This is a genomic window from Pelagibacterium montanilacus (genome assembly GCF_003992665.1).
In the GTDB taxonomy this organism is placed as follows: Bacteria; Pseudomonadota; Alphaproteobacteria; order Rhizobiales; family Devosiaceae; genus Pelagibacterium; species Pelagibacterium montanilacus.
In genome coordinates, this window is sequence record NZ_RZMX01000036.1 from 1 (window position 1) to 115,343 (window position 115,343).

General features: G+C 65.2%; 101 protein-coding genes. 34 read left to right on the forward strand and 67 right to left on the reverse strand.

Annotated elements, in window-relative coordinates:
* Positions 1–711: SMP-30/gluconolactonase/LRE family protein (locus EO136_RS11010; RefSeq protein WP_164730544.1), on the forward strand; the 711-nt coding region annotated here is incomplete at its 5' end.
* Here the strand turns inward: EO136_RS11010 and EO136_RS11015 are convergent.
* On the reverse strand, positions 704–1,162 hold the full coding sequence (locus tag EO136_RS11015; protein ID WP_127144474.1) for a GNAT family N-acetyltransferase: 459 nt from the start codon (positions 1,160–1,162) through the stop codon (positions 704–706). The two genes, EO136_RS11010 and EO136_RS11015, sit on opposite strands and share 8 nt — an antisense overlap.
* An 86-nt stretch (positions 1,163–1,248) precedes the next feature.
* Here EO136_RS11015 and EO136_RS11020 point away from each other — a divergent pair, with 86 nt between their 5' ends.
* Positions 1,249–2,160, forward strand: a complete 912-nt coding sequence (locus tag EO136_RS11020) for a LysR family transcriptional regulator (protein WP_127144475.1) — start codon at positions 1,249–1,251, stop codon at positions 2,158–2,160.
* Positions 2,161–2,164: 4 nt separating this feature from the next.
* Here the strand turns inward: EO136_RS11020 and EO136_RS11025 are convergent, their stop codons facing one another.
* On the reverse strand, positions 2,165–2,908 hold the full coding sequence (locus EO136_RS11025; RefSeq protein ID WP_164730545.1) for a GntR family transcriptional regulator: 744 nt from the start codon (positions 2,906–2,908) through the stop codon (positions 2,165–2,167).
* A 201-nt stretch (positions 2,909–3,109) separates the two neighbouring features.
* Between EO136_RS11025 and EO136_RS11030 the strand changes: the two genes are divergently transcribed.
* Together EO136_RS11030 and EO136_RS11035 are read left to right on the forward strand one after the other, a co-directional pair.
* Positions 3,110–4,123: an SIS domain-containing protein gene (locus EO136_RS11030; protein ID WP_127144477.1), complete on the forward strand. Its 1,014-nt coding sequence runs from the start codon at positions 3,110–3,112 to the stop codon at positions 4,121–4,123.
* A 237-nt stretch (positions 4,124–4,360) separates the two neighbouring features.
* Positions 4,361–5,164 (forward strand): PfkB family carbohydrate kinase, encoded by an 804-nt coding sequence (locus EO136_RS11035; RefSeq protein WP_127144478.1) that lies wholly within the window; start codon positions 4,361–4,363, stop codon positions 5,162–5,164.
* A gap of 15 nt (positions 5,165–5,179) precedes the next feature.
* Here EO136_RS11035 and EO136_RS11040 read toward each other — a convergent pair whose 3' ends face one another.
* The 3 genes from EO136_RS11040 to EO136_RS11050 all read right to left on the reverse strand — a co-directional run bounded on the left by EO136_RS11040 (position 5,180) and on the right by EO136_RS11050 (position 8,178).
* Positions 5,180–5,563, reverse strand: coding sequence for a RidA family protein (locus EO136_RS11040; RefSeq protein ID WP_127144578.1), 384 nt, complete (start codon positions 5,561–5,563; stop codon positions 5,180–5,182).
* Between the two features lie 216 nt (positions 5,564–5,779).
* Positions 5,780–6,736 (reverse strand): threonine ammonia-lyase, encoded by a 957-nt coding sequence (locus EO136_RS11045; RefSeq protein WP_127144479.1) that lies wholly within the window; start codon positions 6,734–6,736, stop codon positions 5,780–5,782.
* 2 nt (positions 6,737–6,738) lie between these two features.
* Positions 6,739–8,178: an aldehyde dehydrogenase family protein gene (locus EO136_RS11050; RefSeq protein ID WP_246018343.1), complete on the reverse strand. Its 1,440-nt coding sequence runs from the start codon at positions 8,176–8,178 to the stop codon at positions 6,739–6,741.
* Between the two features lie 200 nt (positions 8,179–8,378).
* Between EO136_RS11050 and EO136_RS11055 the strand changes: the two genes are divergently transcribed.
* Complete coding sequence (locus EO136_RS11055) at positions 8,379–9,236, forward strand: DeoR/GlpR family DNA-binding transcription regulator (protein WP_206513314.1); 858 nt, start codon at positions 8,379–8,381, stop codon at positions 9,234–9,236.
* A 63-nt stretch (positions 9,237–9,299) separates the two neighbouring features.
* On the opposite strand, the gene EO136_RS11060 is transcribed toward EO136_RS11055, so the two are convergent.
* The gene (locus EO136_RS11060) at positions 9,300–10,316 is read right to left on the reverse strand and encodes a Gfo/Idh/MocA family protein (protein ID WP_127144482.1); all 1,017 of its coding nucleotides are present in this window, start codon (positions 10,314–10,316) and stop codon (positions 9,300–9,302) included.
* A 447-nt stretch (positions 10,317–10,763) separates the two neighbouring features.
* On the opposite strand from EO136_RS11060, the gene EO136_RS11065 reads away from it, so the two are divergent.
* The 5 genes from EO136_RS11065 to EO136_RS11085 all read left to right on the forward strand — a co-directional run bounded on the left by EO136_RS11065 (position 10,764) and on the right by EO136_RS11085 (position 16,302).
* Positions 10,764–12,146 (forward strand): ABC transporter substrate-binding protein, encoded by a 1,383-nt coding sequence (locus EO136_RS11065; protein ID WP_127144483.1) that lies wholly within the window; start codon positions 10,764–10,766, stop codon positions 12,144–12,146.
* A gap of 163 nt (positions 12,147–12,309) precedes the next feature.
* On the forward strand, positions 12,310–13,251 hold the full coding sequence (locus EO136_RS11070) for a carbohydrate ABC transporter permease (protein WP_127144484.1): 942 nt from the start codon (positions 12,310–12,312) through the stop codon (positions 13,249–13,251).
* Positions 13,251–14,105, forward strand: coding sequence for a carbohydrate ABC transporter permease (locus tag EO136_RS11075; RefSeq protein WP_127144485.1), 855 nt, complete (start codon positions 13,251–13,253; stop codon positions 14,103–14,105). Before EO136_RS11070 ends, EO136_RS11075 begins: the two co-directional genes overlap by 1 nt.
* A 22-nt stretch (positions 14,106–14,127) precedes the next feature.
* Complete coding sequence (locus tag EO136_RS11080) at positions 14,128–15,228, forward strand: ABC transporter ATP-binding protein (RefSeq protein WP_127144486.1); 1,101 nt, start codon at positions 14,128–14,130, stop codon at positions 15,226–15,228.
* A complete protein-coding gene (locus EO136_RS11085; protein WP_127144487.1) occupies positions 15,229–16,302 on the forward strand; it encodes a Gfo/Idh/MocA family protein in 1,074 nt (357 codons plus the stop codon). It abuts the gene before it with no gap.
* A 197-nt stretch (positions 16,303–16,499) separates the two neighbouring features.
* On the opposite strand, the gene EO136_RS11090 is transcribed toward EO136_RS11085, so the two are convergent.
* The 11 genes from EO136_RS11090 to EO136_RS11140 form a co-directional block, all read right to left on the reverse strand.
* Positions 16,500–17,669 (reverse strand): M20 family metallopeptidase, encoded by a 1,170-nt coding sequence (locus tag EO136_RS11090; RefSeq protein WP_127144488.1) that lies wholly within the window; start codon positions 17,667–17,669, stop codon positions 16,500–16,502.
* 77 nt (positions 17,670–17,746) lie between these two features.
* Complete coding sequence (locus tag EO136_RS11095; RefSeq protein WP_127144489.1) at positions 17,747–18,532, reverse strand: SDR family NAD(P)-dependent oxidoreductase; 786 nt, start codon at positions 18,530–18,532, stop codon at positions 17,747–17,749.
* Positions 18,533–18,542: 10 nt separating this feature from the next.
* Positions 18,543–19,319: a glucose 1-dehydrogenase gene (locus EO136_RS11100; RefSeq protein WP_127144490.1), complete on the reverse strand. Its 777-nt coding sequence runs from the start codon at positions 19,317–19,319 to the stop codon at positions 18,543–18,545.
* On the reverse strand, positions 19,316–21,601 hold the full coding sequence (locus EO136_RS11105) for a N,N-dimethylformamidase beta subunit family domain-containing protein (RefSeq protein ID WP_127144491.1): 2,286 nt from the start codon (positions 21,599–21,601) through the stop codon (positions 19,316–19,318). The genes EO136_RS11100 and EO136_RS11105 overlap by 4 nt, the downstream gene beginning before the upstream one ends.
* Before the next feature lie 53 nt (positions 21,602–21,654).
* Entirely contained in the window at positions 21,655–21,960 is a 306-nt protein-coding gene (locus EO136_RS11110) for a N,N-dimethylformamidase alpha subunit family protein (protein ID WP_127144492.1), read from the reverse strand.
* Complete coding sequence (locus EO136_RS11115) at positions 21,950–22,630, reverse strand: HAD family hydrolase (protein WP_127144493.1); 681 nt, start codon at positions 22,628–22,630, stop codon at positions 21,950–21,952. The genes EO136_RS11110 and EO136_RS11115 overlap by 11 nt, the downstream gene beginning before the upstream one ends.
* Positions 22,627–24,123, reverse strand: a complete 1,497-nt coding sequence (locus EO136_RS11120) for an FGGY-family carbohydrate kinase (protein ID WP_127144494.1) — start codon at positions 24,121–24,123, stop codon at positions 22,627–22,629. The genes EO136_RS11115 and EO136_RS11120 overlap by 4 nt, the downstream gene beginning before the upstream one ends.
* Before the next feature lie 16 nt (positions 24,124–24,139).
* On the reverse strand, positions 24,140–24,940 hold the full coding sequence (locus EO136_RS11125) for a BtpA/SgcQ family protein (protein WP_127144495.1): 801 nt from the start codon (positions 24,938–24,940) through the stop codon (positions 24,140–24,142).
* 129 nt (positions 24,941–25,069) lie between these two features.
* Complete coding sequence (gene rpe, locus EO136_RS11130; protein ID WP_246018344.1) at positions 25,070–25,768, reverse strand: ribulose-phosphate 3-epimerase; 699 nt, start codon at positions 25,766–25,768, stop codon at positions 25,070–25,072.
* Positions 25,769–25,997: 229 nt separating this feature from the next.
* A complete protein-coding gene (locus tag EO136_RS11135) occupies positions 25,998–27,275 on the reverse strand; it encodes a type III PLP-dependent enzyme domain-containing protein (protein WP_127144497.1) in 1,278 nt (425 codons plus the stop codon).
* Positions 27,268–28,197, reverse strand: coding sequence for an amidohydrolase family protein (locus EO136_RS11140; RefSeq protein ID WP_127144498.1), 930 nt, complete (start codon positions 28,195–28,197; stop codon positions 27,268–27,270). Before EO136_RS11140 ends, EO136_RS11135 begins: the two co-directional genes overlap by 8 nt.
* Before the next feature lie 177 nt (positions 28,198–28,374).
* On the opposite strand from EO136_RS11140, the gene EO136_RS11145 reads away from it, so the two are divergent.
* Together EO136_RS11145 and EO136_RS11150 are read left to right on the forward strand one after the other, a co-directional pair.
* Positions 28,375–29,349, forward strand: coding sequence for a phosphotriesterase family protein (locus EO136_RS11145; RefSeq protein WP_127144499.1), 975 nt, complete (start codon positions 28,375–28,377; stop codon positions 29,347–29,349).
* Positions 29,339–30,100: a creatininase family protein gene (locus EO136_RS11150; RefSeq protein WP_127144500.1), complete on the forward strand. Its 762-nt coding sequence runs from the start codon at positions 29,339–29,341 to the stop codon at positions 30,098–30,100. The genes EO136_RS11145 and EO136_RS11150 overlap by 11 nt, the downstream gene beginning before the upstream one ends.
* Here EO136_RS11150 and EO136_RS11155 read toward each other — a convergent pair.
* The 8 genes from EO136_RS11155 to EO136_RS11190 all read right to left on the reverse strand — a co-directional run bounded on the left by EO136_RS11155 (position 30,097) and on the right by EO136_RS11190 (position 38,075).
* Positions 30,097–31,584, reverse strand: coding sequence for an FGGY-family carbohydrate kinase (locus tag EO136_RS11155; RefSeq protein ID WP_127144501.1), 1,488 nt, complete (start codon positions 31,582–31,584; stop codon positions 30,097–30,099). The genes EO136_RS11150 and EO136_RS11155 overlap by 4 nt on opposite strands.
* Before the next feature lie 88 nt (positions 31,585–31,672).
* Positions 31,673–32,032 (reverse strand): cupin domain-containing protein, encoded by a 360-nt coding sequence (locus EO136_RS11160; protein ID WP_127144502.1) that lies wholly within the window; start codon positions 32,030–32,032, stop codon positions 31,673–31,675.
* Positions 32,033–32,048: 16 nt separating this feature from the next.
* A complete protein-coding gene (gene kduD / locus EO136_RS11165; protein WP_127144503.1) occupies positions 32,049–32,810 on the reverse strand; it encodes a 2-dehydro-3-deoxy-D-gluconate 5-dehydrogenase KduD in 762 nt (253 codons plus the stop codon).
* Entirely contained in the window at positions 32,807–33,685 is an 879-nt protein-coding gene (gene kduI / locus EO136_RS11170; RefSeq protein WP_127144504.1) for a 5-dehydro-4-deoxy-D-glucuronate isomerase, read from the reverse strand. The genes kduD and kduI overlap by 4 nt, the downstream gene beginning before the upstream one ends.
* The gene (locus EO136_RS11175) at positions 33,682–34,419 is read right to left on the reverse strand and encodes an ATP-binding cassette domain-containing protein (RefSeq protein WP_127144505.1); all 738 of its coding nucleotides are present in this window, start codon (positions 34,417–34,419) and stop codon (positions 33,682–33,684) included. The genes kduI and EO136_RS11175 overlap by 4 nt, the downstream gene beginning before the upstream one ends.
* Entirely contained in the window at positions 34,419–35,435 is a 1,017-nt protein-coding gene (locus EO136_RS11180; protein WP_127144506.1) for an ABC transporter permease, read from the reverse strand. The genes EO136_RS11175 and EO136_RS11180 overlap by 1 nt, the downstream gene beginning before the upstream one ends.
* Before the next feature lie 59 nt (positions 35,436–35,494).
* A complete protein-coding gene (locus EO136_RS11185; protein WP_127144507.1) occupies positions 35,495–36,451 on the reverse strand; it encodes a sugar ABC transporter substrate-binding protein in 957 nt (318 codons plus the stop codon).
* Positions 36,452–36,554: 103 nt separating this feature from the next.
* Positions 36,555–38,075, reverse strand: coding sequence for an aldehyde dehydrogenase family protein (locus EO136_RS11190; protein ID WP_127144508.1), 1,521 nt, complete (start codon positions 38,073–38,075; stop codon positions 36,555–36,557).
* Between the two features lie 111 nt (positions 38,076–38,186).
* Between EO136_RS11190 and EO136_RS11195 the strand changes: the two genes are divergently transcribed.
* On the forward strand, positions 38,187–38,882 hold the full coding sequence (locus EO136_RS11195; RefSeq protein WP_164730546.1) for a GntR family transcriptional regulator: 696 nt from the start codon (positions 38,187–38,189) through the stop codon (positions 38,880–38,882).
* 26 nt (positions 38,883–38,908) lie between these two features.
* On the opposite strand, the gene hmuQ is transcribed toward EO136_RS11195, so the two are convergent.
* Positions 38,909–39,226 carry a heme-degrading protein HmuQ gene (gene hmuQ / locus EO136_RS11200; RefSeq protein ID WP_127144509.1) on the reverse strand — a complete coding sequence of 106 codons (318 nt, stop codon included), beginning with the start codon at positions 39,224–39,226 and terminating at the stop codon, positions 38,909–38,911.
* A 73-nt stretch (positions 39,227–39,299) separates the two neighbouring features.
* Complete coding sequence (locus EO136_RS11205) at positions 39,300–41,543, reverse strand: TonB-dependent receptor domain-containing protein (RefSeq protein WP_127144510.1); 2,244 nt, start codon at positions 41,541–41,543, stop codon at positions 39,300–39,302.
* Positions 41,544–41,785: 242 nt separating this feature from the next.
* Here EO136_RS11205 and hemP point away from each other — a divergent pair, with 242 nt between their 5' ends.
* From hemP to EO136_RS11230, 5 genes are read left to right on the forward strand one after another with little or no spacing between them, the layout of a single operon-like run.
* Positions 41,786–41,962 (forward strand): hemin uptake protein HemP, encoded by a 177-nt coding sequence (gene hemP, locus EO136_RS11210; RefSeq protein ID WP_127144511.1) that lies wholly within the window; start codon positions 41,786–41,788, stop codon positions 41,960–41,962.
* 12 nt (positions 41,963–41,974) lie between these two features.
* Positions 41,975–43,030 carry a hemin-degrading factor gene (locus EO136_RS11215; protein ID WP_127144512.1) on the forward strand — a complete coding sequence of 352 codons (1,056 nt, stop codon included), beginning with the start codon at positions 41,975–41,977 and terminating at the stop codon, positions 43,028–43,030.
* A gap of 8 nt (positions 43,031–43,038) precedes the next feature.
* The gene (locus EO136_RS11220; RefSeq protein WP_246018346.1) at positions 43,039–43,926 is read left to right on the forward strand and encodes a heme/hemin ABC transporter substrate-binding protein; all 888 of its coding nucleotides are present in this window, start codon (positions 43,039–43,041) and stop codon (positions 43,924–43,926) included.
* Positions 43,923–45,017, forward strand: coding sequence for a FecCD family ABC transporter permease (locus EO136_RS11225; protein WP_246018347.1), 1,095 nt, complete (start codon positions 43,923–43,925; stop codon positions 45,015–45,017). The genes EO136_RS11220 and EO136_RS11225 overlap by 4 nt, the downstream gene beginning before the upstream one ends.
* 2 nt (positions 45,018–45,019) lie before the next feature.
* Positions 45,020–45,853 carry a heme ABC transporter ATP-binding protein gene (locus EO136_RS11230; RefSeq protein ID WP_127144514.1) on the forward strand — a complete coding sequence of 278 codons (834 nt, stop codon included), beginning with the start codon at positions 45,020–45,022 and terminating at the stop codon, positions 45,851–45,853.
* On the opposite strand, the gene EO136_RS18585 is transcribed toward EO136_RS11230, so the two are convergent.
* From EO136_RS18585 to EO136_RS11255, 5 genes are all read right to left on the reverse strand, one after another.
* Positions 45,838–46,212 (reverse strand): RidA family protein, encoded by a 375-nt coding sequence (locus tag EO136_RS18585; RefSeq protein ID WP_164730547.1) that lies wholly within the window; start codon positions 46,210–46,212, stop codon positions 45,838–45,840. The genes EO136_RS11230 and EO136_RS18585 overlap by 16 nt on opposite strands.
* A 43-nt stretch (positions 46,213–46,255) precedes the next feature.
* Entirely contained in the window at positions 46,256–47,344 is a 1,089-nt protein-coding gene (locus tag EO136_RS11240; protein WP_164730548.1) for an alanine racemase, read from the reverse strand.
* A complete protein-coding gene (locus EO136_RS11245; RefSeq protein WP_127144517.1) occupies positions 47,341–48,309 on the reverse strand; it encodes a Gfo/Idh/MocA family protein in 969 nt (322 codons plus the stop codon). Before EO136_RS11245 ends, EO136_RS11240 begins: the two co-directional genes overlap by 4 nt.
* Positions 48,309–49,622 (reverse strand): aspartate aminotransferase family protein, encoded by a 1,314-nt coding sequence (locus EO136_RS11250; protein ID WP_246018348.1) that lies wholly within the window; start codon positions 49,620–49,622, stop codon positions 48,309–48,311. Before EO136_RS11250 ends, EO136_RS11245 begins: the two co-directional genes overlap by 1 nt.
* 102 nt (positions 49,623–49,724) lie before the next feature.
* Positions 49,725–50,555: an amidohydrolase family protein gene (locus EO136_RS11255; protein ID WP_127144518.1), complete on the reverse strand. Its 831-nt coding sequence runs from the start codon at positions 50,553–50,555 to the stop codon at positions 49,725–49,727.
* A 283-nt stretch (positions 50,556–50,838) separates the two neighbouring features.
* Here EO136_RS11255 and EO136_RS11260 point away from each other — a divergent pair, with 283 nt between their 5' ends.
* Genes EO136_RS11260 through EO136_RS11280 form a run of 5 tightly spaced genes read left to right on the forward strand, consistent with a single transcriptional unit; the run spans position 50,839 to position 56,140 of the window.
* The gene (locus tag EO136_RS11260) at positions 50,839–52,323 is read left to right on the forward strand and encodes an ABC transporter substrate-binding protein (RefSeq protein ID WP_127144519.1); all 1,485 of its coding nucleotides are present in this window, start codon (positions 50,839–50,841) and stop codon (positions 52,321–52,323) included.
* Between the two features lie 43 nt (positions 52,324–52,366).
* A complete protein-coding gene (locus tag EO136_RS11265) occupies positions 52,367–53,314 on the forward strand; it encodes an ABC transporter permease (RefSeq protein WP_127144520.1) in 948 nt (315 codons plus the stop codon).
* Positions 53,311–54,165 (forward strand): ABC transporter permease, encoded by an 855-nt coding sequence (locus EO136_RS11270; protein WP_127144521.1) that lies wholly within the window; start codon positions 53,311–53,313, stop codon positions 54,163–54,165. The genes EO136_RS11265 and EO136_RS11270 overlap by 4 nt, the downstream gene beginning before the upstream one ends.
* Positions 54,162–55,151, forward strand: coding sequence for an ABC transporter ATP-binding protein (locus EO136_RS11275; protein ID WP_127144522.1), 990 nt, complete (start codon positions 54,162–54,164; stop codon positions 55,149–55,151). Before EO136_RS11270 ends, EO136_RS11275 begins: the two co-directional genes overlap by 4 nt.
* Entirely contained in the window at positions 55,148–56,140 is a 993-nt protein-coding gene (locus EO136_RS11280; RefSeq protein WP_164730549.1) for an ABC transporter ATP-binding protein, read from the forward strand. The genes EO136_RS11275 and EO136_RS11280 overlap by 4 nt, the downstream gene beginning before the upstream one ends.
* A 15-nt stretch (positions 56,141–56,155) precedes the next feature.
* Here the strand turns inward: EO136_RS11280 and EO136_RS11285 are convergent, their stop codons facing one another.
* Entirely contained in the window at positions 56,156–56,974 is an 819-nt protein-coding gene (locus EO136_RS11285; RefSeq protein ID WP_127144524.1) for an IclR family transcriptional regulator, read from the reverse strand.
* 164 nt (positions 56,975–57,138) lie between these two features.
* Here EO136_RS11285 and EO136_RS11290 point away from each other — a divergent pair, with 164 nt between their 5' ends.
* Both EO136_RS11290 and EO136_RS11295 read left to right on the forward strand, forming a co-directional pair.
* Positions 57,139–58,602 (forward strand): N-acyl-D-amino-acid deacylase family protein, encoded by a 1,464-nt coding sequence (locus EO136_RS11290; protein WP_127144525.1) that lies wholly within the window; start codon positions 57,139–57,141, stop codon positions 58,600–58,602.
* Between the two features lie 51 nt (positions 58,603–58,653).
* Positions 58,654–59,505, forward strand: a complete 852-nt coding sequence (locus EO136_RS11295; protein WP_127144526.1) for an amidohydrolase family protein — start codon at positions 58,654–58,656, stop codon at positions 59,503–59,505.
* Positions 59,506–59,608: 103 nt separating this feature from the next.
* Here EO136_RS11295 and EO136_RS11300 read toward each other — a convergent pair whose 3' ends face one another.
* The 7 genes from EO136_RS11300 to EO136_RS11330 form a co-directional block, all read right to left on the reverse strand.
* Positions 59,609–60,646, reverse strand: coding sequence for a TRAP transporter substrate-binding protein (locus EO136_RS11300; protein WP_127144527.1), 1,038 nt, complete (start codon positions 60,644–60,646; stop codon positions 59,609–59,611).
* 81 nt (positions 60,647–60,727) lie between these two features.
* Entirely contained in the window at positions 60,728–62,053 is a 1,326-nt protein-coding gene (locus EO136_RS11305; RefSeq protein ID WP_127144528.1) for a TRAP transporter large permease, read from the reverse strand.
* Entirely contained in the window at positions 62,050–62,631 is a 582-nt protein-coding gene (locus EO136_RS11310) for a TRAP transporter small permease (protein ID WP_281280378.1), read from the reverse strand. The genes EO136_RS11305 and EO136_RS11310 overlap by 4 nt, the downstream gene beginning before the upstream one ends.
* 118 nt (positions 62,632–62,749) lie before the next feature.
* Entirely contained in the window at positions 62,750–63,412 is a 663-nt protein-coding gene (locus EO136_RS11315; RefSeq protein ID WP_127144529.1) for a class I SAM-dependent methyltransferase, read from the reverse strand.
* Positions 63,413–63,596: 184 nt separating this feature from the next.
* Entirely contained in the window at positions 63,597–65,273 is a 1,677-nt protein-coding gene (locus EO136_RS11320; protein ID WP_127144530.1) for a bifunctional protein tyrosine phosphatase family protein/NAD(P)/FAD-dependent oxidoreductase, read from the reverse strand.
* A gap of 311 nt (positions 65,274–65,584) precedes the next feature.
* Positions 65,585–67,360, reverse strand: a complete 1,776-nt coding sequence (gene mdoH / locus EO136_RS11325; RefSeq protein ID WP_164730550.1) for a glucans biosynthesis glucosyltransferase MdoH — start codon at positions 67,358–67,360, stop codon at positions 65,585–65,587.
* A 124-nt stretch (positions 67,361–67,484) separates the two neighbouring features.
* A complete protein-coding gene (locus tag EO136_RS11330) occupies positions 67,485–69,089 on the reverse strand; it encodes an OpgD/OpgG family glucan biosynthesis protein (RefSeq protein ID WP_127144532.1) in 1,605 nt (534 codons plus the stop codon).
* 125 nt (positions 69,090–69,214) lie between these two features.
* Between EO136_RS11330 and EO136_RS11335 the strand changes: the two genes are divergently transcribed.
* Entirely contained in the window at positions 69,215–70,000 is a 786-nt protein-coding gene (locus EO136_RS11335; protein ID WP_127144533.1) for an endonuclease/exonuclease/phosphatase family protein, read from the forward strand.
* 99 nt (positions 70,001–70,099) lie between these two features.
* Here EO136_RS11335 and EO136_RS11340 read toward each other — a convergent pair whose 3' ends face one another.
* A complete protein-coding gene (locus tag EO136_RS11340; RefSeq protein ID WP_127144534.1) occupies positions 70,100–70,654 on the reverse strand; it encodes a cytochrome b in 555 nt (184 codons plus the stop codon).
* A gap of 155 nt (positions 70,655–70,809) precedes the next feature.
* Between EO136_RS11340 and EO136_RS11345 the strand changes: the two genes are divergently transcribed.
* The 3 genes from EO136_RS11345 to EO136_RS11355 are packed head-to-tail and all read left to right on the forward strand — an operon-like array spanning position 70,810 to position 74,116.
* Positions 70,810–71,535: a CDP-alcohol phosphatidyltransferase family protein gene (locus tag EO136_RS11345; protein ID WP_206513315.1), complete on the forward strand. Its 726-nt coding sequence runs from the start codon at positions 70,810–70,812 to the stop codon at positions 71,533–71,535.
* The gene (locus tag EO136_RS11350; RefSeq protein WP_206513316.1) at positions 71,532–73,166 is read left to right on the forward strand and encodes a sulfatase-like hydrolase/transferase; all 1,635 of its coding nucleotides are present in this window, start codon (positions 71,532–71,534) and stop codon (positions 73,164–73,166) included. The genes EO136_RS11345 and EO136_RS11350 overlap by 4 nt, the downstream gene beginning before the upstream one ends.
* A complete protein-coding gene (locus EO136_RS11355) occupies positions 73,163–74,116 on the forward strand; it encodes a lysylphosphatidylglycerol synthase transmembrane domain-containing protein (RefSeq protein ID WP_127144535.1) in 954 nt (317 codons plus the stop codon). The genes EO136_RS11350 and EO136_RS11355 overlap by 4 nt, the downstream gene beginning before the upstream one ends.
* A gap of 77 nt (positions 74,117–74,193) precedes the next feature.
* Here the strand turns inward: EO136_RS11355 and EO136_RS11360 are convergent, their stop codons facing one another.
* The 13 genes from EO136_RS11360 to EO136_RS11420 form a co-directional block, all read right to left on the reverse strand.
* Complete coding sequence (locus EO136_RS11360; RefSeq protein WP_127144536.1) at positions 74,194–75,042, reverse strand: carbohydrate ABC transporter permease; 849 nt, start codon at positions 75,040–75,042, stop codon at positions 74,194–74,196.
* Positions 75,039–75,914 carry a carbohydrate ABC transporter permease gene (locus EO136_RS11365; protein WP_246018352.1) on the reverse strand — a complete coding sequence of 292 codons (876 nt, stop codon included), beginning with the start codon at positions 75,912–75,914 and terminating at the stop codon, positions 75,039–75,041. Before EO136_RS11365 ends, EO136_RS11360 begins: the two co-directional genes overlap by 4 nt.
* A gap of 266 nt (positions 75,915–76,180) precedes the next feature.
* The gene (locus EO136_RS11370) at positions 76,181–77,497 is read right to left on the reverse strand and encodes an extracellular solute-binding protein (protein ID WP_127144537.1); all 1,317 of its coding nucleotides are present in this window, start codon (positions 77,495–77,497) and stop codon (positions 76,181–76,183) included.
* Positions 77,494–78,669, reverse strand: a complete 1,176-nt coding sequence (locus EO136_RS11375) for an ABC transporter ATP-binding protein (RefSeq protein WP_127144538.1) — start codon at positions 78,667–78,669, stop codon at positions 77,494–77,496. Before EO136_RS11375 ends, EO136_RS11370 begins: the two co-directional genes overlap by 4 nt.
* A gap of 333 nt (positions 78,670–79,002) precedes the next feature.
* Positions 79,003–79,422, reverse strand: a complete 420-nt coding sequence (locus tag EO136_RS11380) for a DUF805 domain-containing protein (RefSeq protein WP_127144539.1) — start codon at positions 79,420–79,422, stop codon at positions 79,003–79,005.
* Positions 79,423–79,454: 32 nt separating this feature from the next.
* The gene (locus EO136_RS11385) at positions 79,455–79,922 is read right to left on the reverse strand and encodes a hypothetical protein (RefSeq protein WP_127144540.1); all 468 of its coding nucleotides are present in this window, start codon (positions 79,920–79,922) and stop codon (positions 79,455–79,457) included.
* Positions 79,919–80,542 (reverse strand): LemA family protein, encoded by a 624-nt coding sequence (locus EO136_RS11390; protein WP_127144541.1) that lies wholly within the window; start codon positions 80,540–80,542, stop codon positions 79,919–79,921. The genes EO136_RS11385 and EO136_RS11390 overlap by 4 nt, the downstream gene beginning before the upstream one ends.
* A 5-nt stretch (positions 80,543–80,547) precedes the next feature.
* Positions 80,548–81,639 carry a hypothetical protein gene (locus EO136_RS11395; protein ID WP_127144542.1) on the reverse strand — a complete coding sequence of 364 codons (1,092 nt, stop codon included), beginning with the start codon at positions 81,637–81,639 and terminating at the stop codon, positions 80,548–80,550.
* Positions 81,640–81,724: 85 nt separating this feature from the next.
* Entirely contained in the window at positions 81,725–83,437 is a 1,713-nt protein-coding gene (locus EO136_RS11400; RefSeq protein ID WP_127144543.1) for a hypothetical protein, read from the reverse strand.
* On the reverse strand, positions 83,434–86,181 hold the full coding sequence (locus tag EO136_RS11405) for a hypothetical protein (protein ID WP_127144544.1): 2,748 nt from the start codon (positions 86,179–86,181) through the stop codon (positions 83,434–83,436). Before EO136_RS11405 ends, EO136_RS11400 begins: the two co-directional genes overlap by 4 nt.
* Positions 86,178–86,837 carry an SH3 domain-containing protein gene (locus tag EO136_RS11410; protein WP_127144545.1) on the reverse strand — a complete coding sequence of 220 codons (660 nt, stop codon included), beginning with the start codon at positions 86,835–86,837 and terminating at the stop codon, positions 86,178–86,180. Before EO136_RS11410 ends, EO136_RS11405 begins: the two co-directional genes overlap by 4 nt.
* Positions 86,837–88,141, reverse strand: coding sequence for an SH3 domain-containing protein (locus EO136_RS11415; protein WP_127144546.1), 1,305 nt, complete (start codon positions 88,139–88,141; stop codon positions 86,837–86,839). Before EO136_RS11415 ends, EO136_RS11410 begins: the two co-directional genes overlap by 1 nt.
* Positions 88,138–89,850, reverse strand: a complete 1,713-nt coding sequence (locus tag EO136_RS11420; protein ID WP_127144547.1) for a hypothetical protein — start codon at positions 89,848–89,850, stop codon at positions 88,138–88,140. Before EO136_RS11420 ends, EO136_RS11415 begins: the two co-directional genes overlap by 4 nt.
* 296 nt (positions 89,851–90,146) lie before the next feature.
* Here EO136_RS11420 and EO136_RS11425 point away from each other — a divergent pair, with 296 nt between their 5' ends.
* Positions 90,147–92,057, forward strand: a complete 1,911-nt coding sequence (locus EO136_RS11425; RefSeq protein ID WP_127144548.1) for a serine aminopeptidase domain-containing protein — start codon at positions 90,147–90,149, stop codon at positions 92,055–92,057.
* A gap of 76 nt (positions 92,058–92,133) precedes the next feature.
* On the opposite strand, the gene EO136_RS11430 is transcribed toward EO136_RS11425, so the two are convergent.
* The 6 genes from EO136_RS11430 to EO136_RS11455 form a co-directional block, all read right to left on the reverse strand.
* The gene (locus EO136_RS11430) at positions 92,134–93,816 is read right to left on the reverse strand and encodes an alpha/beta fold hydrolase (protein WP_127144549.1); all 1,683 of its coding nucleotides are present in this window, start codon (positions 93,814–93,816) and stop codon (positions 92,134–92,136) included.
* Positions 93,817–93,892: 76 nt separating this feature from the next.
* Positions 93,893–94,498, reverse strand: a complete 606-nt coding sequence (locus EO136_RS11435) for a histidine phosphatase family protein (RefSeq protein ID WP_127144550.1) — start codon at positions 94,496–94,498, stop codon at positions 93,893–93,895.
* Positions 94,495–95,556: an ABC transporter ATP-binding protein gene (locus tag EO136_RS11440; RefSeq protein WP_127144551.1), complete on the reverse strand. Its 1,062-nt coding sequence runs from the start codon at positions 95,554–95,556 to the stop codon at positions 94,495–94,497. The genes EO136_RS11435 and EO136_RS11440 overlap by 4 nt, the downstream gene beginning before the upstream one ends.
* 10 nt (positions 95,557–95,566) lie before the next feature.
* The gene (locus EO136_RS11445) at positions 95,567–97,312 is read right to left on the reverse strand and encodes an ABC transporter permease (protein ID WP_127144552.1); all 1,746 of its coding nucleotides are present in this window, start codon (positions 97,310–97,312) and stop codon (positions 95,567–95,569) included.
* A gap of 52 nt (positions 97,313–97,364) precedes the next feature.
* On the reverse strand, positions 97,365–98,486 hold the full coding sequence (locus EO136_RS11450) for an ABC transporter substrate-binding protein (RefSeq protein WP_127144553.1): 1,122 nt from the start codon (positions 98,484–98,486) through the stop codon (positions 97,365–97,367).
* A gap of 146 nt (positions 98,487–98,632) precedes the next feature.
* Entirely contained in the window at positions 98,633–99,469 is an 837-nt protein-coding gene (locus EO136_RS11455) for a MurR/RpiR family transcriptional regulator (protein WP_127144554.1), read from the reverse strand.
* Positions 99,470–99,779: 310 nt separating this feature from the next.
* Here EO136_RS11455 and EO136_RS11460 point away from each other — a divergent pair, with 310 nt between their 5' ends.
* Complete coding sequence (locus EO136_RS11460; RefSeq protein ID WP_164730551.1) at positions 99,780–101,972, forward strand: alpha-amylase family protein; 2,193 nt, start codon at positions 99,780–99,782, stop codon at positions 101,970–101,972.
* 83 nt (positions 101,973–102,055) lie between these two features.
* Here EO136_RS11460 and EO136_RS11465 read toward each other — a convergent pair whose 3' ends face one another.
* From EO136_RS11465 to EO136_RS11495, 7 genes are all read right to left on the reverse strand, one after another.
* Positions 102,056–103,159 carry an NAD(P)/FAD-dependent oxidoreductase gene (locus EO136_RS11465; protein ID WP_127144556.1) on the reverse strand — a complete coding sequence of 368 codons (1,104 nt, stop codon included), beginning with the start codon at positions 103,157–103,159 and terminating at the stop codon, positions 102,056–102,058.
* A gap of 3 nt (positions 103,160–103,162) precedes the next feature.
* Positions 103,163–105,715 (reverse strand): hypothetical protein, encoded by a 2,553-nt coding sequence (locus tag EO136_RS11470; protein WP_127144557.1) that lies wholly within the window; start codon positions 105,713–105,715, stop codon positions 103,163–103,165.
* A gap of 92 nt (positions 105,716–105,807) precedes the next feature.
* Positions 105,808–106,827: an ABC transporter ATP-binding protein gene (locus EO136_RS11475; RefSeq protein ID WP_127144558.1), complete on the reverse strand. Its 1,020-nt coding sequence runs from the start codon at positions 106,825–106,827 to the stop codon at positions 105,808–105,810.
* A complete protein-coding gene (locus EO136_RS11480) occupies positions 106,824–107,804 on the reverse strand; it encodes an ABC transporter ATP-binding protein (RefSeq protein WP_127144559.1) in 981 nt (326 codons plus the stop codon). Before EO136_RS11480 ends, EO136_RS11475 begins: the two co-directional genes overlap by 4 nt.
* Positions 107,797–108,678, reverse strand: coding sequence for an ABC transporter permease (locus EO136_RS11485; protein ID WP_206513318.1), 882 nt, complete (start codon positions 108,676–108,678; stop codon positions 107,797–107,799). The genes EO136_RS11480 and EO136_RS11485 overlap by 8 nt, the downstream gene beginning before the upstream one ends.
* Entirely contained in the window at positions 108,679–109,614 is a 936-nt protein-coding gene (locus EO136_RS11490) for an ABC transporter permease (RefSeq protein ID WP_127144560.1), read from the reverse strand.
* A 60-nt stretch (positions 109,615–109,674) separates the two neighbouring features.
* Entirely contained in the window at positions 109,675–111,282 is a 1,608-nt protein-coding gene (locus EO136_RS11495) for an ABC transporter substrate-binding protein (protein WP_164730552.1), read from the reverse strand.
* 289 nt (positions 111,283–111,571) lie between these two features.
* On the opposite strand from EO136_RS11495, the gene EO136_RS11500 reads away from it, so the two are divergent.
* The 3 genes from EO136_RS11500 (at position 111,572) to arfA (ending at position 115,341) form a co-directional block, all read left to right on the forward strand.
* The gene (locus EO136_RS11500; protein WP_127144562.1) at positions 111,572–112,675 is read left to right on the forward strand and encodes a LacI family DNA-binding transcriptional regulator; all 1,104 of its coding nucleotides are present in this window, start codon (positions 111,572–111,574) and stop codon (positions 112,673–112,675) included.
* A gap of 116 nt (positions 112,676–112,791) precedes the next feature.
* Positions 112,792–113,721 carry an ArsR/SmtB family transcription factor gene (locus tag EO136_RS11505; RefSeq protein WP_127144563.1) on the forward strand — a complete coding sequence of 310 codons (930 nt, stop codon included), beginning with the start codon at positions 112,792–112,794 and terminating at the stop codon, positions 113,719–113,721.
* A 111-nt stretch (positions 113,722–113,832) separates the two neighbouring features.
* Positions 113,833–115,341 (forward strand): arabinosylfuranosidase ArfA, encoded by a 1,509-nt coding sequence (gene arfA / locus EO136_RS11510; protein WP_127144564.1) that lies wholly within the window; start codon positions 113,833–113,835, stop codon positions 115,339–115,341.
* Positions 115,342–115,343: the final 2 nt, after the last annotated feature.

Sequence of the window (115,343 nt, forward strand, 5' to 3'; positions counted from 1 at the left end):
TCGATCGCGTTGACTCCTGACAACCGCGTCCTGCTCGCGCTGCGCGACGGATTGCACCTCTTTGATCCCCACACCGAAGAGCTGGTGTTTCTCGTCCATCCCGAGCCCGGTGGCGTGGACAATTTCCTCAATGACGGCAAGGTCGGCCCCGACGGCGCCTTCTGGATCGGCAGCGCCGGCATCGCCCCCGATGGCGGCCCGGCCGGCGCGCTCTATCGCGTCCTGCCCGACGGCACCGTGACAAAAAGGGTGAGCGAGGTCTTCACCTCCAACGGGCTCGCCTGGAGTGCGGACGGCAAGACCATGATCCACTCCGATTCCCGCGGCCAGTGGATCGACCGCTACCGCTTCGATCCCGCGACCGGCGAGATGTCACAGCGCAGGCGGATCGCCACCCCCGGCCCCGCCGATGGTCGTCCCGATGGCGGCGCGTTCGACCGCGACGACTGCTACTGGAGCGCCGGGGTCTCGGCCGGTTGCGTCAACCGATACGCCATGGATGGCACTCTGCTGGCCCGCTACCCGATGCCGGCCCTCGCTCCCACCATGCCGTGCTTTGGCGGCCCCGACATGCGCCACCTCTTCGTCACCTCGCTGCGGCGCAAGGACGATGCGACGGACGCCTGCGGGCACCTCTACTGGACGACCACCCACACCCCCGGCGTGCCCATTCCCCCGCTTCGGCTGAGGCAAGGACGGGGTCTCACATGATGGAGTGCCGGACAGCCTCGTGCTGGAATCCGGTGAGATCGAGCGACATGGCGACGGTGCGGCTGCGTTCGCTCGCCCCCACCCGGGAGGCCCACATCATCGTCGCACGCGCAAATCCGAGCCGCTCATGGGCCGCGATCGCCGTCGCGTCTTCGGCATCGACGGTGGCCAGCATCAGTCGGAACCCCCGCACCCGCGCATGCTCGACAAGCGTTGCCAGAAGCGTCACCACCGAATGCTCGTCATCGGCTCCGGTGCCCAGAATCATCTCGTTCTCGATCACCGCATCGCCCCCGGGACGACAGCGGTAGCCGGCATATCCCACCAGCCGATCGTTCTCCTGGGCCACGAAATGAGCCGAGCCTGGACAGGTGCCCGCCAGTATCGCGCTGCCGTGGCAGATCTCGCTGATCCGCGGAAAATCGGCGTCCTTTGCACAGCGTATGAGCATCGCAGTCACCACCCTTTGCGATTTACCTCTTCGATGCTATGCCAACGCAACACAAGAAGTATCAATGCGCTCGATAAAGGATGCTTATGGATATCGAGCAATTGCGCACCTTCGACCGCGTCGCCCGCGACCTGAGCTTCACCAAGGCCGCCGCCCGGTTGAAGGTTACCCAGGCCACGGTTTCCATGCGAATCCGTGCGCTTGAGGACAGCCTCGGCGTGCCGCTCTTCACCCGCGGCCGGCGGGTTGCGATCACCGATCACGGCATCATCTTTCTCGCCTACGCCCGCCGCATGATCGCCGCCGCCCAGGAGGGGCGCGAAGCCTTGCGCCGCGCCAACAGAGGCCGCATTTACCTCGCTTCCCTGCGCTCGATCGCCACAGCCGTGATCACAGATGCCCTGCTGCGATTCCACGCCCGTCACGACGAGGTCGATGTCATCGTCCAGGAGGGCAATCACAATCACGTGATCTCGATGTTGCACGAGCGCACCGCCGAAATCGGCATCATCACCTGGCCCAATCTCGACCCGCTGATCCCCGAACTCTACCCGGCGCTGGTGATGCGCGAGAGCGTGCCGCTGGTCCTCGCGCCCCATCTCGCCGCACGCCTGCCCGCCGCCCCGTTGCTGGCCGAGGTGCTCGAACTGGTGCCCCGCGTCATCTCCCAGCGCTGGTGGCAGATCGACCCCGAGGGCGCCACCACCCTCGTGCGCCGTGCGCCAACCAGCATCGAGGTGCCTACGGGCCCGGCCCGACGCCTCGCGCTGGCCGGCGAAGGCCTGGGGTTTTTTGTCCGCTCCACGATCATGGGCGAACTCGAACGCGGCGAGCTCATAGAGATCCGCCCGCGCGATTTCGAACCGCTCTACCGCAACATCGCCATCGTCGCGCTCGAGGAAGAGGCCTTCTCGCGCCCCATGCTGGCCGAGTTCATCCGCGAGATCGCCGTCGAATGCGCCAAGGTGGGCACCATTCTCGACAACCGGTTGAAATAGCGCCCTATCTGGCGTTGGGCGTGCGCGCAAAGCTGAAGCGGAACGCGTCCCCGCGATGATAGACCAGTGAGTGAAGCACGGCCCGCCCCGTTGCCGTATAGGCCGTCTCCTCGATCAGCAGCGCCGGCCCGAAATCCTCCAGCCCGTGTTTTGCCGCCGCTTCGGTGGGCAGATGCGTGGCACTCGCCGCGGCCCGCGCCATCACCGGCTCGATGCCCCGCAAGACGAGCGCGGAGTTGACCGAGTCCGCCCAGTCCGCCGCCTCCCCGATTGCCCCCAGTCCCTCGCAGGCAATCAGGTCCAGCGAATAAACGAGGTCGCGCCCCTCATGGCCCCGGATCCGCGCCACGGCAAGCAGTGGCGCGCCATCCTCGACGCCCAGCATCGCCGCCCGGCGTTCGGTCGCGGGCACCGTTTCGAACCCCACCACCCGCGAAGAGAGGCTGTAGCCGCACGCCGCGGCCATCGCGCCCACGCTCTCGAAATGGGTGATCGGACGCTCCACGCTGAGCATCGCCCGGCCCGAGACGAACCGCCCCCGGCCATGAACCGCCAGCAGCGTGCCGTCTTCCTCGAGCAGCTTGAGCGCCTCGCGCAGGCTCGGGCGGGAGACCGAGAACCGGTCGACCAATTCGGCCTCCGAGGGCACCCTGTCGCCGGCCACAAGGCCCAACTCGGCGATCAGCGTCCTGATCTCCTCGCGCAACTGCACCGCCACCGTCGGCCGCGAACGCCCTCGTGCACTCATCGCCCATCCTTTCGTTTGCGCCCCGCCAGCCAATACACCATTGCAGGCCAAACGCCACGCCAAGGCAAGCCAATGCAGACGCCCGATCAAAACCATCTTGACAGACGTCTGACAAGTTAAGATGGTGCAGCGAGCCCGATTTCAGGCGCGCGCCACCTCCGCTCCGGCGGTATGGCCCGGCCCCTCTTGCGGAGATGAGCGATGTTCAATTTCGATCCAGACCGATATCTTTCCATCCAGACCGGCGCCGTCGCCGCTGCCGCCGAACTCAGGGCCCTCGTGGGCGGCCTGCTCGGCGCGGGCAAGGCCCGCATTCACTTCGCCGGGGCCGGTGGCGCCGCCATCCTCATGGCCCCCGCCGTGCGCCTTCTGCGCGACCGCACGACCTTCCCCGTCCATGACGCCATGACCGCCGAAATCCTCATCTCGGGCGATCCCCATCTGGGTCCGGAGTCCATCGTCATCATCCCCTCGCTATCGGGCACGACAGGCGAAAGCGTGGAACTGGCCGAAATGGTGCGCGCCAAAGGCGCGACGGTGATCGCGCTCACCGGCCATCCCGATACTCCGCTCGGCAAGGCATCCGATCACGTTCTGATCAATTTTGCCGAGGACGACACGTCCTGCGAATCCTTCTTCATCCAGTCCCTCGCCATCGCCCTGGCGGTGCTCGAAGCCAGGGGGGAGCTTGATGGAGCCGATGCCCTTTTCGGCCAGTTCGAAGCCCTGCCCACGGCGCTGCTAGAGGCCAAGCGCACTTTCGAGCCCCGCGCCCAGAAACTGGCCCGCGATTGGGCCAATCGGGACTATCACATCTTCACCGGCGCCGGCCTCTCCTGGCCGGAGGCTTACTACTACGGCATGTGCATTCTCGAAGAGATGCAGTGGATCCGCACCCGCCCCGTGCACGCGTCCGATTTCTTCCACGGCACGCTGGAGCTGGTCGAGAACGGCACCAGCGTCGTCATTTTCAAGGGCGAGGATCAATGGCGCCCGCTGACCGACCGCGTGGAGGCCTTCGCGCGCCAATACACCGACACCGTTACGGTGCTCGACGCCGCCGATTTTGCCCTGCCCGGCATCGGCCCCGACCTGCGCCCCCTTGTTTCCCAGGCGGTGCATTCGGCGGTCCTCGAACGCCTGAGCGCCCATCTCGAACATTTGCGCGACCACCCGCTCACCACTCGCCGCTATTATCGGCGGGTGAAATACTGAGCAAGGCTCTCGGGCGAAACCGAAATTCGGCGAAAAGGGGCAGAACGCTGTCAGGAAAAAGCGGTTTGCCCCACAAACTGATCCATGGGGCGCTTCCAGAAAAGTGGAAGCACCTTCCGGTTCGGAACCGCGACAGATCTAAGACTTGGAGTTCCTTGTTCTGATTCAGTCCGAACAGGATATGCTCTAAGGGCGTAAGCGCCCGTATTGGAGCCGACGAGGAGGGGAGGCTGAGCGATGGCGCATCCGTGGCTATGCTGCGTGGGGGACAATTGCATCGACAGGATCGGCCCGCCGGTCTCGCGTGACCTCGTCGGCGGCAATGCGGTCAACGTCGCGGTGCAGGGCGCCCGGCTCGGCCTGCGCGCCTCCTATTTCGGCGCTGTCGGCGCCGATCCCGAGGGCGCCCTGGTCCGCGCCATGCTCGAGCGGGAGACCGTCGATCTGGGCGGACTCGTCGTGCGCCCCGGCGCCACCGCCCTCACGGAAATCGGCATTGACGGGAACGGGGAACGGCACATGCTCGCCGAAAGCTTTGGAGCCTGCGCGGGCTATCGCCCTGACGCCGCAGCAATGGCGCGCATTGCTGCCGCCGGCCATTGCCATGTGGGCTGGATGGATGATCGCGGAGCCCTGCTCACCGATCTTCTGGCCCGCAGCCGCCGCCCGTCGCTTTCCCGGGACGTCTCGATCAACGCCCATCCCGCCGATCTCGACGTCGCGGGGCTCGATATCGCCTTCGCCTCGGAACCCGGCCCACGCGAGGCAGCAGTGGCGAGAGCGCGCGATCTTGTCACCCGGGGCGCGGCCATGGCCGTGGTCACCCGCGGGCCCGACGGGGCGCTGGCTTTGCGGGACGGCCATTTCGTCGAGGTGGACGCGGTGCCCGCCCGGGTTCTCGATTCCACGGGAGCCGGCGACAGCTTCATCGCCGGCTTTCTCTTCGTGTGGCTGACCACCGGAGCCATCGGAGAAGCGCTCGAAACCGGCGCCCGCACAGCGGCCCGCACCTGCGAGCACGCCGGCGGCTTCAGCCAGTAGCTCGCGTACGGGTCCTTACCTGGCCTTGTAGGCCACGCAGTCGATTTCCACCTTGCAGTCCACCATCATGGAGGACTGCACACAGGCGCGCGCCGGCGGGTTGTCGCGGAAATACTCGGCATAGACGCCATTGAACGACCAGAAATCGCGCGGATCGTCGAGCCAGACACCGACGCGCACCACATCCTCGAGCCCGTAGCCGGCTTCCTTGAGAATGGCGATCAGGTTCTCCATGGTCTTGTGGGTCTGGGCAATGATCCCGCCCCCGACGATTTCACCGTTTTCCATGGCCACCTGGCCCGAAACGTATAGCCATCCATCGGCCTCCACGGCGCGGGCGAACGGCAATCCCTGCTTGCCCGCACCCGTCTGTCCGGTTCCATAGCGTGTGATCGACATCATCAGTCTCCTTGGATTTTGGGCGGGCCCGCGCCAGATGAACCCCACCTGCACCTCGGCACCCGCACCCAGCGAAAAACAAGGCCCCCTTGTCCCGTCTGATTGGGACACCCAAGGGCTCCGGTAAATGCGGAACCCGGGAGCTGGCCCCCCGGGTCATGTCCGGCCCGATGGACCCGAACAGGTTGGACGCTTAATGCGCTTTTTCCATCGACACTAGCCCAGGGCCGCGTCGTCGGCCCCGCAGATCAGCGTATGGACCGTCTCATGGGGCGCCAGCTCGATCTTGCCGCGCCGGAGCGCTGCAATCGCCGCCGCCGCGCTCAGATCGGCGCGGATCGCAAACTCCGAGAGCACCCAGCGCGCCGCGTCCAGCAGATCGTCGTCCTCGACCAGTACGACCTGTTCGACATTGCGCGCAATGATCTCGTAGACCGCTTCGTCGGTTCGCCCACAGGCCATGGTGGCCACCCGGGTCGATGTTCCCTCGAGCGTCACCACCTCCCCGGCCGCAAGGCTGGCATGGAGCGTCGGGCTGCCCACCGGCTCGATGCCGATCACCCGCGCCTTGGGGTTGCGCGCCTTGACCACGGTGGAAAGCCCGGCAATCAGCCCACCCCCGCCAATGGCCACGAGGTAGACGTCCGCCTCGGGCACGTCCTCTAGCATTTCCAGCGCCACAGTGCCCTGGCCCGCGATCACGTCTATGTCCTTGAACGGATGGAAATAGACCGCCCCTGTCTCGCGTGCATAGGCCTGGGCCATCCTGTCCGCGTCGTCCCAGCGCTCGCCCACCACCTCGATATCGGCGCCCCATTCCTTGAGGGATTTGAGCTTGGCCTTGGACGCCTGGGGCGGCAGAAACACCTTGGCCTTGACCCCGGCGACCCGTCCGGCCCGCGCCACCGCCATGCCGTGATTGCCCCCCGATGCGGTCACCAGCCCATGGGTCAGCGTCTCGCGCGGCGTGGTCAAAAGCCGGTTCATCGCCCCGCGCGTCTTGAACGCCCCTGTCGCCTGCAGGCTTTCCAGCTTGAGGAAGATCGGGTTCTCCACCGGCCGGTCGCGCACGTGTTCGACCGCAATGGACGGGGTGCGCCGGATATGAGGCCGTATCCGGTCGGCCGCCTCCTCGATCATGGCCAGCGAGAGCGTTTGCGCGTGGGCGCTCATGGTCAGTCTCCGATATGGAACGTGATGGTCTTGAGGTCGGACATCTCGCGCAGCGTGTGGCGCCCGCCGGTGCGGCCATGGCCGCTCGTGGTGCCCGCCGCGCCGCCCGCCGGGATGTGCATCTCCCAGTATGAGCTCATCTCGTTGATGTTCACGATCCCGCATCTGAGCTTTTCGGCCTGCCGGAAGGCATTGCCCACATCGCGGGTGAAGACGGCGGCCGAGAGCCCCATCGGGCTCATGGCACACAGCCTGTCCAGCTCCTCGACGCTCGAGAATTTCAGCACCGGCACCACCGGACCGAAGGTCTCCTCGCAATGGAGCGCGCTTTGCGGCGGCACGTCCACGATCACCGTGGGCGCGTAATAGAGGTCCGTCGGCAGCCCCTTGGCGCGCCCGCCGCCGGTCAGGATCCGCGCGCCGCCCGCCACCGCCTCGGCCAGATGACTGTCCACCTTGGCGGCATTGTCGGCGTTATTGAGCGCCCCGAGGACGCACCCGGCCTCCGTCGAGAGCGACGGGGCCACCTTGCGCGCGTGGGCGACGATCCGGTCCACCAGCGCGTCGTGAATATCGGCATGAGCCAGCACCCGCTCGGTCGCGGTGCAGATCTGTCCCGCATTGCCCACCGCTCCGGCCACGATCCGCTCGGCGGCGCGCTCGATGTCGGCATCGGCAAAGACGATGCTCGGTCCGTTCCCGCCCAGTTCGAGAAGCTGCGCCTTGCCCGCCCCGCGCCGGGCGATGATCTCGCCCACTTCGGAACTGCCAGTAAAGCAGATCCCGTGTACCTGGGCATGGGTGACCAGCGCATCGCCCACCACCGGGCCTTCCCCGAGCACCAGATTGGCGCAGCCCTCGGGCACGCCCGCCTCGATGATGCATTCCATGAGCTTGACCGCGCACAGCGAGGTGGTCGGCGCCGGCACCCACACAAAGGCATTGCCCGTCGCGATCGCCGGCCCCAGATAGTAGATCGAGGGCAGCGCCACGGGAAAATTCCACGGCGTGATGATCCCGAGCGTTCCCTTGGGCTGGAGCATCGACATCGCCCGCTTGGCGCCGTCCTCCACCGGAAAGCTCGCGCTTTCGAGCCATTTGATCTGCTCGCCCGCATTGCGGAACGCCACCGCGGCGCCACCCGCTTCCCCGCGCGCCTCGCCGATGGGCTTGCCCTGCTCGGCGCAGATGATTTCAGCCAGCTCGTCGGCTCTGGCCTCGATCCGCTCGGCGATCGCCATGCAAAGCGCCGAGCGCTCCCAGATCGACATCCCCGCCAGCGCCGACCGGCTCGCATTGGCCGCATCGACCGCCCGCCGCGCGTCATCCTGAGTGCCCAGCGCGATGGCGCCCAGCGCCGCGCCCGTGGAAGGACTGGTGATCTCGAGCACCTCCTCCCCGCTGCCCGTTTCCCACTGGCCGGCGATGTAATGGCGGCCCACAGGTTCCGCTCTTTGAGCAACCTTGCTAACGTTGAGTCCCTTGACTACACGCATGTTTGATTCTCATCGAATATGTTCTATTTTGTTCGAGCACATCATATTCTTGGGCTTGGCGCAAGAACGCTGGCCGGAGTATGAGCAGACGAAACAGCGGGGCGCGGCAAGCGCGCAAGAACCTGCGCCTGACGGGTGGGATTGCGATGCGCAGAAAAAGGACGACTGATACCGAGCTGCGAGCCCGCACCGCGTCCGGCCGCCTGATCGGCCGCGTCCGCAAGGCGCGCATCGAGGAGCTGATCCAGCAGAACGGCTCGATGTCGATCACCGCCCTTGCCGCCGAATTCGACGTGTCGGAGATGACCATCCGCCGCGATCTCTCCGAGCTCGAGGCCCGCGGCCACATCCAGCGCACCCATGGCGGCGCGGTCGTCGAGCCCCAGGGCGATACCCGCCTTGCCTCCGAGGAGCGGTTCTTCGACGAGCGCCGCAACGCCAACCGCGCAGCCAAGACCGCCATCGCCCGCAAGGCGATGGAACTGGTCGGCTCCGGCCAGGCGGTGGCTCTGGACGTGGGCACCACCAATTACGAGCTGGCTTCGCTCCTTGCCGAGCGCACCGACATCCGGGTGTTCACCAACAATCTTCGGGTCGCGGCCCTCATGGGCCAGAGCCAGGCCGAAATCTACCTTCTGGGGGGACGCGTGCGCCAGAAGGAGATGTCACTGTGCGGCCCGGTCGCGGTCGATCAGGCCCGGCGCTTGTGGTTCGATATCGCCTTCATCGGCGTATCGGCCCTCTCGCCCCAGGGCATTTTCGATTTCGCCTTCGAGGAGATCGAGCTCAAGCACGCCTATATCGATCGCGCCAAGAAGCGCGTGGTGCTGGCCGACAGCTCCAAGTTCGACCAGACCTCGCTGGTCCAGATTTCCGGCTTCGACGTCATCGACGCGATGGTCACCGACGCCCCGCCGCCCCCGCGAATCGCCGCGGCGCTCGAGGCTGCCGGGGTGGAAATCATCCTCGCCAGGCCCGCGCCCCACCCCGCGTCGGCGGGTTAACGACCGAGCCGTTTGACGGGCCACGATGGCGGGGGAGCAGGCTTGTCCCGCTCCCCTCGCTTGTCAGATGTCCCAGTTCTCAACGTCCTCGGGCTGGCCCGACTTCACCGACCGCAGGATCGCGTCGTTGACTGCCACGTTGCGCAGCGCGTCGGGCGTGGGCACGAGGAACGTGAGATCCTCGCGCACCGCCTGCACGAAATGGCGCTGCTCTTCGTAAAGATCGCCCATGATCCGGCCATTGACCTCTGGCCAGTGCACCCCGTCGGGCAGCGACCAGCCGCCGCTCGCCAGCATCCGCAGTCCGCTGTCGCGCACGTCGAGGTCGATCACCCCTTCGGTTCCGATCACTTCGGTGCGCGCCCAAAGCCCGGTGGGGATCCCCTTGGGCAGCGTCCAGCCGAAATAGAGCTGGCCGACCATGCCCGATGTCATCTCGCAGGTCGTAAAATAGGCGTCCTCGGATTGAACCCCCAGCTTGGGCATCTGCTTGGAAACCTGCCGGGAGAACACGCGGGTCACGTTCTGGCCGCTGATCCACTGCAGCGCGTCCACGTCGTGAACCCCGAGATAAAAGCACACCGACGAACCGCCATTCATGCGCAGCCCGAGCTCGGAATTGGTGAACCGGCCCGACGAGCCGTGCAAAGGCTCACCGATCTCCCCGTTCCGCACAGCCTGGGCCGCCTGATTGTAGCGCGGATCGAACCGCAGGATCTGGCCCACCATCAGCCTTCCGCCGCTCTTTTCGGCTCTTGCCATTGCCTTGGCGTCATCGAGCGCATGGGCCATGGGCTTTTCCACCAGCACCGGCTTGCCGGCCTCGAGCAGGCGCACGGTCACGTCCCTGTGCAGCGTGTCGGGCAGCACCACGATATAGGCATCGGCCGCGTCAGCCGCCAGCGCGGCGTCGATATCGCGGTAATGGGTCGCCCCATAGCGACCCGCGACATCCGAGCCCAGTTGCGCGTTCATGTCCACGATCGCCGCGAGCTGGGCGGTCTCCAGCCCGCTTGCCGACTGGGCATGCAACTGCCCCATGAATCCGGCACCCACGATGCCCAGCCTGATCTCTTTCATCTCGGTCTGCTCCTTGTTCGCCTTCCATCCCGCCATAGGCACCCTGGCCCCGGACGATGTTCCACCGGCACCCTATAACGAACATTTCCAAACTAAAAGCATCAAAAATGGCACCCGGAAGCCAATCCGCAGATTCCGCTCGCCCGCAATGTCATGTTCAGTTTTTTTCGTTTTTCCAGCCCGGCGCCAGCACTGCCAGATACGGAAGCAACAACTAAAAATCGCCCAAAGACCCCGGATATCCTGACATTTCACGCACTTCCTTGCTCTGCTGACCAGCCGTCCCGGTCCCATGGGAGGAAAAATTTGCCACGTTCCCCCTTGACGAGTCGGACGTTCACGCTTCTTATTTGAACATATAAGAACAATAAATTGACAAACTCATGGATCTGACCGCCCCTCCCACCGGAGGGCGGAGGGCAACATCAGCGAAGGGAACGCATTGAAATGACAGTGAAATTTCAGGAGGGTCGCCGTCGGCACCTTCTCAGGGCCACCACGGCACTGAGCGGACTGCTTGCGGCGGCAGTTGTCGCGGGCAGCCTCGGGGTCTCGGCGGTTTCCGCCCAGGAGAGCTTCGAAGCGATCACCGACGAGAACGTCTATTTCCGTGGCTGGCAATTCCGGACCGACGTGGTCCAGGGCAATGTCGACACCTACAACGAAACCATGGGCGGCAACGTCGACTACGCGACGGTCACGGGTGACTATCCCGCCATCATGGAGCAGAACCTGATCGCCGGCGGCGAGCTGGACGTTCTTTATGCCAACCCCTCGAGCGCGGTGCGCTATTTCGAGGGCGGCTGGATCACCCCCGCGACCGCCCTGCCCAATTCCGACGAGATCATGGAAGACATGTATCCCAATATCCGGGAAGCATGGACCCATAATGGCGAACTTCTCGGGCTGAGCTATTTCGTCTCGGTACGCGGCACGCTTCTGGCCAATCTCGAGCTGATCGAGGAAGCCGGGTTCACCGAAGAAGACCTGCCGGCCACCTGGCCCGAGCTTTACGACATGGTCTACGCCCTCAACGAGGCAGGCGTTGATACCCCCTTCCTGCCCCATTGGTTCGCCGAATATTTCGGCATCTCCTGGGGCTTCGTCTTCGAGGTGATGAACCGGGGCGGCGTGGTCGCGGATGCAGAGACCAACGAGCCCATGCTCTCGGTCGACGGCCCTGCGGGCGAGACGCTTGCCGACTGGAAGGAGCTCTGGAACTCCGGCCTCGTGCCCGAGGAAGTGCTCTCTTACAACGAAGCGGCGTTCATCGACGCCTACCGTTCGGGCCGCTACGTGTTCAGCCCCCAGCAGCTCTATGATATCAAGACCTTCAACGACGAAAGCCAGTCTGCCGACGTTGCCGGTCATATCACTCTTCTGTCCTCCGAAGAGCAGAGCTGGGGGCTGATCGACAGTGCCATGTACATGATGACCAGCCGGGACCGTGCCGAAGATCACACCCAGGACGTCATGAACTTCACCTCCTGGTATGGCTACAAGAACGAGGAAGGCGAGTACGCCGTCGCCAACCGCTGGCTCGAGGAGAACATGTTGTTCTCGGCCTATCGTTCGGTCATGGAGAGCGACATGGCCCGTGAAGCCATCGAGAGCGCGGTTGCGCGTCCCGAGGACTATCAGACCCTGCTCGACGTCTATGCCACCACCGACTACCCGGCTGGCATCTGGAATGTCGTGTGGGCCGAGGAGTTCAACTCCTGGCTGCGCGACAAGCTCTTTGCGTTCCTTCAGAACGACCTGCCCGTCGAGGAGGTCATCAACGAGGCCAACGCCGAGATCGAGCGTCTCAACGATCGTTACGGTCTCTGAGGGCTGAGCACATATCGGCTCCCGGTCGCACCCGCGACCGGGAGCCGTTCTCTTTCAAACGACGATCGGCAGCTCAATTCCTGATCGTTTCCAGTGCAGACGTCCCGCCCGGGCAGCTCTCAAGCGTCAACCGGGCCGGCTGTCATTTGCGAAGGTGTCGGACATGAATGGATCGTCGGCCAGGCCGTCTCGCTCCTCCGAACCCACCCCGCACGGTGCGCCCAAACCGCGTCGCGAACTCTCCGATCTGCAGTTCGCCCTTGTGGTCACGGTTCCCGTGCTCCTGTTTCTGGTGGTGGTGGTTGCCTATCCCTTGGGATACGCGCTCTACATGAGCTTCCATGACATCCGCTTTTTCGGCGGGTATTCGGCGGAGTTCATCGGCGGCGAGAACTATGCGGGCGTCCTCAGCGACAGCGCGTTCTGGGGGGCTTTGTGGCTCACCATCAGGTTCACGATCGTCACCGTGCTCCTGGGGCTGCTGATCGGGCTGGGCCTTGCCATCGTCCTGCGGGATCTGCCTCCGGGCTGGAAATGGCTCCGGGCGCTGATCATCCTGCCCTGGGCGGTCTCGCCCTATGGCACTGGCATCTTCTTTGCCTATCTCGGCCGCGGCCAGACCGGGTTCGGAACCGCGTTCGCCAACGCGCTGGGGATCGATGAAGCCATCAATTTCATCTCCGCCCAGTGGGTCATCGAATATCTGGCGTTCGGCAACGCCTGGAACATGGCCCCGCTGGTGGCTTTCTTCCTACTGGCCAACATGCTCACCATTCCCAAGCGGCTCTATCATCTGGCCGCGCTAGACCGCATGAACCGGTTCGAGCAGTTCTGGAACGTGACGCTGCCCCCGCTGCGGTTCACCCTTTTCGTCTTCTCGTGCATCCTCACGGTGCTCGCGCTCAAGACGTTCGACTTCATCTTCACCCAGACTCAGGGCGGTCCGGGCAATGCCTCCTCGGTCCTGACCTATCTGATCTACCGCATCAGCTTCGTGAACCTGAACCTGGGCTACGGCGCGGCCATGAGCTTCTTCCTGCTGGCGCTGATCCTGGGCCTGACCGGAGCACTGTTCTTCTTCTGGGGACGAAAGGTATCGCGCTGATGACCAGGAAGAGATTTTCCATATGGCTGATCCTGGCGGTTGCGGTCGCGCTGCTCTGGACGTTCCTGCCCATGTACTGGACCATCAAGTATGCGTTCATGACCAAGACCGAGATCGCGAGTTTTCCTCCGCTTTCGTTCCCGCCGGCGCCCCAGCTCGCATCGTTCTTCAACATCTTCGGGTTCGACTACACCCTGCCCGACGGCACCGTGATCCCGGCATCCGGCCAGGCACGCCAGGTCATGCTGGGCCTTCGCAACAGCATGATCGTCTCGGTCATCGTGACCACGATCACCATGGTCGTCGTCCTGCCGGTCGCCTACGTCTTTGCGCGCCTCGAATTCACCGCAAAGGGCAAGCTTCTGGCCGCCATCCTGCTTTCGGTGTCCCTGCCTCCGGTCTCGACGCTCATTCCCTTTTATGCGGTCTATGTTCAGCTCGGGCTCGTGGGCACCATCACCGGTCTCGTGATCGTCACGCTCACCATCACCATTCCCATCGTGGTCTGGATGCTGATCGGGTTCTTCCGCAATCTGCCGCCCATCGAGCAGCTTGCCCGGATCGACGGCTTCTCACGGCTTTACACCTTCACGCGCATCATCGTGCCCATGGCGCGAAGCGGCGTTCTGGTGGCCTCGGTCATCGCGTTCCTGTTTGCCTGGAACGAGTACGTCTATGCCCAGGTGCTGGTTACCGGCTCACAGGCCGTGACCCTGCCCGCGGCGATGTCGGGCTTCCTCTTCCAGGTTCCCGAACCGGCCCATCTGGCGGCCAGCCTGCTCGTCAGCCTGCTCCCGCCATTCTTCATTGCCTTCTTCCTGCAACGCCACATTGCGGAAATGAACCTCGTCTGATCGAGAAGGAACACTCACCCCAATGGCACGCATCGAACTTAAAGACATAAACAAGTCCTTTGGTGAGCATCAGGCGGTCAAGGGCCTGGACATGACCATCGAGGATGGTGAGCTTCTGGTCCTGCTCGGCCCCTCGGGGTGCGGCAAGTCCACGACCATGAATATGATCGCCGGGCTCGAGGACGCCTCGAGCGGACAGATCCTGTTCAACGGCAGGGACGTCACCGACATCGCCCCCTTCGAGCGCAATGTCGCGATGGTCTTCCAGTCGTCCCTGCTCTATCCGCACCTCACGGCCCGCAAGAACATCCGCATGAGCCTCAAGCGCACCAAACTCTCGTCAGCCGAGATCGACAAGCGTGTCGAGGATGCCGCCACCACCGTGGACGTCACGCACCTGCTCGACAAATTCCCCGCCCATCTCTCGGGCGGCGAGCGCCAGCGCGTGGCAACCGCCAAGGCCATCGTGCGCCAGCCGGACTGCTTCCTGCTCGACGAGCCCCTCTCGGCGCTGGACGCGGCGCTGCGTCTCTCGCTGCGCTCGGAACTGGTCAACCTCCAGAAGCGCCTGCACACCACCATGATCTTTGTCACCCACGATCAGGTCGAGGCCATGACCATGGGCGACAGGATAGGCGTGATGCGCGACGGCCGGCTCGAGCAGATCGGCTCGCCCACCGACATCTACAACGAGCCCCAGACGCTCTTTGTCGCCGGTTTCGTCGGCGCCCCGCCAATGAACTTCTTTGACGGAGCCATCGAGGAAACCGCGACAGGCAAGGTCTTTGCCAATGCCGACATGCGCGTGCCCCTGACCGGCAGCGCCGCCGAGCTCGATCCGCGCGCCAGGGTCGTCCTCGCCATCCGCCCCCACCTGATGGAGCTGTGCGAGGAAGGCCCCGAAAGCGTCCCCCTCAAGGTCTATGCCATCGAGCAGCTCGGCAACGAGGCGATCGTGGTTTGCGACGGGCCCAACGACAACCGCATCCGGGTCGTCGTCGCGCCGGGTTATTCGGCACAGATCGGCTCGACCATCCACGCCCGGTTCAACGCCGACGTCGCCCATTTCTTCGATCCTGCGACCGAGCGCGTCATCCCCAAACTCACCAAGGCAGCCGCATAGATGCCCGCAACAGATCCCAACGCCCCGCTCCGCGTCACGATCGCCGGGTTCGGCCAGGCCGGCCGGTGCCATGCCGGCGCGTGGAAGGCCATGGACAATGTCGAGATCGTGGGGGTCTATTCCCTCCGGCCCGACCATGAGGCCGCCGACATCGCAGCCCTGTGCGGACCCGATGTTCCCGTCTTCGGCGACTACCGCCAGATGCTCGATACGGTCGACTCCGACTTCGCCAGCATCTGCACCCTGCACGACACCCACGCCGACTACGTGATCGAGGCGGCCAGCCGGGGCCTTCACCTTCTCATCGAAAAGCCCATCTGCCTGACACCCGAGGAACTCTTTGCCGTCCGCAAGGCGGTCAAGGACGCGGGCATCCGCGCGTTCGCTGGCTTCCAGGAGTTCCACTACGGCCAGCTTGAGACCACCATCGACGCGGTCAAGAAGGGCTATCTGGGCGATCTGCACCTCGCCCAGATCGAATATTACAACGGCATCGGCGTCTGGACGCCCCAGCACTGGTGGGCCAAGACCAAGGCCATCGGCGGCTCGTCCATGCTCTTCTGCGGCTGCCACCCGCTCATGATGATGATGAACGTCATGGAAGGGCGCAGGATCGCCGAAGTCACCGCGCTCGACACCCATTCGAGCTCGCACCATTTCGCCGCGCTCGAATACAAGGCCACCCAGGTGAACCTCCTCCGCTTCGAGGACGGCGCGATCGGCCAGGTGACCTCGTGCCTCGATAGCCTCCACCCCTATTACTGGCGCAACACGCTGGTCGGGTCCCAAGGCTCGCTGATCGACACCCGCATCCATTCGCGCAACATGGTCGCCGGGCTGGACACCAAGGGCTGGTCCGACCTCGCTACCCGCTCGATCAACGACGCCGGCGACATCAAATACGACATGTTCGTGCCCATGTTCGAGCGCATCCTTGCCAATCTGCGCACCGACGCCCCCATGCCCTATTCGGACTTCGACAGGGCCTGGGAAATGCACCGGATCCTGTTTGCCTGCGACGAAGCCGCAAGGACCGGAAAGCCGGTATCGCCGGACGCGTATCTGCCGACCTGACCCGAGCCCGGACATCGCCGATCACACGAAACGGGCCGCTCCCTTGCCAGGGCGGCCCGTTTGCTCATTCTCGGCTCACAGTGATGTGGAGAGACCTCGAGCGTTTCCAGGACAGGTGGAAACACTTTTCCGGTTCGGAAACGAGACAAATCAAAGACTTGGAGCTCCTGTTCTGATTCAATCAGAACAGGTATGCTCTAGCCCAGCCCGTGAGCCAGATCGACCAGCATGCGCGCCGCCTGCGTGACCTGCGCGATCTCGACATGCTCGTCGATGGCATGGGCCTGGTCGATATTGCCCGGCCCGAAAACGATGGTGGGAATGGCCGAAATGTTGACCATCTTGGTCGCGTCCGACCCATAGGGCACCCCGATCGCCCCGGCCTCGATCCCGTGCGCGGCACAGACCGCACCCATGCGGGTGACGATGTCGGCGTCAGCCGGCACGTCCATCGCCGAGGAATCCACGAACGGGTCGTGCACCGCCACCCGAATGCCCGGATACGCGCTCGCCATCTCGATCGCCACGTCGCGGAAGCGCGCCCACACTGTCATGCCGTCCTCAGACGGCAGATAACGATAATCGAACCGCAGCACCGATTTCGAGGGCACCGTGTTGGGCCCCTCCCCGCCGTGGAACGCGGTGCAGGTGAGCGTGGAGGGCCCCACAAGCGCATGGACTTCGGTGCGCGTCTCCATCTCCCGGTCATAGGCGGCCAGAAGCGCCTTGCCCGCAGAGATGGCGCTGACGCCCTCATGGGGTTTGGAGCTGTGCGCCGAGCGTCCGGAAATCTCCACCTCCCAGCGCACGCAGCCCTTGCAGGCGCGCACCACCCGCAGGCTCGTGGGTTCCCCGGCGATGCCCAGCGTCGCGTGCTCGCCGCGCGCCAGATGATGGAGGACGCCCTTGTAGTTGAACTCCTCGTCCACCGCGCCGACAAACGTCACGTCCCCCGGCGGCGGCGCCGAGGCGAAGGCCCGCATGGCGAGCAGGAAAGCCGCCACGCAGCCCCCGTCATCCACCGCACCGCGCCCGTAAAGGTTGCCGTTGCGGATCGTGGGGGTGAAGGGATCGGCCATGCCGGTCACCTGCACGGTATCGAGATGACCTTCCCAGAGCATGGCCGGGCCACCGGCCGCTCCCTTGGCGCGCACGATCAGGTTAGGGCGGTCGGGCAGCGCTTCGTCGAACTCCACCTCCAGCCCGCTCCGGGCGCACCAGTCCGCCAGCGCGCGCGCGATGCGCGCTTCGCCGAACAGGCGCGGGTCGTCCCCCGGCTGCATGAAGGCGGGGTTGATGCTCGGGGTTTCGACAATGACCTTTAGAAGCTCCCGGGCCTCCGCATCGCTGATGCCGGAATAGCTCATGGCTGTGTCCTCTGATGGCCGGGCTGCCGAACGGGCGGCACGGGACGAAACTGACGGGCTGGATGGGGACGGCTCGCTCACGTGGTGTAGACACCGCCGGTCACGTTGATCCCCTGCCCGGTCATGAACCGCGCGGCGTCCGAAGCAAGAAACACCACGAGCCCCGCGATATCCTCGGGCTCCTCGAGCCGGCCCAGCGGGGTCATGGAAATGTAGTCCTCGATCACCTCTTTGGGCGTGAGCCCGCGCAGCTCGGCCTCCCAGGCGACCTCGCGCTCCTGCATGCCGGTGCGCACGAAGCCCGGGCACACCGCATTGACCCGGATGCCCGCCGGCGCCAGTTCGCGCGCCAGCGCCTGGGTCCAGCCCAGCACCGCGAATTTCGACGCCGAATAATGGGCGAGCAGCGGCGCCCCGACCTTGGAGGCCAGCGAGGCCGTGTTGACGATCGTCCCGCTCTTTTGGGCGAGGAAATACCGCGCCGCGATCTGGTTGGTCAGAAACACCCCGCGCGTGTTGACGTCGAAGTTGAAGTCCCATTCCTCATCGGTGAGATCGACCGCGCGGTTCATGGAGGAAACCCCGGCATTGGCGCACACGATGTCGCAACCGCCCATCAGCGCCACGGCCTCGTCGAAGGCGGCCTGCACGCTGTCGCGCTTGCGCACGTCCACCACAACGGCGTGGTGTCCCTCGCCCAGTTCGGCTGCGGTCGCTTTGCCCGCATCGCTGTTGAGGTCGGCGATGGTCACGCTCACCCCGTGCGCGGCGAGCGCTCTCGAGATCGCACGGCCGATTCCCGTCGCCCCACCGGTCACCAGGGCGCGTTTTCCCGCAAGGTCGGTTCCGATATTGGGTTCCATGAAGGCCTCCTTACCAGCAGGTGTAGCCGCCATCGGCGAGCACGATGGATCCGGTCATGTAGCTGGCCGCGTCGCTGGCCAGAAACACCATGACGTTGGCGATTTCCTCGGGCTTGCCCAGCCGGCCCATGGGCGTGGCCTCCACCCAGATGTCGAGCCATTCTGGGTTGGACATGCCGCGCTTGGTCATCTCCGTGATCACGTAGCCGGGCGCCACCGCATTGACGCGGATGTTCTTGGGCGCGAGCTCGATGGCCATGGATTTGACCATCTGGTGCACCGCGGCCTTGGAAGCGTTGTAATGGGCCTGCGGCTGGGGCCGGTCTACGATGAAGCCCGAATTGGACCCGATCGCGACGATGGACCCGCCCCCGGCATCGGCCATCTTGCGGGCTACCGCCTGGCCCACATAGAACTGAGCGTTGACGTTGACGTTCATCACCTGCGCCCATTCCTCGGCCGGGATATCGAGCACTTCGGTATTGGGCCCGATGCCCACGCAGTTCATCAGGACGTCGATCCGCCCCAGCGCCCGGTGCGCCTCGTCCACCACCGCCTTGGCGGCCGCAGCGTCCGCGAGGTCCGCGCCAAAGGCGAAGGCCTTTTTGCCCGTCGCCTTGGCGATGGCCTTGGCCGAATCCTCGGCCTGCTCGGCCAGCACGTCGATGATCGCGATATCGGCACCCGCCTGGGCGCACAACTCTGCCACCGCATAGCCGATGCCCCGGGCACCCCCGGTGATCACGGCGGTCTTTCCGGCCAGGCCGAAGCGTTCAAGAGCGTTCATTGGGAATTCCCCGTGTTGGCGGACAGGCCGGTGTCGAAAGGCTCGGGGTCCATGAACCGCCGCAGCACGTTCTCGGTGATCCGCGAGACGTTGTTGTCATAGCCATTGTGCGAAAGCGCGCCGCACCAGGCGATCGATGAGGTGGCGAACAGGGCCCCGCCCGCCGGGGTTTCCCCAAAGGCGAGGTCGGCGCGCACCCGCTCGTTCTGGTCGCCGCCCAGATTGGGCGGGACGGGCCCGAACTCCTCGTTGACCAGCAGCATCATGGCCGAATGGTCTTCCGAGGAGGCCAGCCGCAGCATGTTGGGCGGCGAGCCCAGATCTGTGGTGATGCAGTCGAGCTCGATGCCCGCCGCGCCGCCGCCCACGAGCCCGAAATCGCCGATGATCTCGTCATCGACGCCCTCGAAGATGAAGGCCGCGCGCGGATTGTCCGCGTCCGGTGCCCGCCGGTAATAGGAGGACATATCAAAGCCCTGGGCGATGAAGCCCACACCGGCGATCACGTTCGGTGCCCGGCCGATGCGTCGCCAGAGCCCGCCATATTCGCCAGAGAACGAGTGGAAATATTCGCCCGGCTCGGAGACCCAGGGGCGAATGCCGTCCTCGGCCCGGCGCAGTTCCATGGCACCCGGCCAGGCGTCGTTGAACGCCACGCGCCAGTACCAGCCATTGCCGCCCATATACATCAGGCGCCCGCCGCGATCGATCCAGTCCTTCATCGCGTCCCACATCACGGTGGAGTGGTATTCGGGATGGGTACCGGTCAGGATGACCTCGTAGTCCTCGATCAGCTCGTACCCGTGGGCGTTGAGGTCCTCGTCGGTGATGACGTCGTAGTCGATCCCCTTCTCCTCGAGCCAGTCGAAGAGATGAGTGTCGGCATTGTACTGGTAGACCGCCGAGCCGTGCCCGCCGAGCCAGGAATGATATTGCGCGGTGAAGTTCAGGACCGGGCGCAGGCGCGAGGAATAGGCAACGCCCGAGCCGTCCGCATGGGTGTCATAAAGCGAGCCGCCCAGCTCGGGGTGCTCGTACATGTAAAGGTCCGAATGCCCGAAATGGACCATGCGGTTCATCAGGATCTCGACCCCGCGCGCCGTGATGTGCTCGGCGTGGTTGGCATAGGCGATGTACGAACAGGTCGGCGCCAGGAATGCCACTTTCGGGCGCTTGCCCCGCCGCGCCTTGTCGCGCGGCGGCACGACGAAGAACGAGATGTAATCCTCCCGCGTCGCATCCACGTCGCTCTCGCCCGAGCGCACGTGGAGCGCATAGGGCCCCGATTTGATGTCCTCGGGAAGGGTCACGCTGACCGAGACGTCCCACCCCGCGTCATAGACGTCGTCATGGTGGAAGTGGATTGCCCCGTAATGCTCGGGCTTGAGCTTCCAGCTGTGCTCCTCGCCGGTCCAGTTCCAGCCCTTCATCGCGCGGGTCGGCAGATTGCCCAGCCTTCCGTGCAGCATATAGGGCCCGGTGTCGGTGATGTCGGCGGTATCGATGCCTATGGAGAAATCCCATTTTGCGATCAGCCGGTTGCGCCATTCCGGTGCCAGCACCTTGCGCATCACCGCGTCCTGATCGGCGGCGGTCCAGCGCCCCGCCATGAGGATCGGGCTGTCGATTTTGCCGTCGAAATGCCGATCGTAACGCCCCTGGCCCACCGGACAGCCAGCGAAATGGAACGGCACGTGCGCGGGACTGACCGGCGCGGCCTGCAGCGTCGCGGTGCACCTGTCGTCCACATGGGCGTAAGGCCGCACGGGTTTCTGGTCGATCCCGACCGCCCCGGTGGCCGGATCGATCGAAACAGCAAGCCCGTACCATTGGCGCTCGACCATCGGTTTGGGCGCACGGACCGTTTTCGGGCCCGTTTCGGTTCCCACAGTCACGCTGACGAACCCGCCCTCACCGAGCCCGATATGGTACCCTGTGTCCGTCTCGTGGTCCCACTGGGCAAAGATCGTCTGGTCGTCCCGGCGCACGAGAGTGGGCCAGAGCATGGTAAAGAAGGTGAAGGGCTCATCGAGCACCGGCGCGCGGTCGACGACCGCATATGAACCCGCATCGATACGCTGCGGCTTGCCCGCATGGCTGCCATCGGCGTTCGAGGGGATATGGGTGAATTTCAGCCCCGGCCCTTCGGGGTTGCAGTCCCCGTGCACGACCCGCACGAGCCGCGCGTCGAACGTCTCTCCCTCCTCGAGGGTGACCATGAAATCGAGGGTTTCCCCTGCTTCGGCGCTGTAGCGATCCGGATAGCCCGTTATCTTGAGCATGATCTGGCCCTGTCCTCTTGTCCCTTTGCCCGGTGCGACGCTTGGCGGCCCGGCTATTCGATGTCCTCGCCCGTGTGCTCCCGCCAGCGGCGGCAGAACAGGGCCCATTCGGCCTCTTCACGCGTACTGAACGTCCGCGTGTCCTCGATCACGATCGGATCCTCCCGCAGGGGCGGCATGCGCCCGATGACGAAGTCCGCAAATTCCCTGCGCGCGATCAGGATCACCTGATCGCCCCCGCGATAGGCGCGCATGATGTTGAGCACGCGCTGCAGGCCTGGGCTGTGGTCGCCCATGGGCTTGGCCCTGAACTCCTCGACATACTGCCTGTCCGCCTCGGCGGTGATTTTATAGACCATTGGCTGTGCTCTCCTCGCCGCGCGCTTTGACCGACGCACCCGGCAACACGATGGGAATGGCTTGGAAAAGATCAGTGATCGACCAGTCGGCATCCCCGATCGCCTGATGCTCGAGCGCGATCACCTTCATGCCTGCCGCCCGCGCCGAGAACGCACCCGTAGGGCTGTCCTCGACCGCCACGGCGGTCCCGGGCGAAACGCCCAGCCGCTTGAGCGCGCGTTCGTAAGGTTCGGGCGCGGGCTTGCCCGCCGTCACGTCGTCGAGCGTGATCGAGAAATCGACGAACCGATCCACTCCGATTGCCGCGAGATTCGCGGAAACGATCATTCTGTTCGAATTTGATACGCAAACCTGCCGGATGCCCGCTTCATGGAACGCGGCCATCGCCTCGATCGCGCCGGCGACCGGTTCGAGTTCGCCCGCAGCCTCGACATACCGGCCGATGATCTGATCTAGCCACAATTGCCTCTCGACGCCGGACCCAAAACGGGGAGAAAGCGCCTCCCAGACGTCGTCTATGTGCACGCCGAGGAACCGATCATCGTCTATATCGCTCAGATCAACGCCTTGATCGGCGCAAACCGAGACCAGAACCTTCTGGTGAAGGGGCTCGCTGTCCACCAGCGTCCCGTCCACGTCCCAGGCCACCAGGGAGAATCTCGGGGTCATGAACCGCCCCCGAAATTGCGCGCATAAAGATCGCGAAACGCTTCATAACCCTCTGCGTATAAAGCGCTATTTTCCTCGTCTGGTTTCGTCACCGCACCCTTGGTCACGAACACGGACACCCCGCGCCAGTCGTTCGCTGCCCCCGTCCCCATCGCCGCCGCCCAGGCAGCGCCAAGGCACGACCCGGGATGGCCATGCAGCGATTGCAGCGGCTCACCAACGATATCGGAGACGATCTGCATCCACACGACCGACGACGCGCCACCGTCAGAAACAAGATAATTCAATGGGTTATGACCCATATCCCGCAGCACCTCGATGTGGTGTCGGATCGCATAGCCATAGGCTTCGAGCATCGCGCGCCAGAAATGCCCGAGCGTGTGCGAAAGGCTGATCCCATGAAACATCCCCCGCGCATCGGGATCGTGGATAGGGGTCTTTTCGCCCAGAAAATAAGGGAGTGCGAGCAATCCGTCGGCCCCCGGCGGGGTCTTTGCCGCCATCTCGTCGAGCAGCCGGTGAACGCTCACCCCCCGCCGCGCCGCCTCGGGCTCCAGCCCCGAAGCGAAGGTTTTCACGAACCAGTTCAGCCCCGATCCGCCCGTCGACATGCAGCCATTGGGCACCATCAGTCCGGGAACCAGATGATAATCCAGATACATACGCGGATCGGGCGCCACCTCGTCGGTGGCCACCAGCACGTCAACCGAGCCGCCGAATTTGAGCAACACATCCCCGCGTTCCAGCAGGCCTGCCCCCAGCGCCGAGGCGATCAGATCGGCTGAACCGCCCGTCACCGGCGTACCCTCGGCCAGCCCCGTCTCGCGGGCCGCCTGCGCCGAAACCGCCCCGATCACCGCGTCCGGACGCACCAGATCGGGCACTGCCGCGCGGTCGATATGGGCCAGCGCGATCAAAGCATCCGAAAGCGCGTGCGTGCCGATATCCACGAACCCGGCCTCGAGCGCCCAGTTCTGCTCGACGATCCTGCGTCCGGTAAGCCGGAAATTGATGTAGTCGTAAGAGCCGAAAACCGTGGCAATCCGGGAGAAATTCTCGGGCTCGTGCTTCTCGATCCAGCGCAGCTTGGCCGTCACCAATTGCTGGTTGATGCCATTGCCGGCCTTGCGGAAAAACCAGTCCTCGTCGATCTCGGCGCGCATCGCCTCGACCTCGCGCCCGCACCGCCCGTCGCTCTGCTGGATCGAGCGCCGGATCAGCGCACCCGCGTCATCGAGCAGAACCACGGCCGGCAGCATGCCCGTGACGCCTATGCCCCCGATCTCGGCGGGATCGATGCCCTTATCGATGAAGGCGCGAACGATCCGGCCGACATTGGCCCACCATTGCGCCGGGTCTTCCTCGGCCCATCCCGCATGGGGAGCGTGAAACTCGACCGGACACGAGACGACATCGACCACCTGGTCGGGCAGGCGCACAAGGATGCCGATCGTGGAGGTCGTGCCGATATCGAGGCCGAGGAAATAGGTCATAGCGCAGCTCCGCCCTTCAGCGCAGGGAATTGACCTTGTCCATGAACCGGTTGACCCGAGCCGGATCCACCGCATTCCAAGTGTCCCCATCGACCTTGAAATGGGTGCCGATCACGCAGCCGTCCGCATAGGTCAGGATCTCGGAGATGTTGTCGATATTGACCCCGGTGTTGGCAAAGACCGGCGTATCGCCGACCGCCTCGCGGACTTCGCGCAGGTTCGAGCCCTCGATCGGCTGGCCGGTCAGCGGCCCAGATACCAGAATGGCGTCGGCAAGCGAAGAAAACACCGCACTGCGCGCCCGAAGCCCGATTGACCGCTTGTCGAGGGAATCGGCGAACTCGGCGTTGATGTTGAACAGCAATTTCAGATCGGGCCGGCCGAGATTGCGGCGAAGTTGTACGGCCTCTGCGCATTTGGGCGCCCAAACGCCCATGTCGGACGCAAAGACCCCGGTGAAGATTTCCCGCACGAACCTGGCATCGGTCGCCGCGGCGATCGAGACGCTCGCCGCCGGATCCCAGAGATAGTTCACCCCGAACGGCACCTTGAGGTCCGGCTTGATCGCCGAGACGACTGCAGTCATCGCCGCTACGCCGGACTTGGGCGCATCAAAGACATAGGGACGGTCGTTCTCATTACCGAACATGATGGCATCCACACCCCCGTCCTGGAGCGCCAGCACGTCCTTGCGGACGTCCTCGATCAGCTTGGCCATGCCGCCCTTCTCGTCATAGAGCGGCGTTCCGGGCAGCGCCCCGATATGAGCCATGGCGATGACCGCCTTGCGCTTGTCTCCCAGGAAATCGAATACCATCTCAGCGCATCTCCTTTTATCGGCCCTCTTGTCGGCCCTCGCAGCCTGCGCGTCAGAGACCGCAGCCCACTTCACACGTAAATTCAAAACCAAACAAAAACTATCATTTCTTTGCGCGACGTGTCACCATCAAACCGACTTGAGCAGCGCAATATTTTCGCGATAACCCGCGCCGGGGCCCTGGAACACTGCTGATCCTGCCACGAGCACGTCCGCGCCTGCGGCGGCGAGTTCGGGCGCGTTGCGCGCATTCACGCCACCATCGACCACGACCCGCACGTCGCGCTTCCCGAGCATGGCACGCGCCCGCGCCACCTTGGCTATGGAGCCCGGGAGAAAGACCTGCCCGCCATAGCCGGGATCAACGCTCATGATGAGCACCTGATCTATATCGTCGAGAACGCACTCGATTGCCGAAGCGGGAGAAGCAGGATTGAGCGCCACCCCCGCCTTGCATCCGGCAGCACGGATCGCCGCAAGCGTCCTGTGCAGATGGACATGAGCCTCGGCGTGGACCGTGATCCTTTGAGCGCCCGCGCGCGCATAGGCCTCAATGCATCCAGCAGGATCTGCGACCATCAGATGAACATCGATCTCGGCGGCGCTGAAGCCGCAAAGCCGCGTGACCATTTCCGCGCCAAAGCTGATTGCGGGAACGAACACGCCATCCATGACGTCCAGATGCAGCCAGTCGGATCCCGCTTGGGTGACCGCCGCGACCTCCTCGCCCAGTCGCGCGAGATCGGCGGTGAGGACCGATACCGCCACCTTCGGCGTACCGTAAATCCGGGCACCGGACTCACGCGTGATCTCATGGCCTGCGTTCACCGGCTGCCTCCTTCTGGCGCGCACGATTTTCGGCTGGCGCGCTTTGACTTGCCTCTTCAACAAATAAGCAACCTTCGTATCAAAAGACAACACATACGAACGAAATTCACAATTTCGGATATGACGGCAGCCAATTGCATCAATGACCGGCCAAACAAAAAGCCGCCACGGCGCGCGACCGTGACGGCTCACTCGGAACGCTAGGCTCCCTGGCACAAAAAATGTTCGATCAGCCGAACATGGTGCGTAGCACGCCGACCGCGGCGCCGCTGTCATCGACTTCCCAGATCACCCCGTGCCGATCAATACAGGTGCACGGATGGGAGATGCCGAACTCTATGACGTCCCCGACCCGGAACAGCCGGTCTCCGGCAGCCTTGCTCACCTCGAGAAAGGCGTGCTGGTCGTTGAGCTTAACCACCTTGGCGTTCGGGTCTTCGGCAATTAGTTTTCCATCGCGCCAGATGGCAAGCGGGATGGGCAGATCGATGTCGCTCGAGACGTCCCGTATTCCCATGCCGCAGATCACGAGGCCCGTCTCTGGCGTCGAGAGCACCTCCGCCCACACGCGCAAGGCCGGGGCGAACCGTCCCTCGGGATGTGCGGAGCGCTTGGCCATCTGCTCCAGAGCCCGCTCATAAACGCCGTGATCGGAGAAAAAGATCGCACCGCTGCGCAAAATCAGCTTGGTCTGGGGGGCATGCGCCAAATCCCCGAGGCGCGCGAGCACCCGATCGAACCATGCCGAGCCGCCTGCCGTGACGATGAGCTCGCGCCCGGGCCCGACCTTTTCGCGCACCGCAGCATGCAAACCAGCCAACCGATCCAGCAGCTCGTCGACCCGGCGCCCGGCAACCTCCGGGGTCCCCGAGGCCACGGCGCCTTCATAGGCGGCCGAGCCCGAGACGTAGACCCCGCTGCGCTCTGCGGCCAGCGCGTGATCGAGCACGGCAGTGGCGCCAGCGGTGTCGCGCAACCCGGCACGGGCGCCTCCCACCTCGATCAGGAGCCCCAGAAGCGGCAGGTCGGACCGGTCGTCCCAGGCATTCCGCAGCGCGGAAACCGCCTCGATGGAATCGACGAAAACGTGCAGTTCCATCTCCTGGCGCCCCGCGAACCGGGCTGCCAGACGCCGCGCGGCCGCCATACCGCCCACCTGATTGGCAATGATCAACCGTTTATGGCCGGCATCGGCCAGTACCCCGGCCTGCCGAATATCGGCGACCGACGCACCCCATGCACCGGCATCGACCAGCCGCCGCGCCAGTTCGGGCACCATCGGGGTCTTGGCATGGGGCGCCAGCAGCGCGCCATGGGCGTTGAGATGACCGATCAGCGTCTGCGAGTTTCGTGTGAAGGCGCCCCGATCCAGCGAGAGCAGCGGAAGGCTCATCCTCCCGTCCTGCGGCCGCAGGTGCATGCCTCCCAATTCGCTGGCGTCGGCAGACGTCATCCCTGGCGGAAAGCCCCGAAACCGGGCATCGAATATCGTTTCAGGTTCAGCCATTGGCCCGCTCCTCGTCCAGCCGGTAAATACGGCGTGCGTTGTCATAAAAATACTTGCGCTGATCGTCTGCAGGCAGGTCCGCCGTCAGCGTCCGGAAGGCATCCATCATGCCGCCGTAGGATGCCTGCCGCCCGGCCACCGGAAAATCGGTTCCGAACAGCACCCTGTCGTGCCCGAAACACCCAAGGCAGTGATCGACGATAGGGCGCAGGCTGTCCACAGTCCAGTCGTGGTCATAGGCGAACGGATTGGAGACCTTGAGCGCAACGTTCTGGGCTCGCCCGAGCAATTGCAGGCCCATGCGCCAGAGCGCCAGCCCCTCCTCGCTGCGATCCATCGGACTTCCACAGTGATTGATGACGAACTGGATGTCCGGGTAATCGCTCGCCAGCTCGTACGCCTCACGCATCTGCCAGGGGGCCATCAGGATCTCGAACACGATCCCCGTGCCGCGCAGGCAATCAAGCCCCGCCCGCCAGGCCGGATCGGACATCCGCCCCTCCTTGGCAACGAAGCTCTTGCGCGGGTCGGGATGCCAGCTCACGATATCGCGCAGGCCTACGGCGCGCGGATGCGCCGCTTCGCGTGCAAAGGCATCCGCCGCGTCGGGAGCCGATAGATCCAGCCCGAAGACGTGCCACCTGGCCACCACGCTCCTCTCGAGCGTATCGAGCCATTGTGTTTCCTCGGCCCGCGTCCCGGGATCCCAGCTCGCCTCGATATGGATGGTCGCCTCGATCCCCTGCCCCTGTGCCGCGGCCAGATAATCCTCGACCAGAAAGCTGCGCTCCAGCGGGTCGATCTCGGCACGATTCGCCCCATCGGGCGTGCGGCCCTGCAGCCAGGGGTGCCGGCCCATGTCCAGATCCCAGAGGTGGTGATGCGAATCGATGACGGGTCCGTCATAAGGGCTGGAGGCCATGGAGAACTCCCTGAAATACAGTGATGGGCGACGCCGGCGTGCGCAGGCAATTGGCTTCTTGTTCGAATTTGTTCATATTGTTACGCTAGCGGACACGGATCACGCAAGCTAGTGTTGCCAAGCCAGTGCTGCACAGTCCGGCCGATCACCCACTCAAGCCGAGGACAGACGCCGACCATGGGCTTCATCAGGACACTGACCGGCGATATCGCGCCGGACGAGTTGGGGCGCACCTACGCCCACGATCACCTTTTTTGCGTTCCCCAGCTCTGGAAAGAGAAGGGAATCGCCGACTTCATGATCGACGATATCGAGGCCTCGCTGGCCGATATCGCCGATTTCGTGAAGGCCGGCGGCGAGGCGGTCTATGACGCCACCGCGATCGATTACGGTCGCGACGTCACAGCTCTGCGCACGCTGTCCGAGCGCGGCGGCATCAAAATCATCGCCACTGCGGGGTTCAACAAGGCCGTGATGTGGCCCGGTCAGATGGGCGATACCGGCCAGACCATCCAGCAATGGATCGACGCGCGCGACCGCGCCCAGTTGCGCGACCATGTGGTCACCGAGTTGACCCAGGGAATAGACGGCACTGGTCTCAAGGGCGGGGTCGCCAAGTTCGGCACGGGCTACAACACCATTTCGCCCTCCGAGGACAAGGTGATGCGCGCGGTGCTCGATGCCCACAAGGAAACCGGCTGCCCGCTCCACAGCCACACCGAGCTGGGCACGCTCATTCTCGAGCAGCTCGATGTCCTCGCCGAGGAGGGCATCGATCCCTCACGGCTGACCATTGCCCATGTGGACCGCAATCCCGACCCATGGTTGCACAGAAAGGCTGCCGAGCGCGGATCGTTCCTGTGCTTTGACGGGATCAGCCGCATCAAATACCACCCCGAGAGCGTGCTGATCGAATGCATCCTCAACCTCGTACGCCATGGCCACGAGGACCAGATCCTGATCGGGGGCGACATCGCCCGGCGCACCATGTACCGTCATTATGGCGAGGGCGGGCTGGGGCTCGACTACATCCTGCGCTCCTGGGTCCCGCGTTTCGTCGAAGAGGCCGGAGAAGCCGGGTTTGACGGCAAGGCGCTGATCGACACCTTCATGATCGAGAACCCGAAAAGGGCTTTCGCCTTTGCCAGCTGACCGCACCCCCTTCATCCGATCCATGGCCGACAGCGCGATCGTTGAAGCGCTCGCCGAGCGCCCTTTGCTTATCCTTCCCCTCGGCGCCGTGGAAAGCCATGGCGAGCACCTGCCCGCGGGCACGGACACCCTCTTGGCCGAACGCATGACCGAGGCGTTTATGGCCCGGCTCGAGGGTGAGGTGCCGGCTCTGGCCCTTCCCTGCCTGCCGTTCGGGCAAATCTTTTCGCTCGGCGACGCGCCCGGCTCGTTCGGCATCGGCGCCGAAACGCTCGCGACGGCAATCACCGAGATTGCCCGTGGCGCGCGGGCCAAGAAAATCCCCGCAATGATCGTGGTAAACGCGCATCTGGGCAATGCCGAACCCATTCGCACCGCCCAGCGGCGGCTCAAGGAAGAGGGCTTCCCGCTCGCGAATTTCTTTTATCCGGGATTTGAGGCCCACGCCCGCGCCGTCCGCGAGACCCCGGAGGCCCGCGCCGGATACGTCCACGCCTGCGAGATCGAAACCTCGTTCGCTCTGCATCTCGCGCCCGAAATGGTCACGATGGACGCCGCAAAGGCCAACTACCCGGAGTTCCCCGAGGATTTCAGTGTTCTGCCCTATCGCTGGACCGAGTTCTCGGACAGTCCCGTGCTCGGCGATCCAACCGCGGCCAGCGCCGAAAAAGGCCGCCGGATCATCGAGCCGGTGCTCGACCGCATGGTCGCCCTCGCCCGCACGCTGCACGCCAGGTCTGTTCGGGACTAATCCGCGCCAAGAACCAGCGCCGCTTCACTGGCCGCGAGATAACGCGCAAAGCCCGCATCGTGGATGCTGCCTCTGGCCGGGTCCGGCTCGAAACGGCGCTGGAGGGTGAACGCCGCCCGGCTCGCCTGCTCGATATCGTCATGATCGCCAATGGCGACCGCGGCGCAAAGCGCTGCCCCCTTGGCCCCGAACTGGGTGCCTTGCGCGATCTCGACCGGCCTGGCGCACACATCGGCGATCATCTGGGACCACAAGGGGCTCTTGGCACCGCCTCCGGCCAGCCGGATCACGTGCGGCTGCGCCCCCATGGCGGCAAAGCAATGCCGGATCGCATAGGCGACGCCTTCATAGACGGCCCGCACCATCTCGGCCCGTCCGTGCTGGGGCGCGAGCCCGCTGAACCCTGCCCGCGCGCCCGGCGCAATTCGCGGCGCAATCACCCCCGAAGCGGAAAGATAGGGCACGAACAGCACCCCACCCGCCCCCGGATCCGCCTCTGCCGCCAGAGCGCCGAGCGCAACATACGGGTCCGCAGATGCCTTGAAGTCGGGGGCAAGCGTCTCCAGCGTCCAGTCCAGCGTGGTCGTGCCCGCCACATTGACCAGCGTCTTGAGCCAGCGCCCGCCGGGCACGGGAAATAGCAATCCCTGGTCCCGTGGCTCGAAGACCGGATGATCGAAGACGAGGCCATTAAGGCACGTGGTGCCCAGAATGCTCACCGCCTGCCCCGGCTCGGTTGCTCCCACGCCCACCACCGCCGCGCTGACATCGCCGGTCCCGATCGCGACCGGAAGGCCCGCCGCCAGCCCCGTCGCCTCGGCCGCATGGGCCGTGATCCTGCCCGCTAACGTCTCGCCGGTGCGCACGGGTGGGAGCAGCTCGAACAGATTCCCGACCCCGAGCCGCTCGGCCTGCGCCTTGTCATAGGTTCGGGTGCGCGCATTGCCCGGCGCGGTCGCGGCCTCGCTCTCGTCGGTCGCGACCTCGCCGGTCAGCCGAAGCCGGACATAGTCCTTGAGGCACACCACGTGGCGCGCGGGCTCGAAAACTTCTGGACGCTCGGATTTGAGCCAGGCCAGGACGGGCAATGTGCACCCCATCTGCATCACCGATCCCGACAGCGCAAAGATATCGGAAATCAGCGACGGATTTGCCCGCACCATGCCATCCACCAGCGGCTGTGCCCGCGCGTCGTTCCACAAAATGATGGGCGTGAGCGGGGTGTGGGCACCATCGAGCACACAGGCGCCCACCATCACCCCCGTGATCCCGAGGCCGCGTATGGCACCCGTCCGGCCATCCCGCGAGATCTCCCGGAGCACCGCACAGACCGCGCGCCACAGGGCCTCGGGCTCCTGCTCGGACCATCCGATGGGAAGCTCCTGTTGCGCCATGCGCCGCTCGACGACGGCGACTTCCCGCCCGTCGGTGTCAAACAGAGCCGCCTTGATGAGCGAGGTTCCGATATCGAGCCCGAGATACAAAGCGACAAATTCCTGCAAAACCGCACATTGAACGGCGCGACTTTGCCATCATCGTCCCGGGCTTCACAATGGCCGCAGCGGCACTTTTTCAGTCGGCCTTCCGATCGGCTGCGAGGAAATCCTCGCGCGCCGGGGTGAAGCTGTCGACCAGCCGGCCCGTCTCGAGCGCCTTGACCCCATGGGTCACTCCCGAAGGCACGATGAACGAGCCGCCCGCGCCTATGGAGCGGGTTGCATCCCCGATCGTCACCTCGAACCGGCCATGGGCCACATAGCTTGCCTGCACGTGCGGGTGGGAATGGGCATCACCCACAGCGCCGGGCTCGAAGGCGAATTCGACCACCATCAATTCGGGCGTATGGAGGACGATCCGGCGCTTGTTGCCGTCCGGCGTCGTGACCCAATCCCCCTCGCCCGGCTCGGCGAACAGCTTGTTTTGGTCTGTCATGTCCACTTTCCTTTGCTCATCGCGCCAGCCAGCCTCCGTCCACCGGCACGACGGCCCCGTGCATGTATCGCGAGGCCCGCGATAAGAGAAAAACCGTGGCCTCTCCGATATCGTCCGGCTGGCCCCACCGCCCCGCCGGTATGCGGTCGAGGATCGCCGCGCTTCTAGTGGCATCGGCGCGCAGCGCGGCGGTGTTGTTGGTTTCGATATAGCCCGGAGCCACCGCGTTGACGTTAATCCCACGGGCCGCCCATTCGCAGGCCATAAGACGGGTCAGCCCCAGCACCCCATGCTTGGATGCCGTATAGGAGGCAACCCTTATTCCGCCCTGGAACGAGAGCATCGAGGCGATGTTGACGATCCGCGCGGCCCGGCCCTCTTCCATCGCCCGGCGCGCGAACCCCTGGGAGAGAAAGAACAGCGATTTGAGGTTGATGTCCATCACATCGTCCCAGTCCGCCTCGGTGAACGCCACCGCGTCGGCCCGGCGGATGATCCCTGCATTGTTGACCAGCCCGTCCAGCGGCGCGTCGGCCCAGATATCGGCCAGCATCTGCCCTGCCGCATCGGGATCGGCCAGATCGCAGCGCACGGGGACAAACGAGCCGCCGATCCCGGCCATACCCGCAACCGTATCGTCCATGTCCGACCGGCCCACGCCGATCACCTGCCCGCCGGCCCGCCCGATCGCCAGCGCGATGCCCTGGCCAATCCCGGTATTCGCCCCGGACACCAGCACCCGGCGCCCCTCCAGCGAAAAGGCGGATAGATCGGTCACCGAAGATCCCCGATCTCGATCTTGTCGACATCGGTGTAGTCCACATTGTCGCCCGCCATCGCCCAGATGAAGGTGTAGCTGGCCGTGCCGGCGCCCGAATGGATCGACCAGGGCGGGGAGAGCACCGCCTGCTGGTCGGCGACCACCATGTGGCGCGTCTCGTCGGGGGGGCCCATCAGGTGGATCACCCGTGCATCCTTGTCCAGGTCGAAATAGAGATAGGCCTCCATGCGCCGTTCATGGATATGGCAGGGCATGGTGTTCCAGATCGACCCGGGCGCAAGCTCGGTCATGCCCACGACGAGCTGGCAGGTCTGGACCCCTTCGGGGTGGATGAACTGGAAGATCGAGCGCTCGTTGCAATTTCCCTTGTCGCCCAGATCCACCCGCTTTGCGTCCCCGATCCGGATCAGCCGCGCCGGATGGGGCGCATGAGCGGCCGCCGAGACGATATAGAACCGCGCCGGCTCTTTGGCATCGCTTGACGCAAAGGCGACGGTCCCCGTCCCCTGCCCGAGATAGACCATGTCGCGTGTGCCCGTTGAAAACACCTCGCCATCGGCGGTGATCGTGCCCTCCCCGCCGATATTGATCGCGATCAGTTCCCGCCGGTCGAGAAACCGCTTGGTGCCGGTAGGCGTGATCGCCTCGAGCGGGAGAGCATCGGCGAGCGGGATGCACCCCCCCACGATCATGCGGTCGTAATGGGTATAGGTGAGCACCATCCGGCCGGGGTCAAAAAGGTCCGGAATCAGGAAGTTGGCGCGCAATTCCTCGGTCCCCATGGCAGCGGCCGTCCGCGGATCGACGGCATGGCGCGAGGTATAGCGGGTCGTAGCGGAGGCCTCTGTGAGGCGGGGGGATTGGTGCGTCATGTCAGAACCACATATTCGGTGAGTTGGGTGATGGAGGTGTCCTCCTTGGCGACGTCGAACACCTTGGTGCCGTGGCTCATGATCACGAACCGGTCGCAGACCTGATAGGCATGGTAGATGTTGTGGGTGACCAGAACGCTTGAGACGTTCCCGGCCTTGAGCCTGAGGACCTGATTGAGCAGGGCTTCGGTTTCGCGCACCGAGAGCGCGGAGGTCGGCTCGTCCAGCAGCAGGACCCGGCGCTTGAAATGCACCGCCCGGGCAATCGCGACCGCCTGCTTCTGGCCACCCGACAACTCGCCCACCAGCTTGTCGGGGGAATCGATGCCCGAGATATGGACGGCGGATTTGAGTACCTCCATGGCGATCTCGCGCATTTCGCCCTGCTTGAGAAATCCCAGGCCATTGGTGATCTCGCGCCCCATGAAGATGTTGCGCGTGATCGAGAGCGAATCCACGAGCGCCGTGTTCTGGTAGATGGTCTCGATACCCGCATCCGCGGAATCGCTGCGGCAGGTGAACATGGTCTGCTGTCCGTCCACCGACAGGTGCCCGGACGAGGGCTTGTGGATGCCCGAGATCAGGTTGACGGTTGTGGACTTGCCCGCGCCATTGTCACCCAGAAGCCCGATCACCTCGCCTTCCCCGATATGGAAGCTGAGATCCTTGAGCGCGGTGAGCGGGCCGAAGCGCTTGGTCACACCGTGCAGTTCGAGAATTGGCGTATCGACCATCAGGCTGTCCCCTTGCGTTCGATGAACTGGTTGAGAATGGCCGCGCCTACGATCAGCATCGCGATGAACATCTCGAGGTAAAAGCCCGGCGCCCGAAGCAGCAAAAGCACGTTGGTGATGGTGTGGATCATCATGGCACCCAGGAAGATGCCGATCACCGAGCCGCGACCGCCATGGAGCGAGAGGCCGCCGATGACGCAGGCCGCGATTGCCTGGAGCTCGAGCCCCGTGCCCTGTCCGGGCTGCACGCTGCCCACCCGGGCCGTCGCGAGAATGCCTGCAAACGCCGCCATGCCCCCGGCGATGGCAAAGGCGATGATCTTGACCCGTCCGGTGTTGATCCCGATCGCGGTCGCCGCCGGACGATTGCCACCTGTGGCAAAGACATGGTTTCCGAACTTGTGCCGGTGCATCAGCAGGTAGAACGCAAAGACCAGCGCCAGGAACCACAGGAACGCGGCGTTGAGCCCGAAGAGCGTGCCGGCGAACAGCCCGGTGAATGCGGGTTCGGGATCGAACCGGACCTGCACCGCGCCATTATAGAGCAGCACCGCCCCGCGCCAGAACATCAGCCCTCCGAGGGTCACGATGAACGAAGGCAGGCCGAACTTCAGAGTGATCAGGCCATTGAGGACGCCGATCCCCAGCCCGATGGCGATGGCCAGCGGGGCGGCGATGAACGCGCTCATGCCCGCGTCCACCTGGACCGCCATCACGATGGCGGTGAGCGCATAGACCGAGCCGACCGACAGGTCGAACTCGCCCGCGATCATGAGAACACCCACCCCCAGCGCCAGGCACCCGAGCACCGGAATGGCGCGCATCAGGATGGCCAGGTTCTGGGGCGAGAGATACCGGAAATCATCCGGGTGCAGCAGCGCCCAGGTGATGCAGGCGACCTGAAGGATCACGAAGACCAACAGGATCGAACCCGCCGGGTGGGCGAGCAATTGCCGGAACAAGAGGCGCGGCGTGTGTCGTGGTGGCGCGATTGCACCTTCGGCTGTAGTGGTCATGTCGCATGTCCTCGCGATTGGCGCGCGGCCCCCGGCGCCTGCCGGAGGCCGCCGATCGGTCAGCGGTAGGTGCCGACGAGGTCGATGATGTCGCTGATCCGGGACTGGTCGAGGAACGCGCCCTGCCCGGTATCCACGTCCGTAGGCGTCATGCCGTAGCGCACCGCCATGGCGATCTGGGCGATGGGGTAGTAGCCCTGCAAATAGGGCTGCTGGTCCATGGTCGCGAACATGGCACCCGATTCCACCGCATTGGCGATCTCGACCGCGAGATCGAACCCGCCGAAGGGCACGTCGATCTCCGCGTCCCGGATCGCTGCAGCGCCGACCGTGGAGGTCACCGAGCCTGTTCCGAACACGGCCTTGACGTCCGGGTTGGCGATCAGGAACTGGGTCATGATGTTCTGGGCTTCGGCCGGATCGAGCCCTGCACGCACAGTTTCCACGGTGATTCCATGCTCGCTCATGGCATCTTCAATGCCGCCACCCCGGGCCACCGCGAAGCTCGCCTCGGGGATTTCACGCGGGTTGAAGACCACGTCGCCTTCCTCGAGCCCGAACTCCTCGATCATGCGCATGCCCAGCTCATAGCCCGAAGCGCGCTCGTCCATGCCCACATAGGCCTGACGGCAATTGCCGTCCGCGCCCTCGAGGTCGTCATTGTTGAACCCGATGACGATGATCCCCTGCTCGACGGCGGCGCAGATGCTGTCGTCGAAGGCGTCCGAGCTTGAAATCGCGACAGCGATTCCATCCACGCCTGCAGCCGTGGCCGCCTCGATCAGGTCGTTCTGCCGGACCGGATCGTTGTTGGCATACTGAACGTCGAGATCGACCCCGAAATGCTCGGCCGCGTCCTCTGCCCCCCGGACGACCGGGTTGAAGAACTGAACGGACGGATCGAGATAGATGATCATGGTCGCGGTGACCGGATCATCCTGGGCCAGTGCCGTCGAGGCCATCAGCGATGCCCCCATTGCTCCCAAAGCCACGGCCTTCACTATAGAGTTCGACATACCGGTTTCCTCCCATTGGCTTGTCAAACGACGTAAAACTTCCCTCTTCCGGCCGTGCGCCCTCGCGCCGGCAGGCCAAAAATCCTCCTCAAGGACTGGTGGATCAGCCCGTGAACCAGCGCGGCGGTGCGCCGAAAGTCACGTGGATTCCCTTGAACTGCGAATATTCGTCGAACCCGTAGCGCCCGAGCTCACGCCCGACGCCACTCTTTTTGTAACCGCCGATGGGCAGCTCGGGCGTGCCGTCGATCACGCTGTTGACCCAGCACCGGCCCGCCCGCACGCGGCGAATGGTCTGCATGGCGTTTTCGAGATCACGCGACCAGACGCTGGCCGAAAGCCCGTATTCGGAATCATTGGCCAGCGCCACCGCCTCGTCGGCGGTCCGGAATCCGATCGTCGAGAGCACCGGCCCGAAGATCTCTTCGCGCGCGATCGCCATATCGGGCCGCACCCCGGTGAAAACGGTGGGTGCATAATAGAGCCCGTCAGCCGCCTCCGCATTCCCCCCGATCATCACCTCGGCGCCCGCGTCGCGACCCGACTTCACATAGCCGTCGACCTTGTCGAGATGAGCCCGCGAGATCATGGCCCCGATCTTGGTTGTTTCATTGAGCGGATCGCCGAACGTCACTTTCCGGGAGATATCGATAACCCGCGCGAGCAGTTCGTCGCGGATGTCCTCGTGCACGATCAGCCGGCTGCCCGAAATGCAGCACTGCCCGGCATTGTGATAGACGCCATAGGCAATGCCGTCGGCCGCCGCATCGAGATCGGCATCGGCAAAGACCACCTGTGGCCCCTTGCCGCCGAGCTCCAGCCCCACGCGCTTGACCTGCCGCGCGGCGATCTCGCCGATCCTGGTGCCCACGCGCACCGACCCGGTGAACGCCACCATGTCCGTTCCCGGATCCTCCGCCAGCGTCTGGCCCGCGGGATCGCCATACCCCGTCACTACATTGAACACCCCGTCCGGGAGCCCCGCGTCCCGCGCGATTTCGGCCATCATCACCGATGTGCCAGAGGTCAGCTCGGAAGGCTTGAGCACCACCGTGCAGCCGACCCCGATCGACCAGGGCACGCGCTCGGAGGCGATAATGAAGGGGAAATTCCACGGCGTGATGATCCCGACGACTCCGACGGCCTCGCGCAGCACCAGTCCCAGGCGGTCATCGCCGATCGCATTGTGGGCCTGCCCTTCGAGCGCCCGGGCCTGGCCCGCCGCATATCTCCACATATCCGCGCAATACCCGATCTCGCCCCGCGCCTGCGCAATAGGCTTGCCGACTTCGAGACACTCGGCAATCGCGAGGTCCTCCACCCGCGCCTCGATCAGCTCGGCGATCCGATAAAGGATCGCTGAGCGCTCGGCGCCGGACAGGCGTGGCCAGGGACCGACATCGAAAGCCTCGCGCGCAGCGCCGATCGCCAGACACACATCATCTGCCGACGCTTGGGGCCAAGACCCCACGATCGCACCGGAATGGCCCGGGCTTCCGCGCTCGATCCGCTTTCCCGACTGCGCCTCGACCGACTTGCCGCCGATCAGCATCTGATAGTCCCGCTTCGTTGAGAGGCGGGGATCGGCAAGCTGGGGAGTGATGAAATTGGCTGGTGAACTCATGCGCTTCGGGCTTTGCCCTCCCTGAACCTTGATCTCAGACGCTCTCTCCGCATCTGTTGTATGGTACGGTATGGTAGTTGTATGGGCCTGTCAATGTGGTATGGTAGATTCATGACAGCCGAAATTATGCGCATGGAAAAGCCCGCCGAACCGGGCACAAGCACTGCCTCCCAGGTCGAACGCGACCTGCGCGAGGCAATCATCAGGCTCGAATTGCGGCCCGGCACACGGCTGTCCGAGCAGGAAATTGCCGATCGGCTGGGCGTTTCCCGTCAGCCCGTTCGTGAAGCGCTCATAGCGCTGGCGCGGGCTAGGCTGGTTCAGATCCAGCCCAAACGCGGCACCGTGGTGGTCAAGATTTCAGCCCGGGAGATGACCGAGGCCCGATTCGTGCGCGAGGCCATCGAGACCGCGGTTGCCCGGCGCGCCTGCTCGACCTTCGATCCCTGGATTCGCTCGACGCTGGACGGCATTCTCGCGCGCCAGCGCTCCGCGCGCGACGCTCAGGACTACCCCCGCTTTCGCCGCGAGGACGAACAGTTTCACATGGCCATCGCAACCGGCGCGGGCTGCGGCATGGCCTGGAGCGTCATCGCCGACATCAAGGCCCATATCGACCGTGTGTGCAACCTGCAGCTCCGCAAGGCCGATTCCATGGCCGCGCTGATTGCCGAGCACGAGGCCATTCTGGCCGCCATAGACGCGCGCGACCCCGACCGGGCGGTCGAGGCCATGCGAACCCATCTGGCGGGCATCCTCTCAGACCTGCCCCAGATCGAGGCCGAGAATCTCGACCTCTTCGAGTAGTGCGCCAGAGCTTTTCCCTGGAAACGCTATGCGCCTTCGACCACCGAGAATCCCTCGAACTCGGGATGCCCGACATAGATGTCACGGCCCTGGCTCCCGGCATTCTTGTGCGCATCCCGGAAATTCTGGGATTTGGTCCACGCCTCGAAATCCTCCCGGCTCTCCCAGATCGTGTGCGACGCATAAAGGACGTAGCCCTCCGCCTCACGCTCGGGTCCGCGCAGCAGGTGGAATTCCCTGAACCCCTTCATCTCGTGCAGGCGGGAATCGCGCGATTTCCATATCTCCTCGAACGCCGTCGTGGCGTCGGGTTTGACCTTGAAGCGGTTCATCGCAACAAACATGAGGCCCTTGTCCCTTCACTTGAACAAGCGGCGAGAACCACAGGCCCCGCCGCACTGGTCAGATTGGCGCGCTCTACCAGCGCACGGTCGCGCCGACCTTGATGCTCAGGCCCGGCTCGTAAAGCTCCGGATCCCCGCTGAGGGGATTGGCGTAGGTGGTGTCGAACAGATTATCCACCCGCAGATTCAGATCAACATTCTCAGATGCCTCATAGCTCGCAAAGAGATTGACCACCGTGTAGTCATCCATGTCCGATCCCTCGGGTGCCCAATTTTGCTGGACTTCCCCACCCAGGGTCATCTTCCGGTCGAGCAGCCGCACCCCGGCTGTTCCGGTCACCTGTCCGGTCGGCACCGTCAAAAGCGGCGCGCGCTCGCCGTCTTCGATGGTATGCCCATCGATGAACGAGGCATTCAGCCCGGCGAACCAGTCCCCCGCATCATAAAGCGCTTCGAGTTCCACACCGTGGATCTCTGCGGACGCAAAGTTCTGGTACTGGTAGCAGGTTCCCGGATAATACCCGATCACCTGAGGCGGGAAGACGCCGGGCGCGAAAATGGGGCCGGACGGAGTCGCATCGCACCCGTTTTCACCCGTAGGAAAAGAAGTGCCCCCGATATAGTCCGTGATGGTGTTGTTGAAATATGCAGCCTTGATCCTCAGGCTGTCCTCGGTATCGAAAAGCCCGTCATAGGCGTAGTTGAAGCCCAGCTCCCAGGTCTTGCCGATCTCGGGGACGAGACCCGGATTAGGCAGGAAGGGGAACACGGCCCCCTCGGGATGAAGCCCGCTCATCAGGGTCTCGGTCGTCGAGGGCGAACGATAGCCCTCCGCGTAGGTGCCATACACCTGGAAACCCGAAAGCGGGCCTTCGGCAAACGGGGATACCCCGATGGTCAGACGGGGCGAAAGCCGTGTGCCCGATGCCGATTCGCTCTCACTCTCAAGACTGTAGGAATCGAACCTCACCCCGCCGATCACCTCGAGCCAGTCGTAGATCATCTTGTTCTCGACATGGGCGCCCCACAGCGCGCGCTGGCCGGAAGGGGTATAGACATCGCTGCCGCTCGAGGCCGGAGACGTGGTGACCATGTCGTCCATCACCCAGTCGGCCCCATAGGTCAACTCATGGCTCACCGGGCCCGTCCAGAACCGCGACGTGTTCCAGACGTCCAGCGCATAAGTCGTCAGGTCGTATGTCGTCTCCGAACCCGCCGGGATCGTGATCGGCTGGCCATTGTCAGACGAGAACTGGTCGCGGTCGACCAGCGTCGTCGAGGTCAGATCGACCGCATTGATCGAGGCGTTGACATGCAGATCGAGCAGATCATTTCCCGGATCGGTGACTTCGAACTGACCCGAGAAGGTGTTCTGGACCGAATCGATATCAGCCTCGCCGCTGCTCTCGGTCCAGTCATTGCGCGTCCGGTTCCATGAAAGGTCGAGCTCGCTATACTCTGTCGGCCGAACCGTCGCCTTGACGAGCCCGCCCAGAACCTCGAAATCGGACCCGTCGACGGTTTCCCCGTCACCACCGGTGTATTCGTTGTGCCGGCGCCAGGAAAGGCTGGCCAGAACCCCGGCGTCCTCGGTCAACCGCACGGCGCCCGTTGCGCTGCTGGTGATGCCGCGCGTATTGGAATCGTAATTCACCGACGTCTCGAGCGCATACTGCTCTGAGGGCGAAAGGAAAGTATCGGCGCTCTTGGTGTTGAACATCACCACCCCGCCGATCGCGCCGGACCCGTAGGTGTTGGCCACCGGGCCGCGAATAACCTCAGCGGATTCGATCAGATTGGGATCTACGAACACCATGGCGGCAGTGCCATGGCCGGAGCGGTTGAAGTTCTGGCGCGCGCCGTCGACGATCACCTGAACCCGACCGAATTCCTGCAGTCCGCGCACATTTGCCGCCGATCCGGCGCGCCGCGCATCCGTCTGCAGGCTCACCCCAGGGGTACCGAAGAACACGTCGTTGAGCGTTGAGGGCATGCGCCGATCCAGAGCCTCGGCATCAACCCTGCTGACCGAGGCGAGAGTATCGATGGGCGCGTCGCCCGTCCGGCTGATGACGGTAAGCTGGTCGAGCAGCGTACTGGTTTCGGCGGCCTCGCAAAGCGCCATATCGGCCTCGCCTTCCACCCCCGCGCAGAAATCGAGCATCGTGTCGGTCTGGGCAATGGCCGGCATGGACATGGCGCCGTAGGCGACCCCGGCGAGAAGCAGGCCGCGCACGAGGCGGTCGGACAGAACCCGGCCTTGGGACGCGCTGCTGATGATGTGTGTAGTGCCTGTCGCGGCTGCGCGGACCTGCATGGAACTGCTCCTTGAACGGATGAACGTCGATGCTGGCTGGCTTTGGGCTGGCTGGCGGATGAAAGCGCACGGCCATGGTCTCGCCGCAATCGCTCTTTGCAGCGTCGAGTATAAAATATGATGAAAAGAGTCAACTATTGACTCGGAAATAAACCTGACTACAAAGATCAGCTATCGAAGACCCGCCCGATATCAAGGCTTCGGGACACGTTCACGTCGGACACTTTGGACACTCCGCATTCATGACGAACACCGCACGCCCAGACGACAGGCCGCTTTCCCGGCCCGAACCGGACCGATCCGGCGTCATCCCGTCGCACAAGCTGTTCGGACAGGCGCGCGAAGTGGCCATTGACCATGACGGCACGGTCTACCGGCTGCGCATCACGCGCCAGGGCAAGCTGATACTGAACAAATAGGGATATCCGGACATGACCTCTGTGCTCTCACCCGACGACATTATCGCGCGGCGCGCGGACCACCCCAAACTGCGCGAGCGCGATTTCGCGCGCATTCAGGGGATCAGCGAGGCCCAGTACGTGGCCGCCCATGTCGGCCATGGCGCGACACGGCTCAGGGTCGACATTGCGGCGCTGCTCGAAGGCGCGCGGGACCTGGGCACGGTCATGGCACTGACCCGAAACGAGAGCGCGGTACACGAAAAGATCGGCCCCTATGGCAAGATCTGGGTCGGCGGACACAATGCCATGGTACTTGGCGAGCTGATCGACCTGCGCATTTTCCAGGGCAAATGGGCTTCAGGCTTCGCGGTCACCAAGCAGGGCGAGGACGGTCCCAGACACTCCCTGCAGTTCTTCGATGCCGCCGGCGATGCTGTTCACAAGATCCACCTGCGCCCCGAATCCGAGATCGAGGCCTACCACGCGCTGGTCGCAAGTCTGCGCGCCGAGTCTCAGGACCGCACCCAGGCCACCACGCCTCTGCCCTCGGGCGAGACCGTCGACCCCTCCCGCCTCAAAGGCGATGCCGAAGCGCTGCGCGAAGCCTGGAGCCGGCTCACCGATACCCATCAGTTCTTCGGGATGTTGCGCGACCTCAACCTGCCGCGCCGCGAGGCTCTCGAATTGGTCGGGCCCGACTATGTCGATCCGGTCTCGCCCGATGCGGTCAACGCCATGTTCGACGCGGTCGTTCAAAGCGGCGTGCCCATCATGGCGTTCGTCGGCAATGCCGGCTGCATCCAGATCCATTCCGGGCCGGTCGAGAAAACAGCGATGATGGGCCCCTGGCTGAACGTCATGGACGAAACCTTCCACCTGCACCTGCGCACCGACCACATCGCAAGCGCCTATGTGGTGCGCAAACCCACCGCGGACGGACACGTCACCTCCCTTGAAACCTATGATGCGGAGGGACGGCTGATCATCCAGTTCTTCGGCAAGCGCATCGAAGGGCAGGACGAACGCCCGCTCTGGCGGGAGGCGATCGCCGCCCTGCCCCGCCTCGCCAACGCCGCAGCAGCATGAGGACCACCATGCGCCCAGCAGTCACCCTCGCCACCGCCTTCGCCATTGCGTCCCTGGGCCTGATGGCCCCGGGCGCTTCCGCCCAAACGGTAGAGCCTTTCGCCGATGCGTCGCGGCTGGTCTCGATCGGCGGTTCGCTGACCGAGATCGCCTACGAACTGGGCGCGGCCGACCTGCTCGTTGCCCGCGACACAACCGCGACCTATCCGGCCGAAGCGCTCGAGCTTCCCGATGTGGGATATATGCGCGCCCTCGCCCCTGAAGGCGTGCTCTCGGTCGACCCCTCCGCCATCCTCGCGCTGGAAGGCGCTGGGCCCATCGACGCCATCGAGGTGCTTCAGTCTGCGAGCGTCCCGATCGTCTTCGTGCCCGACCGGTTTGACGCCGAGGGCGTGACGACCAAGGTCACCATGGTCGGAGAAGCGCTGGCACGCACCAGAGAGGCCACCGCCCTCAACGAGGAACTGGACGCACGGTTCGCCGAACTGGCTGCAGAGACGGCCGGCATCGCGGACCGGAAATCGGTGCTCTTCATCCTCTCGATGGAAGCTGGCCGTATCAACGCCTCGGGCACCGGAACTGCCGCTGACGGGATCATCGCCCTCGCCGGGGCGGACAATGCCATCACCGATTATGAGGGCTATCGCCAGCTCGGCGAGGAAGCCATCATCGCCGCCGATCCGGACGTCATCCTGATGATGGATCGGGGCGGGGATCACGGAGCCAGCGAGACGGACCTTCTCGCCCATCCGGCCATCGCGCTCACCACCGCAGGCCGCACTGGCGCCGTCATCGAAATGGACGGGTCCTACCTTCTGGGCTTCGGGCCCCGCACGGCCGATGCCGGGTATGACCTCTTCACGGCAATTTACGGCAACCCGGACCCTGCGCCGTGACCGTTTTTGCCCTGAGCCGGGCACCGACGCGCCCTCTTGCGCCTGGCGATCGCTCCCATCTTGCCCGGCTCACCATCGCGGCGCTGGGCGTGCTTCTGGTCGCGGCCATGGCCATGAGCCTGTTCACAGGAGCCTCGGGCGTTTCCGCGCTTGATGCTGCCCGCTTGTGGCTGGGCATCGCCCACCCCGATGACCCGGCGGTCGCCCGGGCGGGCATCATCCTCAACGACATCCGCCTCCCCCGCATGGTGCTCGGCGTCCTGGTGGGCGCGGGACTCGCGGTCTCGGGCGTGGTCATGCAGGGCATGTTCCGCAACCCGCTGGCCGATCCTGGCCTTGTGGGGGTTTCGGCCGGGGCCGGCCTTGGAGCGGTGCTGTTCATCGTTCTGGGCGGCACGGTCCTCGCGCCCATTACCATGCACCTGGGGATCTACGCCGTGCCACTGGCCGCCTTTGCCGGCGGGGCGCTGACCACCATCGTGCTCTACAGGGTCTCGACCGCGCGCGGACAGACCGCCATCGCCACCATGCTGCTGGCTGGCATTGCCATCGGCGCATTGGCGGGCGCCGTCACCGGCATGCTCGTCTATGTGGCCAACGACACCCAGCTGCGCGACCTCACTTTCTGGGGCCTGGGCTCGCTGGCCGGCGCCAACTGGACCAAGGTGCTCGCGGGCGGCCCGCTCATGGCCGGGGGCGTCCTCGTCTCGCTCACCATCTGGCGCGGCCTCAACGCCCTCACGCTCGGGGAATCGGCGGCCCACCACATGGGCGTCGATGTCCAGCGGCTCAAGACGATCGCCATCTGCGCGGTGGCCGCATGCGTGGGCGCGGCGGTCGCGGTCAGCGGCGGTATCGGCTTCGTGGGCATCGTCGTGCCCCATCTTCTGCGCATCCTGATCGGCCCGGACCATCGCTATCTGCTCGCCGCATCGGCGCTGCTGGGCGCATCGTTCCTGCTCGTTGCCGATGCGGTCAGCCGCGTCATCGTCGCCCCCGCCGAACTGCCCATCGGCATTGTCACGGCAACCGTCGGGGGCCCCTTCTTTCTCTACATTCTCTTGCGTCGACGCAACGAACTCGCCTGGTAACCATGTATCTCGCCCGCGGCGTGTCGAACGCCATCGACGGACGCCCGATCCTCCGGGATGTCGACCTCACTGCCCGCCCGGGCGAAGTCACCGTGATCGTGGGCCCCAACGGGTCGGGAAAGACCACGCTGTTCAAGGCCCTGTCCGGTGAGATCGCCCATTCGGGAGCCGTATCGATCAACGGCCAGGACGCATCGCGCCTCAGGCCCTGGCAGGCGGCGTCCATGCGGGCCGTCCTGCCCCAGTCCAGCGTGCTGACGTTCCCTTTTTCGGTCCACGAGGTCGTCAGGCTCGGCCTGTCGGGCGGCCTGCCCGGCGAGGACTCGGGCGGCCGCGATCGCCTGCCCGACGAGGCTCTGTCGAGGGTCGATCTCGCGGGCTTCGGCGCGCGCAGCTACAATTCGCTATCGGGGGGCGAACAGCAGCGTGTCCAGCTTGCCCGCGTGCTTTGCCAGGTATGGGCGCCGGTGCTGGAGGGAAAACCACGCTACCTGCTGCTCGACGAACCGATCTCGAGCCTCGATGTCCGCCACCAGCTCCGGATCATGGACATCGCGCGCGACTATGCCGACGCCGGTGGCGGCGTGATCGCGATCCTTCACGACCTCAACATCGCCGCCATGTATGCCGACCGGATCGCCATGATGAGCGCTGGCGCCGTTGTGGCCGAGGGCACGGTCCGCGACACGCTCGCCGACGCCCTCATCGAGCGTGTGTTCGGCTGTCCCATGCGCGTCAACACCGCCCCTGCCCCGGGCACTCCGTTCGTGCTGCCCCAGTCGGCGCGCCCGGCTAGGTCGAGCGCGCCGATCGGGCCGGCTCAACGCGGGACGTAGAAGATGCCATCGAGTTCGATGTCGAACCCACGCAGCGACGCGGGCACCGTCACCCGCACCGGATAGGGCGCAACCAGCCGCTCCCCGGCAATCCTGTTGAACACGGGAAAATCATCCATGTTGGCGAGAAAGACGCCCAGCTTGGCCATGTGCTCGAACCCCGTGCCCGCGGCCCTGGCCACCGCCTCGAGATTGTCGAACGCCCTGTGGACCTGATCGGCGAACGTGTCGCCCACGCGGTCCCCCTTGTCGTCGAACGGCCCCTGCCCGGCAACGTAGAGCGTATTGTCGAGGATGACGCCCTGCGAATAAGGGCCGACGGGGGGTGCAGCATCTGGGCTCGAGACGATGGTCCGCATGAGGTCTTCCTGCCTTGTGTGGGAGTGTTGTGAAATCGTGAGGTCAGTGACGGCCGACGATCGACCATTCATCGACAATGGCGCCATTCTGGCGCACCAGGGCGCGCGACCACATATTGACCGCGCCGCACACATGGTTGGGGATGATCTCGACCTGGTCGCCGACAGAAAGCCGGTCGACATCGGCGCCGGTGAGAAGGCCGTGCTCCTCATAGGCAGTGCCGAAGGCAATGCCGGGATGGCCCTTGATACGGCCGAACCCGGATCCCGAGATCGCCCGGTCCGAACTCATGGCCTTGAGCCCCGCATCGATGATCGCGGCGCCGGGCCTCGGGCGACTCATCACGGTCGCAAGCACGCTGACCGCGCAATCGGCCTCTGCGCAGCGCTCGATGGTCATCTGGTTGGCGTCCATGAAGACAAACGTACCCGGACGCACCTCGGTCACCCCGTCCACACGCGCCGAATCGGCCCCGCCCGGCGTCGATCCAGTGGAAACGACCGGACAGTCCAGCCCTGCTCCGCGCAGCGCCTCGGCGATGGCGACCATTGACTCTCCGACAGCTTTGGCGGCCCGGGCCCGTTCCGCCGGGTCGGCCACCCCATAGAGCTGACCTTCATGGGTGAAAATCCCGGCTCGCTCCAGTCCGGGCAAGGTGTCGAGCTGCCTGGCAAGCGCAGGCACCCTGTCAGCGGCCAGCCCGGCCCGGCCCATGCCGCTGTCGATCTCGATGAGATAGGGCACCGTAACCCCTTGAGCGCTTGCCGCCTCCGAGAGCGGCTGTGCGGCAGCGAGCGAATCCAGACCCACGGCCACACGCGCCTTTCGGTTGAGCGCGATCGCAGCCTGGACCTTGGCTTCGCCGACAGGCTCCTGGGCCCAGAAGAGATCGGTAATCCCTGCCGCGATCAACGCTTCGAGCTCGGCGATGGTCGCGCAGGTCAGACCCACCGCCCCCCCATCCATGAGCCGCCGGGCGACCTCGATCATCTTGTTGGTCTTGAAATGGGGTCTGAGGGCCAGACTCCCGCGCGCACGAACCGCGCCCGCCATCGCCGCGATATTGGCGTCCATGATTGTGGCATCGAGAACGAGGCGGGGCGTTGCCCCCTTGTAGTGCTGGCTGCTCACTGCGCTTGGGCTCCCTGGGCGATTGTGTAGATCTGGGATATCAGCTCGAGCGTCGATTCGAGCGTGAGAACGTCGGGCACGTTTCCGCCCACCCCGCCATTGGCGAGGCAGGCCCTGAAGTCGGCCCATTGCCGGACAAAGGCATCGTCCGGCCGCTCGATTGTTCCTCCGCGCGCAACCTCTGCGGTTTCAATGACCCACCGCGAAAGCCCGATCCGGGCGATGCCATGGGTCCCCACCACCCGCAATTCGGGCTCGGGGCAAGGGTACGGCGCCCAGAGCAGCGACAAGGTGACCGGAGTGCCGCTGGTCCGTCCCCGCAGCCGCAGCTCGGCATGATCTTCGACCCTATGGCCGGGGTGGAGCGGCACCAGACCCTCGGCGGCTTCGACGCGCATATCCTCGCCCAGAAGCCAGGCGCAGCGGTCGATCAGATGAACGCCATTGGTGGTGACCACGCCACCGCCCGAAAGCCTGGGATCGAAATACCAGGGCGCCAGCGTATCGGGAGCCAGCTCGAAGAAATAGCTGTCGGCATAGCTGAGGATTGCGCCGAGTTCCCTGGTCCGCAAGGCCTCGGCCAGGGCCATGATGCCCTCATGGAACCGGGTGGTCATGCCCACGAGTACTCTCGCCCCGCCCGCTTCGATCGCGCCTATGAGCCCGTCCGAAGACTGGTTGGGTAGCCTGTGGGGTTTCTCGACCAGCACATCGACCCCCATCCTGGCGAGCGCGGTGGCCTGCTCGAGATGCTGGAAGCTGGGGGTCGCGATCACCGCTGCGTCGAGCCCCTGGGTCATCGAAAGCTCGGTCCCGGCGCGAGCGCCGTGCTTCGCGGCCAAAGCCTTTGCCTGCTCACTGTCCGCGTCGATCACCAACACCACTTCATCGCCATTGGCGGCGATGGCGGCGCCATGGGTTGCGCCCATCCAGCCTGCACCGATGATCGCGACCCGGAGCCCCATCAGTCGAAATATCCTTCGCTCTTGAGCTCACCCAGAACGATGTCCGCCGCTTCGAGCGTCACCTCGATATCCTGGGCAGTATGGGCACCGCTGATATGGTTGCGCTTGAGCGACATGGGCAGCATCAGGATATCGTGGTCGAGCATGCGGCGGTGGAATTCGGCATAGGCCTTGTCGTTGTGACCCAGAAGGTCACGATACCCCTTGGGCTGATGCTCGAGGAAGTAGCAAATGACCACCGAACCGTAACCGGTGACGCAGGCCGTAATTCCGTGGCGCGCGGCTATGGCCCGAAGCCCCTCGCGCATCCGGTCGCCGAGCGCGAACACCCGCTCGTGGAAATCGGTTTCCCGGATATGGGTGATCGTGGCAATCGCGGCCGCGGTCGATGCCGGGCCGCCGTTGAACGTTCCTGCCAGCATCACCGAACCGCCCGCCGAGCTGAACTGGTCCATAAGGTCGGCGCGCCCGGACATGCCCGCAACCGGGAATCCGTTGCCCATCGCCTTGCCGTAGGTCGTAAGATCCGGCATCACGCCACAGATTTCCTGATAGCCTCCCGGTGCATGCCGGAACCCGGTGATGACCTCGTCAAAGATCAGCAGAGCCCCCTCCTCGCGGGTGAGATCGCGAAGGCCCTCGAGGAAGGCCTGTTCGGGAAGCAGCGCGCCGACATTGTGCGGGATCGGTTCGAGAATAACCGCCGCAATCTGGTCCTTGTGCCGGGCAAACAGCTCCTGCACCGAAACCAGGTCGTTGAATTCGGCGATCAGCGTCGCCTCTAGATTGGGCATCAGAATCCCCGAGGAGGTCGGGTCCATCTTGTAGGCCTTCTCGGGCGAGGAGATCACATTGCGCGACACCGCGTCGTGCCAGCCGTGGAAGCACCCCTGGAACTTGACGATCAGGTCGCGCCCGGTAACCCCGCGCGCCAGCCGGATCGCCTGGAACGTCGATTCCGTCCCGCTCATGGTCAGGATAGTCTTTTCCGCGGAGGGGATCGTGTCGTTGATCAACTCTGCGCATTTGACCTCCAGCGTGCTCACGCCCATGCCCACGAGATCGTAGCGCCGGATCGCGTCGGAAACCGCATCTGACACGATCGGATCGGCATGACCGAGAAGCGTCGCGCCGAACGCAGCATGATAGTCGATATAGCGCCGCCCGCTCAGATCGTAGACATAGGCGCCCTTGGCCTCGTCGATGATCAGCGGCCGATCGATCCGACGGGTCGCTGAATTGACGCCGCCGGGAATCTGCGTCTGGGCGTGCGCCCACATGTCCCTTGTGGCGTTCTCGCCTCGCTCGAGCATATCGAATAGTCCTCCGGATCGTTCTTGAGCGCTTCCCAGAGCATCGGGGATGCCCGCATCGGCTCGGGAGCGCGCCGAATTGTTGAGAATAGGCGTCCAGCCCTAGAGCCCGAGCGACCGCCGTAGGTCGCAGGCAAGAATGGTGTCGATGGTTTCATCCATCACGCGCGGGAATCCCTCTGAGCCGACCTTGGTCAGGCGCCGAAGGCCCTCGATCGTCTCCTGCGGGGTCCAGAGCGGATAATCGGACCCGAACAGCAGCTTGTGCACGCATCCCCATTCCTGCGCGTTCACCAAGGCGAGATAGCCGTCCATCGGCCGCGTCCAGACCCCGGAGATGTCGGCATAGACGTTAGGATTCTTGCGCAGTACCTGCACGGTGTCGCGCTGCCAGGGGTGCCCCATATGGGCGATGATCTGCTTGAGATCGGGGAAACGTCGCGCAACCTGGTCGAGCACCAGCGGATGGCTCACCGAGAGATCGCCCTGCGCGGAGGGGGTCGCACCCATGTGCCAGAGAATGGGAAGTCCCTTGCCGCTCGCCGCACGATAGAAGGCGTCGTGAGCCTCGTCGCGCGGATCGAACCGGGCCATGACCGGGTAGAGCTTGATGCCCCGCGCGCCATGCGCCACGCCCTCGTCGAACGAGCGCCGCCAGTCCGGATCGGCCGGATCGAGCGCCATGAAGCATACATTGGGGGTTTTCAGCCGTTCGCAGAACGCGGCCACCTCGGGAGTGGGCGAATGCACGCCCGCCGCCTTGGCCGTGATGCCGAAGACGACCGCGAAGGTAATCCCGGCCTCGTTCATGGCCGCATCGAACGCCTCGACGGACGGCTCTTGCCAGTCGCTGCCGTATGGGCCCTTCCAGTTCCGCTCGTATTCCTCGCCCCAGTAGGGGGGACGAAGCATGTGGGTATGGACGTCGAACATGGGCACCTTCCCGCCGCTGACGGCATAACATGAAATGCTATTCCATATTTTGCTAACACCGATCGGCGCGCCACGTCAATGCCCAAATGCCCTATTTATAGGCACTGATACCAAGTGCTGAAATTTCCGCTTGACGATCCTCCCATGCCATTCTTACTCTGAAAATGGAATAGAGTTTTATGTTTTGACGAAAGCTCGTGCCTTGAGAAACCACAGAGGGGTGGCCCGGGCACATTTACCGCGCCGCCTGGACGGGCGGCGCCTGACCCAAAGGAGAGGACCTATGGCTCGATCAGGATTGACGGCATTTGCCGTTGCATTGCTCGGCGCAAGCGCATTGGCAGCGCCCGCCGCGTTGGCCCAGGCCGACACCACGCTCACTGTCGCCATCTCGGGTGATATCGACAATTTCGACCCGGCAACCAATCAGCTCATCGCCTTCCAACAGGCCATCGGAAACACGGTCTTTGATTCCCTGATTGGCTATGACGAAAACCTCGAGCTGGTCCCGCGCCTCGCTTCATCCTGGGACGTCAATGACGACGCCACCGAATTTACCCTGACCCTCCAGGAGGGGGCCACGTTCCACAATGGCGATCCCGTCACCGCCGAGGCCGTCATCGCCTCACTCGAGCGGTCCGCCGAGTTCGGTGGGGTCATCGGCACGCCGCTCCAGCGCGTCACCATGTTCGAGGCCGTCGACGAGGGCACTGTGCGCATGACGCTCGAGGAAGGCTATGCGCCCTTCCTGACCGCGCTGACGGTGGTGTTCATCCTCGCTCCCGACAGCTTCGAGACCGCAACGAGCGAGCCCATCGGCACCGGCCCGTTCCGCTTCGAGGGCTGGGTGCCCAATGATGCCATCACGCTCACGCGCAATGACGAGTACTGGGGCGAACTTCCGGCCTTCGAGACCCTCGAGTTCCGGCCGGTGCCCGACAGCCAGGTCGCGCTGACCAATCTGTACGCCGGAGACGTCGATATCGTCGCCGAGCCTTCGACCGCCGTTCTCAACCAGATCGACGAGAGCCAGGCCCAACTGGTCCAGCCATCGGCCTCCAACAGCATGGCCTATGTGGAAATGATGGGCACCACCGGCACGCTTTCGGACGTCAATGTCCGGCGCGCGCTCGCCCACGCCTTTGATCGGGAATCGGTGCAGGCCATCGCCTATTCCGGTCTGGGCGAATCCACGCCCAGCCCACTCCCGACCAGTTCCTGGGCATATGCCGATCTCGAGGGCTATCCCTTCGATCTCGAGGCGGCGCGGGGCCTGCTCGAAGAAGCCGGTGTCGACGGGCTCACGGTCGGGCTCGAAATGCCGGCAGGCTTTCCCGAAGCCGAGCAGATGGCGCGCGTCTGGCAGTCTTCGCTCGCGGAAGTCGGGGTCACCCTGGACATCAACGTGTCCGAGCTTTCGGTCTGGCTCGACGCCTATGTCTCGCGCGACTATGACATGACCTGGAACTTCTTCGGCGTCTCGCCCGATCCCCACTCCTTCTTCGACGTCATTCTGCGCCCGCACTTCGAGGGAGATGTCTACGACAACCCTGAGGTCGCCGAGCTGGTCGAAGCAGGCATCTCCACCGGCGACATGGCCGAGCGTGAGGAAATCTACGCCGAGCTCCAGGACATCGTGGTTGACGAACTGCCGGTCATGACCGTCCAGTCGCGGCCTGTAGGCGCCATCGCGGCGCCCCATGTCGAGGGCTTTGCCATGAACCCGCTCGGCTGGGGCCTTTACTCTGGCGTAACGCTGGCCGAGTGATCGACCTGCGGCGCTCTTGAGCCACGACAACGAAAGGATCACCGTGACTCGCCTTCTTCCAGCCTTGCGCATTCTTGCAATCATCTGGGTGGTGATCACGGTGGTCTTCGTCACGCTGCGCCTGACGCCCGGTGACCCGGCCGAATTGCTGCTCGGCCCCACCGCCGGGCGCCAGGACGTCCAGGAGCGGCTCGCCGACATCCGGGCCCAGTACGGGCTCGATCAGCCCATCCCGGTGCAGTACGCGATATTTGTGGGCAATGTGCTTCAGGGGGATCTGGGCGAATCCAATCGGTCCGCCCGGCCGGTGATCTCGATGATCGCCGCGGCGGCACCGGTCACCATCTGGCTGATCGTTCTGTCTGTCGGGACCGCCATTCCCATATCCATCTTCCTGGGCATGATCGCTGCCGCCCGGCGGGGGCGAACGCTCGACCGCGGCATCAGGAGTCTGGCCACCCTGTGCATGGCGGTTCCCTCGTTCTGGCTGGGGCTTTTGTTCCTGCAATGGTTCGCCAGCGGGTTGGGATGGTTTCCCTCGCGCGGCTATGTCGCCCCATTGACCGACCCGGGCGGGTTCATGATGCACATGGCCCTGCCTGTCATCACCCTGGCGATCTTTCTGGTCGGCACTCTGACCCGGTTCGTCTACACCGAAACCGCCGATACCCTGCAGCGCGACTACATCACCGTTTCGCGCGCCATGGGCCTGGCGTCCCGGACCATTCTTTTCCGCTTCGCCGCCAAGAACTCGCTCACCCCGCTGATCATCGTGGTCGGCGTGGAAATCGGAACGCTGATCGGCGGAGCGGTGATTGTCGAGGAAGTCTTTGGCCTCCCCGGTCTGGGACGGCTGTTGCTGGGCGCCGTGATGAGCCGGGACTACCCGGTGGTGCAAGGGACGATCCTTGTCATCACCGTCGCCGTAATCCTGATCAACATCGCCGCCGAAATGCTCTACCGCTACATCACCCCGCAGGCCCGGTCATGAGCGCCTCCGCACCGATCACCACCCGCATCGGCCGGCTCGTTCCCCGTTCGCCTGCCGGCATCGTCCTCACGCTCCTCGGCATCGGGGTGGTGCTCGTCGCGCTGTTTCCGGCATGGTTCACACCCTATCAGCCCAATGGGATAAACGCCCGCGCAATCCTCCAGCCTCCGTCTCCCGCCAATCCCTTCGGTACCGACGAACTGGGCAGCGACGTGCTGGCACGGATCATCTACGGCACGAGGCTTGAGATCGCCATTGCCATGGGCTCGGTCGCGCTGGCTGCGCTCTTTGCCGTGCCGGCGGGATTGCTCGCCGGCTATCGCGGCAAAACCGCGGACTGGATCTTGACGCTGATCGCGGATTCGATCCTGAGCTTCCCCATCGTGCTCTTCGCGGTGATGGTGGTGGCCAGTATGGGCGCATCGGTGGGCACGCTGATCTTCGTGCTCGGCATCGTCTTTATCCCCCGCATCTTCCGGCTGGTGCGCGGCCAGACCCAGGTTCTGGTCGAGCAGGGCTTCGTGCGCGGAGCCCGCGCCATGGGTGCAGGAACGTTCGACATCCTGCTCCGTCACATCCTGCCCAACATTCTCGGGCCTGTCCTGGTCATCGTCCCCCAACTCATGGCCGTCGCGATCCTCATCGAAGCAGGACTGAGCTTTATCGGGCTCGGGGTACAGCCGCCGCAGATTTCCTGGGGCTCGCTTCTGCTTGTCTCCAAGAATTACTACGTCAACGCCATCTGGTACCCCCTCGCGGTGGGCGCAGTGACCACGCTTGCCTCGGCGCTGCTGGTCTTTGCGGGAGATCTGGCCGCCAACGCCATCAATCCCGACAGGAGAAGCGGATGAACGCCCCGCTCCTTGACGTCCGCGACGCCGAAATCGTCTTCACGGCGCGCCGGGGTGGGGTAACCCGCCATATCCAGGCGGTGTCGGGCGCCTCCATATCGGTTGCGCGCGGACAGACCGTGGGGCTGGTCGGGGAATCCGGTTCGGGCAAATCCACCCTCGGCGCGGCGGCCATCGGCCTGCAGGCCCTGGACGGGGGAGAAGTTCTGTTCGACGGCACGCCCATGCCGGCTGAGGGCAGCCCGGCCTGGCGGACACTGCGCCGCCGCGTGCAGGTCATCTTCCAGGACCCGTTCTCCGCGCTCAACCCCCGCCAGACCATCGGGCAGAGCCTCGCCGAACCGCTCCGGCTCCACAGCATGGGCCCGCGCCGCTCCTGGCCGGACCGGATCGCCGAACTGCTCGAGCTGGTCGGTCTCAACCCTGAAATGGCACGTCAGTATCCTGGCACCCTTTCGGGCGGCCAGCGCCAGCGGGTCTGCATCGCCCGCGCCCTTGCGGTAGAACCCGACCTGATCGTTTGCGACGAGATCACCTCTGCGCTCGACGTCTCCACTCAGGCTCAGATCGTCGCGCTGATCGCCGATATCCAGAAGCGCATGGGCGTGGCTCTACTGTTCATCTCCCATGATCTGGGCCTGGTCCGCGCCATCGCCGATCGCACGGCCGTCATGTATCTGGGCCGCATCATGGAGGCCGGACCGGCCGGCGAGGTGTTCGAGACCCCACGCCACCCCTATACGCGCGCGCTGCTGGGTGCCGCTCCGATCCCCGACCCGGTCCTCGAGGCGCGCAGGGAGCGTATCCCTCTGCGCGGAGAGATCCCCGATCCGGCCGATCCGCCATCGGGGTGCCGGTTCCGCACCCGCTGCCCCCATGCCCGGGAGGAATGCGCCAAACGCACGCCCCTGCCAGAACCTGCGGGCGGGGCGATAGTCGCCTGCCATTTCTGGCGCGAGATCACCGGCACGGAGGACCGCTCATGAAGCCGCTTCTCGAGATCGCCGATCTCGGCGTCGCTTTCCGGACATCTTCCTCCCTGATCCACGCGGTCGTCGATGTCTCGTTGACCGTGAGCGCCGGAGAGCGCGTTGGCGTCATCGGCGAATCGGGGTCGGGCAAATCGGTCATGGCCCGGGCCATCATGCGGCTCGATGATCCCCGCCGCACCCAATACGCCACCAGCTCGCGCATAACCCTCGACGGTCGGCAGATTCTCGCCCTGCCCGAACGCGAAGTTCACCGGCTGCGCGGCGATGCGGTCTCGATGATCTTCCAGAACCCCATGCACTCGCTCAATCCGGCCTTTACGGTCGGCCAGCAGATGGATGCGGTGCTCAAGGCCCACCGCAAGCTCCCGGGCCGCGACCGCCGGGCCCGCATCGTCGATGCTCTGGGCGCCGTCGACCTGCCTGCTCCCGGAGACCTCGTGGACCGCTATCCCCACGAACTCTCGGGCGGTCAGCGCCAGCGCGTCATGGTCGCGCAGGCCATCCTATGCGAACCCAGCCTCATCATCGCCGACGAGCCCACCTCTGCGCTCGATGTCACGGCCCAGGACACCGTCCTCGACGTCCTCGAGCGCCTCTCGCGCGACAAAGCCATAGCCGTGCTCATGATCACCCACGACATGGGCGTGGTCGCGCGCTTCTGCGAAACCGTCAACGTCATGTATGGGGGACGGCTCGTGGAAACGGGGCCGGTCGGCGACATCTTCGCCGCGCCGCGCCATCCTTACACCGCCGCCCTGCTCGCCGCCACGCCCAACCCGGCGGCTCCGGCCCGCACCCTGCATCCGATCCCGGGCACCCAGACCACGCGCCGCGGAAGCGCGTCCACGGCCTGCGCCTTCATCGCGCGGTGCCCGCACGCAACCACCCTCTGCAAGCAGGCGCCCGCCCTGCGCCAGATCCGCGCAAACCATCGCGTGGCATGTCATTACGCAGAGGAACTCGACCTCAAGGCTGCGGGCTGATCGATGAGAGCGGGTTCAACGCCGATCCGAAAGCACCAGCGCGCCGACCAGTTCGGCATTCGCCATCATGTCGCTGGCGCAGGCGATGAGCGCGTCGAGCAGACGTTGCCGGCTGGCACCCTCCATTTCCCCGACCGGCCCCGAAAGAGAGATCGAGGCCTGCCAGCTATTGGCCGGCTGGCCCGGCGCGAGCAGCGGGACCGCAAGGCAGCACACCCCGGCCGCTCCCTCCTGATCGTCGATCGCGTAGCGCCGCTCACGGGTCGCCATCACGTCGTCCATCAGACTGTCCACCGTCGTGCGCGTGTGTCCCGTCCTCGGCTCGAGCGTTATGCGCGAGACGATGCGACGGGCACGTTCGGGATCGAGCCCGGCCAGCAGCATCTTGCCCAGCCCCGTGCAATGAACCGAATCGCGCGAGCCCGACACAGAGCGGAACCGCAGCGCGCGGTCGGGTTCGCGCACCACCAGATGCAACACGTTGTCCCCGTCGAGCACACCCATATTGGCTGTCTGGTGGGTCTGTGCGGCCAGGCGCTCGAGATAGGGCGCCGCCAGGTCGCTCACATCGGCGCCCTGACGGAAGCTCTGCGCCAGGTCCACGACCGCATGGCCGATCTGGTAGCGCAGCCCATCATCGACACTGCGCACGAATCCGCGACGCTCGAGGACTGCCAGAAGCCGCAGCAGGGTGCTTTTGGGATAGCCCGTGCGCGTGTGCAGATCCGCCAAGGTCTCGCCACCGTTCCGCGATTGCGCCAGATGATCGAGAATGGTCAGGCCGCGATCGAGCGCTCGGGAATGGTAGGTGGCGGAGGCCTCTTGCATGGTCATCGGGTTTCCTCTGGTGGATCGGCGGCCTTCTGGACCCCGGCTTCCGCCCGGGCGGACGTTCGCGATTGTCACTCACGCGGTGCGATTGACAAGGTCCAGCAGAGCTCTGAACATAAAACGTCGTTCCATGTTTTCATATACACTTTCGACCAAAGGACAAGTCGATGAGCGATCCAGCTCCCTCCTCCCCCAGGACTGTCATTCGCGGCGCATCCGTGATCGACGGCACCGGCGCTCCGCGCCGGTCTGCCGACGTCGCCATCGCCGGCGGACGGATCGTTGCGATCGGCGAACCGGGGTCCCTCGAGGGCGACACCGTCATCGAAGCTGCAGGCCGCATTCTTGCGCCCGGGTTCATCGACGTTCACACCCATGACGACTATGTGGTGATCGAAAAGCCGCAGATGACGCCCAAGATCAGCCAGGGGGTGACCACCGTCATCGCCGGCAATTGCGGCATCAGCCTTGCGCCTCTGACGGCCAGCGAGGTCCCTGCCCCGCTCAATCTCCTCGGCCCGGGGTCTGCATTCACCTTTCCCTCGGTCGCGGCCTATGCCCAGGCCGTCGATGCCGCCTGCCCCTCTACCAATGTCTGCCTTCTGATCGGCCATGGCTCGCTGCGTTTTGCCGTGATGGACGATCTGGACCGCAAGGCCAGCCCTGCTGAAATCGAGGCGATGCAGGCGCTCCTTTCCGATGCCATGGACGAGGGCGCCTTGGGCCTGAGCACCGGGCTCTACTACAAGATCGCCGAGGCAGCAGATATCGACGAGGTCGTCGCGCTGGCCCGGATCATTGCGCCCCATGGCGGCATCTACGCCACCCACATGCGCAACGAACACGACCTTATCCTGGATTCGCTGGAGGAAACCTTCCAAACCGCCGGCCGCGCCGGGGTCAAGGTCATCATTTCGCACCATAAATGCGCCGGCCCCAACAACTGGGGCCGCTCGAGTGAGACCCTGGCCGTGATCGAGAGCGCCCGCACCCGGCAGGATCTGGGGCTGGACTGCTATCCCTACATAGCCGGTTCGACGGTGCTCGAGCCGTTCCTTGTGGACGAGACCATCCGCATCACGGTGAGCTGGTCGACCCCCCACCCGGAGATGGCGGGCCGGGATCTCGCCGATATCGCCGCCCAATGGGGCATCGGCCAGCGCGAGGCGGCCGAACGGCTCAAGCCAGCGGGCGGCATCTATTACAACATGTCCGAAGAGGACGTGCGCCGCATCCTCTCCTATCCCCAGACCATGATCGGCTCGGACGGCTTGCCTCAGGACGCCCATCCCCATCCCCGGCTCTGGGGCACCTTCCCGCGCGTTCTGGGCCATTATTCTCGGGACGAGGGCCTGTTCAGCCTCGAAACGGCGGTGCACAAGATGACCGGCATCCCCGCCGCCAATTTCGGTCTGGCCGATCGCGGCATCATCCGGGAAGGCGCGGCCGCCGATCTGGTGATCTTCGATCCCGACACGGTGATCGACACCGCGACATTCGACGCCCCCATGCAACCCGCCGCGGGCATTGAGACGGTGATCGTCAACGGGGTGCTAAGCTGGCAGGATGGCACCCATACGGGCGAGCGCGGCGGCATGTTCCTTAACATGGCCGAGCGCCGTGGCCAATAATGGCGCCCGTCGCGCGCGCTAAGGTCAACGCAAACCCATGAGGGATGCATCATGGTCGCCCTGATCGACACTCACACCCATCTCATCCACCGCTCTGCACTGGGCTACAGCTGGACCGAGGCGATCCCCGAACTGGCGACGGGCGACTTCACCACCGCCGACTATTTCGCCATCGCAGGCGAGGAGGTCTCGGGCGCGCTGTATATGGAGATGGCCGTCGACGGCAGCGATGGATACAGGGACGAAGCCCGGCACCTCGCCCGCCTGATGCGCGAGGGCACAGAGAGGCTTTCGGGACTGGTCCTCTCCTGCCGCCCCGAAAGGGCCGAAGGCTTCGACGCCTGGATCGAGGAATGCGCCTATCTGGGCGCCAGCGGCTTCAGACGCGTACTCCACGAGATGCCCGACCCCACGTCCCGCACGGCGGTATACCAGGCCAATGTCCGGTCCATCGGCCAGCTCGGCCTCCCCTATGACCTGTCCTACAACGCGGGCCAGCTCGGCATCGCCCGGGAGCTCGCCATCGCCTGCCCCGAGACCCGGCTCGTACTCAACCATTGCGGCGTGCCCCGCATCGCGGCAGGGGAATTCGAGCCCTGGCGGGACGGCATCACCGCGCTGGCCGAAGTGCCCAACGTCTATTGCAAGCTCTCGGGAGTGACCGCCTATTGCGGAGCGGCGACCGACAAGGCGGCTGCCATCGCCCCCTATGTGGACCACGTCCTTGAAACCTTCGGGCCCTACCGCATGGTCTGGGGCAGCGACTGGCCCGTGGTCAATCTGGGCTCCGGCCTCGCCGGCTGGATCGCGATCACCCGTGACATCCTCGGTCGGCTTTCCTCCGACGAGGAACTGGCCATCGCATCGGGAACTGCCCGGTCGGTCTACCGGCTCACCAGTTAGAGCGTTTCCAGAACGAGTGGAACACTTAGCCAGTTCGCAAACGCGACACATCAAAGACTTAGAGCTCCTGTTCTGATTCAATCAGAACAGGAGCTCTAGGCGTTTATGGCGCTTGTAGCCCGGACTCTTCTGCCACCAGCTCCCGCGCCCGGTCGACCAGCGCCTGCCCGTCCGCTCCGCCTGCCGTCATGTCCTCGACCCACGCGTCTATGGTCGGCTGTGCGGCCGCGCGCCAGCGTTCGGTTTCGTTCGCATCGAGCGTGACGATGGAATTGCCCTCCTCCTCGGCCAGCGCAATGCCCGGCAGGTCGGCCTCGTCCATCACGCGCCCGAACGTCCGGGCCAGCTCACGCCCCGAATTGGCATCGATGATCGCCTGCAGATCCTCGGGCAGGCTCTCGTAGCTGGCCCGGTTCATCACCAGCGCGAAGGTCTGGGTGTAGAGCCCATAGGGTCCTGCAAACCCGGTGTGATGATCCACCAGTTCCGCGATCCTGAGCGATGGCGTCACCTCCCAGGGCGAAGTCGTCGCGTCGATCACCCCCCGCGCCAGCGCCTCGGAGGTCTCGGGCACAGGCATGCTGACGGGGTCGGCGCCCAGCCGGTCGAGCATATCGCTGATCACCCGCGACCCGCCCCGGACACTCATCCCCTCGATATCCTCGAGCCTGGTGATCGGCGTGCGCGAGTGGAAGACACCGGGCCCGTGGGCATGCACCGCCAGCAGTTTGACGTCCGCGAACTCCTCGGCCGCATGGGCCTCCACGAAATCCCAGAACGCGACCGAGGTCGCTTCTCCGGTGGTGACCAAGAAAGGCAGCTCGAACACCTCCGAGCGCGGAAACCGCCCCGGCGTATAGCCCAGAACAGTCCAGACGATATCGACCACGCCATCGCGCGCCTGATCGAACAGCGCCGCCGGCGCGCCACCGAGCTGCATGGAGGGATAGTACTCGAAGGCGATCCGCCCATCCGACTGCGCGGTGATCCGCTCGGCCCACGGCGCGATGCCGTTGGAGGGAATGGGCGCCTGGGAGGGCAGGAACTGGTGCACGCGCAACGTCACCTCCTGAGCCGCCGCATGGCCGGCCAGCAATCCGGCACAGGTTGCCACAACGACAAGAACGCGTCCTGGGCTCATCTTTCTCCTCCTCTCGATCGCCGTCGCGACCCCAACGCGGCGGGCGCCGATTGGCTCCAATGGACTGCCGCGCTCATGGAACTAGAAAAACAGCCTCACCGCGTGAAGCGTCAGGACGGGAAACGCCACGAGCAGCGCCACCCTGACCACATCGCTGGCGATGAACGGCACCACGCCGCGATAGATGTCGCTCAGAGGGATGGTCCTGTCCATCGCGCCGATCACGAACAAATTCATGCCCACCGGCGGGGTGATCAAGCCCATTTCCACTACGATCAGGACGAGAATACCGAACCAGAGCGCGAACTCCTCGGGAGCCATCCCGAAGTCGAGCGCGCTCATCACCGGGAAGATGATCGGGATGGTCAAAAGGATCATCGAGAGCGAATCCATCACGCATCCGAGCAGCAGGTAGAAGGCCAGAACGACGACCAGTACCAGCCAGGGGTTGAGCCCCTGTTCGCCAATGAACCCGGCCGCGACCTGCGGAAGCTGGGAGAGGGCCAGAAAGCTGTTGAGCGCGGAGGCACCGAGGATGATCAGGAACATCATCGCCGTGGTCGATGCGGTCGCCAGCAGCGCCTCAACGATCCCGCGTCCCCGCAATCCGCCCGAAAGCACTGCCACCAGCCCGGTGCCCGCCGCCCCGATCGCCGCCGCCTCGGTGGGCGTGAAGATGCCCGTATAGATCCCGCCGATGACCGCAATGAAGATCGCCAGCACCGGCCAGATCCCGATCAGCGCCGTGATCCGTTCGCGATAGGGCACGCGCGGCCGGGGTGCGCCCGCCGCATCCGGATCGAGGCGCACAAAGACTGCCACGGCGACGAGATAGCCCAGAAGCGCGAGAAGACCGGGCACGATCGCCGCCATGAACAGCTTGGCGATGTTCTGCTCGGTCAGCACCGCATAGATGACGAGAATTACCGAGGGAGGGATAAGGATGCCGAGTGTCCCGCCTGCCGCCAGCGCGCCGGCAGAGAGCGCGCCCGAGCTTCCGTGCCGCCGCAGTTGCGGCAGCGCCACCCGCCCCATGGTCGCAGCCGTTGCCAGCGAGGATCCGCAGATGGCCCCGAACCCACCGCACGCCCCCACCGCCGCCATGGCCAGCCCGCCGCGGCGATGCCCGAGCCATTTTGCCGCCGCATCGAAAAGCGAGGCCGACAGCCCGCCAAGCGAAGCGAACTGCCCCATGAGCAGGAAAAGCGGCACGACCGACAGCGAGTAGCCCGAGAAGGTGGAATAAGTCAGGCTCTTGAACTGGGCCAGCATCGGCGTGAACGAACCGGTGATCAGATAGCTGCCCCCCAGCCCGACACCCAGCATCGCGACGCCGATGGGAATGCGCAGGAAGATCAGCGCAAGCAGCACCGGGAACGACCAGAGCCCAAGCTCGACAGTGCTCAACGCCGCGCCCCCCGAACCCGGCCCGCGTCCAGATAATCCAGGACCGTACGCACCAGCACATAGACCGAGACGAGCGCAAAGGCCCCGGCCCCGGCGAGGCACGCCAGATAGACCCAGCCCATCGGCACGCGCAGCAGCGCAGTCATGTCTTTGTAGGCGAACCGGTCAGCGGTGCCATGGGCATGGCGGATGGCGATGAACCACGCCGCCCCCATCATGGCTGCATCGGCATTGATCTGGAGCACGAAATTGGCCTTTGGACCCAGCCGGTCGGTCAGCACCGTCACCACCGCATGCCCGCGCACCAGATGCGCCCAGGCCAGAAATGAGAAGACCGCAAAGCCTACCCCCATTTCGACCAACTCATAATCGCCCCGGATCGAGCCCAGCCCGAAATCGTTCAGCGCGCGGCCCGATACGCTCGCGGCGACGGTCCCCACAACCGCGATCAGCGCCAGCCCCCCGGCCACGGCCATCGCCGCGGCCATCGCCCGGACGGCCCGTCCGACCGGCGTCGCGTCGAGCCGGGAGACCGGACCGGACGCAGTTGGATCTGCGGCAAGCTCATCCATCGACATTCTGGCTCCAGAGCATTCCCGGAAAAGGTCGAACCGCTCTCAGGGTGACAACGCAACACCAAAGGACCTGACCGACAAGGGCCCATCGCCCACCTTCATACCGCGCCCGAGCCGGGGTTCAAGCACTGTCTCGGACACGGTCTCCTGCCGGTCGCTGCATCAACACCACGTCCTTGCCCGGACACACCCACGACCAGTCCGCCGCGGCCGCTATATGGGCCAGGGTCGTCTCACGGTAGAACACCACATGGGTGGGATCGAGCCGATAATGCCAGTGCCCGAACCGGGCATCATCGGTCTGGAAACAGGTCATGATGGCCAGCCAGCCCCCGGGAACCACCAGGGCCATCAACCGCGCGAACTCCGCTGCGGGATCGTGGAAGTGCTCTGCGGTTTCCGTGCAGGTGACGAAATCATAGCTCCGCTCGAGCACATTCCTGTCCGGCGCAAACGCCGGATCGTAGAGCGCCACGGAAAACCCCGCCTCACCCAGCATGGCCGCCAGCGCAGGCCCCGGCCCGCACCCATAGTCCAGCCCCGATGCACCCTGTCGCAATCTGGACCGCAGCGGCCCCGCGACCCGCTCGAGAAACCGCCGATACCCCGGATCATCGACATCATTCTTGTGGGTCAGATAATGCGCCCGCTCCTCGGCCAGGGGGAGGTAATGAACCGGATCGAGCAGCGTCGCCTGGCACTCCGGGCACCGCCAATAGAGGTGCCCGCCGAAGGTTCCCAACTCAGCGGGAAAGCCCCATACGCAGACGCGGCATGTCCTCATCGCTCGATCTCCGGCGCCCGGGCGCGAGGCGCCTCACACCCTCCAGCGTTTCCAGGAAAAGTGGATACACTTTTCCGGTTCGGAAACGCGATAAATCGAAGACTTGGAGCCTCGTTCTGATTCAATCCGAACACGATAGGCTCCAGCACCGGATAGTTCGCCTGCAGACCCCCGGAACAAAGCCTCAGCGCTTCTCGTGCTTGGGCTTGGCCAGCGGCTCGCGTCCCTTGAGCATCGCATTCCAGTAGATCGGCGGGAGCAGCTTTTCCTTGAGGAACCAGGCCAGCCGCGAGGGCTTGAGGTCGTCGATCAGCCATTTGGGGAAGCTGGGCATCCGCTTGCCGCCATAGCCGAACTCGGCCAGCACGATCTTGCCCTTCTCGACCGTGAGCGGACACGAGCCATACCCGTCATAGATCGCCCGCTCGCTGCCGTCGTGCTTGCCGATATCGGCCAGAAGGTTCTCGGCCACCACTGGCGCCTGCTTGCGCGCCGCTGCCGCGGTCTTGGCATTGGGCGCGCTCATCACGTCGCCGAGCGAATAGACGTTCTCGTATTTGGTGTGCTTGAGCGTGGACTGGTCCACCGACACCCAGCCCGTCTCCGCGGCCAGCGGGCTCGCCGCGATGAAATCGGGCGCTCTCTGAGGCGGAACGACGTGGATCATGTCGAACTTGCGCTCTATGACCTCAACATTGCCGTCCTTGTCGGTCTTTTTGAACCAGGCCGTCCTGGCCGGCCCGTCGATCTTGAAAAGGTTGTGCCCGAACGAGAGTTCGATGCCGTAGGCTTTCACGTACTCCATGAGCGGCGGCACATAGTCGGCCACTCCGAAAAGCCCCGGGCCCGCGTTGAGGAATTCCACCTTGCTGTTGGCGAGCACCCCCTTGTCGCGCCAGGCATCGCAGGACAGGTACATCGCCTTCTGCGGCGCGCCCGCACACTTGATCGGCATCGGAGGCTGGGTAAAGAGCGCCGTGCCTCCGGCGAACTCCTTGACCAGCCGCGCCGTATAGGGAGCAAGGTCATAGCGGTAGTTCGATGTCACTCCGTTCTTGCCCAGCGTTTCGGGCAGCCCCTCGACCCCGGCCCAGTCGAGCTTGAGCCCCGGCGCCACGACCAGGCGGTCGTAGTGAACCACGCGGCCCCCCTCGAGAATGACCGCATTGTTTTCCGGGTCGAACGCCACGGCCGCGGACGTGATGTGCCTGGCCTTGTCCGGGATCAGATCGGCAAGGGGTTTGCGTGTCTGCTCGGGCGTGAATATTCCCGCCCCCACGAGCGTCCAGCCCGGCTGGTAATAATGGAACTCAGCCGGATCGATGATGGCGATGTCGAGATCACCGGAGCGGGCCAGCATGCTGGCGGCCACGGCGATCCCGGCCGCGCCGCCGCCCACCACCACGATCTGATGCTTTTCGGTCGGCACGTCGGTGGGCACTTTCCCGCCATTGGCAATACGGGTCGCAACGGCCGTCAAATCATACCCTGCGCTCTTGGCCGCCCCGAGGATCGAGGGAACATCGCTGCTGCCCGCCTGGGACAGCGCCCAGAGCGTCGTCGTGCGCGTGCCGGTTCGGCAGAATCCGAAAACCGGCTTGGGCAGATCCTCCATGGCACGGGCGAACGCCTCCACGTCGGCGTCCCCGATCTTTCCGGGCGCCACGGGAACATGGATCGCCTTGAGCCCGTGCTGGTTCGCTGCCTCTGCCATATCCGCGAACGCGGGCTGGTCGTCGCCCTCCCCGTCGGGCCGGTTGACCATGATGGACTTGAACCCGGCCTCCGCAATGGCGCCCACCTCGGAAAGGGGAAGTTGCGGACCGACCGAAAGGGTCTCGCTCAGTTTCTTTATTTCCACGATGTCCTCCTTCAGAGGTGTCAGGTCACGATCCGTCCAGAGCCCGCGGCATGGACGAAAGCGGATGGGCCGGGTGCGGCGCGTCCGGGCGCCGGCTCGAGCGGGCTGCCGGTCATCGAACAAGGCAATCAGAGTGGATACGGTTGCAAATCGTTGTGCCCGGAATGTGAAATCGACTGCCCGCGCCTCTCGCCGGTCGGTCATCGGCTCCGACCTGCACCGCCCGGAAAGCTGAGGCGGGAGGCCCGGCTGGCGGCTGCCAGCCGCGGCTTCGAGGTCCGATGTCGCGCACGCACCCTCGGCGCTCCACGTCAGGCAAAGACCGCGCCGGCCGCTGCGCCCGCCGGCTGCACCACGCCCGAACCGGCCGGGGTACACGCCTGCCACTGGCCGAGAATCTGCTGCTGGCGAACGAGGACATCGGGTCGATCCAGCTCGGCTTCGGTGGCCAGAAGGAAGGGCTGTCGTCCGGCCGGCCTGCCGGTCATCGCGCTCGACCAGACCAGCACCGGCGCCAGCAGCGCGGGGAGCGTCGCGGGCAGGATCCAGAGCAGCGTTCCCAGCGCGAAGGTCCAGACCGCAGCCACCGTCACCAGCCCGCAGGCAACGATCCACCATGTCGCAACAAGGCACGAGCCGAAGCCCAGCGGCCGCCAGCCGCGCCGGGTCGAAGGCCATCCCCCGTCGACCCCGGCAAGGATCAGCATGACGGCCCGCGATTGCAGCAGCAGCATGATCGGCGCCAGCAGCGTTGAAAAGATAATCTCGACGAGGATCGATGCGGTGACCCGCAGCGTGCCCCCGAACCGGCGATTGGTCCCGTCCACCGCCCCGCGCAGGACGACCAGCAGCTTGGGCACGATCAGGATCGCCGCCACCGCCGCCGCAACGGCCCAGATCGGGATCGCATCACGCGCCGAAAGCGCCTCGCCTTCGGGCAGCATCAGTGCTGCGGCCAGCATGCTCGCGGCGAGAAGCGCCAGCCACAGGGGCGAGGCAAAATAGGCCATGATCCCCTGCAGCAGCGTGAACCGGCTCCACAGCCGGAAGCGCGGCGCGCCCAGAAGCCGCCGGTGCTGGAGATTGCCCTGGCACCAGCGCCGGTCCCGCTTTGCGTAGGACAACAGGTCGTCGGGCCCCTCTTCATAGGAGCCGCCCATCTCGGCATCGACCGCCACGCGCCATCCTCCGCGTGAGAGCAGCGCCGCCTCGACGTAATCATGGCTCAGAACATGCCCGCCCGCCGGCTGCCGACCAGAGAGCGAGGGCAGCCCGCAGCACGCAGCGAACGCCCCCATACGCAGGATCGCGTTGTGCCCCCAATAGGGCCCCTCACGGCCATGGAACAGCGATGCACCCCGCGCGATCGCCGGGGACAAATAGCTGGACGCGAACTGCATCACCCGGCCGAAGGTGGACCTGGCACCGATGACGCGCGGCACGGTCTGCAGCAGCCCCAGCTCGGGCTCCCGGTCCATGCGCGCTGCCATGCGCGCCATGGTGGCGGGCGCCATCAGGCTGTCGGCATCGAGAATCAGCGCATAGTCATAGGCGCCCCCCGAGCGCTTGACGAAATCTTCGATGTTGCCCGCCTTGCGCGCCACGTTCTGGGTGCGGCGCCGATAGAAGATGCGCCCCGCAGCCAGCTTCTCGTCCATCAGCATCTCTAGCGCCTGGGCCTCCTGCGCGATCGCTCCCCGATCCTGGGAATCCGAAAGGATCGCAAAGTGGAACCTCTCGGCAAGGCCGAGTTCGACCAGCCCCCGGTTCATCGCCGCGATACGTGCGAAGGTCTGCCAGGCATCCTCGTTGCAGATCGGCACGAGGATGACCGTGCGCCCCTGCGGGTCGGCATCGTCGCGCGTCGCGCGCGCGGGCAACAGCGCGCCGAGCACTGCCGGCACCGCTCCCCAGACCAGCCAGAACCCGGTGATGGCCACCAGCACGGACCGGATCGCATCGAGCCAGCCGATCCCGTCCCGGCCCGTAAAGCCCAGAACCAGCAGACCGCCCAGCAGGCTCAGAGCCGCAGCGGCACAAACAGCCGCGCCGCGCCAGAGCCAGACGCGGGCGAGATCACTGCTCAACGCCACACCCTTGAGAGCCATCGGCGCAGGCGCAGCCTCAGCCTCTCGCGCTCGAGCACCTGCCGCGGCATGTCCAGAGGCGCGTCCGGCAAATCCCAGGACGGGTTGCGCTCATCGGGGTCTCTCAACGCTCGGGTCTCCATTGATAGATCCAGGTTTCGGTCAGCACCTTTCCGGCGCCCACCAGATACGCCTTGAGTTCGACCGGATCGAAGCCACGCGGCTCGACATCGAAAACCGCGCGCCAGATTCCTTCCCCAGCGAGGTACGAGAGCGTCGCGCTCTCGATACGCCCACCACCAGCGCTGTTGAAAAGATCGATCTGGGTTTCCGGCGCGATCTCATCGAGCAGTCCACCGGCAAAATCAACAACGAATTTGCGCAGCCTCGTATCGTCCTCGACACCGGAGACGCCGCCCCGGCCCGCGCGCGTCTCTGCCACGCGCCCCGACCTGCCCGTCCCGTCCATTCCGCCCCAGGTCAGCCGGTAGGAAAACGCCATGCTCTGCCCCGCGCGGGCCGGCTCCCGCGGGATCCAGTAGGCGACGATGTTGTCGTCCGCTTCGATACGCGCCGGAATTTCGACCAGCCGAACAGTCCCCGGTCCCCACTCCCCGATCGGCTCGATCCTGATCGAGGGCCGACGCTCATAGCGCGCCTCGGCGTCCTGATAGTCCTCGAAATCCCGGGCGCGCTGGTAAAGCCCGAAGGCGCGCAGCCCCGCTTCGGCCAGATAGGAATTGCCCAGCGTCCCTGTATTGCTCAGGGGCCGCCAGATCACCTCGCCTGTGTCGCGTTCGACAAGCAGGCCTTCGGAATCGTGGACCCGCGGGCGGTAGTCGTCGAAATCGTCCCGATTGGTCTGCCCGAACAGATACATCGATGTCAGGGGCGCTATGCCCAGCTCTCCGATATCCTTGCGAAAATAGAGCCGCGCCGTCACCTCCATCACCGTTTCCGCGCGGTCATCCGAGGGCGGCGTGATCGTGAACCGATAGGCCCCGGTGATGCTCTCTCCCTCGAGCGCCGCGTGCATCACCAGCGGCGCGCCGGGTTCGGGCGGGTCCAGATAAAATGCTGTGAACCTCGGGAATTCCTCCGCCCGGTCGGTCCATGTGTCGACGGCCAGCCCGCGAGCGCTGGCGCCGTAGATGTCACCGCGCCCCAGCGCCCTGAAATAGCTCGCCCCCAGAAACGAAGCCAACTCGCTCACGCCCGCCTCGGGGTCGAGCGGATAGTGCAGGCGCAGCCCCGCAACGCCCGGAAATTCCGCACCGGCCGCCGCTGCGGCAAGGTCGGGGTCCCAATAGTCGAAATCTGCGGACGAAAAATCCAGCGGGTCGGCCTCTCCCCCCTCCACCGCGAAAACCTCGACCGGCGTCGCGTAGAGCCAACCGGGATGGAACGCCTGAACGCTGAAGCCATGCGGTGCGCCGGCCCAGCGCGCCTGCGCATTGCGGAACTGGATCAGGCGGTAACGGTCATAATCGAGCCCGGCGAACGGCCCTTCGAGCACCGGCGCCGGGGCGCGGTAGGGTTCAGCCGCCAGCCGCTCCATCCGCGCGCTCAGGATTTCGAAGTCGAACGGCCCGCGCCCGCCTTCGCCCGGGACCTGCCCACGCGCAGGCACGGAGAAACCAGCAGCGCCCAGCATCGCAAGCGAGGCTGCGCCCGTCAGAATCGTCCGCCTTGTGACGTGCCCGGGCACGCCGTTTTCAGTCTTGCGCATCGAACTCCAATACCATCGCCGCGCCCGCGACCATTCCGGTACACGAAAACGTGAAAGCCCGCGTCACACAACTTGCACGACCTCCGGCTTTTGCTGGTTAAACGCGGCTGCAACCAGGCTGGATCATGACAACGACAGAAGCCGAGCGCGAGGTGGAAGCTGAATTTCACACCACGCTGGACTGCCTCACCTGGAACGTGCATCGCGGCCGCTGCCACGATGGGCGGTTCGCACCCTCACGCGTTCACGACGCGGTCGTGACCGAGCTCGCGCCCCGATCTCCGGCGGTCCTGGCGCTTCAGGAGGCCGATTTCGAGGACGATCCGCAATCGGCGATCTTCGACACGGCGCGCCTCGCCACCGAAATGGGCCTCGTCCACGCTCAGTCCGAGGTGCATCTGCGTCGGCACGAATCATCGAGCGGGTTCTGCGGCACCATGCTTCTGGTGCACGAGGACATGGAAATCACCGCCCGCTTCGTGCTTGACCTTCCCGGCCACTGGCACCGCGGCGCCGTCGTGCTCGAGGGCGTCTGGAACGACATGCCCGTCCGGCTCGTCACCGCCCATCTCTCCCGCCTCGAAGTGCTGCGCCTGGCTCAGATGCGCACCATCGGGCAGTTCATCATGCGCCGCCCCCCGATGCAGACCATCCTCTTGGGCGACCTCAATGACTGGCAATACTGGCGCGGCCTCGCCTTCAGCCGACGCGTCGTCGGCACGCGGTTTGCCGGCCCGGCCCGGGCCACCTTCCCGGTCAGCCGCCCGCTCCTGCCGCTCGACAGGATCCTGACCGACGGGGCCGGTTCGATCGAGGCCATCGAAGTGCTCGACAGCCCGCTCCTGCGCCGGGCCTCGGACCATTTGCCCCTCTGGGGTCGCGTCGCGATCCGCCCCGTGGCGGGGCGCTAGAACACATCCTCTTTTGATTGAATCAGAACAGGAACTGCAAGTCTTCGACGTGTCGCGTTGCCGAACCGGAAAAGTGTTTCCACTTTTTCTGGAAACGCGCTAGCGCCGGAATGCTGGCGCCATGCGCGTGAAAACCCCGTCGCGCTTGACGAGCCCGTGATAGGCCGCAGCGCCCACATGGGCCAAGATGAGAACGACCAGCGGAATGCGCACGGTCACATGGACGCGCTGGGCCGCCTTCGAAAGCTCTTCATTCAGGGGAATCATGGGCGGCACCCCAAGGGCATCGAGCCCCTCGATCGGGAATCCGCCAGCCCTGACATAGACAAACCCCGATACGGTCATCACGAGGACCAGCCCATAGAGGGCGAGATGGGTGAAATGGGCGATGTGCCGCTGCAGCGCGGGCACGGACGCAGGCAGCGGCGGCGGCCGGTGAAATATCCTGTACACGATCCGCGCAACCACCAGCACAAATATGACGATACCGACATTCTTGTGATAGACGAACAGCATGTCCTGGACCGGGCGGCTGAGGCTCTCATCGAGCATGACGATGCCGACCGGGATGGTAGACAGGATGAGCGCGGCGACCAGCCAGTGAAGCGCGATCGCGACCGGTCTGTAGGCCTGCGAGTGATCCGAAGCTGTCATGGTACCGTTTTCCTCCCTATGACCCACGCACCGGCAATCAATGGGCCCAATCTACCCCGAGCTTGCCACCCACCCGGCTCCTGCATGATGGATTCCCCCAATTGATCCCCGATACGAGACCAAGACCCGCTGCGGATCAGCGTACTGGCGCAACAATGCCTGCATTGGGGATTTCTGTCACGCGCAGGTTCATCCTGTGTGCGGCGGTCCTGCTCGTTGTGGTGGCGATGCCCCTGGCGATCGCGCTCGATGCCGACCGCCCGGTCACGCTGGGCGCAACCCTCGTGGTCTACCTCGTCGCTACGGCGATCACCTTCTGGGGCCTTGGCCGCTTCTATCCCCATGATCGGCTCGGCACGGCCAATGTGGTGACCCTCACGCGCCTCGCGCTGATCGCCCCGCTCATGGTCCCCATGATCGTCCCGTCCATGATGAGCGTGAGTTCCCCCTATGCCTGGGGCGTGCTGGCGCTCGCCACCTTCTCGCTCTCGCTCGATGGTGTGGACGGAATGTTCGCACGAAGGGAGAAACTCGTCTCGGGCTTTGGCGCACGGTTTGACGTCGAGGTCGATGCCCTCTTTGCCCTCATGCTCTCGATCATCGCGCTGCAGCTGGACAAGGCCGGGCCCATGGTGCTCGTCCTCGGTCTGACGCGATACGTCTTTGTCGCGGCCAGCCTCGTGTGGCCGTTTCTGGCGGCCCCGCTGCCAGAGCGGTTCTCGCGCAAGGTCATCTGCGTCATCCAGATCGGCACGCTCATTGCGCTCCTGGCGCCCCTCGTGACCCCGCCGCTCTCCTGGACGCTGGCTACCGCCGCGAGTGCGCTCATGCTGTTCTCGTTTGGCCGTGACATCGTCTGGCTGCACCGGAACCGTCCATGATGGGTAGGCTGCGCAGCGGGGCGTGGCTGGTCCTTGCAGCCCTGCTCCTGCATGGCGTGCTGGTGCTGCCCAACCACCCGGGGGCTATGACCCCCGGCGCGCTGCTGGTCTTCCCCCTCGAATTGCCAGCTATCCTTTTTCTGATGCTGGCCCTGCCCGCCCGCGGCCCGGCAACCCAGGCTGCGCGCCTTACGATCGTTCTGGCGCTCGTCGTCGTCTCCCTGCTCAAGCTGGCCGATTTCGCCCTCACCATCGCCTTCAGCCGCACCTTCAACCCTCTGGTCGACCTCGGGCTCATCGAAGCGGGGATCCGTCTGCTCGCCGGCACGCTCGGCCAGCCCATGGCGGCCCTCGTGGTCCTCGGAGCCATTCTTGCCCCGATTGCTCTGGGCGCCGCTCTCTGGTGGGCCACCGGCGTCTGGGCCCGGCTGCCGCTGCCGTCCGCCGGCCATCTGGCATCGGGGGTCGCAGCGCTTGCCTCGCTCGCCGTCGTTGTCGCCGAGATCGGCCAGGCGCGCGGCGTCTGGCGCCTGCCCGCCCAGCCGCCCGGCGCCGCCTTTACCGCCCGCGTCGGCTATGAGCGCGCCACCGCCTATTCCGCCCTTTTCGCCCAGATGCGCGACTTTCGCGCCCAGGCCGCGGACGATCATTTCGCCGACCTTGAAACGCCGCTTGACCGGCTCGCCGGCCGAGACGTCGTTGTGATCTTTGTGGAGAGCTACGCCCGCGCGAGCTTCGACAATCCCCTTTACGCCCCCACCCACACCGCAACGCTGGAGGCTGCCGAACCCCGGCTGGCCGATCGGGGTCTTGCCGCGCGCTCGGGCTGGCTGACCGCGCCGATCGCAGGGGGCCAGAGCTGGCTCGCCCACGGCACGCTGGCATCCGGGCTCACCGTCGGCAACCAGAGCCTTTACACCTCGATGCTGGCCAGCGAACGCCGCACGCTCTGGGATTTCGCCCGCGCCGCCGGCTACGACACCACAGCCGTCATGCCGGCCATCACAATGCCCTGGCCCGAGGGGGAAACGATCGGCTTCGACGATATCTACCCCGCCGACCGGCTGGGCTATCGCGGCGAGCCCTTCAACTGGGTGACGATGCCCGACCAGTACACCCTCGCGGCCTTCGATCGGTTAAGGCCCGAACTCGGCGATCAGATGTTCGCTCAGATCGCGCTCATCTCCTCGCACGCCCCATGGGTGCCGGTGCCCGATCTCGTGGACTGGTCCGAGATCGGCGACGGCACCATCTTCAACGACATGGCGCTTGCAGGCGACCCGCCCGCTGTCGTCTGGCAGGACGAAGACCGCATCCGCGAGCAGTATCGGCTCTCGGTCGACTATGCGCTGGAAACGGTCATGGATTATGTCGCGCGGCATCCCGACAGCGATGAGCGCCTCACCATCATCGTGGGCGACCATCCCGCGACGCTCTTTGTCGCCGGCGTGAACAGTTTCGACGTGCCCATGCACGTCATCGGGCCGCCCGATCTCGTGGACAGCATCGATCAATGGGACTGGACCGAAGGGCTCGTGCCCTCGGGCGCTCTTGCCTCCTGGCCCATGGCCGAGTTCCGGGACCGGTTCCTCGCCGCCTATACCACCCCCGTCGCCGGGAGCCCGCTATGACGCGGCCCCGGTGCCTCTCCTCCTGGCGCGGTGCGGCGCCGCTGCTCATGCGACTGCTCGTTCCGCTGGTCCTGCTCGCGCTCGTCCTCTCGCTGTCCGACGCCGACGATGCCCTGGCGCGTCTGGGCCATGTGCACTGGCCTTGGCTCGCCCTCTCTTTTCTGGCCCTCAATCTCCAGACCATCCTCTCGGCCCTGCGCTGGCAATGGGTCTCGGCGCGGCTTTCCGCCCCCATCGGCCGGCAGCGGGCCATAGAGGAATATTACCTCGCCCAGCTCGTAAACCAGACCGTCCCCGGCAGGGTCATCGGGGACGCGTCGCGCGCCGTGCGACTGCGCGAGAACACGGGCGGGCTGCCCCGCGCCGCCCAGGCCGTCATCATCGAGCGCCTGGCCGGCCAGTTCGTCCTCTGGACCATTCTCGCCCTCGGGCTCATCTGGGCGCTGCTCTCGCCCGACGGCATCGGCTGGCCGCTCGGCCCGCGCGGCACCATCGCCACGCTGGTCGTGATCACCCTCGCAGCGATAGTCGGGATATGGATGGCAAGAGGCCGCCTCGCGGCACTGCGCAAATTCGCGAGCGCCATGGACCGCGCTCTGCTGGCGCCCGATGTGCGCTGGGGCCAGCTTGCGCTGGGCCTTGCCATCGCCGCCAGCAACCTCGCCGGCTTCGCCTTCGCCGCACGGGCGACGGGGACCAGCCTGTCGCTCGAGGCCATCGTCAGCATCGTCCCGCTGATCCTCTCGGCGATGCTGATCCCCGCGACCATCGCCGGTTGGGGCTATCGCGAGGGCGCCGCTGTGGCGCTCTTCCCGCTCGTGGGCGCCGCAGCCGCCGCCGGTCTGGCTGCCAGCGTGGCGTTCGGGCTGGTCATGCTAGCGGCGAGCCTGCCGGGAGTTCTCGTCCTCCTGCGCCGCAGGCAAGCCTCCCGCCCCGCTCAGGAAACCTGAGGTTCCCTTAGAGCCTTTTCAGAAAAAGTGGAAACACTTGTCCGGTTCAGAAACGCGACAAATCAAAGACTTAGAGCTTATCCTTTGACCGCCCCGGCAGTCAGCGCGGACACGATGGCACGCTGGAGCAGCAGGAAGGCAACGATCGCCGGCACGATGGTGACGAGACACGCCGCCGCAAGCAACTGGGTTGTGCTCGCCGTTGTGCTGCCCGCATAATTGTAGATCGCCACCGAAATCGGCCACTTGGAATCTGCAGTCAGCATGATGAACGGCACGAGGAACTGGGACCAGTTCAGGATCATGTTGATGATCAGCGCCGAGGCGATCCCCGGCGCCGCCAGCGGCAGCGTCACCTTCAGGAACGTCTCGAAGCGGTTATAACCATCGATCGCCGCCGCCTCCTCGAGCACCATGGGCACCCCGTCGAACGCGTTCTTGAGCAGCCACACTGATATCGGCAGGCCGATCGCCACATAGATCGCCACCACCCCGGTATGGGTGTCGATCAGGCCTAACCGACCCATATAGCGATAAAGCGGGATCAGAATGACGAGGCCCGAAACCATCTGCACCGCCAGGATGGCAGTCATCAGCGTTCCGCGACCGCGAAAGCGCAGGCGCGAGAACGCGTATGCGGCCGGCGCCGCCACCAGCACCGCTCCCGCGCCCCCCAGCGCGGACAGTTTGAGAGCATTGCCCAGATAGACGAGAAATCCGGAATCGGTCAGCACCCGGGTGAAATTGTCGAGCGTGGGGTTTTCCGGAATGAACCGTGAGGCGCCCAGAAATATTTCCTGGGGCGTGCGCACCGCGAGCGAGCCCAGCCAGACGAGCGGAATGAGAAAGAACGCGGCGATGGGCACCGCGGCGACATAGGTTGCCACGTCCGCCAGTCGGGCGATGGGAGATTTGTGGACCCTCATTTTTCCCCCCTCGGCAGGAACAGAGCATAGAGCCCGGCAAGGGCCAGAGCGATCACCAGCAGGACGATGGACAGGACGCTGCCGCCCGCCAGGTCGAAATTGTTGAACACGGTATTGTAGGTAAAGAGCGACAGCACCTCGGTCGCCCGCCCCGGCCCGCCGCCGGTCAGCGAGATCACCGCATCGAAGGTGTTCAGCGTCTGGATGGTGATCAGGATCGCATTGATGAGCAGCGCCACCTTGATCTGGGGCAGCGTGATGAACGCGAACCGCTCCCAGGGCAGCGCGCCATCGACCGCGGCGGCCTCGTATAGCGTTTCGTCGATCCCCTTGAGCGCGGCATAGATCACGATCATCGAGAACGCCGTGCCCTGCCAGATATTGGCGATGATCACCGAAATCATCGCGTTCTGGGGGGAGGACAGCCAGCTCACCGGCGCAATCCCCATCAGCCCCAGCGTGCTGTTGATCGCCCCGAACGGTGCCTCGGAAAACAGCATCGACCAGATCACACCATTGGCCACGCCCGGCACCACCCATGCGGCCAGCACGATCGTGCGCAGCACCAGCATGCCCGGCAGGCTGTTGCGCTCGCCCCGCACGACGAGGAGCGCGATCCCCAGCCCCAGCAGCATCTGCCCGACAACGCTCGCAGCGGTGAAGATCGCCGTGTTGCCCAATACCGTAGGAAGCGCGGGGTTGGTGAGAACGGCGCGCAACGCAGCAAGCGAATAGACCTCCTCGCCCCCGGTGAGCGAGGCATTGGTGAAAGCCAGTCGCAGCGCGTCCAGGATCGGGTAGAGATAGAACGCACCGATCACCACGATCACGGGCATCAACCACGGCAAAGGGTGCGATTGCGCCTGGCCCATAAGCCCTGCCTTGGCGTCCGGCCTCGGCACGGCATCGGCTGACACGGACGATGAAGAGGAGGTCATGGGCGAAAGCGGTCCGGTTCTGGCTGGAGCGTTTGCAGGAAAATGCCCGCGCCAGACCCGATCTGGTATGGACACACCTTTCCGGTTCGCAAACGCCACGGATTCAGGACTCGCAGTCCTGCTCTGCGTTCGGTCAGCACGAGATATGGTCTAGGCCGATCGGCCCGGGCGCCACTTGGGCCCGGGCCGATCACATGTATTTACTGCTGCGAGAAAGCCGCATCGAGCGCAACCGCTGCGTCGTCCAGCGCCTGCTCGGGCTCCTTGGCCTGAGAGAGCACCTCGCCGATCAGCACCTGTATCTGGGCTGAAATCTCGGGATAGCTGGCAACGCCGGGACGCGCCTGGCCATTCTCGAGCGCTTCGGCAAAGACCGCGAATTCGGGCCCGGCGAACTCCTCGTACTCGTCGTAAAGCGCCGCCGAGGTCGGCAGGAGACGCTGGAACGCATTGCCTGGCCCCGCATAGAGCTTGGCGATTTCCACGCACATCTCGACCTTGGCCGGGTCGTCAGACAGCGCGGCGATCGCCCAGCCGCCGGTCCCCGTCGCCCGCTGGTCCGCGGTCGGTCCGGGCAGCTCGGAAACCTCCCAGGCCGCGGCCTGCTCCGCGTCGAGCGTGGTCTGGAGCTGGGCGTATTGCCAGTTCCCGCCGATGAACATGGCGGTGGTTCCGGCAGCGGCGGCGGCAGTGATGTCATCATAGGTGGTGATCGTGGCCACGCGCTGCGGCGCAGCACCCGATTCCACCAGCCCGTCATAGAACTCGAGCGCGTTCAGGAACATCTCCCGGTTCTCGCCCTCGTAGAACACCGGCATGCCGTCCGCATCGACGATCTCCCCGCCCTGAGCCCAATAGAACGCCAGCCAGTCGAACGCGGTGCCCTCGGTGCGCCCCCCATTGAACAGCATGCCCTCATAGCCCGCCTCGACCGTCTCGAGCGCAGCCGCCTGGGTCTCGTCCCAGGTCTGGGGCGCGTCGGGGACAACGTCGGTGTTGCGATAGAGCACGCGCAGATCGGTGAACCACCAGAGAGCGAGCACATTGCCCTCGTCGTCGGTGATCCCCTCGCGCACATAGGGGAAGAAGTCCGCGATTTCCTCTTCGCTGAGGAAGTCGTTCATGGGCGCCAGCACGCTGGCCTCCTTGAACGCAGCCAGTTGCGCGGAGTCGATCATCGCGCAATCGGGCCCACGCCCGGCCTGCGACTGCTCGAGAATGCGCGCCTGCTCCTCGTTGAGATTGCCCGTCTGGAGCTGGGTGTCGATCCGCCAGCCCGGATTGTCGTTGATGAAGTCGGTGAAGAGCTCCTCAAAGCCCTCGGCGGTCGCTTCGTCGGCGCTGTAAAGGTCGTAGGCCGTCAGCCGGAACGTCAGCGAATTTTCCGCGTCCACCGGACCCACCCTGTCGCGCGCGACCATCTGGTCCTGAGCGGAAATCGGCAGGGCCGAAAGCGTCATCGCGGTGGCCGCCATAAGCGGCACCACCCGGCGCGCCCAATGGGTTCTCGTGGTCATGGTGTCGTCTCCCTTTGGTGTGAAACATGCTCGTGTGTCCGGGGCGCGCTCGCCCCACCCGTGGCCCTGCCCTCGCAGGTCACCACTTCGCCCGTGTCGGGCGCAATCAGGTGCATCATTGCCGTGTCGAACGTCAGCCGCGCCGAGTCTCCCGCACGCGGGGTGTGTGCCGGATCGAGCCGCGCGCAGCTTTCCACGCCGCCCACGTCGAAGAACGCCAGTGTCTCGACGCCCAGCGGCTCGACCAGCTTGATGGTCACCATTTCGGTGTCACGCGCATCGGTGTGATCGGGCGCGACAGAGATCGCCTCGGGCCGCAGCCCCAGCGTCATGGGGCGGCCCAGATGGGGCCTGTAGGCCACCTGCCGGGAGGCCGGAACGCTCAGCCGCAGCCCCGAATGCGCCACGAAAACCAGCCCCTTGCTGCCCGCCTCCAGCCGACCGTCCCAGAAATTCATGGCCGGCGACCCGATGAACTCGGCAACGAACCGGGTCCGGGGGTGCGCATAGACATCCATGGGACGCCCGACCTGCTCGATCCGGCCATTGTTCATCACAACCAGCCGGTCGGCCATGGTCATGGCCTCCACCTGATCATGGGTCACGTAGACGGTCGTGGTGGGCACCTTCTGATGCAGCTTCTTTATCTCGACGCGCATCTGGGCGCGGAGCTTGGCATCCAGGTTCGAAAGCGGCTCATCGAACAGAAAGACCTTGGGCTTGCGCACGATCGCCCGCCCCATGGCCACGCGCTGGCGCTGGCCGCCTGAAAGCGCCGATGGACGGCGGCCCAGCAGCGGCTCGATCTCGAGCAGCCGCGCTGCCTCGAGAACAGCCTCGTCCACCTGTGCCCGCGTCATCCCGCGCCGGCGCAGGCCAAAGGCGATATTGCGCGCCACGTTCATGTGCGGGTAGAGCGCATAGTTCTGGAAAACCATGGCCACGTCGCGCGCACCGGGCGACAGCGTGTTGACCACCCGGTCCCCGATCCGCACCTCGCCGCCTGAAACGGTCTCGAGGCCCGCGATCATCCGCAGGATCGTCGACTTCCCACACCCCGAAGGTCCGACAAGGACCAGAAATTCATGATCTTTCACCTCGAGGTCGAGCGGATGCACGGTTTCCACCGCGCCGAACGACTTCGATATCTGGGTCAAAGTAACCGGCGCCATAGGTCCCGCTTCTTGTTTCAGCACGCTGGCGCGTACTCTTCAGACCGATATGACACACCCGGCCGTTTGCCGCTGCCCACCCCGAGCGTTGCAGCATGTCGTTTTAGTCATACGGAACCGGATACCGATTGGATCTCTCCTCACGCAGCCCGTCCCAAAGCCGCCGCCCGCACACTGACGTTGGAACGAAAATGACGGAACCTGCAACCGGTTCCGTCCCCACACGCCAAATAGCGCGAAAGCGCCCGGGCGCAGTTTTGCGCCGGGCCCCAGCAAGCCTCATTGCCATGAACGGGGCGAGGATCGGGTGCGTTGACGGGCCGCTGCGCGCTCCTATTTCCGGCCCTTGAGCAAACCCAGCTCGATCAGCGCCCAAAGCGCCACGATGGCGACGATCCCCGACATCACCATGCCGATCCCCACCGGCTGGATCACGTGTTCGCCGGCCATCTCCATCTCTTCGAACCCGATGCCAAGCGCCTGCATGGCGTTGAGCACCAGCCCCGGCACCACGAAAATCCAGAGCCATGGTGTCTGGGGCTTTCCGCGATCGGCCAGCCGCTTGGTGATGATGGCAGACGCCGGATAGAGCAGCAGCAGGCTGAGCAGCAGCGACGCCAGTCCCGCCCCGATCACCAGCCCAAGCGGCGCGATCACCAGACCCAGCACGATGCCCAGAACCACGAGCCCGATCATGCCCAGCCAGAACGTGCGCCGCCCGATACGGCCATGAAAGGACGTGAACAATTCCATTGCGATTTCCCCCGGCAGATGTCGATAGGCGCTCAGCAGGACGCGGGCACGGCGACTTCGGTGAGCCTTGCAAATCCCGTGCGCGATGGGAAGTCGTATGTGGAGGTAAAGCTTGCCCCCACGCCTCCCGAACCAGCGCGTGTCGAGCACGTCACCAGGGCCCTGACCCCGATCGGCTGATCGCACCCCGCCGATGGCCGATCGAAGGTAAACACCATTGTCAGGCCGGTATCGCTAACCCTCGGGTTGCCCAGTTGCGTGCCCTGCAACGCGCCCCGCGCGCGAAGCTGCAATTGCACCGTCGCGGAGCTGGTCATGGCCCGATCGCTGCGATCCATCGGCACCACGACCCGCACCACGCATGCGGCGGGCGGAGCGCTGTTCCGATCGAGCCGGGGCTGACCGCCCACGCCTCCTGTCTGGGCCTGCGTGCCCGATACCAGCCCGAGGGCGAGCGCAAGGCTGAGGGCGAGCGGGTGCGGTAAATGCCGTCCGGTCATGATCGGTCTCCATGTGAAATCCTTGCGGCCGCACCGCGCGCTCCTTCCAGATCGACATCGGGAACCGCGTAGACGGCCCGCGCTTCCGCCGGATCCAATTCGAAGGAGCGTGCCGTGCCGATGCCCGCCATCGGTGCGATGAGATTGCCAGGGATCCCGAGGATACGCCGATTGAGATCCTGCACGTTTCCGTTGTAGAGCCGCCGCGCTGCCGCGATCTGGTCTTCGGTCTCTTCGACCTGGCGCTGGAAGGTCTCGATATTGCCGGTCGCCTTGATCTCGGGAAAGCTCTCGGAGTACGCGATCAGCTTGTGCAGAGCCCCGGTCAGCTCGGCCTCCTGCCGGGCGATCTCACCGGTGTCCCCGTCCGCGAGCGCGCCCATGGCCCGCTCCCGGCTTTCGGTGACGATCGCGAGCATGGCGTCCTCATGCCCCATCGCCGAACGCACAGCCGTGACGAGGCTGGGCACCAGATCATGCCGGCGCTTGAGCTGCACCTCGATGCCCGACCATCCCTGCACCACGCGCGTCTGGGCGGCCGTAAGACCGTTATAGGTGAGCACGAACAGCGTGGCCGCGGCGACCGCGAGCACGACGACCAGAACCATGACCTCAGCCATTGCCTTCACTCCACATAGCGTTTGAACCCGGTTGCCGCGGCTGCGAACCGCTCGGCCGCCGCCCCGAGCCGCTGGGCGAGGATCTCGGGATCGCGGGTGTTGATGCGCTCATAGCCCGAGACATGGACCACCCGACCATCGATGATCGCCTGCATCCGATAGCGGTCCCAGAGATCGAGAAGCGTCGTCTGGGTGGCTGGCGTCAGCGCCTGGAGAACCGCCATCGCGGTCTCGTCCTCCCGACTGCCTGTCCCCCGTGCCGCGATATGGTATCGGGCATTGAACTCGGCCGACTCGGTCTTGATGTCCTTGCGGCTGTCCCCGATCGCCTCGGCGAGCAGCGTCGCGCGGATGCCCGTGTCCCGGTCCAGCCTATAGGCGGCCACCATCATCAGCAGCGCGCCATTGTCTCCGGTCTGTCCGGCGTGATCGGTCTTGAGCTCCCTGGCCGCGAAGGTGGTGTTCATCTCCATTTCGCGGACGCCCATCCAGAACGGGATGGCCTCTTCCGTCTCGCCCCAGAACTCCGCTTCTATGGTCATGGCGACCGGCTGGCCGGGCCGCGGCGCGAAGAGTTCGGGGATCGCCTTGTAGACCGCCTGCAACTCGCTTTCCGGCGTGCCCGGGGCAGCGCCCGCCTCGCGCTTGGAGACCTCGGCCTTCTCGAGCGCTTCTGCCATGAACGCGGGCACCTGCTTGCCCCCAGCGCCCCCGCCTCCAGGCCGCCTTTTGCGCGTGCCCGCCAGTCCCGGGGCTCCCTGCACATAGGTCGGTGCGATCCGGTAGGACCAGCCGAGCGCCTCGGCGGCCCGGAAATAGCGATAAAGGCGAGACTGCTGGCCCTTGCCAAGAGTGTCGACGAGAATGACAGCGCCGCCTGCGGCCCCGATCAGCACAGCGGGCACCAGAACCGCCTCGCCCCCGCCCAGAAACACGGCTGCCACGATCATCCAGCCGATCCCCCCGATCGCGAGCACGAGCAGAACCGGTGTCAGCCAGGCCGGAAACGCGATCGCGTTGCGCGGCGGTTTGATCGCATCGCGCTGCGGCGCGATCGCGCGTCCGAACGGGTCCCAATGGCGACCCGGCCCGCTCATTGCAGGTCCGGGGCGAACGCGCCCGCCCTTGACCATATCGCTTCAGCAAGCCGGTGATGTGGCATCGTTTCGCTCTCCGTTCGGTTCAATCGAGGTCCATGAGCGCGGCCTGGAGCAGACCGACGACCGCCTGGCAGGCTGCCGGGTCGGTCGGCTGCCCGCCGCGCACCCCCTGCTCGTGAAGAAGGGTGGTCAGCACCCGCAAGGGACGCAGCCCGACGCTGCCCCGCTCCGCACCGTCCCAAAGCGCATCCTCGAGACCGGCCAGCCCGCTGCAGACCTCGGGGCCCGGAAGCGCCCAGACCAGCTCTGCCGCCTCGCCTGCCGGCATCTGCGGCGGGGGAGCAAGCTCGGGCCCGTTGCCCTGCTCGGGTCCCCCGTTCGTCCCGGGGTCCTCGGGCAATTCGGCGAGTGCGCTGGTTCGTTCCATGAACACCATCCTCACGCCCCGCCCCAGCGCGGGCGACAGGATCATGTCCATGTAGATGTCCCGGCCCACGCTCGCGAGCATGATCGCCCGCCGACAGCCGGCGATCAGCATGAAGGGCAGGTCGCCCGAGGAATGGACCACCAGCATGCTGGCATCGGCGTCCATCCACTCGCTTGGCGCAACGCCGCCCAGACTGCCAAGCCCGTCGGCCAGCCCCACGACGGTGTCGGCAAGCCCGCTTTGGTCGACATAGCCGCGCTCGGTGCTGGTGCCAAAGGCGGTGACCAGCGTGGCCTCCAAGGTCTCGGTCACCGTGAGCGTCTGGGGCAAAAGGTCCTGGCGCTCGTTGAGGACGTCCAGATGAATTCCGCCGCGCCGGGCCTCCCAGACGCCGGCCACCGGACATTGCACCCCGGCCGCCTCTCCTTGCGGGGAGGTGGAGGGGGCGACCGATACCGAACCCTGCCCGGTGTTGCCCGCGTCCACGGTCACGCCCTCGGTCGCCGGATAAGGCGTCAGCGGACGATCCATGGGCTGGAGCAGGAACAGCTCGGCGGCCTCCTTGCCGCCGGGCGCGTGCAGATAGGCGACGATGCCCTGCCCCTCGAACGGCACCATGCGAATCCGGCCGGAGGCACCCTCGGATACCTCGCCCTCATAATAGACCCCGCTCTCGGGCAGGCTCGCTGCAAAGCGCAGGGGCGAGGCCACGCCCCGAGCCGCGAGTTCGGCAATCAGCGGGCTGGGCAGGGATGGCCCCTCCGACGGGCCGGGATGAACCACCACCGTCCCGTCCAGCGCGACAGGCCCCCCGGCGGATATCGCCGCTTCGAGCCGCGCCCCCTCGAAACTGGCCTCCCAATTGCCCTCCGCCCAATTCGCCTGCGGCGTTGGCTTTTCATCGAGGAGATCGGCGCGGGCGCTGATCCCGGAGGGCGCGCTGGTGGCCACCCGATACTCGGCCCGCGCCTCCCCGGACCCGAGCATGACGAGACGCAACGCAACAGAGGCCAGATCGGTCGGCACCAGCGTCAGCGCATGGGCCACGACGCCCTCGGGCATGCCCGGCTCGGGTTCGGAAAGATAGGCCCAGACCGGATAACTGCCGGTGCCATTGGCCTTCTCGCAGAGTGCGGTCAGATCGATGGCGGGCGCGAACGGGCATTGCTCCGCCCCCTGTGACGGAGAAACGATCCCCACCGCGGGATGATACCCCTCGGCGTTGAGCGGCTCGACATAAAGATCGAGCGCAAACCCCAGCCCCTCAATGCTCCAGAGTCCCACGGGCGAGGCCATGGCCACGCCCGGCCAGAGCGCGAGCAATGCCAGGAGCACGGCCCGGCATAAAGATTGCCGACGACCGATCATGGTAGGAACTCCCCCTTGAACGAAATATCCACGCCCAGACCCATGCTCCGGTTCGTCACCCAGAGGCGTTGACGATCACAGCCGAGTTCCTCTGGCCGCCGAGGCGCCATGCCGTTCGCCCGGCGATGGGCGTCGGCTGCGCGCATCTGCTCAAGGAGGGCAAAGACCGCGCGCTCACTGCCCACCGGACCGACCACCCGCCGGTCCTCCCGCCGCACGCTGGCCTCGACATCCACGAGAATCTCGGCGTCCGCCGACATCAGCACATGCTCTGGAATGTCCAGGACAAGGGGAATGCGGTTGTTCGCCATGGCCGGGGACGGGTCGAGCACGTCGCACACCCCGCTTGGCGCATCAGCAGGCCGCTCGGGCAGGCCGGCGAAGGGACGAGCTGCGGTGCGGCCCGCCACTGAAACCGCATTGGCGCGAAACATTGGGCGCCGCCCTTCGGTTTCCGGCGCCCGCGCCAGGCCCCCCACCGCGTTGCGGAACTGCACGGTCGCCCCGATATCGGCGCGATAGACGAGCTGGAACGTGCGGTTCGGGATGACACCCGACTCCGGCATGTGCACGATGCGGTTGACCGATAAGGACAGCCGTGTGGGATGGGGAGCGGTGCATCCCGCTGCGCACAGATTGCCCTCCCCGCGCCACCAGCGCTCAATCGCATCCAGCACCTCTCCGCGCGGCAGGTCCGGGCTGAAGGGCGGCAGCGCACCCGAAAATTGCCCCAGCCGGGCCAGAGCCCGTTCAGTGCCCGCCCGGTCGCGCAGGGGCGTGGCGCCACGCGCCGGCGAGAGCTGGGCAGCAATCGTGCCCCCGGGCACGCCATTGGGCTGCACGCCCTGGGGCGAACGGTAGGAATAGGCCCACCATCCGGTCAGCGTTCCCGCCGATGCGCTCCCGAACAGCCTGATGGTCCCCCACTGGCCGCTGACCTCGCGCCCCTGGGCATCGAGCATGATGAAAAGGCCGCGAAACTCATTGCCCGAGACCATCGCGCCATGCAGCAGCGCGCTGGGTCGGCCCGCGGCCATGATCGCGCCCACGGCGATGGCATCCGCATCCGGCGCGCCGAGCACGATCCGCGCGCCCCGCCCGAATGGCCCCCATTGGGTGCCCTCGAAATCGCCGGTCCACAGGCCCGCCAGCGAGGCGAGAGGCAACGGGTCCGCCCCGGCCATCTCTGCACCGGCGAGCCAATCGGCAACGTCGGCCGGCGGCATGCCATCCCAGGCATCGGGAAACCAGTCCGGTGCGTAAGGAATATCGGGGCGCACGTCCTGGGTCCGCAAACCCTCGAGCGCCATGCCCCGTTCTCCCGGCGCATCGCTGGTAAAGCCCGAAAAGCTCGCATTGTCGCCGCCCAGCGAGACATCGAGATATCCGATCGTCCCGTCCGGCCGCGCCAGCACCGCGCGCAGCCCCCGGCCCGACCCGTCAAGCCGGCCCTCGACCACGCCGAGCAGCCCGGCCTTGGAATACGCGCCATAGACACGCTCGTCATCCTGGATGAACTCGGCGAAGTCCTCGCCCACGCGCCATACGCCCTGCCAGAGCCCGCCGGACGGCTCGACCACGACGTCGGGCATTTCAACGCCCTCGCGCTCGGGTACCACCATCACCGGCCTCTCTCGTTCCCCGAGCCCGGGAAAGAGCGGCAGGCGCCCCGGTCCCCGATCGGGCACCGGCTGCCCCTCCTGATCGGCCTCGCCACGCTCAGGAAGGGTCGGCTCAGGGCCGATCCCGGGATCGAACGGCCGAGGCATCAAGACCTGGCTCGCCGGCAACACGGGGCGAGGCTGGTCGGGGCCATCGAGAAACGCGAACCACGCAACAAGCGGGGCCGGTATGGTGCCGGACCACTGGTCGGGAAAATAGAGCAGATCGCCGGGCGGCAAATCTGCCTCGGTATCGATCTTCTGGGCATCGAACGGGCCATCGGCGTCGTCCGCATCGATCCAGCGCTCTCCACCAAAGCTGAGATTATCCCCGTTGAGCGTTACCTCGAACAACTCGACCGTCTGCCCACCGGCAAAGGGATTGACCACGCTCGTGCTCATCACCGCGCGCAGGGCCCGGCCGTTGGGAGAAAGCCGGCCTTCGATCACGGCGGTCGACCCCACCGTTTCATGGGCCCCGAACACCCGTCGATCCTGCTGGCCCAGCCGGATAAAGCCATTGGCCGAACGCCAACGCCCCTCCCAGAGCCGCCCGGGCTCACCGGTCTCGACCACACCGCCCGTCGCCTCGGGAGAAAAATTGAGCCATGCCACCACGCGAGGATCGGGCGCTGTGCTGTACTGGGGCGGGAAATAGCGGGTCCTCCCGGTCGCATGGACCAGCGCGCCGGGATCGGCGCTCGATCGCCCGGCGAAAAACAGCCGGCCCAGCCATGAGGAGTCGTCGAGCTCCGGCAGCACCCGGTCCGATAGGGTCCCAATCACCAGATCGGTGCCGGATTTGCGCAGCCCCACAAAGCCCCATTCCGAGCCGTCGACCGTCCCGTAAAGCGCGTGCAGGCGCTCACCATCGGCGCTCACCTGCCCCTCGAAGGCGCCCAGCCCGACAAGATCCCCATAAACGCGCCGTCCCTCCTGGACCATGCGCGAGACACCGTCCTCGGACTGCCAGGCCCCCGTCCATTGGCCCTGCGCCAGAGCCGGGCCCCCCGATAGTCCGAGGATCGCCGCAAGGGCAAGTCCAAAGACACACAGCCCCCGACCAATCAGCGAGGCGATCATGGCGCTCTCCGCAGGTACTGGTTGGCGACCCAGCCGATATCGGGGCCGCGCTCCACGAGGCACCAGTCGCCCTCGCAGCGGTTGAAGCCGGCCAGGCCGCAGGCATTTGCCGGCAGCGTGCCGACGACGGCAAAGCCCGCGCCCGGGCCCGCCCGCATGTTGAGGCTGGTTGAAACGCCCGTTACGCAGAACGACCCATGCCCGCTCGCCGGCTCGGCGAGCCCGCCGCCCGGGCCCCGCTGGCCTTCGGTTCGCAGCCAGGCAAAGCCGAGATTGGCGTTCGACCCCTCATAGGTGTTGTCGACCACCCGGCAACCATTGGCCTCGAGCACCGGCGCGGCGCCGTTGAGCGTGAAATCGCCGTCTCTGCGGTACTGACCGTAGACGAAGTAGTCGAGCTCCTCGCACCGGGAGGAGAAGATGCGGCTCATGCCTTCGAGATAAAGCCCCGCGTCCAGGCGCCCCTCGAACAGCACCGTGCCCGGACGCACGCCATGGGGCAAAAGCCCCTCGCGCGGGGTCTCGTAGGAAATCCGGATCGTATCGCCGCGCTCGACGAGGCGCATGATCGAGCCGTTGTGGTTGTAAAACGACTGCGCGTGAACGCCCGCAACGCTCGTGAGCGCCATTAAAAGGGAGAGTGCGAACCTGACCATCACAGCCGCTCCGGAAAGACTGCGGGATCGAGATAGGTGCCCGCCACCCATCCCGTGAGCGCCTCGTGGCTGACCTCGCACCAGCTCCCCTCGAGCAGAAGCAGCCTGCCCTCGGGGTCGGCCTGCTCGAATGTCAGGCTGTCGATATTGGGCTCGCAACCCAGAACCAGAATCTGCTCCGCGTCCCGCGCCAGACTGCCCACGATCCCGGCCGACCGGTCCGGCGCCGCCCGCACCGCAAGCCTTTGGCCCTGCGGGATGTTGCGCAGCACATAGCTCGGCCCATAGACCCCGATCCCCGGCAAGTCGAATATCTCCTCGGGATCCTCCTCGGCCAAAAGGTCCGGAGACGGGTCGGAAAAAGAAGGGTTCGGCACGAACCCGTCATCGCGCACCAGCCGCACGATTTCGGCATGGGTGCCCTCGATCAGCGTCCCTTCCATCTCGCCCTGAGCATCCGGCAGGCCCAGCAGCAGCAGGCCTTCTCTGCGCTCACCAGACCCGTCGGCGTAGAACGTGACCGAAAGGCTGAAGCCCTCGTTGCGCGCCCTGTCCGGGACGATCGCCACTTCGCTTTCCCGGCCGAACCCCACAGAAGCGAGCGCCCCCTGCCCCGAAAGCGCCGTCCCCTCTCCCTCGAGATAGACCGCGCCCAGCCTGCGCCCGTCGGCATGGCTCATCACGTCCCAGAGCGAGGGGCCCCTGGCCGGCGCCGCAAGCGCGAGATTGGGAAATCTGCCGACAAATCCGGGGTCGGCGAGCACGCCCTGATAGCGCTCCGGATTGGCCCGCAGATCGTCCATCCTGTCTTCCGCGCACATCGCGAACGCGCAACTGTGCGGCCCTTCGGCTATCGGCGCCTCGAGATCGACCCCACGTGAGGGATGCGCGATGACCAGCACATACTGCCCCCCATTGCGCGTGATCTGGGCGATCCGCACCTCCGGGTCACGGGGAAAGGCAAAGGCGACAGCGGCCACGTCGCCTTGGTACCGGACCCCGCGCACCTCAATGTAATTGGCCGGATTGGTGGCCGGATCTGCGGCCGTCAGGGCACGGGTGATGTCCAAGCACAAATCGAGGCTGACCGCCCTCGGGCACCGTCCGGGCTCGGCATAGATGAAGACACTCGCCATGCCGGCCGTCCCGCCGGGGAGCTGATCGAGCCCGATATCGACGATGAACGGACCCTCGAGCTCAAGACTGTAGGACCCGTACCAGTCCCCGTTCTGGCCCGAGGCGGGCGAGACGAGCCCCGCCATGCCCAGCGCCGCCGCTGCAAACACCACCCCCACAGTCTTCATGGCCGCGCGCTCCCCCAGGTGAGCGGCACGCCGCCATCGGGCCTGGCGAGCAGGACTTTCACGCGCTCGGGCGTCACATCGCCCGCCGTGCACCGCTGCAGCCTGTCGCAAAAGGTCTCCCCGCCGGCGGTGTAGCAGACTTCGGTCGCCTCGCCCTGGGGCGAGAACCGGGTCGGCACGCCCATGGCAAGGGTCTCGACACCGTCCGACACGTCGCAGGCAAACCCGTCCCCGTCGGGATCGCACGAGAAGACCGACAGCACCGCATAGCCGTCGCCGGACATCTCCTTGGCCATGATCGTGCGATCGGCAAACGAGATTGTGGGCGCTTCCTGACAGCTCAGGGCCATCAGTTGGGGCTCCGCCGCCCGCCCCAGGAGATTGGTGTAGACCCCCGGCGCCAGCCCGCCCCAGTCCGCATCCGATGGCGTGGACCCGGGAGTGGAATCGACCTCGGTCCGGGCGGTCTCGGGGATCATGGCCATGAGCGGCGCCAGCCTCTCGGGTTCGCTCGCGAACATCCCGGAAATCTCAGCTTCTATGCCCTCCCCTTGAGCCAGCGCGACACGCTGGAGCGCGATCGAATCGCACCCCAGATCGACCGGACCGGACCGGCCTGCCTCACACCAATGCGGCTCGATGCGCCCGTCGACGACCAGCTCCGCCCCCCGCTCGGGGTGATAAAGGGTCATCCGGTAGCCGCCCTCGGCCGACCGCACCAGGTCCAGAAGCCGCAACTCCCGCTCGACGCCCATCTGCCAGAGGCCCTGTTCATAGGCGATCAGGAGACGCTCGCCATCGAGCATCGAACCCGCGACGGCAAGAGACCAGCCCGAAGTCTCACCGAGGTCCGCGCACAAAGCCTCCCCGAGGGCATCCGCGCACGCGCCATTTGCCGCGCCGATGAAAAATCCGGCATTGGCATGGGCCAGCCCTGGCGCCCCCTGCATGTGAAGGATATCGATGCGCACCTCGCCGACACCATCGGCCAGCGCGCCGGTGAACGTGCCGTCCCACGGGCCCGTGGCAACATCCACCTCGGGCATGGAAACCAGATCGGACGTATCGATCGCGATGCCCCCCAGATCGGGGAAAGGCCCTGCCTCGGGACGTCTGATGATCTCGGCAAGCACGCTGACGCCCTCGACCTGCTGGTCGAGATCGGCAAGATCACACGCAAGATAGCGCTCCTGGTCGTCGCCTTCTCCGAGCGCAAAGCCGCCTGCGACGGCGGAAAACGGCAGATCGACCGTGCGCGGCACTCCCGGTTCGCCCCAATTCCGGATGGTTTCGCCCGTGCAGCTCGCGGTCCCGTCCAAAAGTGCGCACTGGCCATCGAACCGGAACGCGTAAGGGGGCAGCCCCATGCCGGCCAGCGTCTGGTCCACTTCCTTGGCGAGATAGCGGCCATCGGGATAAAACACCGCCGGCCGGCGCGCACAGCCCAGCGCGCGCGCCGCCTCGAGGTCTGTCTCGGTTTCGTACTCGCCTACGATCCGCGCATAAATGCCCGGCGGGATCACCGCGCCTGCATCCAGTCCCGCGCCGGTGGTGCCCTCTTCGGGCAGGAAGTCGATCGTCTCGGCGATGAAATCACTGCTGTCCTGCGCCCAGCCCGCCCCGGGCGTGATCGCGCATGCCGCCATGAGCAGCACCAGCCTCGCGGCCGCCCATCGTCCCCGCCGGCCCTTGGTCCCGTACCCTGCCACGTCGCACCTCTCCTCAATAAATCCCCGCCTGCAGCCTGGTCGTCAGGCGGGAACCGCGCCCCCACGGCATCGGCACTGTGCATGGCCCGGCGACAGGCCGCGTCACCCATCTGGGTGACAGGCTCGCCGCCCGATCTCATTCTTGCGATCACAAATGCCTGTCCGGGCGCCCAGCCCTACCAAATGGTAGGGGACGACCCCGCGCCCGGCTTGCCAGTCTCGCGAAGACGCCGCCTCCGGCCATCCACAGGAACCAGACGGCGCGACATTTCCGTGAACCGGCATGAGGGGACGCTATGCAGGTCGAGGATCCCAGGGCCCGTGCTCCCGGGTCAGCTGAGCCCAGTGCACGTCACGTGCTCAGCCTGGACGGCACACCGCTCGTCATGCGTTGCCGGCAGGGAGCGCCCGACGCGCCCACCGCCTTTTTGGGCCACAGCCAGCCCACCTATCAGGACAATCTCACAGACCTTGCCGCCGCGCTCTCGGCCATGGGCCTCACGGTCTGGACTGGGGATCTGCGCGGCCACGGGCATTCAAGCTCCTCGGCGCGCCCGCTCGGCTATCTGCACCGGGAAACCGGCTGGGACGACCTGATCGCGGACGCGACCGTGATGGTCCAGACGGCGCTGGGCCACATCCCCTGGGGTGACCGGCTGCTGGTGATGCCCAACATCAATGCGCTCCTGACCCTGGAAATGCTCAAGGGCGATCCGGGGCTGGCGCGCTCGATCGTCCTCATCTCGCCGCCCCCCAACCAGATCGCGCTCTCGCTTATGGCGCGAGCCTTCATCAAGGGCCGCATGCTCGTCCAGGACGCCGACGCCCCCGACGAGCTCACCCTGCACCACCTTTACGCGTTTCTCGGCGCCCATCTCGACGACCGCCAGCACCTGCTCGACGTCACCACGTCGGACCGCGCCATCATCGAGGAAATGATTGCCGACCCCCTCGCCTTCCCCACCCCGACGGCGGGGTACTGGATGTCGATCTTCCGCGGCTTTGCCCAGGCGTGGTCCTGGCCCCGCCATGCCCGCATCCGCCCGGGCACGCGCATCCTGGTCCTTTACGGTGCCGACGACCCAATGACCGCGCGGGGACGTTTCGTCAGACCCATGAGCGCATGGTTCGCGGAGCGCGGTGTGGAGGACGTCTCCGCATACCGGATCGAGGGGGGCCGATCGGCCCTTTTCCTTGACGAGCGCCGTCTTTCGATCTCACGCGTCATCATGGACTGGCACGCCGGGAGCCCTGCCCCGGCCCGTACTGCCCGCGCACCCGGAGTGGAGGGTTTCGATGCGGTCTCATCGGAAGTCCTCGATCGGCTGGGGTTCGACGATCCTGCGTCCGAGCTGGAGCCCGATGCCCTGGTCGAGCTCTGCTACAACGCCATCGAGGACGAAAGCCGCTGGGTGGAAATGCTCTACCGCGTGGCCCGCGATATCGCCCGCCGCAAGGACATGGACGAAACCGAGCTCGATGGCATCTTCGCCAGCCTCATGCCCCATTGGGAGCGCTCCTACCGCGTCAAACGCCAGATCATGACCAATGCCGCGCTCGGCGTGGTGCTCCAGAACGTCATCGAACGGCTCGATATCGGCATGGCCCTTCTGACCGGGGAGTATCGCCCCCTCCATTCCAACCGGGCCTTCGGCGAGGCTCTTTACCGCTGCGGGCTCGTCTTCTCTCCCGAGCCCGATCCCCGCGCCATTGCCGAGGCCACCCGCATCCTGCTTGCTCCCGATATCAGGGCGCGGATCGAAACCGGCCCCGGCGAAGCGATGATCGTCCACAACGAGCAGCCGATCGGCGCCTATCTGCGCCCCTCTTCGCTGCGCCAGACCGGGCTCCAGCGTGGTGGCCCTTCCGGCGTCCTCATCCTTCGGCACGGACGCAAGGCCTTCGCCGAAGACCAGCGCCTGCCCCTGCTCCAACTCGCCTATGGCCTCACCGCTCAGGAAGCGCTCGTGGCGCTGCGCGTCTGCGAGGGGGGCAGCCCAGACGCCATCGCCACTGAACTGGGCATCTCGATCAACACCATGCGCACCCACCTCAAGCGGGTCTATGCCAAATGCGGCGTCGCCGGGCAGGCGGCGCTGGCCAGCCGCATGCTCTCGGGGCCCGTCGGATGGCTGGGCACCGCCGAAGCTGGGCCCGCCCCGCGCGCGCCCTCCACCGACGCGCAGCCCGGAGACCGCCCATGCTGATCGGCCTGTGTACCGCATTGGTCCTGCGCACGCTTTTGCGCTGGCGGACCGCAGAAACGCCCCGGCCTTCCGCGCCTCAGGCAAGCCCCGAGCGCACCGCGAGGGCAAAGGCCGCGCGCAAGCCGGACTGCGGCCCCGAATAGACCAGTGTATGCCCGGCATCCGCGACCGTTTCCAGGACAATGGCATTCGAGCTCCGGCTAAGCGCGGCGACAGCCTCGATCGGCACCGTGCGGTTGAGAGCGCCGTGGATGAGGTGGATGGGAACCGCCACCTTATACAACAGCGCGCTCCAGTCCGAATTGGCGATGGCCACGTCGCCACGGAACCCCAGCGCCGATTGCGCGATGTTGAACGCATAGGCCGAACGGAACGCGGCCAGCGCCTCGGGCTCGGAGAGCACCGCCATGTCGCGTTCGACGCCCGCAAAGACCGCATGGGGCCACCCGGCGGGCCCCAGCTTGCGCATCCGCTGCACGCCGATTCGGGTGAGAATTTCAATCAGCCATGGCGCGTGCCGTGCCGCCCAGGCAAAGACCTGCTGCTGGGGCGGCATGCCGCTGGCCTGGGCAGACGTCCGGGCCGGGATCACCGGCGAGACCGCGACGATCCCCGCGACGCGCCCAGGCGCCCGCGCCGCGAGCGCTGCAGCATGGGCGAACCCGGTGTCGTGCGCCAGCACTGCCACGCGCTCGATGCCCAAGGTATCGAGCGTCAGCATCATATCGTCCACCGCGGCCTCGAGAAGCGCGGTGCGGGCCTTGCAGGGCGGGGTCCGACCGTATCCGGGCCGCTCGCAGGCGAGGATATCGAGCCCCAGATCCACTGCCAGCCGCCGCTCGGCCTGCAATTCGCCGATCCCGAACAGAGTACCATGGCAGAGCAGCACCGGAACGCCGCCCGGCGCGCCATACCGCCTCAGTCCTACCGTCCGTCCCAGCCGGTCCCGCACCGTCAGGCTGGTGACGGTTTCGGCCGCCGGCTCGAGCGGTGCACCGGCGGGCGTCAGCCCTGCGGCCATGGCCGAAACCATCGCCACCGCCTGGGTCTGGGATCGCACGCCCAGCTTGGCCAGCAGCGCCTTGACCGATTGCCTGATGGTGCCTGGCGCGCGGCCGTCGCCCTCGGCGATCGCGTCGATCGAATGGCCGTCCATGAGCCCGCGCAGCACCGAGAGCTCGCGCGGCGAAAGGCCGAACTCCTCGGCCAGCAGGCCCGAGAGCCGCGCCGGCCAGCGCGGGGTCACGGGCGAAAGGCAGATCACCCCGGCGATCGCCATCCGCCGCCCCAGCCACATCCGGGCCACTTCGTCGCGACCCTCTTCGCACACCAGAATCGCCGTCTGGTCGGGCGCCGCGCGCACCCGTTCGAGAAAGCGCACAAAGCCCGGCCAGTCGATCCCCAGTCCCGCGATCCCGCCCTCTGCCGCAGCTCCGAACATGAGCTGCGCGCTGGCGTTGACGTGCAGGACAGCCCCGTTCTCCTCCACCGCCACGCAGGGCTCTGCCAGGGCGTCCAGATGCACGGCCACCGCCTGCTGGCGGGCCGTGGTGGTGGTGACGAGCAGCGGCAGGCTTTCGCGCACCAGGGTCTCGAAATCGCTGCTCACGATCTGCCCGGCCTCGCGCGTGGCAATCACCACCTCGGAGACGAAATTCTCGAACTCGGCCGGATCGCCCGCCAGCCGTGCCAGTGCATCGCCCAGTGCCAGGGGCAGTGAACCGCCCTGCACATCATCCCGGTCGCGATCCTGTGGCAAACCCCATCCCCCGAGCAGCCTGAGCCCGGGCCATTATGCGCGGCTTGCCGCCCCGATCAATCTTTCAGACGCCCGCTCAGTCCGGGGCGTCGAGGATCGGGCCCATGGGCGAATAGTTGAACAGCTCGAGCCGCATGGCGCCCGACCCCGCCGGCCGTTCGGCCAGCACCGTCAGGCTCGCGGGCCCCACGGGAATGATCCGCCTGGGCGTCAGCGCGATAAAGTGCTCGAGCAGCGCCCGGATCACCCCGCCATGACACACGACCAGCAGCCGGTCGCTGATGGCAAGAGCCTCGGCCACGCTGGCGCTGGTCCGGGCGACGAAATCACCCCAGGCCTCCCCGCCCGGCGGTGTGAAATCGCCCGCGCGCCAGCCCAGGTACCGCTCTGGATCGGCCGCCTGGATGTCGGAGATCGCGCGTCCCGTCCAGTCGCCCACATCGATCTCCCGCAGCCGTTTGCAAGCCAGCGGCGCGTTGACCCCGAGAAGCCGGGTGGTCTCGAGCGCACGCTGGAGATCGGAGGTGATGGTGCGCTCCGGCCTGAGCGCCTCGACCGTCTTGCGCAGCGCGACGGCCTGCTCCCGCCCCGTTTCCGAGAGCGCGATGTCGGCCTGCCCCTGCAACGTGCGCGAAGCGTTCCATTGGGTCTCCCCGTGCCGGACGAGCATCACCCGCTTCATGCCAGCCGCTCCCCGTCTACCGAGAACAACGCCGCAGGCACCTCGGGTATGGCAAAGTATAGCGTGTCCCCCGGCATGAACCCCGGCACATCGTCGACCACCGCCGTAAGCCGCAATCCAGCGCGCGCACCGGTCACCATCACACGCCCGGCCACCGGGCTCGCTTCGGCAAATTCGAGCGCGATCGTCCTTGGCCCCGCCTCCCGGGAAACCCTCAGGGTCTCGGGCAGAAACATGGCTTGGGCCGGCCCATCGAGCGGGAAGCTCGCCGGCAAGATCTCACCGGCAAACGCAATGCCATCCTGCGCGGGCTCCACCTCGATCAGATTGGCCGGCGGGGTCCCCACGAAGGTCGCGACAAAGGCGGTCGCAGGGTCGGCCACCAGGTCACGGGGCGTCCCGAACTGCTGGATCCGCCCACGGTTGAGAACCGCCACATGGCTCGCCATCGTCATCGCTTCGACCTGATCATGGGTGACATAGACCGAGGTCGCGCCGGTCGCCCTGTGCACCCGCATCAGTTCGCTGCGCATTTCCACCCGCAACTTGGCGTCGAGGTTGGAGAGCGGCTCGTCGAACAGCATGATCTTTGGCTTCGGCGCGATCATGCGCGCGATCGCAACGCGCTGCTGCTGTCCGCCCGAAATCTCGTTGGGGTAGCGCCGTGCCAATTGCTCGATGCCCAACAGACCCAGCACCTCGGCCACGCGCGTGCTGCGCTCGGCCTTGTCGAGCCCGGCGACCTTGAGCGGCCAGTCCACATTTCCCGCCACGGTCATGTGCGGCCAGAGCGCGTAGGACTGGAACACGAGGCCGGTGTCGCGCCTGGAGGGCGCGATCGTCCAGCCGGACTCGCCGTCCGAAACCTTCACGTCGCCAAAGGTGATCGTACCGCTGGTCGGCTTTTCCAGTCCGGCAAGCATGCGCAACATGGTCGACTTGCCGCAGCCCGAGGGCCCCACCAGGACGAGAAATGCCCCTTGCGGCACGGAAAGCGAGACGGCATCGACGACAGGGCCTTCGCCGAAATCCTTGGTGAGTGCGTCGATGCCGATCATGGCAGGAGCCTCATGATTTGAGCCATGGCTGGGACCTGTTTTGCAAGATGTTGGCAAGGATGGTCGCCAGGGCCGAAATGGCCAGGATGACGACCGCGATAGCATTGGCGAATTGCGCAAAGCCCTCCGAGGCGTAGCGATAGGCAAGGACCGCCAGCACCGGGGTCGCCGGAGTGAACAGCACCACCACCAGCGCCAGTTCGCGCATGATCTTGACAAAGATCAGCAGCGCGCCCGCAACGATCCCCCTCGCCGCCAGCGGCACGGTGATCGCGGCCAGCCGGCGCAGGAAGCCCGCTCCCGTGAGCCGCGCGCTCTCTTCGAGATCACCCGAAACCTGCTGGATCACCGCCCGCCCGCTCTGCACCGCAAAGGGAATAAGGCTGGCCGTCGCCGCGATGACCAGCAGGGTCAGCGTCCCGTAAAGCGCCGGAAACGGCCCGATCGGTGTGCCGAACAGGGCGATGTAGGCCGCCGCAAACCCGATCCCCGGCAACAGCAGCGGCACGAAGCTCAACTGCTCGATCGCCCCCGAGGCGAGCCCGGTGCGGTAGCGCGCCAGGGTATAGGCCACCAGCAGGCCCACAATGGTGCCCGTGACAGCCACGACCAGTCCCAGCGTCACGGTGGTGCCGATCGCATCGAGAATGAAGGGATTGTGCACGATCCCCGCCTGCCCCTGCGCGAAATCGGGATTGGACGCGCCCAGCCAGTAGTGCAGGGTCCAGCTCGAAAAGAGCTGGGACGACGAGGTCGACAGCGAGGAGATGATCAGCACGAGGACCGGGATGATGGTCGTCGTCGAACAGATCGCCGCCGCGAACGCAAACAGCGGCCACCGCGCCGCGCCGAGCGGCATGCGCTTGGCCCGCCCGCCCTTGCCGGTGATCGTCGCAAAGGTCCGCCGGCCATTGATGACCCGCATCCCGAGCCACAGAAAGAAAGCTGACACGGCGATCAGCAGGATCGCGATCACGAAGCCGCGCCCGGACTGGCCGATCTCGATCAGCCCGTAAAGCCGGGTCGCCATGGTCTGCATGCGCACCGGCAGCCCCAGAATGGCGGGAATGGCAAAGTTGGAGACCGCCTCTGCGAAGCTCAATGCGCCGGCCGAAAGCAGCGCCGGCAACGCGACGGGCAGAACGATGCCCGAAAGGATCCGCGCCCGGCGCGCACCCGCCATCTGCGCAGCCTCGACCAGATCGGAATTGATGGACGCCAGCGCTGCCGCGATGATCGCGAAGGCCAGCGAGTAATAATGAGCCGACAGCACGACGAGCGACGGCACGATTCCCCAGGACAGCCAGTCAGGGATCGTCAGTCCGAGCGATTCAAGGAAACCGGACTGGCCGCCCAGCCGGTTATTGCGGAACAGCGTGGTCCAGGCCAGTGCCGTGGCAAAACCCGGGATCATGAATGGCAGCGTCGCCATCACCGCGATCGTGCGCCGGAACGGCACGTCGGTCATCACCACCAGCCAAGCCAGAAAGCCGCCAGCGGCAACGCAGATGACTGCGGTTCCGAACCCCAGGATCAGGGTGTTCGAGAGGGGAACCCATAGAAGGTTCCGTGACAGGCGCGACGCGATCACATCCGTCCACGCCCCGATCGCATCGGGCGCGAGCGTTTCAAGCACGATGCGCATCAGGGGCGCCGCAACAAGCACCCCCAGCAGCGCCAGCACCACCAGCTTGAGCACGAGCCCCTGGGGCAGCTGCCCCGCCCGAACCCTGGCGATCGTTCCGGAAAATGTCATCGAGACCGGTTCCTTGGTTGGCCCCGGCGCCATGGCGCCGGGGCCGGTCATGTTACTGCAGCACGAGGATCAGATCGGCCACGTCCTGCCGGATTTCGGCCGAAGCAACGGGGTCGATGCGCCATGCAATGAACTCATCCAGCGCCACCGCATCGGGGTGGTTGGTGATGTCGTTGCGGGTCGCATAGTCACCCGGCACCGCGAAGGGCGCAAAGCCCGGTCCGCCGGTCTCGCTGTCGTCACCCATCAGGAAGTCGATCGCCAGCCGCGCCGCGGCGGGGTTGGCGGGGTTGGTCGCAAGCCCGATCAGGGCCGGGAAGATGATGCCGTTGGAGGGCGCCACGTCATTGGCGACCTGCAGGGCCCAGCCCTCGTCCTCATTGTCACGGCGATCCGAATAGGAGGTGAACCCGACCGGGGGATTGTCCTGGCCCGTCGCGCCGACCGCTGCGTTCACATCGTCGGTCGAGGACACGAGGATCACATCGTTGGCAAACAGGTCGATGATAAACTGCTCGCCCGCGTTCTGGGCGTCCGCGTCAAGGGCGATCGCTTCGCCGAACTGGGCCTCGTAGGCTTCGGCCATAGCGTCGGACTGCAGAACGATCTCGGTCATCAGGTCGAGATAGTCGCCGCGCTGCAGCGGATCGACCATGACCACGCGACCTGTCCAGTCCTCGGTCGTAAGCGCCCAGAGATTGTCCACCGGCGCCCCGTCCGGGTTGGCTTCTTCGTTATACATCAGCACCTTGGTGGAAAGGCGCTGGGCCAGCAGCGGGCTGGTGAACTCGTCGTCCAGACGCCCGTCCATGCGCGGGGGCACATAGTTGGCGATCAGGCCCGCTTCCAGCAATTCGGTCACCACGACGGGGGCATCGGAAATATAGACCACGTCGACATTGGAAATGCCGGCGTCCGATTCGGCGCGGATACGGGTGATCTGCTCGGTCGAGCTCATGTCGAAGCCGATCATGTCGATTCCCGGATAGGCCTCTTCGAACGCGGCTTCGACGCTCGCGATGCGGCTGGTGAACGAGTAGACCGTCACGGTGCCTTCCTGCTGGGCGAGCGGGAGCAGGTCGTCCACGCTCATGGCGTCGAGATCCTGCGCGATGGCCGGTGCGGTCAGCAGACCCGCGACAGCCGTGGAATAAAGCATCTGTTTGAGAACCATGATTTGAACCTCCAGTGAGTGCGGTCCGGCGGCGCCGGCCCCTCCTTTTGCACACAAGTTTGCAACATTCCCATGACATGCAATATAACTTGCAGAATGCGGCACGTCGAATGCCCCGGTCATCTTCACGACCGGTCGGGTCACGGCTACTCGAAATCGTCGATCAGCTTGCCCAGGGTCTCCAGACGCTCAAGCGCCTCATCCCGGTTCATCTGCGCCATGGTGAGGACCAGCGCATTGGTGATAGCCATCGGCACCGTCAGCGTCTGAAAGCCGTCATTGGAGCCCGAGCGCGGGGCCGAAAGCAGAAGCCCGGGGGCCGGCGCAAGGGCAGGACCCAGCGAGCCCGAGATCGCAACCGTCTGCGCGCCCACCTTGTGCGCCCGCTCGATGAGCGGGCCATAATGGCGCGGCTGGCGCCGGAACGCGAAGGCGACCAGCACATCCTCACGCTCGAGCCGCAGCACCTGTTCGGCCAGGTCCCGACCGTCACCCGCCAGGATCTCGACATCGATGCCCATGCGCAGCAACCGGCGCGACAACATGACCGCTAGGGTAACCGCATTGCCCCGCGCAAAGATGAAGACGCGCCGGGCTGCTGACACGATCCTGGCCGCCCCGGCGATCCTGGCGCTATCGACATAGCTCTGCAGCGCCGTCAGCGCCTCGATCTCTCTGGCAATCAGGTCCGAGAGCAAATCGCCGCCCTGCGCCGCCTCGAGAGTATTGCGCACGCGCACCGCCGGATCGGCCCTGACGATGAATTCGTCCCGGATCGCGTCGCGAAAGCCGGCGTAGTTCTGAAATCCCAGCTTCTTGGCCAACCGGGATGCCGTGGCTTCATGAACCCCGATACTCTGGGCTAGACTCGATGCCGTTCCCAGCGCAACATCGCGCGGCTTGGCAATGATCTCGCGCACAAGGCGATGCTCGGCCCGCGTCAGGCTTTCAGCCACGGCCTGTACGCGCTCAAGTATCGACATCGCTCCTCCTGTCAGCCGACGATACTCTCATGCAGGATAACTTGCAAGTAATCTCACTTATGCAAGTTTAATTGCATAAGTGAGATTGACCGCGCCTCAGTTCGCAGCACCAGCGTATCTCGACGCTTCCTTGAACCGTCTGCGCTCGCCCGGCAGCAAATCAACCTGACCTGGCCCCGTCAAAGCCGTCGCGTCACCGTTCTCGACAACTCATGGTAGCGCTAACGAGCGCGCTATGGTAACGGTACCGAGAAGAGGGCCGGGTGTGCCGCCCGCGCCTGTAAGCCATGGTCCAGAGAGGAAACGGCCGATGACGACAGAACCCTGGTATCGAACCACCCTGCGCTGGGGCCAAACCAATCTGGTCGAGGTCGACCCCCTCCGCTATGACGGGCAATGGTGGCGCGAGCACTGGAAAAAGACTCAAATTCAGGGCGTTATCGTCAATGCCGGTGGTATCGTCGCCTACTATCCCTCGAAATACCCGCTGCACCACAGGGCCGAAACGCTCGGCTCAAGGGACCTGTACGGAGAGATCGTCGACGCGGCTCGCCAGGAGGGCCTCACCGTCATCGCCCGCATGGACTCCAATCGGGTATCGCAAGACTTTTTCCAGGCCCATCCCGATTGGATGGCTGTAAATGCCGATGGCGCTCCCTATCGGCGCGCCGACAAATACGTCACCTGCATCAACTCTCCCTATTACAACGACTACCTGCCGCGCGTGATGGAGGAGATCATCGAGCGCAGCAGCCCCGACGGCTTTGCCGACAACAGCTGGGCCGGCCTACCGCGGGACAGCATCTGCTATTGCGATCATTGCAGGGAGGGGTTCCGCGCTCACTCCGGCCACGACCTGCCCCGCGCCCACGACTGGAACAGCGCCATCTATCGTGACTGGATCCGGTGGAACTTCGCGTGCCGCACCCGGCTCTGGGAACTCAACAACGCCGTCACCATGAAGGCCGGCGGCGACCACTGCCGCTGGATGGGCATGATCAGCGGCGATGTGATCTACAACGGCCAGCGGTTCATCGATCTCCAGGCGATCCTCAGCCGGTCCGAGATCGTCATGCTCGATCACCAGCGCCGCAACGCCATCGACGGCTTCGAGGGCAACACCGAGGCCGGAAAGCGTCTCCACCAGCTCGTGGGGTGGGACAGGCACATCCCCGAAAGCACGCCCCAGTACCAGCTGGGTTCTCCGGCGTTCCGCCTCGCCACCATGCCCGAGGCCGAAATTCGCCTCTGGGCCACGTCCGGGTTTGCCGGCGGCATCCAGCCCTGGTGGCACCACATCGGCTCCTGCCACGAAGATCGCCGACAGTACCAGACCGCCGAGCCCCTCTTTGCCTGGCACAAGGACAACCAGGACGTGCTGTTCAACCGCGTGCCGGTTGCCGATGTCGGGATCGTCTGGTCCCAGCAGAACCATGACTTTCATGGCCGCGACCAGGCGACCGACCGGACCATGGCGTCCTATCGCGGCGCGGTCAAATCCATGGATCGCGCCGGGCTGACCTATCTGCCGGTCCATGCCGACGACATCGCCGCCCTGCCGGAAAGCGTGAAAGTGCTGATCCTTCCCGACATGGGCGCGCTGTCGGACGACCATGTCGCAGCGATAGATGCGTTCGCCCGGGCCGGTGGCTCGGTCATCGCCACCTCCGAGACCGGCATCCGCGACGCCCAGGGCAACACGCGGGATCGTCTGGCGCTCGAGGCTCTTTTCGGCGTGCGGCGCGAGGATGCGGCTCATGGCGGGATCGGGCCCGCGGACCCCAGCCTCGAGGTCTGCGACAGACACTCTTATCTGCGCTTCGCCCAGGAGTTGCGTGGTGGCGTCTACGGCCCCGCGGATCCCGAAGCCTCCAGGACTGCCGGCGGGCGCGGTCCGCTCTTTGACGGGTTCGATCTGACCGACACGGTGCCCTTCGGCGGCCACCTCCCTGTCTTCAGGACATATGAGGACGTCGAGGTCCTCGCCACCTATGTCCCTCCCTTCCCCATCTTTCCGCCTGAAACCTCCTGGATGCGCGACCCGCGCACCGATATCCCCGCCATCACCATGCGAACCACGAGCGCTGGCGGCAGGCTGATCTGGTTCATCGCAGATCTTGACCGCTGCTTTGCGCGTGACGAGTTGCCCGACCACGCCCGGCTGATCGCCAACGCGGTCAAATGGGCCATCGGCGGCCATCCGGCCGTGGACCTCCATGGAGGCAACGGGCTTGTCTCGCCCACGCTTTACTGTCAGCCCGGTCGATCGATCCTGCACCTCAACCACCGCCTGACCACCAGCCCCATTCCGGGCCGGCAGCACACTCTGGTCGCATCGGGCCCTCTGAGCGTGCGCATCAAGGCGCCCGACGGCAAAACCGCCGCCGCTGCCCGCCTGCGCGTTGCCGACACTGACGTGACGCCTGCAATGGAAAACGGATACGCCGAGGTCGATATCGAGGCGGTCACCGACCACGAGGTCGTGGTCATCGACTGGCACTGAAGAATGGCCCCTTCATTCCGCGTTGGATGAAGGGGCGTTTTTCGTTCTGCCCTGATCGTGAAGCCTCGATGGCCGGAGAGGTGCTATGTCCGGGTCATCAGCCTATCGGGCCGGTAGGGCCGCAAAACTTCCGGATCCTCGCCGTCGATATCCGAAGCGATCAGTGCCCCAAGATGGGGCGCCAGCGTGACCCCGCTATGGGTCGCCACCACATAGTACGAAGACGCCCCGCCAGGTCGGCCCACCAACGGCAAACCGTCACCGGGCAGCGGGCGCAGCGGCGTACGCCAGCTCTCGATGCCCACATTGGCCAGCGCGGGGAACCGCTTACGCGCCGTGTCCAGCAAATGCTGCGCCAGCACCGCGACCTGCGCCTCGGTCGCCAGTTGCCCATCGACGCCATGATCGTGCAGCAGAAATCGCCCGCCCCCATCGGGCCGGATTTCGAGCCCATCGAACCGCACGATGGTATCGAGCGTGGTCGGTGCGGCGCGTGTGTAGACCAGCAGCCCGGGCGTCGAGGCCATCGCGATCGTCCAGGAGAGCTGACCGGTGAGATCGGCTACGGCCGCACCGGTGCAGTTGACCACCAGATCGCCCCCGATCACCGCCCCGCTTGCCAGCTCCACGCCGGACACCGTCTCCGGCGCCGACAGGACGAGTCTTGCAACGCGGTCCCCGCTGGTCACCCGCGCTCCCGATCTGACAGCATGGGCGAGCACCGTCGCAATGTAGACCGTGGGATCGATCCAGAACTCATCGGGATAAAAGACCGCCCCCAACTCCCCGTCCCCGGGCAGGGCCAGCTCGGGCACCAGCGCGCCAACCGCATGGCGATCGAGGATCTCGGCGCCATAGGACCGCGCGTGCAGTCTGGCAACCTTGTCGGCCAGGGCCCCGATCGCCCCCTGCCCGGTTCGAATTTCCAGATGTCCGCGCCCTGCGATCCACCGGTCGGTGCCCAGCCGGTCGGCCAGTGCCCTGTGCGCCTTCATGCCCGCGGCATTGAGATCATGATAGTGGCCGGGCGATTTGGCATTGGCATTCACCCAGGCAAAACTCGCACCCGACGCGCCCGCGCCCGGATAGGCGTTCTCGACGATGTGCACCGAATGGCCGCGCTCGGTCAGCCAATAGGCGACCGAGCTGCCCATCACTCCGGCCCCGATGACCACGATCTCGCCCACGGCCTAGTCCACCTGAGCCAGCGTGTAATAGGGCTCGTTCGAGAAATTGGCGTCGAGCCCGGGCGAAAGCACCGTCCTGCCTGCGCTCTGACCCGAAACGAAGCACTGCAGGGGGAACCGGGAGTCGGTATAGGCCCCCGGGATGACCGCCGAGAACCGTCCCGCCTCCCAGGTCATCGCAACCGACTGCCAGCGCTCGGCCTGGTTGACATGCCGGTAATGCAGCACGCGCGCGGCCGAAGCTTCGCCGCGGACCTTCACCACCACGTCTTCGCCGGCACGAAACGTCGAGGGCATATCCTCGGCCAGCTCATCGCTACCGGTGGCCGGACGGCCCAGAATGGCATCGGCCGTCCGCTGCCCCTTCTCGTCCGGACGCACGGTTTCCACATGCGCGCCCCGTATGGCCTCGAGCTCGAGCAGTTCCGCCTCGATCTCAGCCAGCCGACCGTGCCAGGAGCCGCGCAGCCAGCTCTGCGGACCGAACGTGATGTCGTCGGGGAACAGCTCCCGCGATACCGCCGCCGCGCCCCGCCACCCCTCGACGGCGACCTCCATATGCGCGATCATGATATCGATCAGCGTAGAGGCGCCGGTCAGCACATACAGCTCGGCCCAGCAGGCGGCCCTGAACTTGGCGGCGAAATAGCGTGCCATGCCCGCAAGGATGCCCACATCGCCCCGGATGCGCTTGGTCTCGCCGCTTGCGCCGACACCACTGCCCATGGCGGCAAGTTCCGCTTCGCATCCCTGCGCCAGCCCATCGAGCCAGTCGGCGACGTCGAGCGGGGTATAGCGCGTGCAGGTGCCTACCTCATGAAGCTCGGCCACGAACTCGCGCGCCGTGGCAAAGAGCATGGAATCGAAGGTCGGCGCATTGCCGAACCGCAACGGCCCTTCCATGTCGAAGGCGTACGCCCTGCGGCCCGAACCTTCCAGAAGCGGAAGATTGGTATAGATTTCCGGCCAGTAGAAATTGTTGGACGCCGAGGGCCCGTGGGTGAGCGTGATCAGCGGCAGGATGCGGCTGGCGAGCGCGAGCGCTCTTTCACACGGCTCTGCTGCGTCCCCGCATTCGCGCTTGAGATACCGCATCCAGCTCTCGCGCGGCGCATCGGGATTATAGATCAGCCTGCCCCAGACCCGGTACTGGTAGGCATACCGCTCCCAGTCGCGCCCGGTGGCAAGGCCCTGCTTGCTGTAGCCAGCGCGCTGGCCAGCCATGGTGGTCCCCATGCGCCCCTTGAACGAAAGCGGCTCGCACCATTCCACGCCGTCCGAGCCGCAGAACTGCGAACTGCGCCCATAGCCGGCGGCCATGGCCGGATCCCCCCAAAGGAGGAACCTCTGGGTCCCTGGCCAGATGCGGTAGAGCACCTTGTAGTCGCGATCCCGGGCAAGCAGGTCGCCATAGGAATAGCGCAGGAATTTTCGCGACCCTTCGCTCAATTGCTCGCGCTGGGACCGCGCCGTCTCGGGAGGATACTCCTTCTCCCGGATCGCGGATTGGTGGTAGGGCGGCCCCATGTGCTCGGCTAGATATTTCGGCGACACGGTGATGGGCATGCCGCTTGCCCGGGCGATATCGATCATCCTGTGATCGAGACCTTTGGCGTGCATGTCGATTTCCACCGGGCGTCCGCAATCGGCGACACCGGCAAAGGCCTGTTCCCAGAACCCGTAATCCCCCTCGGCGATGCCGCCCTCCACATGCACGCGGAAGGTCAGCCCCGTGATCTGGGGACATTCGCGTAAAAGGCTGGAGATGGCCTTGCGGCAATAGGGCGCGAGCGTGTCGTCGGTAATGCCCGTGATCGCATGATTGGCGCGCGGGCAATCCTCGAAATCGTAACGCTGCGTCCACAAGGCGAGCTGGAAATCCAGCCCCCGGCGACGCGCCTCCCGCCCGATGAACTTGAGCATCTCGAGATTGTCCCGGCGCTCGTCGTCCGAGAGCCCGGAGACCCTGACATTGTGACCGGGGACGTCGATGAGGAACGGATAGGGGAAGTAGAAGTAGACGTCTGTGATCCAGGCATTGTGGTAGGGATAATTGTACCCCATGCCCAGGGTCAGCGAGAACCTGTTGAACCGGTTATAGGCGAGCATGGAGAGATAATCGCGCCACCCCTGCCTGTCGTAGAACCAGGGCTTGTCTTCCTGCTCGGAGCAAAAGAGCCGCGCCATCGACCGGATCGGTGCGGCCGGTGTTTCCGCCAGCGGGAAATGCCCCAGCTGCCCGTCCGACGAATGGACGATCCGGTCGGCAATCTCGGTGAGCGCAAACACCAGCCCGCGCATGTCCGCGCCCCAGGCGTAAAGAACATCATCCTCGGTAAACAGCGCCAGGCTCTCTGCCGCTTCTTCGAGCCGGACGCCGACCCGGTCTGCCGCCGCGCGCACCTCTTCCGCCGCGCCCATCGCAATGGCCAACCCCTTTGGGCCGAGCGGGTTGGCCTCGAGCGCGAGGCCGACCTCCCGCTTGGCCCACTGGATCTGCTCGTTCTGAGGGGTGCCATCGCCTGCGGCGGCCACAAGCCGCTGTATGCTGGTCATCGATTGTCGTCCTTATCGTAATACTGGGCGGGATCGTAGCGCCCTGTTAGCGCTACCTTATCGGAACCACACCGCCGTCGAACCGCCATCAGTCAGGCCGTGGTGAGGGGTGTGGGCGAGGACTGGATCTTGATGGGATGGGGTTCGGCAAAATGGCACGCCGTGAGCTGGCCTGCGGCCACAGTCTTGAGCGGGGGCTGTTCCTGGGCACAGATCGGCTGAGCCAGGGGGCAGCGCGTCCGGAAACTGCAGCCGCTCGGAATTGCCGAAGGGCTCGGAACGTCTCCGGTCAGAACGATCCGGCGCGCCCGTTTCTTGGGGTCGATGGCCGGAGCCGCCGACAGCAGCGCCTGGGTGTAGGGATGCTGAGGGGCCGAGAAAACCGTCGCCTTGGGCCCGATCTCGATGATCCGCCCCAGATACATCACCGCTACCCGATCGGCGATGTGCCGGACGATGGCAAGATCGTGCGAAATGAACAGATAGGCCATCCGGTGCTGCTTCTGGATATCCTGCATCAGGTTCACGATCTGGGCCTGCACCGAAACGTCCAGGGCAGACACCGGCTCGTCGGCCACCACGAAGCTGGGCCCAAGAGCGATCGCCCTTGCGATCCCGATCCGCTGGCGCTGACCGCCCGAAAACTGGCGCGGATATTTTCTCATGTCATCGGGTGAGAGACCGACCTGCTGGAGCAGCGTCGTGATGCGCTCGCGCTGCTCGGCACGGCGCGTTATGCCGAATGCGGCCATGGGTTCGGCGATGATCTGCTCGACCGTTCGGCGGGGGCTGAGCGAGCCGAACGGGTCCTGGAACACGATCTGCATCTGGCTGCGCAGCTTGCGCAACTCCGATGACGAGAGCGCATTGACGTTCTGCCCGTCGAAGGTCACCTGACCCTCGCTGGCGTCCAGAAGGCGCAGCACCAGCCGGCCGGTGGTGGACTTACCGCACCCCGATTCCCCGACAAGCGCGAGTGTCTCGCCGCGGTCGATATCGAACGAGACATTGTCGACCGCCCGCACCGAGCTGTCCTTCTTGAGCGGATTGATCCGGAACCGGGGCGCGAAGATTTTGGAAAGGTTGCGGACTTCAAGCAGCTTTTCGGTCATCGCGATGCCTCCGGTATGGCGAAACAGGCCGCAGAGTGCGTTTCCGATACCTTGAAATGGGGTGGCAGCTCGTTCTTGCAGATATCCATGCGCTTGGGACAACGGTCGTAGAACGTGCAGCCGGTGCCCCGATCGGCGACAGCGGGCACCGTGCCAGGAATCTGGTAGAGGCGCTGGCCCTCATTGGTTTCGCTGGGAATCGATCGCAACAAGCCCTCGGTATAGGGGTGAGCTGGGTCGGCGAAGATTTCGTCGACATTGGCGATCTCGACCACGCGCCCGCAATACATGACGAGCACACGGTCCGCGATGTCCGCGATCACGCCCAGATCGTGCGAGATCAGCACGATCGAGGTCTGGAACTTGGTGCGCAGGTCGCGCATCAGCTCGAGGACCTGGGCCTGGATCGTCACGTCGAGCGCCGTGGTCGGCTCGTCCGCGATCAGCACCTTGGGATTGCACGAAAGCGCCATGGCGATCATCACCCGCTGGCGCATGCCTCCCGAAAACTCGTGAGGATAGGATTTGAACCGCTTCTCGGGATCGGGAATGCCGACCAGCGTCAGCATTTCGAGGGTCCTCTTATACCGCTGCTGCGCGTTCATCGGCTCGTGCAGCATGATCGCCTCGGAAATCTGGTCCCCGATCGTCATCACCGGGTTGAGCGAACTCATGGGCTCCTGGAAGATCATGGCGATGTCGTTACCGCGAATGGCCGGCATCTGCGACATGGGCAGATCGAGCAGGTTGCGCCCCTCCAGCTCCACGCGCCCGGTCGCGATGCGGCCCGGAGGGCTCGGGATCAGCCGCATGATCGCGAGCGAGGTCATGCTCTTGCCGGACCCCGATTCCCCCACGATCCCGAGACACTCTCCGGCGCCGACAGAAAAACTGACATCATTGATGACGCGCAGCGCTCCGCCCTCGGGTCCGAATTCGATGGACAGGTTGTCGACCTTGAGAACCGGTTCAGTCATCGCGCGTCTCCGGGTCCAGCACGTCCCGTACGGCGTCGCCCACCATATTGAACGCCAGAACGGTAAGTGTGATTGCGGCACCTGCCGCGATGATGGGCCAGGACGAACCGAAGATATTGTTGAGCCCGTCACGGATGATGTTGCCCCAGCTCGGATTGGGCGCTTGCGTGCCCAGCCCCAGAAAGCTCAGCGTAGCCTCCAGTCGGATGGCCGTTGCGATCCAGAGCGTCAGCACCACAACGATCGAGCCCGAAATGTTGGGCAGGATGTGGCGTGCAATGATCCGCAGGGGACCGACCCCGCACGATACCGCCGCCTCGACAAACGGCTCGGAGCGCATCGCCAGCGTCGATGCCCTGGCAATGCGGGCGAACTGGGGAGCAAAGGCGACCGTGAGCACAGCCACCATGTCCCAAAATCCCGACCCCAGCGCCGCAGCCACGAGAATGCCCAGCAGCAGCGCTGGAAAGGCGAGGAGCAGATCGACCACCCGGCTGATCAACCGGTCGGCCCATCCCCCGAAATAGCCCGCCACCACGCCCAGGAAAGTGCCCACGACAGCCGCGATTATCGGCGAGATGATGCCGATCAGCAGCGAGTTCCGCGCGCCGTAGATGATCCGCGAAAGCACATCCCGGCCGTAATGGTCCGTGCCCAGCCAATGATCTGCCGAGGGCATCTGGTTAAGACGCAAGAGGCTCTGCTGGACCGGATTGTAGGGAGCAATGAAGTCGGCGAACGCCGCCACGACCATGATGATGATCAGGATGAAAAGGAAGAACTGGGTGATGGGCTCCCGCCGGATCGCCGCCCAGAGTTGAACGATCAGGCCGTTGTCGTCCATGCGCGCAGGTTTTTCAGCGACGGCACTCATTTACTCGCTCCTGATGCGCGGATCGATGAAGATGTAGATGATGTCGAGAGCCAGGTTCACGAGGACCACGAAAAACGCGAACACGACGATCCCTGCCTGCATGACCGGATAGTCTCGCTGCTCGATGGCACCCACCAGCAGATTGCCAAGCCCGGGACGATTGAAAATCAGCTCGATCGCCACCGACCCCGACAGCGTCGCCAGCGTGGAAAGCCCCAGGCCCGTGGCGATCGGCAGCAGCGCGTTGCGCAGTCCGTGGCGATAGATGACACGCCTCTCCCTGCCCCCCTTTGCCCGCGCCGTCCGGATGTAGTCCTTCTGGAGGACCTCGAGCAGCGAGGACCGTGTCAGCCGGCTCAGGAACGCCGCCTTGAGGATGCCGAGCGTGAACGCGGGGAGCGCGAGGTGGTGCATGCGGTCCCAGAAATCACTCCCGCCGCCGCTGATCGGAAACCAGCCCAGGTTCAGGGCGAAGACGATGAGCATCAGCGCTCCGAGATAGAAATCGGGAACGGCGAACCCTAGGAGCGCGAAGATGCGTGTGCTCGAATCGGCGCTCTTGCCCCGCTGTGTGGCGGCGATGACCCCCAGCGGCAGCGCCATGATCGTCCCCATCAGCATGGCCGCGATGGTCAGCTCGATCGTGAAGGGCAGATGCAGGGCGATCAGTTGCCCCACCGAAAAACTGCTGATCAGCGACTCCCCGAAGTCGAGCGTCACGACATCCCACAGGAACACGAAGTATTGCTGCCAGAGAGGCAGGTTGAGCCCCATCTGCTCGCGGAACAATTCGAGTTGCTGGGGCGTGGCGTACTCCCCGAGGGCGGCGATTGCCGGGTCCCCGGGGAGCATGCGCAAGGTTATGAAAACCAGAGTCAGCGCCAGCAGCATTGTGGGTATCGCATCAAGCATACGCAACGCGACAAGTCGGAACATGGGTACTTCCTTGTTGGATGCTCAGGACAGCCGAAGTGCAGCCGATGCCGATGCCGTTGTCTAGGTCAGGCGCGCCTGATCGAGCCGCCAGTGTGCGAAGCCCGACTCCATTTCATATCCAAGGTCCACGTCCGGGCTTCTCACGATCAGATAACCGTTCGTTGACACGGGGAGGTAGACCGCGTCTGACATCACCTGCTCGTCCATCTGGCGTATCAACTCGAGGCGCGCGTCGAAGTCGGGCTCGTTGTTGGCCTGATCGAGCAAGTCGTCGATACCCGGCATTTCCACGCCATACTGGCTGAAATTGGGCCCGCCCGAGCCGTCTTCCTTGGCCGCGGCATCCGCACTGAGCATTTCGAGATAGGGCTGGGTCGGCACCGGCGGATAGGCCGAGGAGCGCTGTGAAAGCGTGTTGACGCCTTTGTTATTCTCCGCGTGATAGCCGGTGTGGTCCATGATGTTGAGCTGCATGTCGATGCCGGCGCGGCGAAGCTGTTCCTGCACGATCAGGGTGACCGAGCTGTAATCCTCACGCTGGCTGGTAAAGCAGTTGAACGAGAGACCTTCCTTGCCGGCTTCCGACAGGAGCTGCTGGGCCCGTTCGACACTGTAGTCGTAGCGGATCTCGTCGGGGATTGTCTCGTCGGTAAAACCGCCCGGAAAGCTGGGCGGAAGCACGCCGTATGTGCGTTGACTGATCGGCGCCATGGCCGCCGCGATCTCGTCCCGGTCGATCGCATAGAACAACGCCTGCCGGACGCGGATATCCTCGAAATCCGGATAGGTGAGGTTCAGGTGCAGCGAAAAGAAGCTTCCCGGCGAAGCGACGTCGAAGAGAAGATTGGGGTTCTGCTGCTGGATGGAGGGCACCCAGCCCGGACCCCGCACGCCTTCGATCATGTGCACCTCACCCGACATCAGCGCCAGAGTGTGCGCCGTAGTGTCGAGGATGTACTGCGCCTGCAGCCGCGGCATCGCCGGCGGGCCGTCAAAATAGTCCTCATTGGCCACCATGATCACGCCTTGGGAGGGATCGGCATCGAGTCGCTCGAACACGTATGGCCCTGTGCCGATAGGATCTCTCTCGAAGCCTTCGCCTTTCTCTTCCAGCGCAGCGCGCGGAACGATGCTCGACGCATATGAGCTCAAGGGCCCGGACAGGAACAGCGGATCAGGCGTAAAGAGCCGGAAGGTCACCTGATAGTCGCCTTCGGCCTCGATCGAGGAGATGTTCTCGAACAGTACGCGCCGCGTGCCGATCTGCTCGGGATCGAGCAGCCGCTCGAACGTGAAGACGACATCGTCGGACGTCATCTCACCATAGCCCTTGTGGAACTGGACGCCCTCGCGAAGCTGAAACGTCCATGCGGTTGAATCCTCGGAGACCTCCCAGGACGTGGCAAGGCTCGGTCGGAATTCGCTGTTGTCGAGGGCAAACCGGCCCCTCGGCAGCTCGACCAGCTTGTCAAAGATGTGGATGATCGACCATTCGTCCGATCCCTGGATGGATTTGGCCGGGTCGAGCGTGTTGTTGCCGCGCGCCGAGAACGCCATGCGCAGCATGTCATCCGATTGCGCGAAGGCACTGCGCGTGATTGCGGGCATAGCACCGAAGCCCGCAAGAGCTGCGGAGCCGCCCAAAAAATGACGCCGATTGAGTTTCATTGCGTGTTGTCCTCCTAAGGTACCGCTACCAAATGCAGCAGGATGCGACTCCATTGACCCTCACGAAAATTCTCCCTGTCGGAAGCCGCACGTCACGGTAGCGCTACCGTGCGCGGGGTGTCAACTTCGATTTCGCAAAGTTTCCAACTCGCATCCGGACGGCTGCAAGCTGCTTCCCGCCGCACCATCAAGCCCCCGTTTCCGGCCACCTCGAGTTCTTGTGTGACCATCGCTTATAATGTGAAATACAAATGCCATGGGACACGGGCAACGCAGGGGGGCCGGACGGATGAGTGGGAATTCGAGGAAGCGGCGGGGAGACGGCCGCCCCACAATAGCGCAGGTTGCGGCACTTGCCGGCGTCGGCACTATGACAGCCTCCCGTGCTTTGCGAACGCCCCACCTGGTCTCAGACGCGTTGCGCGCCAGCGTGGAGCGCGCGGTAGAAGAACTCAACTATGTTCCCAATCTCAGCGCCCGCGCCCTGGCCTCCAAATCCTCCGATGTCGTTGTGGTTCTCGTGCCTACACTGACCCAGCACATCTTTTCCGAAGTGGTCAAAGGCATCTATGACGGCCTGGAGGGCACCCCTCTGCAGGTCCAGATCGGCAACACCCGATACGACGCCGAAGAGGAAGAACGCCTGTTGCGCGTGTTTCTGCGCCAGCGCCCCAGCGCCGTCATTGTCTCTGGCACCCATCAGAGCAAGGCGTCCCGCCAGTTGCTCGAGCGTGCCGGCTGCCCGGTCGTCCAGATCATGGACGTTTCCGACGACCCCATCGACCGGATCGTCGGATACTCCCATGTGGACGCCGGCTACGCAGCCACCCGCCACCTGATCGAAAAGGGATATGAGCGGCTGGCGTTCTTCACCGGCTGGATGCACCAGCGTGCCGAAGGCCGCCTGAGGGGCTTCGAACAGGCCACCCGGGAGGCCGGCATATACAGGCCGGACCTGATCTTCAGGGTCGAGGACCGGGTCAGCTTCGATCTCGGGAGCACCATGGCCGGACCGAACCGGCGTTTCGGGTCCCATCCGTTCTCGAGCCCGGGACTGGGCCGAGCGATGCTGTCTGACGCCCTGGACCTTCCCAGACCGCCCGACGCTGTCTTCTGCAACAATGACATCCTGGCCATCGGTGTGCTGTTCGAAGCCCATTCCAGGGGCATCGCGGTGCCCGATCAACTTGGCATTTGTGGCTTCAACGATCTCGACCTGATGGCCGCAGCGCATCCTTCACTCTCCAGCTTGCGCACGCTGAGATACGAAATCGGGTTCGAATCGGTGCAGGTGATCCGCCGGGCGCTCGATGGTCGTCCCGACGACCAGAAGATCCGCAACATGGGTTTCGAGGTCATGGCCCGCCAGAGCACCAACAGGAACGGCGGCTGACGTTGTTCTCGGCCTGCTCGGTTGCAAGGCCGCCCTTTGCCATCGTCCGTCGCGATTGGACTTTATCCGAAACCCTGATACAGCTCTGCGAATCTTACCCGGGGAATCGTGAATACATGTCCCGAAATTTTTTGGTGATCGACCCCGAGCAGGGGATGGATGTGCTCAAGGGCCTTGCCTCGCCCGTCAGGATCCGGATCCTCAAGCTCCTTCATGAGCAGGGCTCCCAGAACATCAACGAGATCGCCCGTATTCTCGAGCTGCCCCAATCCACGGTTTCGGCCAATGTCTCGATTCTCGAGGAGGCCGACCTTATCCGCTCGGACATTCTCAAGGCGCGCAAGGGCAACCAGAAAATCTGTCATTCCAATTTCGACGAGATCCTGATCGCCTTCAAGGATGCGGTGGGACCGGCGCGGAGCGGACATATCGAGGTCGCCATGCCGCTCGGGCTCTACACCAATTGCGAAGTCATCGCCCCGTGCGGCCTGTGCACTCCGGACGGAGTTGTGGGCCTTCTGGACGTGCCCGACACCTTCCTCGACCCCGAGCGCATGCGCGCCAGCCTGTTGTGGTTCACCCGAGGCCATATCGAGTACCAGTTCCCCAACAATGCCAAGCTCTCCAACACCGAGATCGAGGCCATCGAATTTTCCATGGAGCTCTCCTCGGAAGTACCGGGAACCAGCGCCGACTGGCCCTCTGACATCACCGTCTGGGTCAACGGCATCGAAGTGGGGACCTGGACCTCGCCCGGCGATTACGGCGACAAGCGCGGCGTCTACACCCCAGACTGGTGGAAGCTCAAGGGCTCGCAATACGGCAAGCTCAAGACCTTCCGGGTCAACGGCACGGGCAGCTTCGTCGATGGCGTCCGGATTTCGGGCGTCACCCTCGCGGACCTCGATGTGAGCGCTCACCATTCCATCAGGCTGCGGGTCGGCATCCGTGACGACGCCCGTCATCCGGGCGGGATCAACATTTTCGGCCGGGGCTTCGGCAATTACGATCAGGACATCGTCATGCGGATCGACAAGGCCGACTGACCATATCCATTTTCCCGCGGGCGATGGCCATTCGGTCGTTGACAACCGCTGACCCTGCAATCATCTTTTCCGATATAAATCCGATAAACGGAATATGTTGGGAGGATGATGATGAAGGCCACCGCCACGGCGCACCGGGATTTCACGATCAGCACGATCGACAACCGAATCTATGGCGCGTTTCTCGAGCACCTGGGCAGGGCCATATATTCGGGCATCTATGAGCCCAACCACCCCACCGCGAACGCCGACGGCATGCGCGAGGACGTCATCGACCTCGTCCGCGAACTCGACGTTCCCGTGGTGCGCTATCCCGGCGGCAATTTCGTTTCCGCCTACAATTGGGAAGACGGTATCGGCCCCAGGCAAGATCGCCCGGTGCGGCTCGATCTGGCCTGGCACACCTCCGAAAGCAACGAGGTCGGGATCCACGAATTTGCAGACTGGTGCCAGTCGGTCGGCACCGAGATGATGCTGGCCGTCAATCTGGGCTCCCGCGGGCTCGATGCGGCGCGCAACTTCGTGGAATATGTGAACCACCCGGGAGGCTCCTACTGGAGCGATCTGCGCCGTGCCAATGGTCGCGAGGAGCCCTGGAACGTCCGGCTCTGGTGCCTTGGCAACGAGATGGACGGCCCCTGGCAGATCGGCCACAAGAACGCCGCCGAGTATGGGCGCCTGGCCGCCGAGACGGCCAAGGCCATCCGCGCCTTCGACCCCGGGCTCGAACTCGTGGTCTGCGGCTCGAGCCATTCGGGCATGCCCACCTATCCAGATTGGGAAGCAACCGTCCTGGAACACACCTATGACGTGGTCGATTACATCTCGCTGCACATGTATTTCGCCAACCACGAGAAGAACACGGGCAACTACCTGGCGCTCACCAGCAAGCTCGAGACCTATATCGATACCGTCGCCGGGGTGATCCAGTTCGTCAAAGCCAAGCGACGCTCGAAAAAGGATGTCTACATCTCGTTTGACGAATGGAACGTCTGGTATCACTCGAGCCAGCAGGATCGCGCGATTCTCCAAGGCGGCGATGGCTGGCCGCACGCCCCTGGCCTTCTCGAGGACATCTACAATTTCGAGGACGTCCTGCAGGTGGGGTTGATCCTCAACGCCTTCATCCGCAAGGCGGACGTGGTCAAGATCGCCTGCATCGCCCAGCTCGTGAACGTCATCGCGCCCATCATGACCGAGCGCGGCGGCCCGGCCTGGCGCCAGACCATCTACTATCCCTATTATTTCGCATCGCGGTTCGGACGCGGCACCGCGCTCGACCTCGCCGTGGACTGCCCGACCTATGACAGCGACCAGTTCAGCAATGTGAAGTACGCCGACGTCGCCGCGGTCCACACCGAGGATGGCGGCGTGTCGGTCTTTGCGGTCAACCGGCACCCCACCGAGGCGATCGAGCTGGACGTCGATATGCTCGGCTTCGACCACATGAGCCTTCTCGATCACCAGGTTTTGACCCATTCCGATATCAATGCGGTCAACTCCAAAGACAGGCCCGACGAAGTCGCGCCCCGCGCCGGCAGCGGCGCTCGGATGGGAGGGGGCAGGCTAACGGTTTCCCTGCCACCCTATTCCTACCAGATGATCAGAATAGGAGGCTGACC

What these genes read in the sequence shown, in the direction of transcription:
- EO136_RS11015 (WP_127144474.1), bottom strand. Translation starts at nt 1,162, where the DNA reads ATGCTCATACGCTGTGCAAAGGACGCCGATTTTCCGCGGATCAGCGAG.
- EO136_RS11020 (WP_127144475.1), top strand. Translation starts at nt 1,249, where the DNA reads ATGGATATCGAGCAATTGCGCACCTTCGACCGCGTCGCCCGCGACCTG.
- EO136_RS11025 (WP_164730545.1), bottom strand. Translation starts at nt 2,908, where the DNA reads ATGAGTGCACGAGGGCGTTCGCGGCCGACGGTGGCGGTGCAGTTGCGC.
- EO136_RS11030 (WP_127144477.1), top strand. Translation starts at nt 3,110, where the DNA reads ATGTTCAATTTCGATCCAGACCGATATCTTTCCATCCAGACCGGCGCC.
- EO136_RS11035 (WP_127144478.1), top strand. Translation starts at nt 4,361, where the DNA reads ATGGCGCATCCGTGGCTATGCTGCGTGGGGGACAATTGCATCGACAGG.
- EO136_RS11040 (WP_127144578.1), bottom strand. Translation starts at nt 5,563, where the DNA reads ATGTCGATCACACGCTATGGAACCGGACAGACGGGTGCGGGCAAGCAG.
- EO136_RS11045 (WP_127144479.1), bottom strand. Translation starts at nt 6,736, where the DNA reads ATGAGCGCCCACGCGCAAACGCTCTCGCTGGCCATGATCGAGGAGGCG.
- EO136_RS11055 (WP_206513314.1), top strand. Translation starts at nt 8,379, where the DNA reads ATGCGCAGAAAAAGGACGACTGATACCGAGCTGCGAGCCCGCACCGCG.
- EO136_RS11060 (WP_127144482.1), bottom strand. Translation starts at nt 10,316, where the DNA reads ATGAAAGAGATCAGGCTGGGCATCGTGGGTGCCGGATTCATGGGGCAG.
- EO136_RS11065 (WP_127144483.1), top strand. Translation starts at nt 10,764, where the DNA reads ATGACAGTGAAATTTCAGGAGGGTCGCCGTCGGCACCTTCTCAGGGCC.
- EO136_RS11070 (WP_127144484.1), top strand. Translation starts at nt 12,310, where the DNA reads ATGAATGGATCGTCGGCCAGGCCGTCTCGCTCCTCCGAACCCACCCCG.
- EO136_RS11075 (WP_127144485.1), top strand. Translation starts at nt 13,251, where the DNA reads ATGACCAGGAAGAGATTTTCCATATGGCTGATCCTGGCGGTTGCGGTC.
- EO136_RS11080 (WP_127144486.1), top strand. Translation starts at nt 14,128, where the DNA reads ATGGCACGCATCGAACTTAAAGACATAAACAAGTCCTTTGGTGAGCAT.
- EO136_RS11085 (WP_127144487.1), top strand. Translation starts at nt 15,229, where the DNA reads ATGCCCGCAACAGATCCCAACGCCCCGCTCCGCGTCACGATCGCCGGG.
- EO136_RS11090 (WP_127144488.1), bottom strand. Translation starts at nt 17,669, where the DNA reads ATGAGCTATTCCGGCATCAGCGATGCGGAGGCCCGGGAGCTTCTAAAG.
- EO136_RS11095 (WP_127144489.1), bottom strand. Translation starts at nt 18,532, where the DNA reads ATGGAACCCAATATCGGAACCGACCTTGCGGGAAAACGCGCCCTGGTG.
- EO136_RS11100 (WP_127144490.1), bottom strand. Translation starts at nt 19,319, where the DNA reads ATGAACGCTCTTGAACGCTTCGGCCTGGCCGGAAAGACCGCCGTGATC.
- EO136_RS11105 (WP_127144491.1), bottom strand. Translation starts at nt 21,601, where the DNA reads ATGCTCAAGATAACGGGCTATCCGGATCGCTACAGCGCCGAAGCAGGG.
- EO136_RS11110 (WP_127144492.1), bottom strand. Translation starts at nt 21,960, where the DNA reads ATGGTCTATAAAATCACCGCCGAGGCGGACAGGCAGTATGTCGAGGAG.
- EO136_RS11115 (WP_127144493.1), bottom strand. Translation starts at nt 22,630, where the DNA reads ATGACCCCGAGATTCTCCCTGGTGGCCTGGGACGTGGACGGGACGCTG.
- EO136_RS11120 (WP_127144494.1), bottom strand. Translation starts at nt 24,123, where the DNA reads ATGACCTATTTCCTCGGCCTCGATATCGGCACGACCTCCACGATCGGC.
- EO136_RS11125 (WP_127144495.1), bottom strand. Translation starts at nt 24,940, where the DNA reads ATGGTATTCGATTTCCTGGGAGACAAGCGCAAGGCGGTCATCGCCATG.
- EO136_RS11135 (WP_127144497.1), bottom strand. Translation starts at nt 27,275, where the DNA reads ATGGCTGAACCTGAAACGATATTCGATGCCCGGTTTCGGGGCTTTCCG.
- EO136_RS11140 (WP_127144498.1), bottom strand. Translation starts at nt 28,197, where the DNA reads ATGGCCTCCAGCCCTTATGACGGACCCGTCATCGATTCGCATCACCAC.
- EO136_RS11145 (WP_127144499.1), top strand. Translation starts at nt 28,375, where the DNA reads ATGGGCTTCATCAGGACACTGACCGGCGATATCGCGCCGGACGAGTTG.
- EO136_RS11160 (WP_127144502.1), bottom strand. Translation starts at nt 32,032, where the DNA reads ATGACAGACCAAAACAAGCTGTTCGCCGAGCCGGGCGAGGGGGATTGG.
- kduI (WP_127144504.1), bottom strand. Translation starts at nt 33,685, where the DNA reads ATGACGCACCAATCCCCCCGCCTCACAGAGGCCTCCGCTACGACCCGC.
- EO136_RS11175 (WP_127144505.1), bottom strand. Translation starts at nt 34,419, where the DNA reads ATGGTCGATACGCCAATTCTCGAACTGCACGGTGTGACCAAGCGCTTC.
- EO136_RS11180 (WP_127144506.1), bottom strand. Translation starts at nt 35,435, where the DNA reads ATGACCACTACAGCCGAAGGTGCAATCGCGCCACCACGACACACGCCG.
- EO136_RS11185 (WP_127144507.1), bottom strand. Translation starts at nt 36,451, where the DNA reads ATGTCGAACTCTATAGTGAAGGCCGTGGCTTTGGGAGCAATGGGGGCA.
- EO136_RS11190 (WP_127144508.1), bottom strand. Translation starts at nt 38,075, where the DNA reads ATGAGTTCACCAGCCAATTTCATCACTCCCCAGCTTGCCGATCCCCGC.
- EO136_RS11195 (WP_164730546.1), top strand. Translation starts at nt 38,187, where the DNA reads ATGACAGCCGAAATTATGCGCATGGAAAAGCCCGCCGAACCGGGCACA.
- hmuQ (WP_127144509.1), bottom strand. Translation starts at nt 39,226, where the DNA reads ATGTTTGTTGCGATGAACCGCTTCAAGGTCAAACCCGACGCCACGACG.
- EO136_RS11205 (WP_127144510.1), bottom strand. Translation starts at nt 41,543, where the DNA reads ATGCAGGTCCGCGCAGCCGCGACAGGCACTACACACATCATCAGCAGC.
- hemP (WP_127144511.1), top strand. Translation starts at nt 41,786, where the DNA reads ATGACGAACACCGCACGCCCAGACGACAGGCCGCTTTCCCGGCCCGAA.
- EO136_RS11215 (WP_127144512.1), top strand. Translation starts at nt 41,975, where the DNA reads ATGACCTCTGTGCTCTCACCCGACGACATTATCGCGCGGCGCGCGGAC.
- EO136_RS11220 (WP_246018346.1), top strand. Translation starts at nt 43,039, where the DNA reads ATGCGCCCAGCAGTCACCCTCGCCACCGCCTTCGCCATTGCGTCCCTG.
- EO136_RS11230 (WP_127144514.1), top strand. Translation starts at nt 45,020, where the DNA reads ATGTATCTCGCCCGCGGCGTGTCGAACGCCATCGACGGACGCCCGATC.
- EO136_RS18585 (WP_164730547.1), bottom strand. Translation starts at nt 46,212, where the DNA reads ATGCGGACCATCGTCTCGAGCCCAGATGCTGCACCCCCCGTCGGCCCT.
- EO136_RS11245 (WP_127144517.1), bottom strand. Translation starts at nt 48,309, where the DNA reads ATGGGGCTCCGGGTCGCGATCATCGGTGCAGGCTGGATGGGCGCAACC.
- EO136_RS11250 (WP_246018348.1), bottom strand. Translation starts at nt 49,622, where the DNA reads ATGCTCGAGCGAGGCGAGAACGCCACAAGGGACATGTGGGCGCACGCC.
- EO136_RS11255 (WP_127144518.1), bottom strand. Translation starts at nt 50,555, where the DNA reads ATGTTCGACGTCCATACCCACATGCTTCGTCCCCCCTACTGGGGCGAG.
- EO136_RS11260 (WP_127144519.1), top strand. Translation starts at nt 50,839, where the DNA reads ATGGCTCGATCAGGATTGACGGCATTTGCCGTTGCATTGCTCGGCGCA.
- EO136_RS11270 (WP_127144521.1), top strand. Translation starts at nt 53,311, where the DNA reads ATGAGCGCCTCCGCACCGATCACCACCCGCATCGGCCGGCTCGTTCCC.
- EO136_RS11275 (WP_127144522.1), top strand. Translation starts at nt 54,162, where the DNA reads ATGAACGCCCCGCTCCTTGACGTCCGCGACGCCGAAATCGTCTTCACG.
- EO136_RS11280 (WP_164730549.1), top strand. Translation starts at nt 55,148, where the DNA reads ATGAAGCCGCTTCTCGAGATCGCCGATCTCGGCGTCGCTTTCCGGACA.
- EO136_RS11285 (WP_127144524.1), bottom strand. Translation starts at nt 56,974, where the DNA reads ATGACCATGCAAGAGGCCTCCGCCACCTACCATTCCCGAGCGCTCGAT.
- EO136_RS11290 (WP_127144525.1), top strand. Translation starts at nt 57,139, where the DNA reads ATGAGCGATCCAGCTCCCTCCTCCCCCAGGACTGTCATTCGCGGCGCA.
- EO136_RS11295 (WP_127144526.1), top strand. Translation starts at nt 58,654, where the DNA reads ATGGTCGCCCTGATCGACACTCACACCCATCTCATCCACCGCTCTGCA.
- EO136_RS11300 (WP_127144527.1), bottom strand. Translation starts at nt 60,646, where the DNA reads ATGAGCCCAGGACGCGTTCTTGTCGTTGTGGCAACCTGTGCCGGATTG.
- EO136_RS11310 (WP_281280378.1), bottom strand. Translation starts at nt 62,631, where the DNA reads ATGTCGATGGATGAGCTTGCCGCAGATCCAACTGCGTCCGGTCCGGTC.
- EO136_RS11315 (WP_127144529.1), bottom strand. Translation starts at nt 63,412, where the DNA reads ATGAGGACATGCCGCGTCTGCGTATGGGGCTTTCCCGCTGAGTTGGGA.
- EO136_RS11330 (WP_127144532.1), bottom strand. Translation starts at nt 69,089, where the DNA reads ATGCGCAAGACTGAAAACGGCGTGCCCGGGCACGTCACAAGGCGGACG.
- EO136_RS11335 (WP_127144533.1), top strand. Translation starts at nt 69,215, where the DNA reads ATGACAACGACAGAAGCCGAGCGCGAGGTGGAAGCTGAATTTCACACC.
- EO136_RS11340 (WP_127144534.1), bottom strand. Translation starts at nt 70,654, where the DNA reads ATGACAGCTTCGGATCACTCGCAGGCCTACAGACCGGTCGCGATCGCG.
- EO136_RS11345 (WP_206513315.1), top strand. Translation starts at nt 70,810, where the DNA reads ATGCCTGCATTGGGGATTTCTGTCACGCGCAGGTTCATCCTGTGTGCG.
- EO136_RS11350 (WP_206513316.1), top strand. Translation starts at nt 71,532, where the DNA reads ATGATGGGTAGGCTGCGCAGCGGGGCGTGGCTGGTCCTTGCAGCCCTG.
- EO136_RS11355 (WP_127144535.1), top strand. Translation starts at nt 73,163, where the DNA reads ATGACGCGGCCCCGGTGCCTCTCCTCCTGGCGCGGTGCGGCGCCGCTG.
- EO136_RS11360 (WP_127144536.1), bottom strand. Translation starts at nt 75,042, where the DNA reads ATGAGGGTCCACAAATCTCCCATCGCCCGACTGGCGGACGTGGCAACC.
- EO136_RS11365 (WP_246018352.1), bottom strand. Translation starts at nt 75,914, where the DNA reads ATGGGCCAGGCGCAATCGCACCCTTTGCCGTGGTTGATGCCCGTGATC.
- EO136_RS11370 (WP_127144537.1), bottom strand. Translation starts at nt 77,497, where the DNA reads ATGACCACGAGAACCCATTGGGCGCGCCGGGTGGTGCCGCTTATGGCG.
- EO136_RS11375 (WP_127144538.1), bottom strand. Translation starts at nt 78,669, where the DNA reads ATGGCGCCGGTTACTTTGACCCAGATATCGAAGTCGTTCGGCGCGGTG.
- EO136_RS11380 (WP_127144539.1), bottom strand. Translation starts at nt 79,422, where the DNA reads ATGGAATTGTTCACGTCCTTTCATGGCCGTATCGGGCGGCGCACGTTC.
- EO136_RS11385 (WP_127144540.1), bottom strand. Translation starts at nt 79,922, where the DNA reads ATGACCGGACGGCATTTACCGCACCCGCTCGCCCTCAGCCTTGCGCTC.
- EO136_RS11390 (WP_127144541.1), bottom strand. Translation starts at nt 80,542, where the DNA reads ATGGCTGAGGTCATGGTTCTGGTCGTCGTGCTCGCGGTCGCCGCGGCC.
- EO136_RS11395 (WP_127144542.1), bottom strand. Translation starts at nt 81,639, where the DNA reads ATGAGCGGGCCGGGTCGCCATTGGGACCCGTTCGGACGCGCGATCGCG.
- EO136_RS11400 (WP_127144543.1), bottom strand. Translation starts at nt 83,437, where the DNA reads ATGATCGGTCGTCGGCAATCTTTATGCCGGGCCGTGCTCCTGGCATTG.
- EO136_RS11405 (WP_127144544.1), bottom strand. Translation starts at nt 86,181, where the DNA reads ATGATCGCCTCGCTGATTGGTCGGGGGCTGTGTGTCTTTGGACTTGCC.
- EO136_RS11410 (WP_127144545.1), bottom strand. Translation starts at nt 86,837, where the DNA reads ATGGTCAGGTTCGCACTCTCCCTTTTAATGGCGCTCACGAGCGTTGCG.
- EO136_RS11415 (WP_127144546.1), bottom strand. Translation starts at nt 88,141, where the DNA reads ATGAAGACTGTGGGGGTGGTGTTTGCAGCGGCGGCGCTGGGCATGGCG.
- EO136_RS11425 (WP_127144548.1), top strand. Translation starts at nt 90,147, where the DNA reads ATGCAGGTCGAGGATCCCAGGGCCCGTGCTCCCGGGTCAGCTGAGCCC.
- EO136_RS11435 (WP_127144550.1), bottom strand. Translation starts at nt 94,498, where the DNA reads ATGAAGCGGGTGATGCTCGTCCGGCACGGGGAGACCCAATGGAACGCT.
- EO136_RS11440 (WP_127144551.1), bottom strand. Translation starts at nt 95,556, where the DNA reads ATGATCGGCATCGACGCACTCACCAAGGATTTCGGCGAAGGCCCTGTC.
- EO136_RS11445 (WP_127144552.1), bottom strand. Translation starts at nt 97,312, where the DNA reads ATGACATTTTCCGGAACGATCGCCAGGGTTCGGGCGGGGCAGCTGCCC.
- EO136_RS11450 (WP_127144553.1), bottom strand. Translation starts at nt 98,486, where the DNA reads ATGGTTCTCAAACAGATGCTTTATTCCACGGCTGTCGCGGGTCTGCTG.
- EO136_RS11455 (WP_127144554.1), bottom strand. Translation starts at nt 99,469, where the DNA reads ATGTCGATACTTGAGCGCGTACAGGCCGTGGCTGAAAGCCTGACGCGG.
- EO136_RS11460 (WP_164730551.1), top strand. Translation starts at nt 99,780, where the DNA reads ATGACGACAGAACCCTGGTATCGAACCACCCTGCGCTGGGGCCAAACC.
- EO136_RS11470 (WP_127144557.1), bottom strand. Translation starts at nt 105,715, where the DNA reads ATGACCAGCATACAGCGGCTTGTGGCCGCCGCAGGCGATGGCACCCCT.
- EO136_RS11475 (WP_127144558.1), bottom strand. Translation starts at nt 106,827, where the DNA reads ATGACCGAAAAGCTGCTTGAAGTCCGCAACCTTTCCAAAATCTTCGCG.
- EO136_RS11480 (WP_127144559.1), bottom strand. Translation starts at nt 107,804, where the DNA reads ATGACTGAACCGGTTCTCAAGGTCGACAACCTGTCCATCGAATTCGGA.
- EO136_RS11485 (WP_206513318.1), bottom strand. Translation starts at nt 108,678, where the DNA reads ATGAGTGCCGTCGCTGAAAAACCTGCGCGCATGGACGACAACGGCCTG.
- EO136_RS11490 (WP_127144560.1), bottom strand. Translation starts at nt 109,614, where the DNA reads ATGTTCCGACTTGTCGCGTTGCGTATGCTTGATGCGATACCCACAATG.
- EO136_RS11495 (WP_164730552.1), bottom strand. Translation starts at nt 111,282, where the DNA reads ATGAAACTCAATCGGCGTCATTTTTTGGGCGGCTCCGCAGCTCTTGCG.
- EO136_RS11500 (WP_127144562.1), top strand. Translation starts at nt 111,572, where the DNA reads ATGAGTGGGAATTCGAGGAAGCGGCGGGGAGACGGCCGCCCCACAATA.
- EO136_RS11505 (WP_127144563.1), top strand. Translation starts at nt 112,792, where the DNA reads ATGTCCCGAAATTTTTTGGTGATCGACCCCGAGCAGGGGATGGATGTG.
- arfA (WP_127144564.1), top strand. Translation starts at nt 113,833, where the DNA reads ATGAAGGCCACCGCCACGGCGCACCGGGATTTCACGATCAGCACGATC.